Raw genomic sequence first — 113,060 nt, 5'->3', positions numbered from 1 at the left:
GACACGATCTTCGCCGAGGGCCAGCGCCGCTACGTCGAGTCGCTGTCCTCCTACGCCCGCCAGTTCCTCGGGCAGATGGACAAGCCCGATGTGGACTTCATCGAAGGCCTCTCCCCGGCCGTCTCGATCGATCAGAAGTCCACCAACCGCAACCCCCGTTCGACCGTCGGCACGATCACCGAGGTCTACGACTACCTGCGCCTGCTGTTCGCCCGGATCGGCAAGCCGCACTGCCCGCACTGCGGCCGCCCGATCGCCAAGCAGTCGCCGCAGGCGATCGTCGACAAGGTGCTGGAGCTCGCCGAGGGCACCCGGTTCCAGGTGCTCAGCCCGGTGGTGCGCGAGCGCAAGGGCGAGTTCGTCGACCTCTTCGCCGACCTCCAGTCCAAGGGCTACTCGCGCGCCCGGGTGGACGGCGAGACGATCCAGCTCGCCGAGCCGCCGAAGCTCAAGAAGCAGGAGAAGCACACCGTCGAGGTGGTCATCGACCGCCTGACCGTCAAGGAGAGCGCCAAGCGGCGGCTCACCGACTCGGTGGAGACGGCCCTGCGGCTGTCCGGCGGCATGGTCGTGCTCGACTTCGTCGACCTCGCGGAGGACGACCCGGAGCGCGAGCGGATGTACTCCGAGCACCTCTACTGCCCGTACGACGACGTGTCGTTCGAGGAGCTGGAGCCGCGCTCGTTCTCCTTCAACTCGCCGTTCGGCGCCTGCCCGGACTGCTCGGGCCTGGGCAACCGGATGGAGGTCGACCCGGAGCTGGTCGTCCCGGACCCCGAGCGCTCGCTGGAGGAGGGCGCGATCCACCCGTGGTCGGCGGGCCACGCCAAGGAGTACTTCCAGCGGCTGATCGACGCGCTCGCCGGGGAGCTCGGCTTCCGCACCGACATCCCGTGGGCCGGGCTGCCGGCCCGCGCCAAGAAGGCGCTGCTGTACGGGCACAAGCACCAGGTGCAGGTCAGCTACCGCAACCGCTTCGGGCGCGAGCGCTCGTACAGCACCGGCTTCGAGGGCGCCGTCCCGTTCATCCAGCGCCGGCACACCGAGGCGGAGAGCGACAGCAGCCGCGAGCGCTTCGAGGGCTACATGCGCGAGGTGCCCTGCCCGACGTGCGAGGGCACCCGGCTCAAGCCGGTGGTGCTCGCAGTCACCGTCGAGGAGAAGTCGATCGCCGACGTCTCGGCGATGTCGATCAGCGACTGCGCCGAGTTCCTGGGCGCGATGAAGCTGAACGACCGGGACAAGCAGATCGCCGAGCGCGTCCTGAAGGAGGTCAACGAGCGGCTGCGCTTCCTGGTCGACGTCGGCCTGGACTACCTCTCGCTGAACCGCGCGGCCGGCACCCTGTCCGGCGGCGAGGCCCAGCGCATCCGACTGGCCACCCAGATCGGCTCCGGCCTGGTCGGCGTGCTGTACGTGCTGGACGAGCCGTCCATCGGCCTGCACCAGCGGGACAACCACCGGCTGATCGAGACGCTGGTGCGGCTGCGCGACATCGGCAACACGCTGATCGTGGTCGAGCACGACGAGGACACCATCAAGACGGCGGACTGGGTGGTCGACATCGGCCCGGGCGCCGGCGAGCACGGCGGCAAGGTGGTGCACTCCGGCTCGTTGAAGGGGCTGCTGTCCAACAAGGAGTCGCTGACCGGCCAGTACCTCTCCGGCAAGCGGTCCATCCCGATCCCGGCGGGCCGCCGCGACCGGGACAAGAAGCGCCAGCTGACCGTCCACGGCGCCCGCGAGCACAACCTCAAGGACGTCACGGTCGGTTTCCCGCTCGGCACCTTCACCGCGATCACCGGCGTCTCCGGATCCGGCAAGTCGACGCTGGTCAACGACATCCTCTACACCCACCTCGCCCGGGAGCTGAACGGCGCCCGCAGCGTGCCCGGCCGGCACACCCGGATCACCGGCACCGACCTGGTGGACAAGGTGGTGCACGTCGACCAGTCGCCGATCGGGCGCACCCCGCGCTCCAACCCGGCCACCTACACCGGGGTGTTCGACCACGTGCGCCGGCTCTTCGCGGAGACGCAGGAGGCGAAGGTCCGCGGCTACCTGCCCGGCCGGTTCTCCTTCAACGTCAAGGGCGGCCGCTGCGAGAACTGCTCGGGCGACGGCACCATCAAGATCGAGATGAACTTCCTGCCGGACGTCTACGTGCCGTGCGAGGTCTGCCACGGCGCCCGGTACAACCGGGAGACGCTGGAGGTCCACTACAAGGGCAAGTCCATCTCCGAGGTGCTGGACATGCCGATCGAGGAGGCGCTGGCCTTCTTCGAGGCCGTCCCGGCGATCGCCCGGCACCTCAGGACGCTCAACGACGTCGGCCTCGGCTACGTCCGGCTCGGCCAGTCCGCGCCGACGCTCTCCGGCGGCGAGGCGCAGCGCGTCAAGCTCGCCTCCGAGCTGCAGAAGCGCTCCACCGGGCGGACGGTCTACGTGCTGGACGAGCCCACCACCGGCCTGCACTTCGAGGACATCAGCAAGCTGATCAAGGTGCTCAGCGGGCTGGTGGAGAAGGGCAACACGGTGATCGTCATCGAGCACAACCTCGATGTGATCAAGACCGCCGACTGGGTCGTCGACATGGGCCCCGAGGGCGGTTCCGGCGGCGGCATGGTGGTCGCCGAGGGCACCCCGGAGCAGATCGCCGCCGTCCCGGAGAGCCACACCGGCAAGTTCCTCCGGGACATCCTTCCGGGCGAGTTCGCGGACGCCCCGGTCGCCCCGGTGAAGAAGGCGCCGCGCAAGCGCGCCGCCGCGGCGAAGAAGTAGCGAAGAGGGAGAAGCGACCCGCTCCGCCGCCCCGCCCCCCGGGGCGGCGGAGCGGGTGCCGCATAGACTTCCGTGGTCCCTCGTAGGAAGCCGAACCGCAGGAGCGCACCGATGTCAGAGGCCCCCGAGACCAGCCCCGCCACCTCCCGCCGCACCGTGCTCTGCGGCGCCGCCGCCGTACTGGCGGCCGGCGGCACCGTGGCGGTCGCCGGCTGCGGTTCCTCCTCGGGCTCCTCCGGCGCCGGCAGCGCGGCCAAGAGCCCGGTGGACCTCGGCCCGGCCTCGGCGGTGCCGGAGGGCGGCGGCAAGGTCTTCCGCAACCAGAAGATCGTCGTGACCCAGCCGACCGCGGGGGAGTACAAGGCCTTCAGCGCCGTCTGCACCCACGCCGGCTGCGTCGTCGACCAGGTGAAGAGCCAGCAGATCCAGTGCCCCTGCCACGGCAGCCGGTTCGCCATCACCGACGGCGCCGTCCAGGACGGCCCGGCCCCCAGGCCGCTGCCCGCCTACGCCGTCACGGTCGACGGCGGGAACCTCAAGGTGACCCCGAGCTGAAGCAGTTGATCTCCGCCCAGTCGATCCCCGCCCCGTTGATCTCCGCCCCGTCGATCTCTCCTTCGCGGCCCCGGCCCCACTCGGTACGGTGGACCCATGGCTGACCCGAGCACCTACCGCCCGGCGCCGGGCGCGATCCCGACCTCACCGGGCGTCTACAAGTTCCGTGACGCCCACGGACGGGTCATCTACGTCGGCAAGGCCAAGAGCCTGAGGCCGCGCCTGTCGTCCTACTTCCAGGACCTGGCCGGCCTGCACCCGCGCACCGCGACCATGGTCACCACCGCCGCCTCGGTGGAGTGGACGGTGGTGGCCACCGAGGTCGAGGCGCTCCAGCTGGAGTACTCCTGGATCAAGGAGTTCGACCCGCGGTTCAACGTCAAGTACCGCGACGACAAGAGCTATCCGGAACTCGCCGTCACCCTCGACGAGGAGTACCCGCGGGTCCAGGTGATGCGCGGGGCGCACAAGAAGGGCGTGCGATACTTCGGCCCGTACGGGCACGCCTGGGCGATCCGCGAGACGGTCGACCTGCTGCTGCGCGTCTTCCCCGTCCGCACCTGCTCCAACGGCGTGTTCAAGCGCGCCCGGCAGGTCGGCCGGCCCTGCCTGCTCGGCTACATCGGCAAGTGCGCCGCGCCCTGCGTCGGCAAGGTCTCGCCGGACGAACACCGGGCGCTGGCCGAGGACTTCTGCGACTTCATGGCCGGGCGCACCGGCAACTACCTGCGCCGGCTGGAAGAGCAGATGCGGGAGGCCGCCGAGGAGATGGAGTACGAGAAGGCGGCCCGGCTGCGGGACGACATCGGCGCCCTCAAGCGCGCGATGGAGAAGAACGCCATCGTGCTCGCCGACGCCACCGACGCCGACCTGCTGGCCGTCGCCGAGGACGAACTGGAGGCCGCCGTCCAGATCTTCCACGTCCGCGGCGGCCGGGTGCGCGGCCAGCGCGGCTGGGTCACCGACAAGGTCGAGGACGTCGACACCGCCGGCCTGGTCGAGCACGCCCTCCAGCAGCTCTACGGTGGTGCCGGCGGCCCGGACGAGCGCAACGAGTCCGTCCCGCGCGAGGTGCTCGTCCCCGCGCTGCCCGAGCCGGCCGGTCCGGTCCGGGACTGGCTGAGCGGCCTGCGCGGCAGCCAGGTCGACCTGCGGATCCCGCAACGCGGCGACAAGAAGGACCTGATGGCCACCGTGCAGCGCAACGCCCAGCAGGCGCTGGCACTGCACAAGACCAAGCGCGCCTCCGACCTCACCACCCGCAGCCGCGCCCTGCAGGAGATCGCCGACGCGCTGGAGCTGGACTCGGTGCCGCTGCGCATCGAGTGCTTCGACATCTCCCACCTCCAGGGCGAGGACGTGGTCGCCTCGATGGTCGTCTTCGAGGACGGCCTGGCCCGCAAGAGCGAGTACCGGCGCTTCCAGATCAAGGGCTTCGAGGGCCAGGACGACGTCCGCTCGATGCACGAGGTGATCGGTCGGCGCTTCCGCCGCTACCTCCAGGAGCGCGAGCAGACCGGCGAGTGGGTCGTCCCCGAGGCCGACGACCCGGGCGCCGCCGCCGACGGCACCGGGGCCCCGGCCGGCCCGATCGACCCGGAGACGGGCCGTCCGCGCCGCTTCGCCTACCCGCCCCAACTGCTGGTCGTCGACGGCGGCCAGCCGCAGGTCGCCGCCGCCAAGCGCGCCCTGGACGAACTCGGCATCGACGACGTCGCGCTGTGCGGCCTGGCCAAGCGGCTGGAGGAGGTCTGGCTGCCCGGCGAGGACGACCCGGTCGTGCTGCCGCGCTCCAGCGAGGGCCTCTACCTGCTCCAGCGGGTCCGCGACGAGGCCCACCGCTTCGCGATCACCTACCAGCGCAGCAAGCGTTCCAAGCGACTCACCGCCGGGGAACTGGACTCCGTCCCGGGCCTCGGCGAGACTCGCCGCCAGGCGCTGCTCAAGCACTTCGGCTCGCTGAAGAGGCTCCGGGCCGCCACCGTCGACGAACTCTGCGCCGTACCCGGCATCGGACGCCGCACGGCGGAGACTGTTGCGGCGGCGTTGTCCTCCCGTACACCCGTCGCACCAGCGGTGAACACCGCTACCGGCGAGATCATCGAGGACGGGGCCGAACCGGCCGCCGAGCCGGTGGTCGCAGCATCCCAGACCGCACCATCCCAGGAGACGCCATGACGGTCGACGCCGACCGTCAGACGGCGCGCCCAGCCCCCGCCCGCCTGTCCGGGCAGGGGAAGGGCGGTCGCGCCGTGCGCGTTCTCCCCAGCAGAAAGACCGAGAGCGGGGAACCGAAGTGACCGTGTCAGACGTGGCCGAGAACGCGCCGGAGCTGGTGATCATCTCCGGCATGTCCGGAGCCGGCCGCTCCACCGCCGCGAAGTGCCTGGAGGACCTGGGCTGGTTCGTGGTGGACAACCTGCCACCGGCCCTGATCCCGACCATGGTCGACCTGGGCGCCCGCTCCCAGGGCAACGTCGCCCGGATCGGCGTGGTCGTGGACGTCCGGGGCCGCCAGTTCTTCGACGACCTGCTCACCTCGCTCGACGAGTTGGAGAAGCGCGGCGTCCGGCTCAGCGTGGTCTTCCTGGACTCCTCCGACGACGCGCTGGTCCGCCGCTTCGAGAGCGTGCGCCGCCCGCACCCGCTGCAGGCCGACGGCCGGATCGTAGACGGCATCGCCCAGGAGCGCGACCTGCTGCGCGACCTGCGCGGCGAGGCCGACCTGGTGATCGACACCTCCAACCTCAACGTGCACCAGCTGCGCGCCAAGCTGGACGCCCAGTTCGCCGACCACGACGAGCCCGAGCTGCGCGCCACCGTGATGTCCTTCGGCTTCAAGTACGGCCTGCCGGTCGACGCCGACCTGGTGGTGGACTGCCGCTTCCTGCCCAACCCGCACTGGGTGCCCGAGCTGCGCGCCCGCACCGGCACCGACGCGGACGTCGCCGACTACGTGTTCCAGCAGCCCGGCGCCAACGAGTTCCTGGACGGCTACGCCGAGCTCCTGCGCATCATCACCGAGGGGTACCGCCGCGAGGGGAAGCGCTACATGACGCTTGCCGTAGGCTGCACCGGTGGCAAGCACCGCAGCGTCGCGATGTCCGAGCGCCTGACCAAGCGTCTCATCGCCGACGGAGTGGAGACGGTGCTCGTCCACCGTGACATGGGACGGGAGTGACCGCCGCCTCCTAGCCGGGCCGCCGGCGGGGCCGGCGGCCGCGGCGAGGAACGCGAGGTGAGTGTGGCGGGATATGTGCCCGGGCGGCAGCCGCAGAACAGGAGTGCCGACCGGGCGGGTGGCCCGGCCCGGCCGCCGGTCCCGAGCCGGCCGCGCAGCAGCCCCGCCCGGGCCAACCCGGCCCCCCGGATCACCGCGCTCGGCGGCGGCCAGGGCCTGTCCGCCTCGCTCTCCGCGCTGCGCCGGCTCACCAGCGACCTGACCGCCGTGGTCACCGTCGCCGACGACGGCGGCTCCAGCGGCCGGCTCCGCACCGAGCTGGGCGTGCTGCCCCCCGGCGACCTGCGCAAGGCGCTGGCCGCGCTGTGCGGGGACGACGACTGGGGGCGCACCTGGTCCGAGGTGATCCAGCAGCGCTTCACCGGCACCGGCGAGCTCGGCGGCCACGCGGTCGGCAACCTGCTGATCGTCGCGCTCTGGGAGAAGCTCGGTGACCCGGTGGCCGCCCTGGACTGGGTCGGCCGGCTGCTGAACGTCCAGGGCCGGGTACTGCCGATGTCGGCGGTGCCGCTGGACATCGAGGCGACCGTGCGCGGCCACGACCCGGAGCGCCCCGGCGAGCTGTCGGCCGTCCGCGGCCAGGCCAGCGTCGCGGTCACGCCCGGCACCGTGCAGTCGATCCGGCTGCTGCCGGACGGGCCGCCGGCCGTCCCGGAGGCGGTCACCGCCGTCCGGGAGGCGGACTGGGTGGTGCTCGGTCCCGGCTCCTGGTTCACCAGCGTGCTGCCGCACCTGCTGGTCCCGGAGCTGGCCAAGGCGCTCACCGAGACCCGCGCCCGCCGCCTGCTCACCCTGAACCTGGCCCCCCAGCCCGGCGAGACCGAGGGCTTCACCCCGCAGCGCCACCTGGAGGTCATCGCCGACCACGCCCCGGGCCTCGCGGTGGATGCGATCCTGGTGGACGAGCGCGCCGTCACCGGCGGCGCCTTCGGCCAGGCGGATCTGGCCGGTCTGGAGAAGGCCGCCGAGCGGATGGGCGCCGCCCTGGTCCTGGGCCGGGTGGCCCGCACCGACGGCACCCCGCGACACGACCCGGAGCTGTTGGCGGCAGCGTACGACCGGATTTTCCGGACACATGGAAGGATCGGGCCATGGCGATGACTCCAGCGGTGAAGGACGAGATCAGCCGGCTCCCGGTCACCAGGGCCTGCTGCCGCAAGGCGGAGGTGTCGGCGATCCTGCGGTTCGCGGGCGGGCTGCACATCGTGAGCGGCCGGATCGTGATCGAGGCGGAGCTGGACACCGGCGCGGCGGCGCGGCGGCTGCGCAAGGACCTGCTGGAGATCTTCGGACACTCCTCCGACCTCGTGGTGATGGCCCCCGGCGGACTGCGGCGCGGCAGCCGCTTCGTCGTCCGGGTGGTCAAGGACGGCGAACTGCTCGCGCGCCAGACCGGCCTCGTGGACGGCCGGGGCCGGCCGATCCGGGGGCTGCCCCCGGCAGTCGTCTCCGGGGCCACCTGCGATGCCGAGGCGGCCTGGCGCGGGGCCTTCCTGGCGCACGGCTCGCTCACCGAGCCGGGCCGCTCCTCCTCGCTGGAGATCACCTGCCCCGGCTCCGAGGCCGCCCTCGCCCTGGTCGGCGCGGCCCGCCGGCTCGGCATCCCGGCCAAGGCCCGCGAGGTGCGCGGCGTGGACCGGGTGGTGATCCGCGACGGCGACGCTATCGGCGCGCTGCTGACCCGGCTCGGCGCGCACGAGTCGGTGCTCGCCTGGGAGGAGCGCCGGATGCGGCGCGAGGTCCGGGCCACCGCCAACCGCCTGGCCAACTTCGACGACGCCAACCTGCGCCGCTCGGCCCGCGCCGCGGTGGCGGCCGGCGCCCGGGTGGCGCGGGCGCTGGAGATCCTCGGCGAGGAGGTGCCCGAGCACCTGGCCGCGGCCGGTCAGCTGCGGATGCAGCACAAGCAGGCCTCGCTGGAGGAACTGGGCGCGCTCGCCGACCCGCCGCTGACCAAGGACGCGGTGGCCGGCCGGATCCGCCGCCTGCTGGCGATGGCGGACAAGCGCGCCTCCGAGCTCGGCCTGCCGAGCACCGAGGCCAACCTCACCGACGAGATGGCGATGAACTGACCGCCGCACCGAGTGGCTGTTCCGCGGCCGGTGTCCGGATTCCGGGCACCGGCCGCCGCCGTGTCCGGAGGGGATACCCGGACGCGCCCGGTGTGCGCAAATTGGTAGAGACCACTGACCGGGACCAACTGCCCTGACGGCCAAGGACGGTCGGCCTGATTTCGCGCCACGCCAGGTCGTCGCACGTGGCGCGATGTGCCCTCCCAGGCCTGGGAGGGGTAGGGTCATAGGCGGTCGGGGACTTCCCAAATCTCACCCCCGTCGGCTTAGCTCCGGCGTACCTAACGAGGAGATCGGTTCGTGACGATCCGGGTAGGCATCAACGGATTCGGCCGCATCGGCCGCAACTTCTTCCGCGCGGTCAAGGCGCAGGGCGCGGACATCGAGATCGTCGGTGTCAACGACCTCACTGACACGAAGACCCTGGCTCACCTGCTCAAGTACGACACCACCCTGGGCACCTTCCCGGGCGAGGTCTCGCACACCGAGGACAGCATCACCGTCGACGGCAAGACCTTCCAGGTCAGCGCCGAGCGTGACCCCGCCAACCTGCCGTGGGCCGCCCTGGGCGCCGACATCGTCGTCGAGTCCACCGGCATCTTCACCAAGGCCGAGGCCGCGAAGAAGCACCTCACCGCCGGCGCCAAGAAGGTCATCATCTCGGCGCCCGCGAGCGACGAGGACGTCACCATCGTCCTGGGCGTCAACGAGGACAAGTACGACGCCGCCAACCACTCGATCATCTCCAACGCCTCGTGCACCACCAACTGCGTGGCGCCGATGGCCAAGGTGCTGCACGAGAACTTCGGCATCGTCAAGGGCCTGATGACGACCGTCCACGCGTTCACCAACGACCAGGTGACCCTGGACTTCCCGCACAAGGACCTGCGTCGCGCCCGTGCCGCGTCGCAGAACATCATCCCGACCTCGACCGGTGCCGCCAAGGCGACCGCCCTGGTCCTGCCGGAGCTGAAGGGCAAGCTGGACGGCACCTCGCTGCGCGTCCCGGTCCCGACCGGCTCCATCACCGACCTGGTCGTCACCCTGGAGCGCGAGGTGACCAAGGACGAGGTCAACGCCGCCTTCCAGAAGGCCTCGCAGGAGGGCCCGCTCAAGGGCATCCTGACCTACACCGAGGACCCGATCGTCTCCTCGGACATCGTCAACGACCCGGCCTCCTGCATCTTCGACTCCCAGCTCACCATGGTCCAGGGCAACCAGGTCAAGGTGCTCGGCTGGTACGACAACGAGTGGGGCTACTCGAACCGCCTCGTCAACCTGACCTCCCTCGTCGGCGGCCAGCTCTGACGCAGCGGGAGCTGACGTGATGTAGGGGCGAGGGCCCGGCTGGCGCACTGTGCCGACCGGGCCCTCGCTCTGCGCACCAGGACTTCCCAGGCGGCCCCTGCGCCGTGCCGCCTCTGCGCATCAACCATCTCCCCAGGAGAGCCAATCCCCGTGAAGACCATCGAAGACCTCGACGTCGCCGGCAAGCGCGTGTTCGTCCGTGCCGACCTGAACGTCCCGCTGGACGGCACCACGATCACCGACGACGGCCGGATCCGCGCCGTCGCCCCGACCATCGCCAAGCTCGTCGAGCGCGGCGCCCGGGTCGTCGTCGCCTCCCACCTCGGCCGCCCCAAGGGCGCGCCGGACCCGCAGTTCTCCCTCGCGCCGGCGGCCGCGCGCCTCGGCGAGATCCTCGGCAAGAACGTCGCCTTCGCCACCGACACCGTGGGTGAGAGCGCCGAGTCCACCGTGGCCGCGCTGGGCGACGGCGAGGTCGCGCTGCTGGAGAACCTGCGCTTCAACGCCGGCGAGACCAGCAAGGACGACGCCGAGCGCAAGGCCTTCGCCGAGCAGCTGGCCGCCCTCGCGGACCTGTACGTCGGTGACGGCTTCGGCGCCGTGCACCGCAAGCACGCCTCGGTCTACGACCTGCCCGGCCTGCTGCCGCACGCGGCCGGCGACCTGATCGCCACCGAGGTCGGTGTGCTCAAGAAGCTCACCGAGGAGGTCGCGCGCCCGTACGTGGTCGTGCTCGGCGGCGCCAAGGTCTCCGACAAGCTCGGCGTGATCGACAACCTGCTGAAGAAGGCCGACCGGATCCTGATCGGCGGCGGCATGGCGTACACCTTCCTCAAGGCCAAGGGCCACGAGGTCGGCATCTCGCTGCTGCAGGAGGACCAGATCCCGGTCGTCCTGGACTACCTGAAGCGCGCCGAGGAGACGGGCGTCGAGTTCGTCCTGCCGGTGGACGTCCTGGTGTCGGTGGACTTCCCCGACCTCAAGACCAAGGCCCCGGCCAACCCCTCGCTCGTCGCCGCGGACGCGATCCCGGCCGACCAGGAGGGCCTGGACATCGGCCCGAAGACCCGCGAGCTGTACGCGGCGAAGCTGGCCGACGCGGGCACCGTGTTCTGGAACGGCCCGATGGGCGTCTTCGAGCACCCGGACTACGCGAACGGCACCAAGGCCGTGGCCCAGGCGCTGCTGGACAGCGACGCGTTCACCGTGGTCGGTGGCGGCGACTCCGCCGCGGCCGTCCGCATCCTGGGCTTCGACGAGAACGCATTCGGACACATCTCGACCGGCGGTGGCGCCAGCCTCGAGTACCTGGAGGGCAAGACCCTCCCCGGTCTCGCCGCCCTGGAAGGCTGAAAGCAATGACTGAGCGTCTCCCGCTGATGGCGGGCAACTGGAAGATGAACCTCAACCACCTTGAGGCCATCCAGCACACCCAGAAGCTGGCCTTCGCGCTGGCCGACAAGGACTACGAGGCCGTCGAGGTCGCCGTCCTGGTGCCGTTCACCGACCTGCGTTCGGTGCAGACCCTGGTCGACGGCGACAAGCTGAAGATCAAGTACGGCTCGCAGGACATCTCGCAGCACGACTCCGGTGCCTACACCGGCGAGGTCTCCGGCCCGATGCTGGCCAAGCTGAAGTGCACCTTCGCGGTGATCGGCCACTCGGAGCGCCGCCAGTACCACGGTGAGGACGAGGCGATCGTCAACGCCAAGGTCAAGGCCGCCTACCGGGCCGGGATCACCCCGATCCTGTGCATCGGCGAGCCGCTGGACGTCCGCAAGGCCGGCACCCACGTCGAGCACACCCTCGCCCAGCTGGACGGCGCCCTGGCGGACATCCCGGCCCACCAGGCCGAGTCCATCGTGGTCGCCTACGAGCCGGTCTGGGCGATCGGCACCGGCGAGGTGGCCACCCCGGAGGACGCGCAGGAGGTCTGCGCCGCCATCCGCAAGCGGATCGCCGAGCTGTACGACGCCGAGCTGGCCGACAAGGTCCGCGTGCTGTACGGCGGTTCGGTGAAGGCGTCGAGCGCGGCCGGTCTGATGGCCAAGCCCGACATCGACGGCGGCCTGATCGGCGGTGCCTCGCTGGACGCCGACGAGTTCGTCAAGATCGTGCGCTACCGTGAGCAGGCAGTAGGCTAACGCCGCTGCAGCAACGTAGGCTTTGGGGCCGGACCGCCGTCAGCGGTCCGGCCCCGTCGCCGAAGATACGAGAGAGTTGGTCCCGTCGTGGTTCTCGGGTTCTCGATTGCCCTGATCATCTTCAGTCTGCTGATGATCCTGCTGGTGCTGCTGCACAAGGGGAAGGGCGGCGGCCTGTCGGACATGTTCGGTGGCGGCGCGATGTCCACCGGCGGCGGCTCGGCGGTGGCCGAGCGCAACCTGGACCGCATCACGATCGTGGTCGGTCTCGCCTGGTTCGCCTGCATCATCGTGCTGGGCCTGGTGCTGAAGTACAAGAGCTGACGTAACCCTGACGCCCCGTCGCCCGAGCGCCTATCCTGGGACGGTCGGGGGCGGAGGCGATGGCGGTGGACGCTTAACTCCTGCTTACACTAGGACGACTTTCGCCACCGACGCGCACCGCGGAGGGTCGGCGCACCAGCACGCAGGGAGTCAGACCGTGGCAAGTGGCAACGCCATCCGTGGCAGCAGGGTCGGAGCGGGCCCGATGGGCGAGGCGGAGCGCGGCGAGTCCGCCCCGCGCAACCGGATCACCTTCTGGTGTGCCAACAAGCACGAGACCCGGCCGAGCTTCGCCGCCGAGGCCGTCATCCCGGACACCTGGGACTGCCCGCGGTGCGGTTTCCCGGCCGGACAGGACGAGCACAACCCGCCCGCGCCCTCGCGCAACGAGCCGTACAAGACCCACCTCGCCTACGTCCGCGAGCGGCGCACCGACGCCGACGGCGAGGCGATCCTCGCCGAGGCGCTGGCCAAGCTGCGCGGCGAGATCTGACCCGGACGACAGACAGCGAAGGGCGCCACCGTCGAGGACGGTGGCGCCCTTGTGCGTTGCCGGGCCCGTTACGCCGAGGCCGGCGGGTACAGCTGGGGCGGGATCTGCTCCGCCGCGGCCCGGTCCAGCAGCCACAGGGTGCGGCTGCGGCCGTACGCGCCGGAGGCGGGCGCCTGGAGCTCGCCCGGGCCGGACAGGGCCATCGCGACCGCGTCCGCCTTGTCCGCGCCGGCCGCCAGCAGCCAGACCTCGCGGGCCGCCCGGATCGCCGGGAGGGTGAGCGAGATCCGGGTCGGCGGGGGCTTGGGGGCCCCGCGCACGCCGACCACGGTCAGCTCGGTCTCCCGCACGCCCGGGTGCTCGGGGAAGAGCGAGGCGACGTGGGTGTCCGGGCCGACGCCGAGCAGCAGCACGTCGAAGGCCGGGACGCCGAGCCGGTCACCCGGGCCGGAGGCCTTCGCCAGCTCCTCCGCGTAGCGGGCGGCGGCGGCCTCCACGTCCGAGCCGTCCGCACCGTCCGAGGCGGGCATCTCGTGCACCCGCGCCGGGTCGAGCGGGACGGAGTCCAGCAGTTCGGCGCGGGCCTGGACGGCGTTGCGGTCCGGGTCCCCGGCGGGGACGAAGCGCTCGTCGCCCCACCAGAGGTCCAGCCGCGCCCAGTCGACCGCGTCGCGCGCCGGGGAGGCGGCGATCGCGGCCAGCAGGGCGTTGCCGTTGCGCCCGCCCGTGAGCACCACCGAGGCGGTGCCGCGGGCGGCCTGGGCGTCCACGATCCGGGTGATCAGCCGGGCCGCGGCCGCCTGTGCCATCAGCTCCTTGTCCCGGTGGACGACCAGCTGCGGGGTCGCGTTGGTCATGCGCTCCCCTTGGCGGCGCGCTTGGCGGGCTTCTTGGCGGGAGCCTTCTCGGCGGCCTCGGCCTCGGCCACGTCCTCGGACGCGACCTTGGCGGTCACCCGGGCGGGGTTGGCCACCGCGGCCTCGGTGACCGCCGCGCGGGCGACCCGCTCGGCCGCCGCCGTCTCGGCGGTGTCCGGCTCGCGCAGCCGGTCGACGGGCGTGCGCACGGCCGTCGCGTAGATGTCGTCCGGGTCGAGCCGGCGCAGTTCCTCGGCGATCAGCTCCGAGGTCTCGCGCCGCTTGAGCGCCACCTGGCGGTCCGGGGAACCGACCATGGAGAGCGTGCCCATCAGGCCGTCCGGGCGGTCCAGGGTGATGTCGCCGTCCTTGGTGCGCAGGTGCACCGCGGTGATGCCGGGGCCGCCGGTGACGATCCGCTCGACCGGCACGTGCAGCCGGTTGTGCAGCCAGAGGCCGAGCAGTTCGACGCTGGGGTTGTAGGACTCGCCCTCGACCACCGCGGAGGTGATCGTGACCGGCCGCTGGTCCAGCGCGGCGGCCAGCATCGAGCGCCAGCCGGTGATCCGGGTCCAGGCCAGGTCGGTGTCGCCCGGGGTGTAGCTCTGGGCCCGCTGGGCGAGCTGGCCGACCGGGGACTCGGCGGTGACGGCGTCGGTGATCCGGCGCTGGGCGAGCGCGCCCAGCGGGTCCTGCGCCGGGTGCAGCGGCGCGTTGTCGGGCCACCAGACGACGACCGGGGCGTCCGGGAGCAGCAGTGGCAGGACCACCGACTGCGCGTGCGCGGCGAGTTCGCCGTGCATGCGCAGGATGACCGTCTCTCCCGAGCCGGCGTCGGTGCCGACGAGGATCTCGGCGTCCAGCCGGGTCTCGGCGCGGGCCCGGGGCGAGCGCCCGGCGCGCTTGATCACCGCGAGGGTGCGCGAGGGGTGCTCGCGGGAGGCGTCGTTGGCGGCCTTGAGGGCGTCGTACGCGCTGCCCTCGTCGGTCACGATCACCAGGGTGAGCACCATGCCGGCGGCGGTGGAGCCACTGGCCCGGCGCGCCTCCATCAGCGCGGCGTTGATCTTGCTGGACGTCGTGTTGGTGAGGTCGATCTTCATGGCCGGCGCCAGCTCCTGCCGTCTCGTGCGAGCATCTCGTCCGCCTCGGCCGGGCCCCAGGTCCCCGCGGAGTACTGGGCGGGCTTGCCGTGGGTGTCCCAGTACTTCTCGATCGGGTCGAGGATCTGCCAGGAGAGCTCGACCTCCTGGTGACGCGGGAACAGGTTGGCGTCGCCGAGCAGCACATCGAGGATGAGCCGCTCGTACGCCTCCGGGCTGGACTCGGTGAAGGACTCGCCGTAGGCGAAGTCCATCGTGACGTCCCGGACCTCGAAGGAGGTGCCCGGCACCTTGGAGCCGAACCGCACCGTCACGCCCTCGTCCGGCTGGACCCGGATGACCAGGGCGTTCTGCCCCAGCTCCTCGGTCGCGTAGGAGTCGAACGGCAGGTACGGGGCGCGCTGGAAGACCACCGCGATCTCGGTGACCCGGCGGCCCAGCCGCTTGCCGGTGCGCAGGTAGAACGGGACGCCCGCCCAGCGGCGGTTGTTGATCTCCAGCTTGATCGCCGCGAAGGTGTCGGTCTTGGAGTCCGGGTCGATGCCGTCCTCGTCCAGGTAGCCGACCACCTCCTCGCCGCCCTGCCAGCCGGCCGCGTACTGGCCGCGCACGGTGTGCCGGCCGAGGTCGGCCGGGAGCTTGACGGCGCTGAGCACCTTGAGCTTCTCGGCCACCAGCGCCTTCGGGTGGAAGGACGCCGGCTCCTCGATGGCGGTGAGCGCCATCAGCTGGAGCAGGTGGTTCTGGATGACGTCGCGGGCGGAGCCGATGCCGTCGTAGTAGCCGGCCCGGCCGCCGATGCCGATGTCCTCGGCCATGGTGATCTGCACGTGGTCGACGTACGACCGGTTCCAGATCGGCTCGAACATCTGGTTGGCGAAGCGCAGCGCCAGGATGTTCTGGACCGTCTCCTTGCCCAGGTAGTGGTCGATCCGGAAGACCTCGTCCCGGGGGAAGACCTCGTGGACGATCCGGTTCAGCTCCTGGGCGCTCTCCAGGTCGTGGCCGAAGGGCTTCTCGATGACCGCGCGGCGCCACGAGCCCTGCGGGGGGTCGGCCAGGCCGTGCTTCTTGAGCTGCTGGACGACGGTCGGGAAGAACTTCGGCGGGACGGACAGGTAGAAGGCGAAGTTGCCGCCGGTGCCCTGCGCCTTGTCCAGCTCGTCGATGGTCTCGCGGAGCTTGTCGAAGGCGTCGTCGTCGTCGAAGGTGCCGTGGACGAAGCGCATGCCCTTGGCGAGCTGCTGCCAGACCTCCTCCCGGAACGGGGTGCGGGCGTGGTCCTTGACCGCGTCGTGGACCTCCTTGGCGAAGTCCTCGTCGTCCCACTCGCGCCGGGCGAAGCCGACGAGAGAGAAGCCCGGCGGCAGCAGACCGCGGTTGGCCAGGTCGTAGATGGCCGGCATGAGCTTCTTGCGGGACAGGTCGCCGGTGACTCCGAAGATGACCAGACCGGACGGCCCCGCGATGCGCGGGAGCCGTCGGTCGGCCGGGTCACGAAGCGGGTTGACGGGGGCCGGCGGGAGATCGTCCGCGTCCGACTCCGAGGTCAACTCGGGGAAATCAGTGCTCACTTGTTGGGCTCCGCTTTCGTGCGCTGGCTGTGTGAGCGAACGGTCACTTCTCGCCGGCGAAGGAGGCGAGCGAGGCGGTGACGGTGTCGAGCAGCTCGTTCCAGGACTGCTCGAACTTCTCCACGCCCTCGTCCTCCAGCACCTGGACCACGTCGTCGTAGTCCACGCCGGCGGCGGCGATGGCGTCCATCACGGCCTTGGCGTCGGCGTAGTTGGGGACGATGGTGCCGCCGGTGACCACGCCGTGGTCGGCGGTGGCCTCCAGGGTGGCCTCGGGCATGGTGTTGACCGTGCCGGGGGCGACCAGCTCGGTGACGTACAGGGTGTCCGGCAGAGCCGGGTCCTTGACACCGGTGGAGGCCCACAGCGGGCGCTGCGGCTTGGCGCCGGCGGCCTCCAGCGAGCGCCAGCGGGCGCTGCCGGCGGACTTGCCGTCGACCGAGCCGAAGACCTCCTCGTACGCCTGGTAGGCGAGGCGGGCGTTGGCCAGGGCGGCCTTGGAGCGAAGGTCCCGGGCGTCGCCGCCGATCTTCTCCAGGCGCTTGTCGATCTCGGTGTCCACGCGGGAGACGAAGAAGGAGGCGACCGACTCGATCTGGGAGAGGTCCAGGCCCTTGGCCTTGGCGGCCTCCAGGCCGGTCAGGTAGGCGTCGATGACGGCCTTGTAGCGCTCCAGCGAGAAGATCAGCGTGACGTTGACGCTGATGCCCCGGCCGATCACCTCGGCGATCGCGGGCAGGCCGGCCTTGGTGGCGGGGATCTTGATGAAGACGTTCGGGCGGTCGACCAGCCACCACAGCTGCTTGGCCTCGGCCACGGTGGCCGCGGTCTCGTGCGCCAGGCGCGGGTCGACCTCGATGGAGACCCGGCCGTCGCGGCCGTTGGAGGCGTCGTAGACCGGGCGCAGCACGTCGGCCGCGTCGCGCACGTCCGAGGTGGTGATCATGCGGACGGCCTCGTCGGTGGTGACCTTGCGGACGGCGAGGTCGCGCAGCTGGCCGTCGTAGGAGTCGTCGCCGCCGCCGATGGCCTTCTGGAAGATGGTCGGGTTGGTGGTAACGCCCACCACGTGCTTGTTCTGCACCAGCTCGGCGAGGTTGCCGGTGTTCAGCCGCTTGCGGCTGAGGTCGTCCAGCCAGATCGCCACGCCTTCGTCGCTGAGGCGCTTCAGTGCGTCAGTCATGGTGCTTCAGTCCTTTTTTGTTCTGCTTCGTGGGGTAGTCAGAGGGGGCCGTGCGCCCGCGTGCGGGCGGGCGCACGGCCCGGGGGGCGTCAGCGGTTGACGGCCTCAAGGGAACGGAGGGCGTTGTGGGCCTCGGCCACCACGCGCTCGGCGGTCAGGCCGAACTCCTCGAAGAGCACCTTGTAGTCGGCGGAGGCGCCGAAGTGCTCCAGCGAGACGATCCGGCCGTGGTCGCCGACCAGCTCGCGCCAGCCCTGGCCGATGCCGGCCTCGACCGACACCCGGGCCTTGACCGACGGCGGCAGCACGCTGTCACGGTAGGCCTGGTCCTGCTCCTGGAACCACTCGAAGGACGGCACCGAGACCACCCGGGTGGCGATGCCCTCGGCCTCCAGCACCTCGCGGGCCTTGACGGCCAGCTGGACCTCGGAGCCGGTGCCCAGCAGGATCACCTGCGGGTCGCCGCTGGAGGCCTCGGCCAGGATGTAGCCGCCCTTCGCGGTGCCCTCGGCGGAGCCGAAGACCTCGCGGTCGAAGGTCGGGACGTTCTGGCGGGTGAGCGCCAGGCCGACCGGGCCGGGGTGGGTGGTCTGGCGCTCGATGACGGTGCGCCAGGCGACGGCCGTCTCGTTGGCGTCGGCCGGGCGGACCATGGCCAGGCCCGGGATGGCGCGCAGCGAGGCCATGTGCTCGACCGGCTGGTGGGTCGGGCCGTCCTCGCCGAGGCCGATCGAGTCGTGCGTCCAGACGTAGGTGACCGGCAGCTTCATCAGCGCGGCCAGGCGAACGGCCGGGCGCATGTAGTCGGCGAAGACCAGGAAGGTGCCGCCGTACACGCGGGTCTTGCCGTGCAGGGCGATGCCGTTCATGGTCGAGCCCATGGCGTGCTCGCGGATGCCGAAGTGGATCGTCCGGCCGTACGGGCTGGCGCTCTTCAGCGGGTTGCCCTCGGGGAGGAACGAGCTGTCCTCGTCGATGGTGGTGAGGTTGGACTCGGCGAGGTCGGCCGAGCCGCCCCACAGCTCCGGGATGACCGCGCCGATCGCCTTGAGGGTCTCGCCGGAGGCCTTGCGGGTGGCGACGTCCTTGCCGGCGGGGAAGACCGGGACGGTCTTCTTCCAGCCCTCGGGAAGCTCGCCGGCCTGGATGCGGTCGAACTCGGCGGCGCGCTGCGGGTCGGCGGCGCGCCAGGCCTCCAGGGACTGCTCCCACTCGGCGTGGGCGGCCTTGCCGCGCTTGATGACCTCGCGGGCGTGCTCGATCACCTTGTCGGAGACCTCGAAGGTCTTCTCCGGGTCGAAGCCCAGGACCTTCTTGGTGGCGGCGATCTCGGCGGCGCCGAGCGCGGAGCCGTGCGCCTTGGCGGTGTTCTGGGCGTCCGGGGCCGGCCAGGCGATGATCGTGCGCATCGCGATGATCGACGGACGGGTGGTCTCGGCCTTGGCCGCGGCCAGCGCGTCGGCCAGGACGGCCACGTCGATGTCGCCGTTGGCCTTCGGGGCGACCCGCTGGACGTGCCAGCCGTACGCCTCGTAGCGCTTGAGGACGTCCTCGGAGAAGGCGGTCTCGGTGTCGCCCTCGATCGAGATGTGGTTGTCGTCGTACAGGGCGACCAGGTTGCCCAGCTTCTGGTGACCGGCCAGCGAGGAGGCCTCGGCGGAGATGCCCTCCTCCAGGTCGCCGTCGGAGACGATGGCCCAGATGGTGTGGTCGAAGGGGGACTCGCCGGCGGCGGCGTCCGGGTCGAACAGGCCGCGCTCGTAGCGGGCGGCCATCGCCATGCCCACCGCGTTGGCGATGCCCTGGCCGAGCGGGCCGGTGGTGGTCTCCACGCCCGCGGTGTGGCCGTGCTCCGGGTGGCCCGGGGTGCGGCTGCCCGCGACGCGGAAGGCCTTGAGGTCGTCCAGCTCCAGGCCGTAGCCCGACAGGTACAGCTGGGTGTAGAGGGTCAGGCTCGTGTGCCCGGGGGACAGCACGAACCGGTCGCGGCCTACCCACGACGGGTCGGTCGGGTCGTGGCGCAGGAAACGCTGGAAGATCAGGTACGCCGCGGGGGCCAGCGACATGGCCGTCCCGGGGTGTCCGTTGCCGACCTTCTGGACGGCGTCCATGGCCAGGACCCGCGCTGTGTCAACCGTGCGCTCGTCCAGTTCGGACCACTCGAATGCGTTCGTCGGCGTCGTGCTCACCCTGTCTCAGGGCTCCTTCCGTTGTGAAGAGTGACCCCGTGAAAGGGGACCGGGTCGGCCACGGCGCTGTGGTCTCGACGCTGGGTGGTGCCGGTCACGGAGGGTAGATCCCGCTTCTGCGTGCGAGCCTACCGTCCGGCCCGGGGCTCACCCTCCGTGCTGGGACAACCAGGAAATCCGGATGGTGATTCCCACCAGGGCGGTCTGCCTGATTTTGTCCCAGGCTCTCCTGTTTTACGGCACCCTGCCGCTCCGGTGGTCAGGACGGGTTGCGGCGGCGCGCCGGAACGGCTCCGTGGCTTCACCCGGTCGGTTCACCCGGGGGTGTGCCATCGGCCTCGCCGGGGGACCCCGGAGCCGGATGGGATATATGGAGCGTCTAAGGTGGCGTGGTACGCGCAGAGCGGACGATTTGGGACCCTTCGTTCCTGTGGACGCCTGCGAGGATTCATCTTCAGTTGGGGTGTTAGTGACCGCCGTCGAAACCCGTCCCGCCGGGGTCACCGGGGCGACTCCTGCGCACCGGCCCATCGGGGCCCGTGTCGGCGCCTTCGTCGCACTGACCAAGCCACGGATCATCGAACTGCTGCTGATGAGCACGGTGCCGGTGATGTTCCTCGCCCAGCAGGGCGTCCCGAACATGCTGCTGGTGCTGAAGGTCGTGGTCGGCGGCTACCTCTCGGCGGGCGGCGCCAACGCCCTCAACATGTACATCGACCGCGACATCGACGCGGTGATGTCCCGCACCGAGCGCCGGCCGATCGTCACCGGGATGGTGTCGCCGCGCGAGGCGCTGGTGTTCGGCATCGCCCTCGCGATCGTCTCGACCCTGCTGCTGGGCTTCGGCGTCAACTGGCTCTCCTCCGGACTGGCGCTCGGCGCGCTGCTGTTCTACGTGTTCGTCTACACGCTGGGGCTCAAGCGGCGCACCTCGCAGAACATCGTCTGGGGCGGCATCGCCGGCTGCATGCCGGTGCTGATCGGCTGGTCCTCCGTCACCAACTCGCTGTCCTGGGCGGCGGTCGCGCTGTTCCTGGTGGTGTTCTTCTGGACGCCGCCGCACACCTGGGTGCTCTCGATGAAGGTGCGCGAGGACTACGAGCGGGCCGGCGTGCCGATGCTGCCGGTGGTCAAGGGCAACGTCGCGGTCGGCAAGCAGGTCGTCGCCTACTCCTGGGTGATGGTGGCGACCTCGCTGGCGGTGTGGCCGCTGGGGCACATGAGCTGGCTGTACCCCGTCGCGGCGGTGCTGCTCGGCGGGTTCTGGCTGCGCGAGGCGCACGCGCTGTACGGCCGGGCCAAGGCCGGCGTGGTGGGCGCGAAGCTGAAGGAGATGCGGCTGTTCCACTGGTCGATCACCTACCTGTCGCTGCTGTTCGTGGTGTGCGCGATCGACCCGTTCGTGAAGTAGGGCCCGTCCGACGTCGAAGAGCCCCGGTCCGGTGGACCGGGGCTCTTCGCGTTCTCACCGGGCCGGCAGCTCGGACGGGCCGACGTGGTCGTCCAGCCAGTCCCGGAGCGGCTGGGAGGCGCGCAGGAAGGTGGTGATCCGGGTGTGGGCGCCACGGGTGCCGAGCCACTTCGCGGGCGCCCACTCCTGCCAGGCGACCAGGCCCTTGTGGCGCAGCAGCTCGATCCTCGGGTGGTCCTTGGGGAAACCGCGCGGAGCGGTCTTGAGGGAGTCCCGGCCGTGCACCTGGGGGCCGTCCTGCTCCACCGCGGCGATCACCCGCTCCAGTTCGGCGCCGCTGACGTCCTCGGCGACGGCGGCGCGGTAGCGGTCCAGTTGGTCGGGGGCGAGCTGGTACATCCCGTTGCCGCAGGCCAGGCCGTCGGCGGAGAGCTGGACGTAGCCGCCGGTCGCCAGGTGGGCGCCGATGTGCGTCTTGTACGGAGACTTGTCGGCGCTGAACCGGACGTCGCGGTTGGGACGGAAGATCTTCCCAAGCCCGAACTCCGGCTCCAGCTCGGCGAGCAGCAGCTCCATCGGGGTCCGTACGTCGTTGTCGTACTGCTCCTTGTGGGCCTGCCAGAAGGTCTTGGAATTGTCGGCTTCGAGGTGCTCGTAGAAGTCGAGCGCCGCGGCCGGCCAGCCGGAGAAGGTCACGCCTCCAGTATGTGGCCCGGTGCACAGGGCGCTCCCGTCGCCAGCTCGACTACCGGTGGGTAGCATGCGGGCATGAGCAGCGCAGAGACCGCCACCGCCACCGCGCCGGACGCCCGTACCGAGCGCCGCGCCAAGCGCATCGCCAAGCACCTCAGCAGCTTCGCCCGCCAGCACGGGGGCGGCGCCGACGCGGTCGTCGAGTACGTCGGCGCCGTGGCCACCCGGATCGTCGTGGTGGGCGCGGACGGCGCCTGGGGCGACCAGGTGGCCCCGGGCTACGCCGTCGGTCGCCGGGCCGCCGAACTGGCCGGGCTGACCCTGCACGACGACTTCGAGGGCGAGCTGGCCCTCAAGGTGAAGACCGGCCCGTACGAGTGGAAGCGCATGGCCGGCATCCAGCTCGGCGGCTGATCACTTCGGCGCCCACGGCGACGGCCCGGCTCCCTCAGGCGGGGGAGCCGGGCCGTTGCCGTGGGCTCAACGGGGCAGCTCCTCGCGGTCGAGCACCCGGACGAGTCGGGCCGGTTGGTCCAGCCAGCCGGTGCCGGTGCCGATCTCCAGGACGTTCATTCCGGGTCGGATGTCGAGGTCGCGGAGCATGCGGACGACGATCGAGGGGCGGAGGCGGAGGAGGAGCGCCAAACGTCGGCTGGGTCGGGCGGATCGGCCGATGCCTGGCCGTCATTGACCTGGGTGACGACGGGGGCGTCGGTGTAAGCCGCCTCGAACCAGCGCTGGTGGTCGGTCGAGAGGCCGCAGGGCTCGTAGCCGCCCTGGTCGTCCTGTTGATACGGCGATGGCGCGAGACTGCGTCGAGGAACTTCGATCGCTCGGGGTTTCGGCCCGGAAACAGAGGACGGTGTGACGGTGGTGGTTCGGCTGTTGGACGGCGAGCAGGCGGTCGAGCTGGAGGGCCAGTTGAAGGAGGTGTTCTCGGAGGCGTTCGCGGAAGCCCCCTACGGCGAGGGGCCGACCGACGTGGAGCGGGCGTTTCGCCGGTTCCGCTCGCAGGCGCGTCGGCGGGGGTTCCGGGCGGCCATCGCCTTCGACGGCGACACCGTTGTGGGCATGGCGTACGGCTACCCGCTGTCGGCGGACACCGGATGGTGGGACACCCTGATCGATCCCGTGCCCGAGAACCCCAGGCATGAGGACGGAAAGCGCACGTTCGGTCTCTTCGAGTTGGCGGTTCGGCCCCGGTGGCGGCGCCAGGGCGTCGCCACTCGCATGCATCGCGTCCTCATCGAGGGCATCGACAGCGCCCGGGTGATGCTGAACACCCGACCAGAGGCGGTTGCGGCCCGGGCGTCCTATCGAGCGTGGGGCTACCGGCGCGTCGGGTCGGCGATCCCGTGGGACGGCGCGGCTCGGCACGACGTGATGCTCCTCGATCTGATCCACCCGGTGGTGCGAGCGTGACGCCACTCCACTCGGTGTCCGTCGCGGGGGTGGTGGTGCGGGAGGACGGGCGGGTGCTGGCGATTCGGCGGGCTGACAACGGGGCTTGGGAGCCGCCGGGGGGCGTGCTGGAGCTGGGCGAGGGCATCGAAGACGGCGTGTGCCGGGAGGTCTACGAGGAGACCGGGATCCACGCCGGCGTGGAGCGGCTGACCGGTGTCTACAAGAACCTGCGTCGAGGGGTTGTCGCGCTGGTCTTCCGGTGTCGGCCTGAGGGCGGACAAGTACGGCTCTCGGATGAGTCGGTCGAGGTCGACTGGCTCACGGCGGACGAGGTCTCCGTGCGCATGGCGGAGGTCTATGCCGTGCGGGTGTTGGACGCGCTTCGGGGGGACACGTCGCCGAGTATCCGGAGCCACGACGGGCGGCGGCTGTTGTGACACGTCGAAGGCCCCCATCCGAGGATGGGGGCCTTCGACGAGGCTCAGACGGTGGCAGCCTGTGGGGTCTGGGTGGGCAGGGGCGCGGCGGGGGCCTCGACCTCGCGTACGCGCAGGGCGAGGGGGATGCGGAGGGCGGCGATCCAGGTGAGGGTGGCGCCGAGCATGTGGAGGCCGACCATCAGCTCGGGGGCGTCGGTGAAGTACTGGATGAAGCCCAGTACGCCCTGGAGGAGCAGGACCGCCAGCAGTTCCTTGGCGCGGGCCTTCGCCGCCGGCGGGGCCTTGACGGCGGCGAAGACGAAGAGCACCGCGATGGCCAGGCCGACCGACACGAACGCGAGGTCGGCGTGGAACTGGGCCAGCCTGTCGTAGTCGATCGGGATCCGGGGGACGATCTTGTTGTCCTTCGGCGTGCCCGGGTGGTGGCCGGCGCCGGTGACCAGGGTGCCGGCCGCGACCAGCAGGCCGACGACCAGGACCAGCACGTAGGAGAGCTGGTGGATCGGGCGGGCCACGGCGAGCTTGGGGACGCCGTCGCCCTCCTTCGACCGCTCCCACATCAGCAGCGCGACCCACACCAGCGCCATCGCGGCGATCATGTGCAGCGCGACGGTGTACGGGTTGAGGCCGGTCAGCACGGTGATGCCGCCGAGCACCGCGTTGCTCATCACCAGCCAGAACTGCGCCCAGCCGAGCCTGGTCATGCTGTGCCGCCAGGGGCGGTGGCAGCGGGCGGCCAGGATGGCCCAGCCGACGGCGGCGCTCAGCACGTAGGTGAGCATCCGGTTGGTGAACTCGACGACGCCGTGGAAGCCCATCTCGGCGGTCGGGGTCAGGCTGTCGGCGGTGCAGCGGGGCCACGTCGTACAGCCGAGGCCGGAGGCGGTGAGGCGGACGGCGCCGCCGGTGACGACGATCACCACGCTCATCACCAGCGCGGCGAACGCGGCGCGCCGGACCATCACGGCGGACGGCTGCCAGCGGTCGGCGAGCAGGGAGAAGGGATTAGGCACGGGGTCAATCGTAGGCGGCCTTACAGCCGATCTTGGGGCGGGGCGCGGGTGCCGCGCGGGCGCCGCCCGCACCGGGCCGGACGGGGCGCAAACCGGACTCTTCGGTCAAGGCGGTCATTGGTCTTGACCAATCACCTGCGAGGCCGAAAGAGTGCGGATTGGTCCATACCTTTTTCGGACCTCTCCCACTCCTCCCGCACAAGCGGAGACCTGCACATGCGCATACCCACGTCCGCCGCCGCGCTCGCAGTCGGCGGCTCGCTCGCACTGGCCGGCCTGATCGCCCCCGCCGCCGCCCACGCCGCCGACCCCGGCCAGGAGTGCCGCAGCCTCGGGGTCGCCAACCTCTACGGCGAGTTCATCGAGGGCGACGACACCCACACCCCCGACGCCGAGGGCGCCGTCGCGGTGGGCGGCAACGCCGACTTCACCGGCGGCTTCTCGGTCGGCCAGGAGCTGACCCCCGCCGAGGTCGACGCCCTGCCCGGCAAGAACGCGCTGGTGGTCGCCGGCCGCATCACCGGCCGCAACACCCAGGTGATGAAGGGCAGCGGCGTCTACGGTTCCAAGGCCGACGGCGCCGTCGTCCAGGCCCACCAGGGCGCCATCGCCCAGGGCGCCTCCCCGATCGACTTCAAGGCCGAGTTCGCCAAGCTGCGCGCCGCCTCCACCGCGCTGGCCGCCGCGCCGCAGACCGCCGGCGCCACCGTCCAGGCCGACGGGGCCAAGCTCACGTTCACCGGCGGCGACGCGAAGTACAACAGCTTCACCGTCGACGCCGCGAAGCTCCAGGGCGCCAAGGACGTCTTCCTCAAGGTGCCGGCCGGGTCCGTCACCGTGGTCACCGTGACCGGCGGCTCGTACGACATGGCGGCCGCCGGGACCACGGGCTTCCACCTGTGGGACGAGGCCAAGGCGTCCTTCGTCCTGGACGACAAGCTGCAGAGCGCGGCCGGCGGGGCGATCCGCGCCAAGCTGCTGTGGAACTTCCCCACCGCGACCAAGGTGGTCAAGAACAGCAAGGCCGCCTGGGCCGGCACCGTGCTGGCGCCGAACGCCGCCTTCGACCTCGGCAGCGGCGGCCCGGTCAACGGTTCGGTCATCGCGGCCTCGCTGACCGGCAAGGGCGGGGCGGAGACGCACCACTACCCGTTCGCCGGCTGCCTGCCCGGCGTCGTCGTCCCGACGCCGTCCACCACGCCCACCGTGCCGCCGGTGGTGCCGAGCGGGACGCCGTCGGCCTCCACCACGCCCGGGACTCCCGGCACCTCGGCCACGCCCGGGACCTCGGCGAGCCCCTCGGACACGCCCTCCGCCCCGGTGAGCGGCAAGCCGAGCGCGGGTGCCTCGGCCAGCCCGTCGGCCACCGCCTCGGCGGGTGTGCCGGCCGCCTCGGCCTCGGCCTCGGCGAGCCCGTCCGCCCAGGCGAACGCGGGCGGCAACCTCGCGCACACCGGCTCCGGGCCCGTCGTGCCGCTGGCGATCGGCGGCGCGGTGGTGCTCGCGGCCGGTGGCGCGATCGTGGTCGTCACCCGGCGTCGGGCGGCGAAGAAGGCCTGATCATTTCGCCGGTCGACCGGTGTTGCGCCCTTGGTGATTGAACCTGATCACCGAGGGCGCACGTATTTCAGTCAGGTGACGAAGTTCATTCAAGTTTGCCGAATCCGCGTTCCGCGAGGTGGCAGCTGTGATGGGCTGGTCATACACATCAGACGACGGACCAACAGACGAAATTCGGTCGTACGGCGGGGTGTGGAGAGGTGCGGGAGTGCCGGTAGAGTCCCCCGGACAGTCGTAGCGGGCCACCGCGAAACCTTCAACACGCCTGCTGCGCAAGACCGTTCTGAGGGGAACAGCGTAAATGGCGCGACAGCAGCGGCACATGCGGATCGGCGCGGCGGCACTCGCCGGGACGGCGGCGGCCGGAATTCTCCTGCCTCTGGCGCTGGCAACCAACGCCTCGGCGCACGTGCCGAGTTGGTCGGTGACCTGCGACAAGATCGTGATCGATCTGATCAACTACAGCCCGAAGCCCGACGTGAAGAACACCGTCAGCCTCACCATCGACGGCGAGAAGGTCCTGGACGCCAAGGCCTTCCCCGCGGAGTTCCACGGCACCTTCCCGGTGAAGGACCACACGGCCCCCGTCAAGGCGAACCTCGTGGTGAACACGACGGAGACGCCCAACGAAAAGGGCTGGAACATCAACGAGACCAAGACGATCGAGCCGTGCCACACGCCGACTCCGACGCCGACTCCCACCCCCACGCCCACCAAGACCTCGACCCCGACTCCCACCCCGACCCCGTCGCAGACCACGACTCCGACGCCGACTCCCACGCCCACCAAGACCCCGACCCCGTCGGCCTCGCCCACCGCGAGCAAGACCGCGACCGCGACGCCGACCCCGACCCCGGTCCCGACGCCCACCACCAGTGGCCCGGCGCTCGCCCAGACCGGTAGCAACGACGCCACCCCGATGATCGCGGCGGCCGGCGGCGGCGTGCTGCTGGTCGGTGGCGCGCTCGTCCTGCTGGCCCGCAAGCGTCGCGGCAGCCAGAGCTGACGTTCCGTCGGTGACGTGAGACCGCCCCCCGGCCGAAGCGGCCGGGGGGCGGTTCCCGTGCGGTGCGGCCTCACGTGCGGTGCGGCCTCGTGTACGTAGCGGTTCACGTGCGGGGCCGGGGGCTACTCCCAGCGGAAGAAGCGGGCCGCGGCGGCCAGGCCGAGGACGGCCCAGCCGGCCAGGATGCCGAGGTCGGACCAGGGCACCCCGGCGCCGTGCTGGAGGACCGACCGCAGGCCGTCCGAGAGCGCGGAGATCGGCAGCAGCTCCAGCACCGACTGCACGGCCGAGGGGAACCTGCTCAGCGGCACGATCACCCCGCCGGCCAGCAGCAGCAGGATGAACACCAGGTTGGCGGCGGCCAGCGTGGCCTCCGCCTTGAGCGTGCCGGCCATCAGCAGGCCCAGGCCGGAGAAGGCCGCGGTGCCGAGCACCAGCAGCGCGACGACCGACAGCGGGTTGCCGTGCGGGGACCAGCCGAGCGCCAGCGCGATCGCCGACAGCAGCGCGACCTGCAGCGCCTCGGTGACCAGGACGCAGCCGGTCTTGGCGGTCAGCAGTGCCCAGCGCGGGAGCGGGCTGGCGCCGAGCCGCTTCAGCACGCCGTAGCGGCGCTCGAAGCCGGTGGCGATGGCCTGCCCGGTGAAGGCGGTGGACATCACGGCCAGCGCGAGCAGGCCGGGGGCCAGGAAGTCGACCCGCTTGCCGGGCCCGTCCACCGCGACGATGTCCACGGCCGAGAACAGCACCAGCAGCACGGTCGGGATGACCACGGTGAGCAGCAGCTGTTCGCCGTTGCGCAGCAGCATCCTGGTCTCGAAGGCGGTCTGGGCGAGCAGCATCCGGCCGACCGGGGCCGCGCCGGGCTTGGGGGAGTAGTCGGTGGTCGTACTCACGAGCGCAGGTCCCGTCCGGTCAGGTCGAGGAAGACGTCTTCGAGGCTGCGGCGCTGGACGGACAGCCGTTCGGGCAGGACGCCGGAGGCCGCGCACCAGCCGGTGACGGTGGCCACCAGCTGCGGGTCGACGGGCGCCTCGACGCGGTAGCCGCCGGGGGTGGTCTCGGTGGCGGTGGCGCCCTCGGGCAGTTCCTTGAGCAGCGGGCCGAGGTCGAGCCCGGGCGGGCCGTCGAAGCGCAGGGCGTTCTCGGCGCCGCCGCGGCACAGCTCCTCGGGGCTTCCGGTGGCGATCACCCGGCCGCGGTCGATGACGGCGACCTGGTCGGCGAGCTGTTCGGCCTCGTCCATGTGGTGGGTGGTGACGACCACGGTGACGCCGTCCCGGCGCAGGTCGCGGACCAGTTCCCAGGTGGCGCGCCGGGCCTGCGGGTCGAGTCCGGCGGTGGGCTCGTCCAGGAAGACCAGCTCGGGGCGGCCGACGACGGCCATGGCCAGGGCGAGCCGCTGCTGCTGGCCGCCGGACAGGCGCCGGTAGGCGGTGCGGCCGCAGGAGCCGAGGCCGAGCCGTTCGACCAGCGCGTCGACGTCCAGCGGGTGGGCGTGCAGTGCGGCGGTGTGACGCAGCATCTCGACGGCGCGCGCGCCCGCGTACACGCCGCCCGACTGCAGCATGACGCCGATCCGGGGGCGCAGCGCGGCGTTCTGGGCGACCGGGTCGAGGCCGAGGACGCGGACGGTGCCGGCGTCGGGGCGGCGGTAGCCCTCGCAGGTCTCGATGGTGGTGGTCTTGCCGGCGCCGTTGGGGCCGAGGACGGCGGTGATCGCGCCGCGTGCGATGGTGAGGTCGAGGCCGTCCACCGCGGGCTTGTCGCCGTAGTGCTTGACCAGCCCGGCGATCTTCACCGCGGGTTCGGAGTGCATACCGGCGAGTGTAAGAGGCCCCGACGCCGGGCCCGGACGGCGCCCTCGATGATCGTTTTTGCAGGTCAGGTAAGGCTTACCTGCGTGACAGATGACACGAGTGAGGCCTGCATCACGGCTTGTCCTGTCGGAAGTAATTACGCAACACTGGTGTTGTGAAAAACATGCGCGAGCACGCCACGCCCCAGGAGGCCGAGTCGGCCCCCGGGTGCGACGTGCCCGTGACGGCGGCCGAGGTGCTGCTGGAGGGCCACCGGGCCACCCGGGACCGGGTCGCCCGGTCGATCCTCGACCACGGCCCCTCCTCCGCCGCCGACCTGGCGACCCGGCTCGGCCTCACCGCCGCCGCCGTCCGCCGCCACCTGGACGGACTAGCCGCCGCCGGCCTGGTCGAGTCCCGCGAGCAGCGGGTCTACGGCAGCCGTGGCCGGGGCCGCCCGGCCAAGGTCTTCGCCCTCACCGACGGCGGCCGGGACGCCTTCTACCAGGCGTACGACCAGCTCGCCGCCGACGCGCTGCGCTGGATCTCCGACTCGGTCGGCGGCGGGAAGGCGGGCGAGGAGGCGGTCGCCGCCTTCGCCCGGGCCCGGTTCGGCAAGCAGGGCGAGAGGTACCTGGAGCTCCTGCGGCTGGCCGAGGCGGGGGAGCGCACCGAGGCGCTCGCCCAGGCGCTGAGCGCGGACGGGTACGCTGCCACGGTGCGGCGGGTCCCGCCGGCCGTGGCGAAGGCCCCGGCAGGCGCCCAGCTCTGCCAGCACCACTGCCCGGTCGCGCACATCGCCGAGCAGTTCCCGCAGCTCTGCGAGGCGGAGACCGAGGTCTTCTCCCAGCTGCTGGGCACCCATGTGCAACGGCTGGCCACCATCGCCCACGGCGACGGGGTCTGCACCACCTATGTGCCGGCACCCGGTGCCGCATCGTCGCCTGCCCGGCGTTCCGCGGGCCGCGGCTCCGATGCAGTGCCGACTGCCGGTACGTCCACCGAAGATTCAGCGTCCGCGCGTTAGGAAGCTCGCATGACTGACACCGTTTCGCACCCCGAGCTCGAGGGCCTGGGCACCTACGAGTACGGCTGGGCCGACCCGGACACCGCCGGTGCCGCGGCCAAGCGCGGGCTCAGCGAGGAGGTCGTCCGCGACATCTCCGCGAAGAAGAACGAGTCCGAGTGGATGCTGAACCTGCGTCTCAAGGGCCTGAAGCTGTTCGGCAAGAAGCCCATGCCGACCTGGGGCTCCGACCTCTCCGGCATCGACTTCGACAACATCAAGTACTTCGTCCGCTCCACCGAGAAGCAGGCCGAGTCCTGGGAGGACCTGCCCGCGGACATCAAGGCCACCTACGACCGGCTGGGCATCCCGGAGGCCGAGAAGCAGCGCCTGGTCGCCGGTGTCGCCGCCCAGTACGAGTCCGAGGTCGTCTACCACCAGATCCGCGAGGACCTGGAGGAGCAGGGCGTCCTCTTCCTGGACACCGACACCGCGCTGCGCGAGCACCCGGAGATCTTCAAGGAGTACTTCGGCACCGTCATCCCGGCCGGCGACAACAAGTTCGCCGCGCTGAACACGGCGGTGTGGTCCGGCGGCTCGTTCATCTACGTGCCCAAGGGCGTCCACGTCGACATCCCGCTCCAGGCCTACTTCCGGATCAACACCGAGAACATGGGCCAGTTCGAGCGGACGCTGATCATCGTCGACGAGGACGCGTACGTCCACTACGTCGAGGGCTGCACCGCGCCGATCTACTCCTCCGACTCGCTGCACTCCGCGGTCGTGGAGATCATCGTCAAGAAGGGCGGCCGCTGCCGCTACACGACCATCCAGAACTGGTCGAACAACGTCTACAACCTGGTCACCAAGCGCGCCGTGGCGTACGAGGGCGCGACCATGGAGTGGGTCGACGGCAACATCGGCTCCAAGGTCACCATGAAGTACCCGGCCGTCTACCTGATGGGTGAGCACGCCAAGGGCGAGACCCTGTCGATCGCCTTCGCGGGCGAGGGCCAGCACCAGGACGCCGGCGCCAAGATGGTGCACATGGCGCCGAACACCTCCTCCAACATCGTCTCGAAGTCGGTGGCGCGCGGCGGCGGCCGGACCTCCTACCGCGGTCTGATCGAGATCGGCGAGGGCTCCAAGGGCGCCAAGTCCAACGTGCTGTGCGACGCGCTGCTGGTGGACACCATCTCCCGCTCGGACACCTACCCGTACGTGGACGTCCGCGAGGACGACGTGTCCATGGGCCACGAGGCGACGGTCTCCAAGGTCAGCGAGGACCAGCTGTTCTACCTGATGAGCCGGGGCATGACCGAGTTCGAGGCGATGGCGATGATCGTCCGCGGCTTCGTCGAGCCGATCGCGCGCGAGCTGCCGATGGAGTACGCGCTGGAGCTCAACCGGCTGATCGAGCTGCAGATGGAGGGTGCGGTCGGCTGACGTCCAGCCGCTGACCGCCCACCGACTTTTCGAGCTTTTCGAGGAAGAGAGCACTACGACAGCCATGGCTGACGTCAACACCACCACCGGCTCCACCACCGCCGGGTCGATCGAGGTCGGCACCGCCGGCGCCGGCGCCCAGCTCGCCGGCCCCGGCACCGGCCGCGCCACCGTCCAGCAGCCGATCGACGCCCGGGTCGCCGTCAAGCCCTCGTTCGAGGTCGGCGACTTCCCGGTGCCCACCGGCCGCGAGGAGGACTGGCGGTTCACCCCGATGCACCGCCTGGGCGGCCTGCACGACGGCACCGCCGCCGAGGCGGCCAAGGGCGAGGACAAGGTCGAGCTGAGCCTGCCGGACGGCGTCACCGCCGAGACCGTCGGCCGCGACGACGCCCGTCTGGGCAAGGCCGGCAAGCCCGTCGACCGGGTCGCCGCGCAGGCGTTCAGCGCCTTCGAGCAGGCGCTCGTGGTCACCGTCCCCCAGGACGCGGTGCTCACCGGGCCGGTCAAGATCGACGTGCACGGCGAGGGCGGCACCCGCTTCGCCCACGTGGTGGTCGACGTCAAGCCGTTCGCCGAGGCCGTCGTGGTGATCAACCACACCGGTACCGGCACCCGGGCCGCCAACGTCGAGCTGCTCGTCGGCGACGGTGCCAAGCTCACCTTCGTCTCCGTCCAGGACTGGGACCGCAACGCCGTCCACGTCGCCCAGCAGACCGCGCTGGTCGGCCGGGACGCCTCGCTGAAGTCCGTGGTCGTCACCTTCGGCGGCGACGTCGTCCGGATCCACCCGCGGGTCAACTACGCCGCGCCCGGCGGCGAGGCCGAGCTGTTCGGCCTCTACTTCGCCGACGCCGGCCAGCACCTGGAGCACCGTCTGGTCATCGACCACGACACCCCGCACTGCCGCTCCAACGTGGTCTACAAGGGCGCGCTGCAGGGCCAGGACGCCCACGTCGTCTGGGTCGGCGACGTGCTGATCCGCGCCGCCGCCGAGGGCACCGACACCTACGAGCTCAACCGCAACCTGGTGCTCACCGACGGCGCCCGGGTCGACTCGATCCCCAACCTGGAGATCGAGACCGGCGAGATCGTCGGCGCCGGCCACGCCTCCGCGACCGGCCGCTTCGACGACGAGCAGCTGTTCTACCTGCGGTCCCGCGGCATCCCGGCCGACGAGGCCCGCCGCCTGGTGGTCCGCGGCTTCTTCGCCGAACTCGTCCAGCAGATCGGCGTCGCCGAGATCCAGGACCAGCTGATGGAGAAGATCGAGGCCGAGCTGGAAGCGGCGGTCTGATCCAGATGACCTTCCTCCGTGCCTGCGCGCTGAGCGACCTCCAGGAGGACGTGCCCAAGCGCGTGGACCTCAACGGCGTGCCGGTCTCCGTCGTCCGCACCGACGAGGGGGTGTTCGCGATCAACGACACCTGCTCGCACGCGAACGTCTCGCTCTCCGAGGGCGAGGTCGAGGACTGCATGATCGAGTGCTGGCTGCACGGCTCCAGCTTCGACCTGCGCACCGGCAAGCCCTCCGGCCTGCCCGCCACCAAGCCGGTCGCTGTCTACCCCGTAAAGATCGAAGGGGACGATGTGCTCGTCTCCGTCAACCAGGAGTCCTGAGTACCCATGGCAACGCTTGAAATCCGCGACCTGCACGTCTCCGTCGAGGCCGAGAACGGCCCGCGCGAGATCCTCAAGGGCGTCGACCTGACCGTGAAGCAGGGCGAGACCCACGCGATCATGGGTCCGAACGGCTCCGGCAAGTCCACCCTGGCCTACTCGCTCGCCGGCCACCCCAAGTACACCGTCACCGGCGGCTCGGTGCTGCTGGACGGCGAGGACGTCCTGGAGATGTCCGTCGACGAGCGCGCCAAGGCCGGCGTCTTCCTGGCCATGCAGTACCCGGTCGAGGTCCCGGGCGTCTCGGTGAGCAACTTCCTGCGCACCGCCGCCACCGCCGTCCGCGGCGAGGCCCCCAAGCTGCGTCTGTGGGTGAAGGAGGTCAAGGAGGCGATGGCCGCCCTCCAGATGGACCCGGCCTTCGCCGAGCGCAACGTCAACGAGGGCTTCTCCGGCGGCGAGAAGAAGCGCCACGAGATCCTCCAGCTGGAGCTCCTCAAGCCGAAGATCGCGATCCTCGACGAGACCGACTCCGGCCTGGACGTCGACGCGCTGCGGATCGTCTCCGAGGGCATCAACCGGGTCCGCTCGACCGGCGAGGTCGGCACCCTGCTGGTGACCCACTACACCCGCATCCTGCGGTACATCAAGCCCGACTACGTCCACGTCTTCGCGGGCGGCCGCATCGTCGAGTCCGGCGGTGCCGAGCTGGCCGACAAGCTGGAGAACGAGGGCTACGAGGCGTATGTGAAGGGGGGCGCGTCCGAGTGACGCATCCGTTCACGGGTCTGCTCGACACCGACGCGATCCGCAAGGACTTTCCGATCCTGCAGCGTGTGCTGCACGAGGAGAAGCCGCTCGTCTACCTGGACAACGCGGCCACCTCGCAGAAGCCGCGCCAGGTGCTGGAAGCCCTGACCGCCTACTACGAGCGGCACAACGCCAACGTCCACCGCGGCGTGCACGTGCTCGCCGAAGAGGCCACGGCGCTCTATGAGGGCGCGCGGGACAAGGTCGCGGCCTTCGTCAACGCGCCCAGCCGCAACGAGGTGATCTTCACCAAGAACGCCTCCGAGTCGCTCAACCTCGTTGCCAACATGCTCGGTTGGGCCGACGAGCCGTACCGGGTGGACGCCGACTCCGAGATCGTCATCACGGAGATGGAGCACCACTCCAACATCGTTCCGTGGCAGCTGCTGTCGCAGCGCACCGGCGCGAAGCTGAAGTGGTTCGGGCTCACCGACGAGGGCCGGCTCGACCTGTCCGACATCGACGAGCTGATCACCGAGAAGACCAAGGTGGTCTCCTTCACCCTGGTCTCCAACCTGCTCGGCACCGTCAACCCGGTCGAGACGATCGTCCGCAAGGCCCAGTCGGTCGGCGCGCTGGTCGTCATCGACGCCTCGCAGGCCGCCCCGCACATGGTGCTGGACGTCCAGGCGCTGGAAGCCGACTTCGTCGCCTTCACCGGTCACAAGATGCTCGCCCCGACCGGCATCGGCGTGCTCTGGGGCCGCCAGGAGCTGCTGGAGGACCTCCCGCCGTTCCTCGGCGGCGGCGAGATGATCGAGACCGTCACCATGGGCTCGTCCACCTACGCCCCGGCGCCGCACAAGTTCGAGGCCGGCACCCCGCCGATCGCCCAGGCGGTCGGGCTCGGCGCGGCCATCGACTACCTGTCGGACATCGGCATGGAGAAGATCGCCGCGCACGAGCACGCGATCACCGCGTACGCGGTCGAGCGCCTGCTGGAGGTCCCGGATCTGCGGATCATCGGCCCGCGCACGGCCGTCGACCGCGGCGCCGCGATCTCCTTCACCCTCGGCGACATCCACCCGCACGACGTGGGCCAGGTGCTGGACGAGCAGGGCATCGCCGTGCGCGTCGGCCACCACTGCGCGCGGCCGGTCTGCCTGCGGTACGGAATTCCGGCGACCACGCGGGCGTCGTTCTACCTGTACTCGACGCCGGGCGAGGTCGACGCACTGATCGACGGCCTGCACCACGTCCGGAACTTCTTCGGCTGACGGGACAGGGCAGGACATGAAGCTCGACTCGATGTACCAGGACATCATCCTGGACCACTACCGCAACCCCCACGGCAAGGGGCTGCGGGACGGCGACGCCGAGGTGCACCACGTCAACCCGACCTGCGGTGACGAGATCACCCTGCGGGTGCGGCTCGACGGCTCGACGGTCGCCGACGTCTCGTACGAGTCCCAGGGCTGCTCGATCAGCCAGGCCAGCGCCTCGGTGCTGAACGACCTGGTCGTGGGCAAGACCGTCGGCGAGGCGCAGACCGTCCAGGAGGCCTTCCTGGAGCTGATGCAGAGCAAGGGCCAGGGCGAGGGCGACGAGGAGGTGCTGGAGGACGCGGTCGCGTTCGCCGGCGTCTCCAAGTACCCCGCCCGGGTCAAGTGCGCCCTGCTCAGCTGGATGGCCTGGAAGGACGCCACCGCCCAGGCGCTCGCCCAGCACCCCGCCGTGAACGACTGACCCGCAGAGGAGGACAGACCATGAGTGACGAAACCCCCTCCGCTGCGGAGGACCAGCCGAACGGCGTCGTCATCGTCGGCACCACCGCCGGCACCGTGTCCGTGGAGGACCTGACCGAGGCCCTGATGGACGTCGTCGACCCCGAACTGGGCATCGACGTCGTCAACCTGGGCCTGATCTACGGCATCCACATCGACGAGTCCGACGTGGCCACCATCGACATGACGCTCACCTCGGCGGCCTGCCCGCTGACCGACGTCATCGAGGACCAGGCCAAGACCGCCACCGATGGCCTGGTCCAGGACCTGCGCATCAACTGGGTCTGGATGCCGCCGTGGGGCCCCGACAAGATCACCGACGACGGCCGCGACCAGCTCCGCGCCCTCGGCTTCAACGTCTGACGGACGGCTTTTCCGTCAACCCGCTGCCGCGCAAACCTCTCCTTCGGGGGAAAGGTTTGTGCGGCAGTGGTGTGTCCGCGCCTCAGTGGGCGCTGGCCTCGCTGTGACGGGAGCCGGGGAAGGGTGTTCCGGTTGCGAGGAGTGCCCCGCGCTCGACGGCTCCGCGTAGGACGGTGGCGATCTCCTGGGGCAGGAGGCTGATCGCGTCGAGCGCCTCGGTGGTGAGGGGGAGCTCCTCCAGGAGGTACTCGCCTCGGCCTTCCTGGCTGAACTCGGGACCGCTGCGGTCCTCGAAGCTCCACTTGTCGATGGTGGCGAGGTAGAAGTCCTGGCGCTCGTCGTCCGTCTCGATGGTGTGGAGGAGGCTGACGATCTCGGCTTCGCCGGCGATCTCCTCGTGGACCTCACGTCGGAGGGCGTCCTCGGGGCCGGCGTCGGTCGGCTCGATCTTGCCGCCGACGATCACCCAGTACGGGTCGATGCCTGGGCGGATGCGCTTGATCAGCAGCATGGTGTCGTTCGGGGTGAGGAGGACGGCGCGGACGCGGTGCTGCATGGTGGCCTGCTTCCTGTTCGGTGGGACGGCGGGTCAGTGAAGGATCCAGCCGCCGTCGACGTGCAACGACTGGCCGGTGATGAAGGACGCGCTGGGTCCGGCGAGGAAGGCGACCGCGGCGGCGACGTCCTCGGGGCGGCCCCGGCGCTGGACGCACTGGCGGTGGATCTGGTCCTCGGGGCGGGCACGGTGGTGGGTGGGCAGGCCGTTCTCCGCCTCGACCTGGATGGCCCCGGGTAGGACAGTGTTCACGCAGATTCCGTCCGGTCCAAGCTCCCTGGCCAGTGACCTGGTGAGGCCGAGCAGCCCGGCCTTGGCGGTGCTGTAGGCGGTGAGCCCTGGGCGGCCGGTGCGGGCGTTGACACTGCCGATGTTGACGATGCGCCCCCATCGGCGCTCAGCCATGCCGGGGGTGATGGCCCGGCAGGTCCGGTAGTGGATGGTCAGGTTGGACTCGATGGCGCGGGCCCACTCGTCTTCGCCGAGCTGGTCCCATGGGATGCGGGGGTAGGCGCCGGCGTTGTTGACGAGGATGTCGATCGGGCCGAGTTCGGACTCGACCTGGCTGGCGAGCGCGGCGACGGCGTTGGGGTCGGTGAGGTCGGCGCTGACCTCGATGCCGGTGCGGCCCTCGCGTCGCACGTCGCCGAGGACGGTACGGGCCTGGCGGATCTGGGCGAGGTGGTTGACGGCGACGGTGGCTCCGGCGGCGGCCAGGGCCCGGCTGGTCATGGCGCCGATCCCGGTGGCCCCGCCGGTCACGAGGGCGACCCTGCCTTGGAGCGGGAGGACGGCGATGGGCAGTTCAAGCGGCGTGAGTGCGGTCATCGTCGGTCCAATCATCGGGGCCGGTGGCCGGTGAGGGCTGGGTGTGGGCGAAGGTCTCGCCGACGGTCTCGGGGTGCTGGGTCTCGGCGAGCTTGGCCAGCAGCAGGAGCAGGTCGTGGCCGGTGAGACGGGCGGGCGGGATCACGCCGAGGATCCGCAGGGCGAGGAAGTGGCGGATCTGGGCGAGGAACCGATCCGGATTGAGGTCGGCGGCCGGGGCGAGGTCGGCTCGTACACGCTCCAGCAGACGGGTGATCGCCGCGTGGCGCCCGGCGCCGACCGGCCAGGTGTAGCGGACTTCCAGACGGCGGTGGCGCTCGTCGTGGTCGATGTGTTCGAGGTGCGGGGTGGCGACCGGTGGCAGGTGCAGCGGCAGGGTGCGGGCGTACACGTCGGGCTGGTAGGTCGGCACCAGCCAACCGCCCATGCCGAGCAGGTACCAGAGGAGGGTCGCGATCTCACCGGCGAGCGTGTTCCGTCCGGCGTACTCGAAGTCGAGCCAGCACAGCGGGTCGGCGATGTTCGGTTCGGTCGGGTCGCCCTGGGTGAGGGCGGTGACCCAGGTACGGCCGGGATGGAGCGCTTCACGGATCTCCCAGACGATGGCGGGCAGATCGAGCCGCAGCGGGACGCCGTTGACGACGAAGATGTGGCCCGTGAGGGTGTGCACCGGCGGCGGCTGGTCGGTACGCGGGGCGGGGACGGCGAGGTGACCGGACAGGTACCAGGAGTCGATCCGACCTCCGGGGCGAATACGGTCCTGGTAGAGGCCGGGCACGCAGGCTGACAGCGGCTCGGTCCGGCCGCTGTCAACCACTGTTGCAAGCAGGTTGTCGCAGACGGCATCGATCAGCGCGGTGACCCGGGGCAGGGTGCTCGGGTGGCGGTCGGCGGTCGAGATGACGTCGCCGAGCAGCATGCTGCACCGGCCGGTGGCGAACACGTCCTCGTAGGCCACGACGTGCTTGCCGGCTGTTTGGCCGCGGCCCAGCAGCCGTGGCACTGGCAGTGCGTGGGCGATGGCCTGCCAGCCCTGGACCTCGGCGTCCGCAGCGGCCGGGGCGAGGAGCTTGCGGAAGGCCGGCGTTGAAGTGGCAGGGGCGTTCATGCGCGGCTCGTGGGCAGGGCGATGGTCGACAGCCAGTGGCCCAGGACGATGTTGGCCAAGTAGATCGCTTTGTCACGGTGTTCGCGTGCCTCGCGACGCAGGCCGGGGTCAGCGCCGGGCTCGCGGTCGAGGAAGACGCCCAGCGCGTCGTCGTCGGAGGCCCGCTCGGTGCCCTCGAAGCGGAGCATCACCTTGGCCAGCAGCGCGGTGATCTTGAACAGGGCGCGGAGGTCGGGGGCACCCTTGACGAGCTGGCGCCGGATCTCGATGGCCGCCTGAACGCCTGCCTCGACGCTGGCCGCCACGTCGCTGGCCGCGTCCGGGGCGGGCAGGGCCAAACCAGGGCGGCACCACAGCGGCACGAGGCCGCCTGAGCCGATCAGCGCGAGGACGTGCAGCAGTCGGGAGGTGACCGCCCCGGTGCGGCACTCGTCCTGGGTCAGGACGGTTAGGCCGAGCTTGACGCCGCCGAGTTCGGCTTCGAGTTCGGCAAGAGCCCGCCGGATCCCGGGGATGCTCTCCTGCCCGGCGACCACGAAGACGTCCAGATCGGACCAGCCGTGCTGGTACTTCCCGCGTGCTCCGCTGCCGGTGACCGCGAGGAGGTCGATGACGGGCGGCTGCTGAAAGGTTGTGCGGTCCAGCAGCGCGGACAGGTAGGACTCCAGATGGACGGGCAGGCCCAGCGTGTTGACCGGCGCGCTGGACGGCTGCCGCAGCGGCCAGCGGTGGGCCAGCGCGATGCCGTCGAGGCGGCGCTCCAAGTGCAGGCGGCCGCGGTTGTTGTCGACGACCTCGTGCGCGAGCGCGGCGATCCCGGCAGCCCCGCGACGGGCTTTGACGGCGTCGCGCTCGACCACGTCCTCGGGCCCGGCGGTGCCGCGTTCTGCACGGACCTCCGGCGTCGCGTCGACGTACACGACGGTCAGCTGCTCGCCGAGCATCTTTCGAAGTTCGGTGGTCGCATCCTGGTCGTGCAGCGACTCGATGGTGACGTGGCCGAGGAAGTGGTGGGCCGCGCAGTACCGGTCGAGACCGTCGATCAGCAGCTCAGCCCGCACCACGGCCGGGATCTCGTACGGGTAGGCGATACCGGCGGGCTGGGCGGTGGCTTCGATCAGGTAGCCGATCTTGAGGCGGGCGTATCCGTGCCTCACCCGCAGGTACTCGCCCGCCGTGCTCTTGCCGCTCTCCGACATGCCGCCGAGCGCGATCACCCGGACCCCTGGCAGGGCGCGAGCCGGCACGAGCGGGGTGATCGGGTGCAGAAGCCGACGAATCTCGTCTTGGACGGCCACGACCCGGCGCTCGCCGATCACGATGGCCTCGGCCCACCGCCCTTCGTCGGCCAGGCGGTGCACCTGCAGGTGGAGGTGCCGCTGGTAGTCCGCGTAGATCGGGGTGACGTGCCGCTCGTGGGAGAGGCTGCGGGAGGTGCCGATCACCGGGTCGTCGTCGTGGAGGAGCACGATGCCGTGTTCGGCGGCCTCAGCGGAGCGCAGGTCGGCGGTGTAGGGCTCCAGCAGCTTGCCGGCCCGTTCCGCAGCCTCGGCGGGGCTGAGCCGTTCACGCACTGCGACGGTCGCTGCCAGCGAGGCTTCCAGCATCGGGATGCCCCGGTCCATCAGGCGCACCGGTGCGGTGGTGGGCCTGCGGGAGCGCTCCAGGTAGGAGCTGGCGAGCACGTCGACCACCTCCTCCATCGGGCCGCGCTCGAACCACCAGGCCCCCATGCCCGTGGACTTGATGCGGTCCCAGCGCGGGTCGTGGTCGTCCAGCGGCCCGGTGGCGTGGCCGCCGGGGCCGAGGCGGCGGGCCAGGATGCCGATCTGCTTGGTCTTGCCGACGTTGTCGGGACCGCTGAACGCGATGGTGACGGGCCGGGAAGACGTGGGGTCGTGCTCAGGGGAGATGGACACGATTTCCTCCAGGGGCTGCACAACGACTGTGGGGCAGGGGGGCGGCCCTCGTCCGGGCGCCGCTAGGGCGTCCGGACGAGGGCCGGATCGGGCTACCGGCCCGGGTACGGCGGCTTCGGCGGACCTGGTGGTGCCGGGGGCGGAGGCGGTGGGGGCGGCGGAGGCTGAGGGGCCTCCAAGATCGGCACGGCCGTTTGCGGCACGGCGAATCTCCCTTCGGTGCGATGGGGTTCCCGGCCCGGCGGGTCGCCAAGGCCGGCGAAGAGGGGCGGCTCCGGCTGTCGGGGTTCACCCGGAGTCGCCTGGCCCCGCCCTGGGCCGGGGTGCCGTTGATGCCGGGGCAGGAGTAAAGGGATCAGGCAGGCGATGGCGTGTCGAGAATCGACTCCGAGGGTTCGGTCCGGTCCATGGGGCCCGCCTGGACGTGGTGCTGGATCAAGCCGACAAGAGAGCGAGAACGACGGCGTGGCCGAGTACCCACAGCCCGGTGAGCACGTCGCCCACAGGGTCGCGGTGCGCGCCCCGGTGCCGGGGGTTCATGCTCGGTCCGCGGCGATGTCGGCCCGCATCGTCTTGCCGAGCGAGTCCAAGTCGACGCCCCAGGCGACGGACAGGCGGTCGACCAGGGCCAGGCCGCGGCCGCACTCCGCGTCGTGGGCGGCGCCGATCAGGACTGGCAGGGCGCGGGAGCCGTCTCGGACGGAGATCCGTACGGCCTGGCCTGCCCGGTTGGTCACCCGCGTGATACTGACCCGCATGGCGGTCAGGCAACCGGTCTTGGCGGCGTTGGAGACCAGCTCCGTGACGATCAGCTCGGCGTCGTCGGCCAGGTGGGGCAGGTTCCACTCGGTGAGCTTGGCGCGGACCATGCGGCGGGCAGCGAGGGCCGATGCCGGGGTGTAGGGCAGCCGCAGGGTCGCCAGGCTCGACGGAACGTGGGCGAGCGCAAGGTGCTGGTGATGGAGCGTCAACATGTGCCCAATGTCGCGGAGTTCTCACCGTCCGTGAACGGACGGCGTGTATCACTTCCCGAAGTCGTACCGGCGCCGGGTGATACGCCGCGTATCACTCCTCAGTTGATGATCACGGATGTTCCGAGGATCGATGAGAGCTTGCGTAGCTTGGCCGTAGTTGCGCTGCCCGCGCTCGCCTTCTGCGCGATCACCCCGGGCAATCCCTGATGACGAGCCCAACCAGGGGCGGCCGAGCACACCTCAAGCAGGGTGTCCAGGGCGGTGTCGGACTGCCGGGTCTCGGCTTGTGCGAGCGCCACGTCCAGCATCATCCGGTTGCGCGCCGACGGGGTGAGCGAGCTCATGTCGGCGATCGAATCGAACAGGCCGAGTGCCCTCCCCGGCCGACTGGTCGAGACGGAGATGCCGATCGCCTGTGCGGTGACCGTCGCGGGCCCGAACGCCGTGCCGTTCACCATGACATCCCGGCCCATCCGAGCCGCGACCGCATGCCCCTGCGACAGCAGGTCGTCGGCGCCGTCCACGTCTCCTTGGCGGGCGGCGACGACGGCCGCGAAGGTCACGTGCCATCCGTAGGTGGCGAGCATTACGAGATCCCTGTCCCCGTACCTGGGCTCGATGGATTCGTACGACATGCGGGCGGTCTCCTCCGCCTGGTCGAGCCGGGCATCCCGCAGGTAGATCCACGACCGGCCGGATGCGACCATGGCCGAGCGGACGGTATCCCCGCCGCGGTCGGCCTGGTGCTGCGCATGCCCGATCCCGGCGTACGCGAGATCGCGGGCGCCGAACTGGTTCGCCACGTAGGCGGCGAGCCGGTAGGCGTCGGCGAGGATGCCCGCCGCCGCGCTCCCCTGGTCGACCGGAGCGGCTTTCAGCGAGGCGGCGGCTTCGCGTAGCGCCGGGGCGACGCGCACTCCGGCGCCCACGAAGTCGCCGGAGCGGTAGGTCTTCCATGCGGAGGCGAGCCCGGCCGCGAGTTCGGCCGGGGGCGGGGGTTGCACATCGACGCCGACCCCGGCGGCGGTGTCGTGAACGGCGCGGGACAGCTCACGCATCATCGCCCGGTCGGCACCGTGCATCGCGCGGCGGGGGGCCTGTTGGCCGAGGATCACCGAGATGTCGGCGTGCAGCGCGGTCGAGATCCGCAGTAGCGTCTGGAGGCTGCCGCCGAGGTTGCGTTCCGCCTTGCGGATCGTCGCCACCGACAGGCCAGATGCTTCGGCAAGCTGTTCCTGTGTCATGTCCGGCCCGCGTAGCAGCTTGATGCGCTCGCCCGTGGTGTAGTCGGTCCACTGCGTCATCCTGGTCCCCTTCCGGGTACACGGCCGTACTCGGAAGGTACCCGTTCCCAGGGGTGGGCGGACACGCTTCAACCCGTCTGATGGACGGGCCTTCGTCAACCTGGTGCCGCGCAAACCTCCCCTTCGAGGGAAAGGTTTGTGTGGCAGCGGTATGTGTGCCAGCGGGCAGCAAAGGTGGGGCTATGTCGCCTTTTGTTGCGTTCGGGCAGTGGACCTTGCCCGAATCGCCCTACGCGCTCTGGGTTCGGGGCGAGCTCGATGAACAGCTGGGGCTGCCCGAAGTGCTGCGGGTTGAGGTAATCGGTGGGGAGTTCGTTGTGACGCCATATCCGCCGGTGAACCACGCCCTGATGCTCAGGGACATTCATGAATGGCTGTTCCGCGCCGAACTCGGGGGTGAAGGTTTCCCGTGGCAGGTGGTGCAGCATGTCGGCGTCGATCTCGCGGAGATCGGAGATGGCTACTGCTCCGACCTCATTGTGGTAACCGCTGAGGTGGATCTGTTGGCAAGGGCAGAGGATCGATACCTCAGTCCAAGCGAGATCAGCTTGGTGGCTGAGGTCACCGCGCATCCCAGCGCACACAATGACCGGCGCCCGGTATTCGGTAAGCCCACCAAATGGAGCGGGTATGCGCGGACCGGGGTGCCGTACTACCTGCTGGTGGACCGGGATCCGCGGCAGCCCGGTGTCACGCTGTTCGGCGAGCCGGACCGGAGTGAGGGGGCGTACGAGGTGTTGGGGGAGTGGAAGTTCGGAGAAGCCGTCCGATTGCCGAAGCCCTTTGACATTGAGATCGGCACCGGCAAATGGAAGCCCTGGACGTAGGCCGGGGTGAATGCGCTGCCGCCCGGGACTTCGGTCCCGGGCGGCGGCGTTTTTGGCTGCGGTAGGTCAGGACTGCCTGGGTTTGCGGGCCACGGCGAGGGCCAGGGCCGCGCAGAGGAGGGCGGCGACGGCGGCGAAGCCGCTGACGGCGGGGAGGAGGCCGTAGTGCTGGACCAGGGCGCCGACGATCACGATGGGGAGGGAACTGCCGAGGTAGACGATGACCCAGAGGGCGGAGAGCTCGGAACCGCGGCGCTCCGGGTCCATCGCGGCGGCCGCGCTGGTGAACAGGGAGCGGAAGGCGATGCCCTGGCAGGCGCCGCCGAGGATGCTGCCGATGAAGAGCAGGGCGGGCGTGCCGGTGTACTGGGCGGCGACGACCAGGGCCAGGCCGGCGGCCAGGCCGGTCATGCCGAGGGCGATCACCAGACGGTCGGAGGTCGGCGGGACGACCAACTGGGCCAGCGCGGAGGAGCCGAGCAGCAGGGCGGCCACGATCGCGCCGGTCAGGTGCGAGGAGGTGTGCAGCAGCTTGGCGGAGAAGGCCGGGGCGAGCGCCAGGTAGACGCCGAACACCGCGTACGAGATGAAGCCGGCCGAGGCGGCGAGCAGGAACTCGCGGCGGCCGGCGACCGGCAGGGCGAGTCGGCGCGGGCGCAGGTGGGCCGGGGTGGTGATGCGGGGCGGGGTGGTCGGCGGGCGGTTGCGGCCGGGCATCCGCGGGTGGACGAGGGCCAGCGGCACGCAGAGTGCCAGCAGGGCGATGGCGTGCAGCAGGAAGGGCGTCAGCAGCGGGTCCGCGCCGTTGGCGAGCAGGGCGCCGACCACCGGGCCGAGCGCGACGCCGCCGGCGGAACAGGCCAGGGTGAGCTTGGCGGCGAGCGTCGGGTGGTCGGGCAGCAGGTCGCCGAGGGCGGCCCCGGCGGCGCCGGTGGAGAGGCCGACGGCGATGCCCTGGACGGCCCGGCCGGCGGCGAGCTGCCAGAAGCTGCCCGAGGTGGCGAACACGACGTCGCCGGCGGCGGCCAGGGCGACGGCGGGCAGGATCAGGGCGCGGCGGCCGAGGTGGTCGGACCAGTGGCCGACCACGGCGAGTACGGGGACCAGCGCGAACACGTAGATCGTGAAGAGGATCGTGGTGTCGAGCGGGCCGAGGCCGAGGCGCTGCTGGAGGAGCGGGTAGATCGGCGTCGCCAGGTTGGCACCGATCAGCATCAGCAGCAGGGCGGCGGCGACGAGGCCGACGCGGACACCGCGCAGCGCGTTCCAGCGGCTGACCGCGGCGAGCTGGAGCTGGGCGCGGGGCGCGAGCTCCAGGGGAAGCAGGGCCTCCGAGAGTCGGCGTCCGTCGAGCTGCGCGGTGCGCAGGCCGGAGCCGGCGGGGGAGAGGTCCGCCATGTAAGGGATCTCCTGTGGCAGGGCACCACCGGGTCGGCGGGGTGTGCCGGCGCGCCCGTCCTGAGGCGCTGTGGTGGTGGCCGCGGTGCGGGGCTCCCTGGTGGAGCGGGTGAGCTGAGTGGGCCCCTCCTGCCCGGTGTCGGGCGGGGAGGGCGAAGGGCTTCATTGCCCGGTGGCCCGCGCGGGGTGTGCACGGTGCCAATGCGAAGGATAAAGGGTGGGCGCACGGTTGCGGCGCGCGCCCCTTGAGGCCGGGCATCGGGGGTGCCCGGCCTATACGCTGAGGTGGTGGATCGGGACGCTGAGCTGATAGGCGGACCGCTGGCTGAGGGAGAACGCACAACGATGGCCGGACGACGTCGGAAGAACGCCGGGGCTTCGCCGGGGGAGAGTGCGGCCGAGCCGGTTCTGCCCGCCGACCTGGAGCTCCAGGACCTCTACGGGGCGTTCGCCGCGCACGGGCTGGACGACGAGGACCTGGACGACGCGGCGGTCCTGGTACCGCCGGTGAAGCTGCCCGCCGAGGAGGAGCTGGCCGCCCTGGCGAAGGCCGTGCCGATGTTCGGGTACGCGCTGGCGCTGGCCCGCTGGGCGGCCCCGCACCGGGTGGTGGACGAGTTCGGCGACCTGGTGGAGGAGGACCGGGCTCCCGCGGCGCAGCTGCTGGGCCTGGCCCCCGCCGAGGGGGAGGTGCCGGAGGAGGCGGAGGTCGAGGCGATGCGGGCCTGGTCGCTGGCCTGCGACCTGGACCTGGTGGAGATCGGGACGACGGCGGCCGGTGAGCACGTCGCCGTGCCGGGCCCGGATCTGGAGCCCGCCGAGGAGGGTGACCCGGAGACCGTCCTGGAGCTGTGGCTGACCGCCGCCGGGATCGTCCGGGAGCTGGCTGTGGAGGCCGACTCGCTGCCGGAGGAGGAGGCCGCGCGGGCCGCCGAGGGCGGGGAGGCCGGAGAGGCCGGGGAAGCCGGGGAGGAGGACGAGGACGCCCTGAGCGAGGTCGAGGAGGCCCGGGACGCCGCCGCCGAGCTGCTGGACGAGGCGTTGCAGGTGCTGTACGAGACCACCGCCTTCGCCGATCCGGGCAACGAGACCGTGCCGCTGGGCGTGCTGGCCGCGCTGCTGGTGGTGCCGGAGGGCGAGGAGCCGAGCGAGGAGCTGCTGGGCGACATCACCGATGTGATGGTCGCACTGGACCCGATGCTGGGTGACCTGGCCGAGCTGGGCCTGCTGGAGTACCGGCCGATCGACCCGGAGCTGTTCGACGAGGAGGAGGGCCCGGAGGGCGAGGAGCCCGCCCTCGTCGGCGAGGCGCCGCTGGACGAGGAGGAGTCGGCGCGCTTCGGGCTCGTCCGGCTCACCCCGCTCGGCCAGTACGGCATCCGGCAGTGGCTGCTGGAGGACGGCTACGACGCGCCGCTGGTCGGCGAGCTGGCCCAGGGCGACGCGGCCGAGCTGCTGCGCGCGGTGTGCGAGGCCGCCAACGTGCTGCCGGACGAGGAGCTGCGGGTCTGGATCACCGGCCGGGAGCCGGTGGCGGCGGCGCGCGAGCTGCTGGCGGCGGCGCGCGGCGACGACGCGTACGCCCCGATGCGGCGGATGCTCGGCGTCTCGGCGCTGAACATGCTGGGCACGGCCGCCGAGCCGGCCGTGCGCGACGTACTGGACGACCCCGAGCTGGGCGGCGCCGCCCGGGCCTGGCTGACCTCGAAGGGAGCGACGGACGTGCCGGTGCCGGAGCGGACGATGGCGCTGTGGACGGTGGTCGACACCTTCGCCGCCCAGCTGCTGGACAGCGGCGGCGACGCCGAGCTGCTGCGCGAGCTGATCGCGGACCTGCCGGTGACCGGCAACCCGGCGTCCTACTTCGGCGAGCTCTGGCGGGTCGACCACCCGTACACGGCGGACGTCCTGGAGGCCGTCGGGGAGCTGCACCTGGACCGGGCGGTGGCCAAGGAGGCGCGCAAGGCGGCCTTCAAGGCGCGGTCCAAGGGCTGACGGGCCGACGGGGGGGGCTTCGACGGGCTGATGGGCGGGCGGGTCAGGGGAGATCCAGGGAGCCGTCCTCGGCGAAGGGGAAGAACGGGTTGTGGGCCAGCTCCCAGAGGTGGCCGTCCGGGTCCTCGAAGTAGCCGGAGTAGCCGCCCCAGCTGGTCGGGACCGGCGGCTTGACCACCACGGCGCCGGCCTCGACCGCCGTCTTCAACGCGGCGTCCACCAGCGCGGGGGACTCCAGGTTCACCGCGAGGGTGACGCCGCGGAAGGCGGGCTCGCCGGTGGCGGGCACGCCCGCGTCGGCGGCCAGCTCCTCGGTGGGGAAGAGGCCGAGCGCCGAGTCGGCGGTGCGGAACCAGACGATCTCCGGGCTGGAGGCGGAGGACCGCCGCCAGCCCAGGCCTTCGTAGAAGCGGGCGCTGCGGTCGAGGTCGGCGACCCCGAGGGTGACGATGCTGATCCGGGCCGGGAAGCTGCTGTCTGCTGTCATGCCGCCAGGGTAGGGAGGGCGGCTGACAACCGCGCCTCCTGACACGGCCCGTGCCCGTTGGCGACCGGGCGTCCCGACGCGGCCTGCGCCGGTGCCCGGCACCCGAGCTGATGACCCGGCAGGTCCCGGGCACTAAGGTGGCGTCGGCGGTGCGGGCGCGAGGACTCGGGGGTGCGGCACAGGATGATGCGGGAGAGTGGCGGCAGGCCCCCGGAGTGGAACGTCGGGCGGACGGACCCTGCGCGCGTCCCGGACCCGAGGAGCAGGGAGGAGCGTCTCGCCGCGGTGGATGACTTCTCCCGCCGGACGGTGGCCGCGGCCGACTTCCCGGTGTACGGCGTCGTCGCGGGGCTGTCGCGCGGGGGCGGCGCGACGGGCGGCTGGGGCGAGGCGCTGGCCGCCTTCGAGACCTCCGGCGGCGAACTCGCCTGGGTCGAGGTGCAGTCCGGCGACTGGAGCTCGGTGGCCGGCCCGTACGTCAGCGTGCGCACCTACCGGCCGGGCGCGGAGCACGGCGAGGACCTGCCCGAGCTGGAGGACGTGGTCGAGGACGAACGGGACCGGGTCTACGACCACCTCGGGGTCGACGAGGGCGACGGGCCGGGCCGGGTGCGGGCGCTGCGCGAGTGGATCACGGTGGACGGCGAGCCGTACCCGGTGGAGGTGCACGAGGACCGGCCGGTGCTCTGGCCGGGCGCGTCGGCCGCCGACGGGGCAGCACCGGTCTGGGCCGGGCGGCTGCGGATCGGCGGCCTGACCGTGACGGTGTGCGGGCGCGGGGTGCCGCCCGGCGGCGTGGAGCTCGGCGGGATCGCGGACTTCGAGCCGTACCTGCGCGGCCGGGCCGAGCTGCTGGGCGAGCTGGCCGCCCGGCGGGCCCGGCAGGTCCCGGTGGAGGAGCGCGAACTGCCGCCCGCCGTCGGGCTGGAGGCGCACCGGGAGCTGATCGCGCAGAGCGTCGCCGAGTCCGCCGCCGTCGAGGCGCAGGTCCGGGCCGGGCGGACGCCGCGGCGCCCGCGCGGGGACGCCTACGAGGTGCGCTGGGAGGTGGCGGTGCGCCAGCAGATGCGGCTCGCCACCGAGACCCGGGAGGAGGCGGTGACGGCGCTGACCGCGATGGTCAACCACCTCAACCGGCTTGCCCGGCACACGCATTGGCTGATCGGCACGCCGGAGGGCGGGGCGGCCGTCGAGGAGGTCGTCCGGTACACGGTGTTCGCCAGCGAGGTGGCGAGCCTGCCGGCGCAGCGGGCCTGGGAGCAGCTCTGGCGGGAGCGGCGGGGCGGCGGGCCGGAGGTCTGGGAGGAGCACCGGCTCGCCGAGCAGCTGTGGTTGTCGGCCTGGGAGCAGTGGCGGACGACGCGGTCGGGGTGACCCTCGGCAGGTGCCGTAGGCAAAGCGGAGGTCATGTGTCGGTCATCGGTCGGCAAATGGCCGCCTGGGCGTGAGGTGGGCTTCATGCCGGGTTCATCCCCGCGGCGGAGTCTGCTGGTCGTCGACGCCCCGTCTCGACGCCCCGCCCGCCGGCCACCGGGCCCGCCCCCGGTCCGGCGGCCGATTCCTCAGGAGTTGCTGCCATGCCGCTGTCCCGCCGGGACTTCGTCAACCGTTCCACCCTCGTCGGGGCCGGCGTGCTGATCGCCGGCAGCGCGGAGGCGCTGGCCAGCGCTCCGGGCGCGATCGCCGCCCCGGCCGGCGGCGAGCTGCCGGCCGCGTCCGCGACGGGTGACACCGGTGCCGCGCGCGCCGCCGTCGGCTACGGCCCGCTGGTGCAGGACCCGGCCGGGCTGCTGTCGCTGCCCAAGGGCTTCGCGTACAAGGTCGTCAACCGCGCCGGCGTCACCCGGCTGCGCACCGGCGAGTTCACCCCGAGCAACCACGACGGCACCTCCGCCTTCGAGGACGAGCGCGGCGGCAACCTGCTGGTCGTCAACCACGAGCTGTCCGGTGCCCGCGCCAACTGGCCGTACCCGGTGCCGCTGACCGAGGGCCACGTCTACGACCCGGGCGCGGCCGGCGGCTGCACCATCGTGCACGCCAAGCGGAACGGCTCGGTCGAGCAGTGGGTCGGCATCGCCGGCACCTCCACCAACTGCGCGGGCGGCGTGACCCCGTGGGGCACCTGGCTGTCCGGCGAGGAGACCGAGGACAAGGCCGGCAAGAACGGCTTCACCAAGGACCACGGGTACATCTTCGAGGTCGACCCGTTCGACGACGACTACAACCGCGACCCGCAGCCGGTGAAGGCCTTCGGCCGGTACGCGCACGAGGCCGTCGTGGTGGACCCGAAGCGCGGCCACGTCTACCTGACCGAGGACGCCTCGAACCCCAACGGCCTGCTGTTCCGCTGGACCCCGCCGGCCGGCTTCAAGCACGGCCGCTACCAGCTGCGCAAGCTGGCCGCCGACGCGGGCGTGCTGGAGGCCTTCAAGGTCTTCGACTCCCAGGGCAAGTTCGTCGACGACCTCTCCCGCGCCACCAAGGTCGGCACCACCTACGGCGCGGACTGGGTCAAGGTTCAGGACCGCGACGCCAGGACCGTCTCGGTCCGCAAGCAGTTCAAGGACGGCGAGGTCACCCGTGCCCGCAAGCTGGAGGGCATGTGGTGGGGTGACGGCGGCTTCTACTTCGTCTCCAGCTTCGCCCGCTCGGAGAGCCCGGTGCAGCACGACGGCCAGGTCTGGTTCTACAACCCGACCCGCCGCACCATCACCCTGAAGGTGCTGCTCGGCGTCAACACCGACGTCTGGGGCGACCACGACAACTTCGACGGCCCGGACAACATCACCGTCTCGCCGTACGGCGGCATCGTGATCGCCGAGGACGGCGAGGGCGTGTCGCACCTGTTCGGCGCCACCGAGGACGGGCTGACCTACTCCGTCGCCCGCAACGAGCTGAACATCGGCACCGCCGAGAAGCCGGAGTTCAGCGAGTTCACCGGGGTGACCTTCTCGGACGACGGCAAGACCCTCTTCGCCAACATCCAGACCCCGGGCATCCAGCTGGCCATCACCGGCCCGTGGCACCGGCTGAACGAGCACAAGCGCGGCCAGGGCTACGGCGAGTGAGCCACTGAGAGTCGAGGCTGCCCGCGGTCATTCGTCCGCGGGCAGCCTCAGTTGCAGCATCGCCAGCAGGCGCTGCTGCGGCTGGGCGAGGTCGATGCCGGTCAACTGCTCGGCGCGGCGCACCCGGTAGCGCAGGGTGTTGGGGTGGATGTGCAGGGCGTCCGCGGCGACCCGGACCTCGCCGAGCGCGTCCAGCCAGGCCAGCACCGACTCGGCGAGCCGGGTGCCGTGCCGGCGGTCGTACGCGGCGAGCGCGGTGAGCCGGGGGTCGCGCAGGCCGGAGCGCTCCTGGAGCAGCGCGAGCATCTCACTGACCAGCACCTCGGCCTGGACGTCGATCAGCGCCGCCACGTCGAGGTCCACCCCGCCGCGGCCCATCGCGTCCAGGATGCGGTCCGCCTGCGCGCGGGAGTCCGGCACCTGGGCCAGGCCGTCCACGGTCGAGCCGATCGCGGCGCGCAGCGGGACGCCGAGGTGCTCCCGGGCGGCCGCCACCACCTCGTCCGCCCAGCCGCGCACGGTGGCCATCGGCAGGCCGGGCGGGAGTTCGGGCAGCAGCACGTACACCCGGGACTCGATCGGGGCGAGCAGTGCGGTGCGGTGTCGGGCGGCGGCGTGCACCGAGATCAGGCCGGTGACGTCGGAGCGGTGCAGCGCCTCGGTGGTGTGCGCGCTGTAGGCGAGCACGGTGGCCGGGCGCCGCAGGTCCAGCCCCAGGTGGGTGGCGAGCGACTGCGGGCCGGTGGAGCCCTCCAGCAGGCCGGTGAGCAGCGTCCGGGTGAGTCGCGTGTCGGCGGACAACTCGCGTCGGCGGCGCACCAGTTGGGCGGCGGCCACCCGGGCGGCGCCGACCAGGGCCTGATCGGCGAGCGGCGCCAGCGGCTGCGCCCCCTCCTGCACCCAGATGGTGCCGAGCGGCTGCGCCCCGGCCCGGATGCCGATCGCCAGGCGGCGGCGCAGGCCGAGTTCGGGGTGCGGTTCGACCGCGATCGGGGCGTCCGAGGTGCGCAGGTGCTGGAAGATGCCCCACTCGCGGAGCTTGGACAGGTACGGCTCGGGGCCCTGCCAGCCGAGGATGGAGAGCCGGCGCAGGTCGTCGACCTCGTCCGAGTCGGAGGAGCGGGAGTACGCCAGCACCCGGCTGGAGGTGTCCTCGATCGAGACGATGCCGTTGGTGAGCACGGCGACGGTCTGCGCGAGGGAGAAGAGGTCGCCCGCGTTGGGTTCGGGGGCGCCGGGGGTGTCCGGGGCGTCCGGGCCGGCGATGATCGCGCGGGCCAGCGAGTCGAGGTGCTCCCAGCGGGTCTCGCGGCGGACCGAGAGCAGGGCGACGCCCGCCTCGGTAGCGGCCTCGCGCAGTGCGTCCGCCTGGCCGGGGCCGTCCAGTTTGACCGCGACCGCCGCGGCGCCGGCCCGTCCGGCGGCACGCAGGGCGGGGAGGGCGGCGCGGCCGCGGGCGCCGATCGCGAGGACGAGTTCGCCGGGGGCGGCGGTCGGCGGGTCCTCCGGGTCGAGGATCGCGACGTCGCGGACCGGGACGTCCAGGCCCTGCGGGGCGGCCTGGAGTTCGACCAGGGGTTCGCCGAGGGACATCAGCAGCCGGCGGAGCGGGAGGCCGGAGGTGGGCGGGAGGCCGGGGACGGGCGGGAGTCCGGGGGTGGCGGGGAGGCCGGGGGTCGTCATCGGGCCTCCTTCATCCGCTCGGACAATGCCGTGTGGTTGATTTTAGCCGGGCGGACAGAGTCGTGGCCCGGCTTTCGTAAATAGTTGACTCTGACTATTCAGGATTGGATAGTCAGTACTGACCAAGAGATGAGGACGTCTCGTGGCGAAGCGACGCAAGGTGTCGAACCCGCTGGCCCTCGCGGTCCTGGCCGAACTCGTGGCCGGGCCGATGCACCCGTACGAGATGGGGCGCCGGCTCAAGGAGCACGGCAAGGACCGCAACATCAAGTACAACCGCAGCTCGCTGTACATGGTCGTGGAGCAACTGCGGAAGGCCGGGTTCGTCGCCGAACAGGAGACCGTCCGCGACACCCAGCGACCGGAGCGCACCGTCTACGCCGTCACCCCCGAGGGCCGGGCGGAGCTCACCGACTGGATGCGCGAACTCGTCGCCGAACCGCAGCACGAGTACCCCGCGTTCGGGGTCGCGCTGTCGCTGCTCATGGTGGTCCCGCCGGCCGAGGCCGTGGAACTGCTGGAACAGCGGCGGGCCGCGCTGGCCGCCGAGGTGACGGGCATCCGGGCGGCCCTGCGGAAGGCCTCGGACGACGGCGTGGCCTGGATCTTCCTGATCGAGGAGGAGCACCGGGTCGGCGCGCTGGAGGCCGAGGGCCGCTTCGTCGAGCACCTCGTCGGTCGACTCAAGGAGCCGGAGTTCATCCGGACCTGGCACGAGATCTTCGGGAGCCTGGAATGAGTACGAGCAACGGGGAGAAGAGGGCCCTCGTCATCGGCGGCGGGATCGCCGGGCCGGTGACGGCACTGGCCCTGCGCAAGGCCGGCGTCGAAGCCGTCGTCTTCGAGGCCTACGAGTCCTCCGCCGAGGGCATCGGCGGCACCTTCATGATCGCCCCCAACGGGCTCGACGCCCTGGCGACCGTCGGGCTCGGGGCGGAGGTCGGCGCGATCGGGCAGCCGATCGGCCCGATGCTGATCGAGGACGGCCGGGGCGGCGTGCTGGCCGAGTTCGCCGGCCTCCCCGACCTGCCGCCCGGCCGGGTCATGCGCCGCGCCGAACTGTACGAGGTGCTCCAGCGGCGGCTGCGCGAGAGCGGCATCGAAGTCCGGTACGGCAAACGGCTGGTCGGCGCCGAGGAGGGCGCCGACGGCATCACCGCCCGCTTCGCCGACGGCGACACCGCCACCGGCGACCTGCTGATCGGCACCGACGGCACCCGCTCCACCGTCCGCACCCTGATCGACCCGGCCGCACCCGGTGCGCGGTACACCAGCCTGCTCGGCGTCGGCGGCTACAGCCCGCACCGGCTGCCCGGCCGGGCCGGACACGGCGAGACCATGCACTTCGCCAACGGCGCCCGCGCCTTCTTCGGCTACTGGGGGCTGCCGGACGGCGCCGGGACGGCCTGGTTCAGCAACATCCCGCAGCCCGATCAGCTGACCGCCGAACAGGTCCGCGCCGTCAGCCCGGAGCAGTGGCTGCGCCGGGTCCGCGACCTGCACGCCGACGACCTGCCCGCCCGGGACGTGCTGCGCGAGGCCGCCGCCGACACCGTCGAGGTCTTCCCGCGGCTGGAGATCATGCCGTCCGTCCCGCACTGGTACCGCGGCCGGATGGTGCTGGTCGGCGACTGCGCGCACGCCCCCTCCAACAGCTCCGGCCAGGGCGTCTCGCTGGCCGTCGAGAGCGCCGTCGAACTCGCCCGCTGCCTGCGGGACCTGCCCGACCACACCGCCGCCTTCGCCGCCTACGAGGCGCTGCGCCGGCCCCGGGTCGAGAAGATCGCGGCCGACGCGGCGCGCACCAACAACCAGAAGTCCTCCGGGCCGGTCGGCCGGGCGCTGTTCCGGCTGCTCGCGCCGATCGCGATGCGGACCTTCCTGAGCCCGGAGAAGATGCTCCGCCCGGTGCACGGCCACCGGATCGACTGGGACCGGCCGGTGCTCCCGGTGGCCTCCGGCGCGACGGGCCGGCAACGGCGCGCCGTGATTGCGCCGTGACCCCTTCGTCGGGCCGGACAACGCCGTACGGGGGAATTTAGCCTTCCGGCCAATCAAGTGGCCCCAGGGGCAGGAATAGCGTTCGTGCTGTGGCCGACGTGCGACCCGCGCCGGCATCCCCCCGCATCAACGAAGGAGAGCGTGCGCTCTATGGACGCTGTGACCCAGGTCCCCGCGCCGGTGAACGAGCCGGTCCACAGCTACGCCCCGGGCAGCCCGGAACGGGCCCGTCTGGAGGCCAAGCTGAAGGAGCTGGGCGGCCAGGAGCCGGTCCAGCTGACCATGACGATCAACGGTGAGCGCCGCATGGGCGGCGGCGCCGAGATCCACGTCGTCCAGCCGCACAACCACGCGGCGAGGCTCGGCACCCTGCGCAACGCCACCCAGGCCGACGCGCAGGAGGCCATCGACACTGCCCTGGCCGCGGCCCCGGCCTGGCAGGCGCTCTCCTTCGACTCCCGCGCCGCGATCTTCCTCAAGGCCGCCGACCTGCTGGCCGGCCCCTGGCGCGAGACCCTGGCCGCCGCCACCATGCTCGGCCAGTCCAAGACCGCCCAGCAGGCCGAGATCGACACGCCCTGCGAGCTGGTCGACTTCCTGCGCTTCAACGTGCACTTCGCCCGCCAGATCATGGCCGAGCAGCCGATCTCCTCGGACGGCGTGTGGAACCGCAGCGACCACCGCCCGCTGGAGGGCTTCGTCTACGCGATCACCCCGTTCAACTTCACCGCGATCGCCGGCAACCTGCCGACCGCGCCCGCGCTGATGGGCAACGTGGTGCTCTGGAAGCCGTCCCCGACCCAGCAGTACTCCGCGCACCTGCTGATGCAGCTGCTGGAGGAGGCCGGCCTGCCCAAGGGCGTCATCAACATGGTGACCGGCGACGGCCTGGACGTCTCCGCCGTGGCGCTCAAGCACCCGGCGCTGGCCGGCATCCACTTCACCGGCTCCACCGCCACCTTCCAGCACCTGTGGCGCTCCGTCGGCGAGAACATCGCCGGCTACCGCACCTACCCGCGGATCGTCGGCGAGACCGGCGGCAAGGACTTCCTGGTCGCCCACCCGTCCGCCGACCCGGCCGTGCTGAAGACCGCGATGACCCGCGGCGCCTTCGAGTTCCAGGGCCAGAAGTGCTCGGCGCTCTCCCGCGCCTACGTCCCGGCTTCGATCTGGGCCGGTCTCAAGGACGAGTTCGCCGCCGAGGTCGAGGGCCTCACCATGGGCGACGTCACCGACCTGGCGAACTTCATGTCCGCCGTCATCGACGACCGTGCCTTCGCCAAGAACAAGGCCGCCATCGACCGCGCCCAGGCCGACCCCGCGGTCGAGGTCCTGGCCGGCGGCACCTACGACGACTCGGTCGGCTACTTCGTCCGCCCGACCGTCCTGGTCTGCGAGGACCCGGCGTCCGAGTACTTCCGCGAGGAGTACTTCGGCCCGATCCTCGCCGTGCACGTCTACCAGGACGACAAGTACGACGAGATGCTGGCCCAGATGGAGTCGGCCTCCGCCTACGGCCTGACCGGCGCGATCATCGCCCAGGACCGCGCGGCCGCCCAGGACGCCATGCACAAGCTGCGCTTCGCGGCCGGCAACTTCTACATCAACGACAAGCCGACCGGCGCCGTCGTCGGCCAGCAGCCCTTCGGCGGCGGCCGGGCCTCCGGCACCAACGACAAGGCCGGTGCCAAGCAGAACCTGGCGCGGTGGACCTCGACCCGCTCGGTCAAGGAGACCTTCGTCCCGCCGACGGACTACCGCTACCCGCACATGGGCTGAGTGCCCCTCCCGACCGTTCCGGTCGCCTGACCGTCCAGGTCACGTGGCCGCGCCGGTCACCTGACCACTCCGGTCGCCTGACCACTCGGTCACCCGCGACGCCCGGCCCCGCAGCCGGGCGCCGCCCGCCGGGGCGGCGGTGTCACATACCCGCCGCCCGCCGCCCCGGCCCCCCTTCTGCCACCCTTAGAAGCACCAGCTCCAGGAGTCACGATGCTCCGTTCCGCCCTTCTCGCGGCCTCCCGGTCGCCGCAGGTCCGCACCGTGGTCGAGAAGTTCCCGCCGACCCACGCGATAGTCGAGCGCTTCGTCGCCGGTGACGTCCTCGACGACGCCGTCACCGCGACCGACGACCTGATCGCCACCGGCCGCAAGGTCACCCTGGACCACCTCGGCGAGGACACCCAGGACGCCGCCCAGGCCGCCGGCACCGCCGAGGCCTACGAGCACCTGCTCAAGGCGCTCAAGGAGACCGGCCTCGCGGCCGGCGCCGAGGTGTCGGTCAAGCTGTCGGCCGTCGGCCAGTTCCTCCCGGTGGACGGCGAGAAGATCGCGCTGGAGAACGCCCGCCGCATCTGCGAGGCCGCCGCCGACGCCGGCACCACGGTGACCCTCGACATGGAGGATCACACCACCACCGACTCCACCCTCGGCATCGCGCGCGAGCTGCGGGCGGACTTCCCCTGGCTGGGCGTCGTGCTCCAGGCCTACCTGCGCCGCACCGAGGCCGACTGCCGCGAGTTCTCCGGCCCCGGCTCGCGCGTGCGCCTGTGCAAGGGCGCCTACAAGGAGCCCGAGTCGGTCGCCTTCCAGGGCAAGCACGAGGTCGACCTCGCGTACGTCCGCGCGCTCAAGGTCCTGATGGCCGGCGAGGGCTACCCGATGATCGCCTCGCACGACCCCAACATGATCAAGATCGCCGGCCAGCTCGCCCAGTGGAACGGCCGCAAGCGCGACTCCTTCGAGTACCAGATGCTGTTCGGCATCCGCCCCGAGGAGCAGCTGCGCCTCGCCGGCGAGGGCAACACCATGCGCGTGTACCTGCCCTACGGCCAGGAGTGGTACGGCTACTTCATGCGCCGCCTCGCCGAGCGCCCGGCCAACCTCACCTTCTTCCTGCGCGCCATGGCCACCCGCGGCTGACCCGCGCGCACCCGCACGACGACGGCCCGCACCCCCGGTGGAAGGGGGGTGCGGGCCGTTTGTCGCGTTCCCGGGACTTCTAGAGGAAGTCCTTGGTGTCCAACTCGAACTCGAACGGGGCGGGGAGGGCGAGCGGTTCGCCGAAGGCTGCCAGGTGCACCTCGGTGTACTCGTCGCGGTGGGGATTGCTGAAGAGGCTGACCTGGGCCCGCTCGCGGTCGATTGGTTGGACGCGCCAACAGAATAGGTGAGCTCGGAGTGGCACGTCGGGTGGATGGATGACGATCACTCAATGGGGTGAGGCGGAACCCCGGATTAGGATCGAGGCAGCGTGAACTGGGCTTTTGGTAAGAGGAGTTGGGGATGCTGAAGGAGTTCGCGGGGTTGTCGACGCCGTTGGTGGCGGATGCGTGTGTGCGGTTGGGGGTGGGGCTCAGGGCGGCGCCGGTGGGGGTGGCGGCGGTGGCGGCGCGGGTCGGGCCGCACCTGGTGAGCGCCGGGGACGTGGTGTTCGGCGACGCGGACGGGGTGCTGTTCGTCCCGGCCGACCGGGCCGGGGAGGTGCTGGATACGGCCGCCGGGATCGCCGGGACCGAGCGCGCGCAGGCCGGGCGGATCGCCTCCGGCGACACGCTGCGCCGGCAGACCGCCTTCGACGAGTACCTGGAGCGCCGCGCCGCCGACCCGTCGTACAGCTTCCGGCAGCACCTGCGGCGGGTCGGCGGGGCGATCGAGGAGTAGCGAACTCCCTTACAGTGCCCGGTGCATGACGTGCAGGCCGACGTATCCGTCGACGGGGTGGTGGAAGGCCTCGGGGACGGTGCCGACGATGTCGAAGCCGAGGGACCGGTAGAGCTTCACGGCGTGGTGGTTGTTGGCGACCACGGCATTGAACTGCATGGCGCGGTAGCCGTTGGCGCGAGCCCAGTCGAGGGTGTACTCGACCAGGGCCCGCCCGATGCCGCGGCCGTGGTGCGCCGGGTCGACCAGGTAGCTGGCGCTGGCCACGTGCGCGCCGTTGCCGGGGCGGTTACGGGTCATGTTGGCGGTGCCGACGACCGTGCCGGCCTCGTCCACCGCGACCACCGTGCGATGGGGTGCGGCGAGCATCCACCACTCCCGGCCGAGGTCGGAGGAGAGGTCGAGGGGGTAGGGGAACGTCTCACCGGCGGCGATGACGGTGTGGAAGAAGGGCCAGACGGCAGGCCAGTCCTCGGGGGTGGCTTCGCGGATGAGCATCCGCTCAGCATGATCCGCGACGGGAGGGCCTGCCACTGGTTTTCGATCGGTTCTCGATGCGCGGGCGTTTCCGGCGCGGCTGCTTCCGGTTCGGCCGCTTCCGGGTTCGGCCGCTTCCGGTGCGGCCGGTCAGTTCAGGACGGCGTCCTCGACCAGGGCGGCCGCGTGGGCCTGGCCCTTGGCGTTGGGGTGCACCAGGGCGTAACGCAGCGGGATGATGCTGGTCAGCACGCCGTCCAGCCAGTGGTCCTGGTCGCACACGCTGTGGCCGGTGGTGGAGGGGTAGAGGTCGACGAAGGTGTCGCCGCGGGCGGCGGTCCGCTGGGCGATGATCGCGTTGAGCGGCTCCAGGACGGCCGTCCGCGCCCAGGCGAGGTCGCCGGTGGTGAAGGTGGCGAACTGCTCCAGGTCGCCGTAGGTGCAGCGGGTGGCGTCCTCGGGGACGAGGTGGGGGTAGCCGACGGCCAGCAGTCGCGCGGACGGGGCCTTGGCGTGCAGGGCGCCGAGCATCTGGTCGAAGTCGCCGCGCAGTTGGTCGAAGCGGTCGGGCAGGCTCGCGTCGAACTTGTCCTTGCAGGGCGTGCCCTGGCCGAGGACCGCGGCGCCGAGTTCGATGCAGCCCTTGAGGATCTCGGCGAAGCCGAGGGTGTTGCCGCCGATCTCGACGGTGATCACGTCGGCGCTCGGGGAGACGGCGTCGATCTGCGACGGGACCGGTGGGAAGGGGGCGCCGGGGTTGGTCCCGAGCGGCGGGAGCGGGCGGCCGGGCGGGGCCTCCTTGGTCTGGTAGACGTCCTTGACGGTGGCGCCGGAACAGCTGACGTTGCGCAGTTCGACCAGGGGGCCGAGGCCGCGGCGGATCAGCTCGGGGTAGGAGCCGGTGGTGCGGGCGCAGCCGTCGCGGGGTTCGGTCTCGGCGCCGGCGGCCTCGACGAAGCCGGCCGTGTAGGAGTCGCCGAGCGCGGCCCAGGCGAGCGTCCGGACGCGGCCGGACGGCTCGGCGGCGGCCTGGGCGGCGGACGGGGTGATCAGGCCGGCGGTGAGCGCGACGGCGGTGCCGGCGACGGCGAGGCGGGACAGGAAGCGTGGCACGGTCTCTCCCTCAACGAGTGCGCGGGAGAGCGCGATTCACCCCCCTAGAGGTAAATCGAGTCGGCGGGTGGACGACTTGATCCCTCAGGAGGGTGAATTCGCGTGTGCGGCCATGACATTGGGCCGATCGGCCCTGGGCGTCAGGGTGGGGCGGTGAGGGGTGGGGCGGGGCGGGGGCGAGACGGTTCAGAGCAGGGCGGCGGACGGATCGACCATCGCCCGGGCGGTCTTGGCGTCGACGTACTCGCCGAGCGCGGTCATCACCCACTCGCCGGACGACTGCCGGACCAGCTTGCACATCACCACGCCCGTGTGCGGCTCGGAGTGGGTGAGGTCGAAGCGGACCAGCTCCTCCTCCGTCCGGGCGTCCAGCAGGCGGCAGTAGGCGTTCTTGACCTCGGTGAACCGCTGGCCGGAGAAGGAGTTGACGACGAAGACCAGGCCGGTGACCTCGGCCGGCAGGCCGTCCAGATGGACGGTGATCGACTCGTCGTCGCCGGCTCCGCCGCCGGTGAGGTTGTCGCCGGAGTGGGCGATCGCGCCCTTGAAGACGGTCAGCTTCATGAACCAGGCCGTCTCCAGCTTCTTGCGCCGGGCGTCGAAGGCGAGGCAGGAGGCGTCCAGGTCGACGCTGCGGCCGCGGCCGGCGGGCTCCCAGCCGAGCGCCATCCGGACCGAGGAGAGGAACGGGCGGCCGTTCTTCACCAGGGAGACCGAACTGCCCTTGACCAGGTTGACCCGGCCCTTGTCCAGGGTGACCTTGGCGGGGGCGGCCGGGGCCGGCGGGGCGACCGGGGGCACGGGGGGCGCGGGCGGGGTGGCGGCGAGGGCGATCCGCGGGTCGACGGGGGGAGCCGGGTGAGCCGGGGGAGCGGCCGGAGGGGTGGGCGGGGCCGCGGGGGGAGTGGCGGGGGCCGGGGCCTGGGCCTGGGCGGCCGGGGCCGCGGCCGGGGAGTCGTCGACGGAGACGCCGAAGTCGGTGGCGATGCCCGCCAGGCCGTTGGCGTAGCCCTGGCCGACCGCGCGCACCTTCCAGGCGCCGCCGCGCTGGTAGACCTCGACCACGATGAGCGCGGTCTCCTGGCCCAGCTGAGGCGGGGTGAAGGTCACCAGGGCCTGCCCGGTGTCGGCGTCGCGGACGGTGGCGGTCGGCTCCATCCCGGCGAAGGTGGAGGACTGGTCGGCGGGGCTGGCGGTCACCACGATCTTGGTGATGCCGGCCGGGACGGCCAGGGTGTCGACGGTGATCGCGTCCGGCGCTCCGGCGGCGGCCGGGCGGTGGCTGACGCCGGGGCCGTGCGGGGCGTTGAAGAAGACGAAGTCGTCGTCCGAGCGCACCTTTCCGGCGTCGGTCAGCAGCAGGCCGGAGACGTCCAGCGCCTTGGGCGCGGTGACCTCGACAGTCACCCGCGCGGCGGTCAGCGGGGCGTTGCCGCCTTGGGTCAGGACGGTGGACACGGACTCCTCCTCGGATGCGGAACGGCGGCCGGCCGGGGCCGCTGGGACCGCCGGGCCGGGTGCTGCCCACAGTAACGAACGGGCGCGTCGGGATGAGCCCGTCCGGGGCGGTGACCTGTCGGATCGTCGGACGGTACGGCCGGACGACGGGGGTGGGCGGCAGACCCCGGCGAGGTGGCGAGGCTGCGAGGTGGCAAGCCGGCGGGACGGCGCGGCCGGAGGTCAGCGGGGCGTGAAGGCCGTCGGCGTGCCGGGGCGCGGCGGGAGCCCGGGTGCCTCGGGCGCGGCGGGCCGCGGTGTGACCGGCTGCGGCGCGGCCGGCTGTGGTGCGACCGGGCCGAAGGCGCCGAGCGCGGCGACCGCCCGGGGCCGGTCGATGCCGAAGGCGGCGGCGCTCCAGCTCTCCGCCGCGGCGACCTTGCGGACCGGGCCGGACGAAGCGGGCCAACCGGACGGGAGCGAGGGGCCGGACGGGAGGGACGGGCCGGACGGGCCGGTGGGCCCCGGGGGTTCGGCGGCGGGGCGGGTGCCGCGCACGCCGAAGGCGTAGTGGCCGGGCGGGACGTCGATGCCGGCCGGGGTGGTGAAGCGGTAGACGAGGGTGCCGCGCTCCTGTTGGGCGGTGACGACCGCGCCGGGCAGGTCGGTCCAGGCGGCGCCGCTTCCGGGTGCCAACTCGCCCGGGGTGAGGCGGAATTCGGCCTGAAATGCGGTGAGCGGCTCGGTGGCGGTGAGGTCGAGCTGGTGCCGGAGGCCGTCCCGGCCGAGCGGTGTGACCGTGGCGACGCCGGTCAGGGCCTGGTCGGTGCCCGGGTCGGTGTCCGGGTCAGGGGTGCCGGCGGTCGGGCCGTCGGTGCCCGGGGCAACCGCGCCGGGCGGCGGCGGTGCGGGCTGCGCCGGGGCGGCCGGGCGGGGTCCGGGCGCGTGCGGCGTGGTCGGCGAGGGGGAGGGCGAAGAGGGGTCGGCCGGCTGCTCGGCGGCGGGCGCGACGGGCTGGGCCGACGGCGAGGGCGCGGCGGCGTCGGCCGGCGTGGCGGGCTCGCCGGTGCTGGCCGGCCGGGTGCCGGGGCCGTGGTCGGCCATGGGTTCGGCCGCGGCCTGTCCGCCGGCGGGTTCCGGGGGTGCCGACCGGGTGCCGGGCGCGCTGGGCGAGGCGCTGGGCGAGGCAGCTCCGGCGGCCGTGCCCTCCGCCGCCCCCGGGCGGTGCGCCGAGGGGCTCGGTGCGGGCGGTCGGCCGGTGGCCGGGAGGTCGGTGGGGTTCGGCGCGGTGGGGTTCGGCGCGGTCGGGGCCCGGTCGGCGGCGGCCTCGGCCTGGTCGCCCGCGGCGGGGGTGGGCGGCGGGGTGGTGCCGACGCGCGCGACCCCGGCCCGCCGGCCCACGCCCTGCTGCTCGTTGAGCAGGAGGGTGGTGGCGATGCTGATGCCGACGACGGTGGACATCGCCATCGCGGCACCGGAGAAGCGCAGGGTGGGCAGCCGGAACCGGCCGCCGAACGGGCGTGGCCGCCCGTGCCGGCCGTGCCGTTCGGGTTCGTGCCGAACGTCCCGCGCAGTGTCCTCGCGCGCAGCCACCGGACCCCTCCCTCCCCGAAGTCGCCGTCGCGGTCGCGGTATTCTCCCATGCGCTGCCACCGGGCCGGCATCGGCCGCCCGGGGTCGGTCGGCCGGGGTCCGGGTGGGGCCCGCGCCGGGAGGGGGAGAGCGTACCAGCGGCTCGTCGCGGCCTGGACGGTTTTGATCCGTTTCGTGGACACCCGTTCGACAGAAGGAAGTTGACGATCCATCTGATAAGTCGGTGAGGGCGGTCGGGCCCGCCCGGACGGGGATCGATGCAACCTCCTTGCAACCCTTGCCCGCCCGGCCGGAAGTGGCTCAGGCTGAGGTCATCCCACGCCGTCCCGGAGAGACCGTCATGCCGCCCGACCCGCTGTCCGCAGCCTCCAGTGCACCCCTCGCCGCCACCCCCACGGGCGGCGATGGGGACGGCTCCACCGCCGCTCCGGCGGCGGTGGAGGAGGTGCTGATGCTGCGGATCTCGCTGGGCGAGGAGGTGGTCGGCGAGGTGCGCACCCGGTTCCGGTTCGAGGCCGCGCGCCCGTACGAGGTGCTGCTGACCTTCCATCTGGGGCGGCCGGACGAGGCCGACTGGGTGTTCTCGCGCGAGCTGCTGCGCGACGGTCTCCAGACGCTGAGCGGCCAGGGCGACGTCAAGCTGTGGCCGGCGTACTGCCCGTGCCACGGCTCGACGCTGCACCTGGCGCTCGAATCACCGCACGGCAGCGCCCTGCTGGAGGCCTCCAAGCCCCGGGTGCGGGCGTGGCTGGACCGTACCTACGCGCTGGTCTCCGCCGATGCGGAGCGCGCCTGCGGCCCGACCGACGCCCAGCTGGCCGCGCTGCTCGCCGGCGGCTGAGGCCCGGTCGGGGCGCCGGCGGGCCCGCGCGGCGGCGGGACGGGCGCCGTGCCCGGCAGCCGGACCGTCCCCGTGGCCAGCCCGGCCCGCAGCCGCCGGACGGCCGGGGCCGAGGAGGCCGGCAGCAGGTCGTACGGGTCGTCCGGCCCGTCCACCGTGACCAGCACCGACTCGGCGATGCGGTACGGCCGGTGGGCCAGCAGGCCGCCCAGGTAGCGGCGCAGCCGGGACAACTCGGCGCGGACCGTCACCGTCCGGCCCGGGTCGCCGAACAGCGCCTCCGCGAGCTGCGCGGCCGTGCTGCCCTCGCGTCCGGTGGCGAGCAGGAGCAGCAGTTCGGCGTGGCGCGGGCTGAGCGGGTGCGACCAGCTGCCGGCCGCGCCCCGGACGGTCAGCTCCGGGCGGTCCTGGCGGCGCAGGTCGAGCCGGAGGCGGGCGCCCTCGGCCTGCTCGGCCTGTTCGGCCGTCACCGTGCCGGAGCCGTCCGCCTCGGGTGGCCGGACCGGTCGCACCAGCCAGCCGTCCGCGAGCGGTTCCAGGGCGCACTCGCCGAGGCCCGGCACCCAGTGCACGGCGGCGGTCCCCCAGCCGCCGACCGGCACCCGCAGCCGGCCGGGCGGCGGCAGCCCGGCCGCGGCGGCGGTCCACCCGGCGGAGTCCACCACCAGGGCCGGGCCGGCCACCCGGGCGAGCACCGGCGCGGCCAGGGTGCGCAGTTGGTGCAGCGCCTCCAGCCGGTGGGCGCGCAGCTCGGTCTCGGCGAGCCGGGCGGCGGTGGCGGTGAGCTGCAGCAGGTACGGGCGGACGTTGCGGGCCGGGCCGCTGAGGTTGATCGCGCCGACCAGCCGCCCGGTGCCCGGGTCGTGCACGGGGGCGGCCACGCAGGTCCAGGAGTGGTGGCTGCGCAGGTAGTGCTCGGCGGAGTGGACGTGCATCGGGCGCTGGGCGCGCAGTGCGACGGCGATGCCGTTGGTGCCGACGCTCTCCTCGATCCAGCGGGCGCCGGTGAGGAAGCCGATCCGGTCGGCGCTGCGGCGCAGGGCGCGCTCGCCCTCCTGCCAGAGCACGTGGCCGTCGGCGTCGGCGATGGCGAGGATCAGCGGGCTCTGGCCGACCGGCTGGAGCAGGGTGTCGCGCAGCACCGGCAGGACCGCGTCCAGGCCGCTGGTGCGGCGGCGCTGCTCGATCTCGGCGGGGCCGAGGTGGACGGCGGCGGCACCGGCGTCGGGGTCGAGCCCGAGGCGGCGCAGCCGGGCCCAGGAGTCGCCGATCTCGGGGCGGGGTTCGAGCAGGCCGGGGGAGCCGGGGTCGGGGTAGGGGGGCTGGGCGAGTTCGCGGGCGGCGGCTTCGGCGAGGGTGCGGTCGTGGACCCTGGCCAGCTCGGCCGTGCTCGGCGCGGTGCGGCGTTCTGGTCGTCGGGACTGCCGTCCGGTCTGCCGCACTCGCGTTGCTCCTCGCCGCCGTTCGAGGCCGCGCCGGGGTCGACGCGCTGACGAAAGCGTACGGGGGCGGTGAGTGTCTGGGGACGGGGTCTGCCAACTCGGCATACCGGACGGTATGACCGTGGACATGCCGGGGTGTGATGACTAGCGGGGGTCCTGGTGCGGGCCTGGTGTGAGCCCGGCGCGGGCCTGGTGCGAGGCCTGGCACGGGACCTGGTGAGGGCCTTGCGTAGGCCTGGTGCGGGCTCGGTGGATCGTGCCGCGGTCAGCGGTCAGCGGTCAGCGGTCAGCGGTCAGCGGTCAGCGGTCAGCGGTCAGCGGTCAGCGTTCCGCGCCGGTGCCGCGCTGGGCCGCCTCGACGGTGTGGTGCAGGTCGGCGGTGGCCTCCAGGGAGGCGGCGGTGCTCAGCGCCAGGCAGGCGGCCAGCGCGATCGCGACCGCGCGCAGGCGGGTGCCGGTGGCGGTGGTCGCCGGGCGGGGCTGGAGCAGGGCGGCGACCCGGCGCGGGACCGGCCCGGAGTGGGCGGCGGGGACGAGCCGGGGCCGGGCCGGCCAGGGGGAGCGGCTGGCGGCCAGGGCGGCCCGGCCGACCGCGCGGGCGGTCACGGCGCGGTCGCCGACCCGGGCGGCCGCCACCTCGTCGGCCCAGCGCTCCAGGTGGTACCCGAGGGGCGCGCGCAGCGGCCGCAGCGCCGGGTGGAGGTCGGCGGCGTGCTCGGCGAGGGCGAGGAAGACGTGGTGGCGGGCGGTCAGGTGGGCGCGCTCGTGGGCGAGCAGGGCGGCCCGCTCGGGCCCGGTGAGGATGCGCAGCATGCCGGAGGTGACCACGATCCGGCCGGGCTCGCCGGGCCGGCCGGGGAGGGGCAGGCGCCCCGGCAGGGCGAAGGCGTCGGCGCGCTCGTCGTCGAGGACGGCGAGCGGGTGCTCGCTCGGCTGGAGCAGGGCGCGGGCGCCGGCCAGGACGGCCTGCGGGGTGCGTGCCCGGCGCATGGTGACGTGCCCGGGGCGTGTGTCCGGATGCCGGCCCTCGGTCGGCGTGGGGCAGTCCGGCGCGGGGCAGGCCGGGAGGGCGGCCCGGGCCTCGCGCAGTTCCAGCCGGTGGCGGCGGGCGGTGCGGACGGCCCGGGCGGTCAGCGCGGCGAGCACCAGACCGGCCGCGGCGGCCGCCACCGGCGCGTCGGGTGCGGCGGCGGTGAGCCAGGGCAGCGACAGGTGGCCGATCGCGGCGACCGGCGGTAGCTGGAGCAGCCCGGCGGCGGCGAGCAGGCCGAGCGAGCAGAGGGTGCCGCCGGCCAGCACGGCGGACGTCCCGGCGAGCATCCAGGCGGCGGCCCGGGGCGGCAGCGCGTCGGCGAGGCGGCGGGCCAGCGGGGCGGCCAGGAACGGCAGCAGCAGCGGGGCCCAGACGGCGATCATCACGATCCGGCCGCCCCGGGGGTGCCGTGGCCGGAGGTGCGGTGGCCGGGGGCGGGGGCGATGCCCGGGGTGGAGTCGAGACCCGGGGCGCCGTCGCCGAGCAGGTCGCGCAGCAGCTGCTCGTCCTCGGCGGAGAGGTCGGAGACGAAGCGGGCGAGCACGGTGGAGCGGTCGGCCTCGCGGCCGAGCTCGGTGTGCATCCGGCGGGCGGCGAGGCCCGCGGTGTCCTGGACGGTCGGGGTGTACGCGTAGGCGCGGCCGGCCCGGGTGCGCTCCACGGTGCCCTTGTCGTGGAGGCGGGCGAGGATCGTGGCGATGGTGGTGCGGGCGAGGTCCCCGCCGAGTGCCGACTGGACGTCCTGCGGGGTCATCGGCTGCCGGGCCGACCAGAGCGCGGCCAGCACCTCGGCCTCCAGCTCCCCGGCGGGCCGGCGGGCGGACGGTACGTCGGACATGGCGGCGCTTCCTCCAGGTTTCGTCTACAGTCATGTAGACCGTCTACGTCACTGTAGACGGTCGGGGCGGGTTCCGCTGTGAACCGCCCCCCAACGTACGGGAGGTCCGCCAGCCTTGCTTCAGTTCCTCGCCGATCCGGCCGCTCACCTCGCGGTGAACCCGCTGGACGCGTCCTCGCTGCTCGCCGCCTTCGGCGCACTCGGCATCGCCGTCGTGCTCTTCGCCGAGACCGGCCTGCTGGTGGGCTTCTTCCTGCCCGGAGACTCGCTGCTGTTCACCGCGGGGCTGCTGTGCGTGCCCGGCGCCACCAGGGGCCCGCAGCTGGAGCTCTACCAGGTGCTGCCCGCCGCCCTGGTCGGCGCGCTGGCAGGCGCCCAGGTCGGCTACCTGATCGGCAAGCGCGGCGGCCGCGCGCTGCTGCGCCGCACCGAGCGCAAGAGCCTGCTGGAGGGCGTCGAGCGGGCCGAGGAACTGCTGGGCAAGTACGGCCACGGCAAGGCGATCGTGCTCGCCCGCTTCATCCCGGTGGTCCGAACGGTGCTGAACCCGCTCTGCGGCGTGCTCGAAGTGCCGGCCCGCTCGTTCACGTTCTGGCAGGTGACCGGCGGCGCCGTCTGGACCGTCGGCGTCGTGCTCGCCGGGTACGGGCTCGGATCGTCGATCCCCAGCATCGACAGATATCTGCTCCCGATCATCGGTCTGGTAGTAGTTGTCTCCGTGCTCCCCATTGTTCTCGAACTGTTCCGCGCCCGTAAGGCGCACCGTCACGGAGGTGACAAGTGACGTCCTCCCGGGCTCTCGCCGTCTACGACGGCAGCGGCATCGACGGCAGCCTCTACACCCGGGTGAACGGGTGGGCGCAAGCCGCCCCGCACTGGCTCGACGAGCTGATCAAGGTCTGGTCGGCGCTCGGCCTCGGCCTGTTCGCGGTCTTCATGCTCTACGCCTGGTGGCGGGCGCGCGGCGCCGACTCGGCCGTGATGGCCAAGGTGCTCGCCTCGCCGGTGATCGTCGTCGTCGCGTACGGCGTCAACTCGGTGCTCAAGGGCATGGTCGAAGAAGTCCGGCCGTGCGCCCAGATCCCCGGCAGCGTCTCGCTGGAGACCTGCCCCGGCGCCGGTGACTGGTCCTTCCCCAGCAACCACACCGTGATCGCCTTCGCCGCCGCCACCGCACTCTGGTTCGCCGACCGGCGGCTCGGCTGGATCGCCGGGATCTTCGCGGTGCTGATGGGCGCCTCCCGGGTCTGGGTCGGCGTGCACTACCCGCACGACGTGGCCGTCGGCGCGCTGGTCGGCCTCCTGGTCGCGGTGGTGCTGGCGCCGCTCGCCGGCCGCTGCGGGCCGCTGGTGGACCGGATGCGGACGGGTGCGCTGCGCCCGCTGCTCGGCCCGGGCGCGGTGCCGGTGACGGCCGGCCGCCACGCCACGTACGGGACGCGGCAGCACTGAACGGCGGGTGCCGACGGCACTGTTGGCGGGTGTCGGCGGCACTGGCGGCGAGACCCGACAGCGCTGATTCCGTAGCCTCCCCGTAGCCCGTCCGACCCTTGTCTGGCCGGGGTGGCGGGTAGAGCATGTGAGCCGGGCGTGGGGCCCCTTCGCGGGGAACCCGCCCGGCTCAGTCGTGCCGGGGCGCGGGAGCGCCGGGCGTGCCAGCGGAGGGAGTGCCAATGCCGTACCGACTCGACATCACGCAGGGGGACTGGCCGGGCGAGTCGCCGCACAAGGGCGTCGAGGGCCTGCTCGCCGAGGCCATGGTGCTCACCCTCGCCACCGCCGGCCACGAGCACGGCCCGCACGCCAACCTGGCCTTCTTCGCGTACGACGACGACCTCGTCCTGTACTTCGTCAGCGAGCGCTCCACCCGGCACAGCCGCCACCTCGCCGAGGAGGCCCGGGCCGCCGCCACCGTTTTCCTGCCGCCGCCGGTCTTCGGCGAGCAGCTGCGCGGCCTGCAACTGGCCGGCGGCGCGAGCGAGGCCTGGGGGCGGCAGGCCGAGGCGGCGCTGGCCGCCTACCAGGGGCGGTACCCGTCCTTCGCACAGGACGAGCAGGTGCGGCGGCAGTTCCTCACCGGGGGCGGGGCGGCGGCGCTGTACCGGTTCCAGGTGGAGGAGCTGACGGCGGTGGACGAGCCGAACTTCGGGCGGCGCAACTACCTGCGGGCGCGGGTGCTGCGGCCGTAGGCCCTGTCCGGTCCCCAGGGTTGTCTGTACAACTTTTCGGGTGATTCATCTGCGGGACGCTGCCGGGACGCCCCCAGGACACCTGGGCGCACCAGCCTGGCCGCATGAGAGTCATCGTCGTAGGAGCAGGCGTGCTCGGCACCATGCACGCCTGGCAGGCCGTCGAACGCGGCCACGAGGTCGTCCACCTGGAGCGCGAGACCGAGGCGCGCGGCGCCTCGGTGCGCAACTTCGGCCTGGTCTGGGTCAGCGGCCGCGCGCAGGGCGAGGAACTGGACACCGCGCTGCGCGCCCGCGAACTGTGGGAAGGCATCGGCGCCCGGGTCCCCGACCTCGGCTTCCGCGCCAACGGATCGCTCACCGCGATCCGCACCCAGGCCGAACTCGCCGTCGCCGAACAGGCACTCACCCTGCCCGACGCCGCCGCCCGCGGCTACCGGCTGCTCGACGCCGACCAGACCAGGGCCGCCAACCCCGCCCTGCGCGGCGAACTCCTCGGCGCCCTGTGGTGCGAGCGCGACGCCGCCGTCGAACCCCGCACCGCCCAGCCCGCGCTGCGCGCCGCCCTCCAGGCCACCGGCCGCTACACCTTCCTGCCCGGCCGCGAGGTCCGCGACGTGATCGGCGAGAACGCCGTCCGCGACGACCACGGCGACATCCACACCGGTGACCTCGTCATCCTCTGCACCGGCGCCTGGCTCGGCGGCCTCGTCCGCGAACTCGCCCCCTCGCTGCCCGTACGCAGGGTCCGGCTGCAGATGATGCAGACCGACCCGCTCGGCGAGACCCTCACCACCTCCGTCGCCGACGGCGACAGCTTCCGCTACTACCCGGCCTTCGCCGGCACCGCCCTGGACCGCCTCCGCGACACCCAGCCGCAGCCCGACGTCGCCGCCGAACACAAGATGCAGCTGCTCATGGTCCAGCGGCGCGACGGCGGCCTCACCATCGGCGACACCCACGAGTACGACCAGCCGTTCGGCTTCGACGTCGTCGAGGACCCGTACGACCACCTGGTCGCCGTGGCCGAGGACCTGCTCGGCCGCCCCCTGCCGCGCGTCCGCCGCCGCTGGGCCGGGGTGTACGCGCAGTGCGTCGACACCACCCGGGTCGTCCACCGCGAACGACTCCGCGACGGCGTCTGGCTCGTCACCGGCCCCGGCGGCCGCGGCATGACCTGCTCCCCGGCCATCGCCGAAACCACCGCCGAACTCGCAAACCTGTAAGGGTAGTTGACATGTCCTTTGATATCCGCCTGGTCGTCCTCGACATGGCCGGCACCACCGTGGCCGACGACGGCCTCGTCGAACAGGCCTTCACCGCCGCCGCCCGAACGCTCGGCGTCGAGGCCGGCAGCCCGGGCTTCGGCCCCATGCTGGAACACGTCCGCGCCACCATGGGCGAATCCAAGATCTCCGTCTTCCGGCACCTCTTCGGGGACGAGGACAAGGCCCAGCGGGCCAACACCGCCTTCGAGGCCGCCTACCACGACCTCGTCGACGCCGGGCACTGCGCCGCCCTGCCCGGCGCCGCCGAAGCCATCGCCGAACTGCGCGGTCAGGGCCGGAAGGTCGCCCTCACCACCGGCTTCTCCCGGGCCACCCAGGACCGCATCCTCACCGCCCTCGGCTGGCAGTCCGTCGCCGACCTCACCCTCAGCCCCGCCGAGGCCGGCCGCGGCCGCCCCTACCCGGACCTCGCGCTCACCGCGCTGCTGCGGACCGGAGTCGAGTCGGTGCGGCAGATCGCCGTCGCCGGCGACACCGGCTACGACATGCTGACCGGCGTACGGGCCGGAGCGTCCGTCGTCGCCGGCGTGCTCACCGGTGCCCACGACGAGGCCCGGCTGCGCGCCGACGGAGCGACGCACGTGCTGGGCTCGGTCGCGGAACTGCCCGCTCTGCTGGGCTGATCGATCCTTTTCCCGGAGCAGGAAGTCGGCCCGGCCGACTTCCTGCTCCCCGGGGTCGGATCAGGACACCGGCCCGGCCGCTCCGCCGCCTCGCCGCCGGGCCGACTCGCGGCACAGCCAGGTGACGGCGAGCATCAGGGCGGCCGTCAGCCCGACGGCGAGCCCGAGATCCCGGGGAAGGCTGATGTCCCCCGGGCGCTGCGGGTCGGCGCGGCCGGCCGGATCGAAACGGACCGTCACCCGGTCACCGACCGCGAGCGCGCGCAGCCCCGTCGACAACTCGCCGCCGGGCAACGCGGTGCCGTCCTCGGCCGCGAGGTCGTACATCGAGGACGGGTGCTTCCCGGCGAGGCGGTCCGTCTCCCCGGTGACCCGGGCCGTCACCGTCTCGCCGGACAGCCGCAGGATCACGTCGTCCCGCGCCATGGCCACGGCCCCCGTCGCCACGCCCGCGAGGACGACGGCGAACAGCGCCACCCAACAGCCCACCCACCGCCCCAGCAGCCGCACCAAACCCACCACCCAGGCCACCACCAGCACCAGCCCGAGCAGCGACGCGGCAGCCCCACCGAGGTAGGTGCCCGCGAGCACCAGCCCGAACGTCCCCACGGGGACGCCCAGGATCAGGACAGTGCTCAGCGCGGTGGCCCGGCTGCGGTCCCTGGTCGTACCCATGACTCTCCCCGCGTGCGTCCGATCGGGCTGGAAGAGTACGACGCGTCCCCTCGCCCCCGGACACGGGGGCTGGTCGGGCGGGAGGGGGAACTTCCTCGGCACCGAGGAGGAGGCGGCACGCGTGGGCCTTCGTCAGGCATGGCGCAGGGCCGCGAGCACGCGGAGCCGCTCGTAGTGCTCAGCTGTTGTCCACCGGGTGTCCGGTGCGGGCCGCCAGCGCTCGGAACTCGGCCCAGGACTGCGCATCCAGGTCGTCGAGGATGCCGTCGTCGAGTTCGACGACGGGCTCCGGCGACAGGTGGGCGCGCCAGTTGCCGCGCTTCACCATCAGCATGCCGAAGTCGAGGAAGCCGTTGGCGAACGAGAAACCGGCGCCGCCGCGCTCGTAGACCCGGATCAGTGGCTCGAAGGGATCGGGCAGCGGATGCAGCACCGGCCCGGGGGCGTCACCCAGGGCGGCCCACTGGACGGCGGCCGCCGAGCACTCGATCGCGTGCCACGAACCGGAGGCGTCCTCCACGAAATCCTCGATGTCGGAGACCACCGCCGGGTCGGCCCGCACGGACGGCGCCACAATCGCCGCGAGATCGAAGAAAGGCCATTCTTCGGTTTCCCCGTAGGCATCGAGCCAGAGCGCGGCCCGTCGGAAGTACTCCTTCATGAGCGCCGCGCGAGAAAAGGCCTTCCGTTCCCCCTCCCGATAGGCCGTCCACTGGATGGCTTTGAGGCGGTCGACCATCAACTGAACATTTTCCGTGCTCACTTGAGATCATAACCTTTCTCGCGGAGTTGGGATTTAATGGCATCGACTACGATATCAAGGTTCGAGAGGTCTTCGGCTACAGCCCCGGTGGGCGCCTTGAGCCCGTAGAGCTTCCAGTGGTCGAGTGATCCGTCCGCCGACACTTCTCCCTCGTGATAGCTCCGCGGTGCCAGATTGTGTGCGCCGAAATGCTCGGGGTGGACAATTGGCGCGCCCTCCGAGTTCCATGCGTCCGGATGGCTGGAAAGATAGGGGAGGCCGGCTTCGAGAAGCTTGGCCTCGACATACTCGTGGGCGAGCGTTCCACGCAGCGGTGGAATGCTGCCCGGTTTTATGAAACCGTTGACGGCGGCGTTCCAGGGTGTGGAGACCGCCGGGTCCGGTTCGAAATGGACGTTCTTCAGGACATTGTGTGCGCCCGGTCCCACCGGGACGTCATGCCGGTTGATCATGAGGTTGTCCTTGGCGACCTGGACGATCCGCGGATCGACACCGGTTTCCTTGGCGACCTCGATCACATCGTCCGTCCTGGTGCGGTAGTCCTCGTAGCGCTGCACGGCCCTCTTGTTCGGTGTACCGGTCGGGTCGATCGCGTACGGGGTTCCCGACTCGGAGAGCCAGGGTTCTGGGCGGGCGCCAAGTCCGCCCTCCCAGCCGTTCGCGTCGGCCCCGGTGAAACCGGGGCGGCGCTTCGGGGTGCTGCTCCCGGGAGCCGCCGCGCTGCCGATGGCGCCGAGGATGAGGTCGAGGGGCATGACCGGGCCGGTTTTGAAGGTGGCGTCGTAGCCGTAGGTGAGGCCGGCGCCGGTGAGCATGCGGCCGGGGAGGGTATCGGCGGCGCCCGCGGCCTTGGCGAGGCCGGCGAGGGCGACGGAGGCGTTCTCGGCGCCCTCGGCGGTGTTGGCGACGACGCGGCCGCCGGCGCCGAGGCCGCCTCCGGCGCCGCCCATCACGCCGCCGGTCTCGGCGGAGTCGACGGCCTCCTGGAGGCTGTAGCCGCCGTCGTCGAAGAACTCGACGCGGATCGGCTGGGCGACGGCGAGGTCGACGGTGATGGCCTCGACGGCGCCGAAGACGACGCCGGTGAGGATGGTGGCGGCGATGGTGGCGATGGCTTCGGAGACGGCGACGCCGAGGCTCGCGGCGGTGGCGATGATGCCCGCGGCGGCGGTGCCGGCGGCGGCTTCGGAGATGCCGGCGGTGAAGATGGCGAGGGCGGTGCCGGCGACCAGGGTCGCGCCGACGATCGCGGCCTCCTCCTTCAGCTTCTTGAGCGCCTTGTCGACCTCGTCGGCGAAGGCGCGCAGGGCCTTGGCGAGGTTGCGGCAGGCGGCGGCGACATCGGGGAGCCAGCCCTTGCCCTTGCCTCCGTAGTACTGGCCCCAGAACTTGCCGAAGGCGTCGATGGCGGGGCCGTGGTTGTTGGCGACGATGGCGGCGGCGGCCTGGTGGGTGGGCGCGGTGACGTTGTCGATGGCGGTGGCCATCGTGTCCCAGGCGGCGGCGACCGTGCGGAGCTGGTCCGGGTCGGCGTCGGGCCACCACAGGCCGGTGACCTTGCGGACGATCTTCTCGGCCGCGGACTCACCCACGCGCCGGCTCCCTCCGCGGTGGGCGGCCGATCACGGCGTCAGGTCCTTGCGGACGTGGTTGTCGGCGTCGGTGTGGTTGTCGGCGTGGGCGTTCAGCCCGTCGTGAATGCTGGTGAGGCCTTTGACCAGGGTGTCCAGCGCGGAGAGCACGTGGTCGTGCGGGCCGTTGTAGGCCTGGGCGAACTCCTTGCCCTGCTTGTCGTCGCCCCACGGGCTGCCGGCGTCGGCGAGGCTGTGCCTGAGCGTGTCGAGGGCGTCCTTGAGTGCCCTGCTCTGAGCCTGGAAGGTCGGCGCGGCCGCCTTCAGGTCCCCCGGCCGGATCTTGAACTCCGGGCCGCCGGCTTTCGGTCCATCATCCGCCATGGCGTCATCCCCCGTACTGTCCGTGTGTCATGAGCAGCGAGGAGTGAGATGCCCGTTCGGAGCGACAGGGTTGCCGATACTTCGTGTGACGGGCGTCACGCCGTGGCGGGCTGGTCGGCTCGGCCGCGCGTCACCGGACGGTGATCACGTCGCCGGGCTTGAGCCGGGCGGAACTCTGTTCCAGGCCCCCGCCGGGGACCTCGTCGGCCAACTCGGCCCTGTGTGCCCCGGCCGAACCGGGCGGTCATCGTCCGAATGCCTTCCGTGCCGTCCCGACTCCTTCCGCCGGCGCGTGCCGGGTCGTCGGTCAGAGGAACAGGGCGAGCGCGGTGAAGACGAGACCGACCGCGAGGAGGACCAGGCCCTGGGGTTGCTTCCGGTCCTCGTCGCGAACGAGCGAGCCGAAGGCCGCCAACCCGGCGAGGGGATAGGGGATCGCGACCATCAGGGCCAAGCCGAGACGGTTCTGGACGAGCAGGAAGCACAGGAGCCAGGGCACCGAGACCGCCGTCGCCGCCGCGGTGAGCGGCAGCCCGTCGAGTCGGCGCATGCGCTCGCGCCACGGTCCGGCCGGGCGTGGGTCCCGGGGCGGCTTGCTGCTGTCGTAGGCGAACCACAGCAGGAACAGGGCGATGACCGCGTTGATTCCGATCGCGCTCCACAGGGATGCCGGGGAATCGGCCTCCCCGGGCAGCTTGGGGGCGACCCGGCCGGCCGGGTCCATCCGGACGGTGACGTGGTCGCCGGGGTTGAAGCGCCGACTGTCCGGCTCCAGGGGTCCGCCGGGGACCTTCTCGCCCTGCGTGGAGAGGTCGTACGTCCGCTTCGTGCCGTGGATCGACTTGTCGACGTGCTCGGCGATGACCACCGCCTTGACGTCCCGCCCCGAACCCAGCAGCTGGTTGTGCCAGGCGTCGGCGCCCGCACCGGTGGCGATGAGGACGGCGAAGAAGACGAGGACCAGCCCGGCGCTGACGTCCTTGCCATCGGGGTCGTTCCCCGGTCCTCCGAGCTTCGCCAGTCCGACGCCCGTCGCGACCATGTAGAGCGCACCCAGGCCGAAAGCCAGGAGGGTGCCGACGTACACGAACGCGAGGACGGTGCCGACGGACAGGCAGGTCAGGACGGCGACCAGGACGGCGCCACGGCGGAGCCAGCGCGCCTTGCTTCCCGTCTCCGGGGCGGACTGGGCGAGTGTCACCCGAAGGCCTTTCGGATGGTGTCCCGCCGCTCCGGCGACAGGGCGTTCTGTGCTTCGTCGAGCGGAGGGTAGAAGGAGATCCCACTGATGGCGGCGCCCACCAGGACCGACCACCCGTCCCAGTAGTCCAGGTGCTGGGTGGTGAAGACGACGGCGAGCACGTGAGGGCTCCACGGATGAGGGAACAGGGCTTCCAGCTGGCGGACGGTGACGACGCCCGATCCCGGCAGGCCGTAGACCGCCCCGGACACGGGTACGGCCAGGTCGCGGACGGTCACGGTGGCACGGCCGAGCCGGAAGTCGAGGACGTCGACGTCGGCGTCCGGCCAGGCGGCCGCGAGCTCCTCGGCGACGCGCTGGGGGTAGGTGCCCGGGGCGCCTTGCTCCTGCTCGCGGAGGAACAGGCTGAACATGCCCTGGACGATCGTGCCTTCCTCGGTCTGTACCAGGCAGTTGGAGACGTGGACCGCACCCTCGCGCAGCTGCGCCTGGAGGGCGAGCTCGGCAGAGACAATGATACCGAGCTTCTGTTCCGGACCGGCATCGGTGAGCGCGTCGAGTCCGTCCACGATCCGACTCATGCGGTCGCCCGGATCCTCGGACAGGTCGATGCTCGTGAACCCTTCGGGCAGGGAGAGCCAGAACGACGGGGCGGTCGTGTCAGCCATGGCCGACTCCCCACACACCGGTGACGATCGCACTGCCGCCACCGAGCAGTCCGGCTACGATCCGGCTCTTGCCGCTGCCGCCGATGGCGGATCCGGCACCGTTGAGCGCCGTCCCGCCTCCGGTGGTGTAGTTCACCGCGGCGCTCAGCCCCGGGCTCGGGTTGTCCTGGGTGAGGCCCCAGGCGGTAGGGGCCGTCAGCGCGACGCCACTGGCTGCCTGCACGCCGTCGGAGACGTTCATCGCAGCGGCCTTGGATAGCCCGAGTTTGATGGCGGGCTTCTCGATCGCCGTCGTGAAGATCGGGCTGGCCGGGTCCATTGCCCTGGCGGCGGTGCGGATCTCGGTGGCGCCGGCGCTCACGGCCTTGACCCCGGTGCCGGCCGCGCGGGCACCCCTGAACGCGGTGATTCCGCCTTTGAGGAGGGCTCCTCCGGGGAGCGCCCCGAGGAGATCACCGGCCAGGGTGAGGTCGTTGCCGAGGTTCGCCATGCTGGTCGGCATCAGTCCCTTGATGCCGTACTGCTTCACGTGAGCGCCTGCCGCGGCGGCGCTCAGCAGGAGGGCCGGCAGCGCGAAGGCGGGGAAGAAGATCGCCGCGACGCCGCAGATGCCGGCGGCCACGGTGAGCATGTCGGCGCCGTGGTTCTTGAGCCAGTTGCCGACCTTGCTGAGCCAGCCGGGCTCCGGCGGCGCCTTGCTGTCGGCGGCCTTGCGGATGGCGGCCGCGGTCTTGTGGGCGTCGGACTTGTGGCCCCCGGCGAGTTCGTGGGCCTGCTTCTGGAGCTGGGTGAGGTCGTTGGCGGCGCTGCTGACGAGCGCGGCTGCCGCGTCCAGGTGGTCCTTCGCCTTGGTGTAGCGCTGTTCGGCGGCGGCGAGGCCGGCGTCGTCGGGGAAGGTCTGGCCGGCGAGCTTGAGGTCGGGGGCGGCGGCCGCGGCGGTGTGCGCCTGTTCGGCCTGCTCCTTCTGCTGCTTGGCGGCGACCGCGGAGCGGGCCAACTCGGCGGCCTTGGGCTGGTGTTCGGTCAGCGCCTGGTACCAGACGTCGAGGGCCTGGTAGGCGGCGGTGATCGAGTCGGCGGCGTCCTGGAGGTACGCGGGGAGCTTGCCGAACTGGCCGGCGAAGGCCTTGGCGGCCTCGCCGGTCCACTGGCCCTGGTTGGCGGAGAGCTGCGAGAGCGTGGTGTGGACGTCGGTCAGGTGCTGGCCCACCCGGCGCAGGCTTCCGCTGAGGCCGGTGACGGCGGTGGCGTCGCCGGGGGTCGGGTTGAAGCCGAGGCCGGACCAGTCGGGCGTGGGGTCGGTCATGAGCGCCCCTGGGGGGTGAGGGCCTTGGTGGTGTCCTGTTCGGTGCTGTCGTAGCCCTGCTGCACCTTCTCCAGGCCGTCGTCAAGGATCTTGACGCATTCCCGGACCTTCTTCAGCCCGTACTCCCACGTGCCCTGGAAGTGTCCGCAGGCCTCGTCGAGGAAGTCGTAGCCCAGTCCGCTGCGACTCGCTTCCTTGAGCGCCTTGAGTCCCTGGTCGAGTTCGTCGCCGCAGCCTTTGAGGTCCTTGGCCAGCTTGGCGAGGAACTCGGTGCTGACCGTGAAGTCGGCCACTGCTCCCCCGATGTGTCGATGGCGTGACCGGCCGAGCATAGCCGCAGTCGGTGCGCGGGCGATCTGTTGTGACGGGTGCTTCACGGTGCGATGACGGGACCTTGACGATGCGCCGGCGCGCGGCGGCGTCGGGGTCAGCGGCGCCAGAAGCCGCGCTTCTTCGGGGTGACGAGCTTCGCCACCGCGGCGACGAACAGTTCGGCGACGGGGGAGGGGCCCTCGCCGTGGTTGAGGTGGCCTTCGGACGACCACTCGCCGAGGACGGTGCCGGGGCTGCTGTCGAAGGGGTTGAGCGCGTGCTCCAGGGTCACGTAGCGGACGGTCTTGGTGCCCTGGGGGTGGACGGCGGCGACGAAGTGGGCCTCGGTGGCGCTGGTCGGGGTGGGGAGGGTGACGAGCAGCAGGGGGTGGCCGTCGGCCCGCAGGTGCTGGCAGTCCAGACCGTGGCTGGGCAGCCGGTCCTCGGGCGGGAGGGTCTGGCCGAGGTTGTCCCAGATGCCGGTGAGGACGGGCAGGAGGCTGCCGCCGGCGTCCGGGACGGTCAGCCGGGGGCCGAATTCGAGGACCTGGCGGGCGAGCTCGCGGTGGACGAAGCGGTAGTGGTGGGGTCGTGGGTCGCTCATGGGGCCCACGGTAGCGAACCACTCGGAGCGGGCGGTCGGCACATCCGACTTCCCGCTCCGAAAGGGTAGTTGACCAGCGCCGCGGGCGGGGGGCGGCCCGTCAGTGACTGTTCTTGAGGTTGAGCACGACCACTCCGACGATCACCAGGGCGATCCCCAGCCACTGGAGGCGTCCCAGCGATTCGCCGAAGGCGACCACGCCTATTCCGGCGACCGCCGCCGTCCCGGCCCCGGACCAGACGGCGTAGGCGACCGAGACCGGGATGTGCTTGAGCGCGCGCCCGAGCAGCACGAAGGACAGCACGTAGCCGACCGCCACCCCCATGCTCGGCCAGAGGCGGGTGAACCCCTCGGTGAGCTTGAGGCAGCTGGTCGCGCAGACCTCGCTCAGGATGGCGAGGGAGAGCAGGAGATAGGGCATGCCGGTCAAACGGCCCGGGCGGCGCCGAGCTTCCCCAGCAGGGCGAGGTCGGCCTGTTCCAGGCTGGCGAGCAGGGTGATCCGGCCGCCGTCGGGCATCGGCGTCGCGGTGGACGGCACGGCGAGCACGGCGCAGCCGGCCGCGGCGGCGGAGGCGACTCCGGTCGGGGTGTCCTCGACGGCGACGCAGGTGGCCGGGTCCAGGCCGAGCCGTTCGGCGGCGGCGAGGTACGGGTCCGGTGCGGGCTTGGTGCGCGGGGTGTCCTCGGCGGCCAGGGTGACGGCGAACCAGTCCCGGCCGATGGCGGCGAGGACCAGGTCGACGACCTGGCGCGGGGAGGCGGAGACCAGCGCGGTGGGCACCCGCGCGTCCCGCAGGGAGGCCAGCAGGGCGAGCGCGCCGGGGCGCGGGACGGTCTCGGCGGCGACCTTGGCGGCGAAGGACTCGCCGAGCCGGGCGGCGAGTTCGGCCTCGGTGAGGGTGGTGCCGCTGACCCTGTGCAGGTGGGCGGCGGTGTGCTCGACGGCCTGGCCGAGCACTTCGGGGGCGTCCTGGTCGGTGAGCGCGTGGTGGAGCTCGTCGGCGAGTTCGGCGGCGGCCTGCCACCAGAGCTGCTCGGTGTCGACCAGGGTGCCGTCCATGTCGAACAGGACGGCGGCGGGGCGGGGAGCTTCGGTCGTCGAGGGGCCGGGCGTCGGGGCGCCGGGCGTCGGGGAGGAGGGCGTCAGGGCTTCAGGCATGGCGGTACCTTCGGTGGTTCATCAGATGGTGCTACGCAGATGGGGTTCGAGGCTCTCAGACGGTGCGGCGGTCCACCAGCACCGGACGCTCCGGCAGCAGGAGCTCGGCGCGCGAGCCGGCCGGCAGCGCGGCGGCGGCCTCGGTCGGCAGGTCGGCCTTGACCTCGGTGCCGTCGTCGAGGCGGACGGTGAGCCGGGTGACGGCGCCCAGGAAGGACGCGGTGATCACCAGGGCCGGGCCGGCCTCGGACGGGGTCAGGGTGACGTTCTCCGGGCGGACCAGCACCTGGAGTTCGCCGTCGGCGGGCAGGTCGCCGTCCACCGCGTGCCGGCGGCCGAGCACCTCGACGCCGTCGGACGTGCGGGTGCACGGGATGCGGCTCATGGTGCCGACGAACTCGGCGACGAACGCGGTGGCCGGGCGGCCGTACAGCTCGGACGGGGTGGCGCACTGCTCCAGCCGGCCCGCGCGCAGCACCGCGACCCGGTCGGCCATCGACAGCGCCTCCTCCTGGTCGTGGGTGACGAACAGGGTGGTGATCCCCAGTTCCTGCTGGAGCCGGCGGATCTCCTCGCGCAGCTGGAGGCGGACCTTGGCGTCCAGCGCGGACAGCGGCTCGTCGAGCAGCAGCACGCGCGGCTGCAGGGCGAGCGCCCGGGCGAGCGCGATGCGCTGCTGCTGGCCGCCGGACATCTGGTGCGGGTAGTGCTCGGCGCGGTGCGGCAGCCCGACCAGCTCCAGCAGCTCCTGGGCGCGCTTGCGGCGCTCGGCCTTGCCGGCGCCGCGCATCCGCAGCCCGAAGGCGACGTTGTCCAGCGCGGTCAGGTGCGGGAAGAGGCTGTACGACTGGAACACCATGCCCGCGTCGCGCTTGTGGGCGGGGATCGCGGTGATGTCCTGCCCGTCGACCAGGACCTCGCCGGAGTCGTGCTGCTCGAAGCCGGCCAGGATGCGCAGCGCGGTGGTCTTGCCGCAGCCGGACGGGCCGAGCAGGGCGAGCAGTTCGCCCGGGTGGACGGTCAGGTCCAGGCCGTCGAGGGCGGTGGTGGCGCCGAACGAGCGGCGCAGCGAGCGGAACTCGACGGTGGCGCCGCCGGGGGCGAGCGCGACACCGGTGACGGGGGCGGAAACCGTGGTCATGGCTGGTAACTCCTGGAAAGCGTGGGGTGGTTCAGGACCGTGCGGCCGGAGCGCGGGATGGCCGTGCGGCGGGGCGCCTCAGGCCCGCGCGCCCTTGCGGCCGCGGCCGGCGGCGGACATCAGCAGCAGGACGAGCCAGACGATCAGCAGGCTGAGCATCGAGACGGCGACGGACATCTGGCCGTCGCTCTTGCCGTTGGAGTTGATCCACACCGAGAAGGGGGCGAAGCCGAGGATGGAGGCGGTGGTGAACTCGCCGAGCACCAGGGCGACGGTGAGGACGGCCGCGTTCAGCAGCGCGCTGCGCAGGTTCGGCAGGACGACGGTGAACACCGCGCGCAGCCAGCCGGCCCCGCAGTTGCGGGCGGCCTCGACCAGGGTGGCGACGTCCACGCCGCGCAGCCCGGCGTCCAGCGCCCGGTAGGCGAACGGCAGCGCCATCAGCACGTAGGCGATGACCAGGACGATCGGGAACTTCGGGTCCTGGATGGCCACGATGGTCTGGAACAGCGGGGTGTCCTGGAGGTAGTCCGGGCCCCAGCGCAGCACGCCGATGATGCCGGTGGTGAGCGCGACCACGGGGACGACCAGCGGCATCGAGCACATCACCTCGATCACCGGGCGCAGCTTCGGCGCACCGAGCCGGGCGGCGAGCATCGCCGGGACCAGCAGGAGCAGCAGCACCGCCACCGTGACGCCGGCCAGCTCCAGGCTCAGCACCAGGCTGTCCAGGAAGCCGGGCGCGTTCAGCAGTTCGGTGTAGGCCCGGAAGGTGGTGCCGCCCTTGTTGTCGTCGACGCTGAAGATCACCGAGGAGGCCAGCGGTACGGCGAAGTAGACGCCGCAGAGCAGCAGGACGAGGCCGCGGCCGAAACGGATGCGATTGATCAGGCGAGCCACTTGGCACTCCGGCGCTGAAGGGGCAGGTACACGGCCATCACCAGGCAGGCGACCACGATCATGTCGAGGCCGAGGGCGAGGGCGAGGTTGCCCTGGCCGACCAGGACGTTGCCGGACAGCGCGTCGCCGATCTGCATCGAGATGAGCGGCACCGAACTGCCCACCATGGCCTCGGCGGTGGCGTACGCGGCGAAGGAGGCGCCGAACAGCAGCACGAAGCCGCCGAGCAGCGAGGGCACCAGGACCGGCAGGGCCACGTGCCGCCAGTACTGCACGACGGTGGCGCCGTTGTTGTACGCGGCCTCGCGCCACTGGGTGCGCAGGCCCTCCAGGGCCGGGGTGATGGTGATGACCATCAGCGGCACCAGGAAGTACAGGTAGACCACGGAGAGGCCGGTGAAGGTGTAGAGGTTCCAGCCGTGGCTGGTGAGGCCGAACTTCTTGGTGACCTCGCCGGCGTTGCCGAGGGTGGCGACGAACATGAAGGCGAGCGGCACGCCGCCGAAGTTGGCGAGCACGCCGGAGGCGGAGAGCACCGCCTCGCGGAACACCCGGAACCGTGAGGTGGCCACGGCCTGGGCCAGCGGCAGGCCGACCACGGCGGCGATCAGCGCGGTCAGCAGGGAGAGCTTGACGCTGCCCCACAGGGCGGTCCAGTAGGCGCCCTGCAGCGAGCCGGTGAGGTTGTCGGTGGTGAAGGTGCCGCCGCCGTCGGGGGCGTCGGGCGAGGTGGTGAACGCGCCGATGGCGATCGCGACGGCGGGCAGGCCGAAGCCGACCAGGAAGAACAGGAGCAGGGGGAGGGCGGCCATCCAGGCGCGGCCGCGGCCGGCCCGGGGCTTGCCGGGGCGGGGGGCCCTGGCGGTCTCGGTGCTCTTGGCCGCGGCGGTCTCGGCCGCGGTGTCGGTGGCCTCGGCCGTGGTGGCGTCGGCGGTGGCGGGGGTGGTTGCTGCGGGGCCGGGGGCGCCCCCGCCGCTCTGGGCGGCGGAGGCGGGGGCCGGCACCGGGGTGGGAGCCGTGGTCATCGTCAGGTCAGCCCGCGATCGCCTTGGCCCAGTTCTCGGTCACGGTCTTCTTGGCCGTGTCCGTCTGCTCCTGGGTCGGGAAGGTGGTGAAGGGCTTCTCGACCGGCGGGAGCTTCGCGGCGCCCGCGGCGTCCAGGGTGCCGGCCGTCTTCATGGCGTCGAACAGGGCCGGGGTGGCGTAGCCGCCCAGGAAGCCGTTCTGGCCCTCGGCGCTGTACAGGTACTCCTCCCACAGGCGGGCGGCGGCCGGGTGCGGCGCGTCCTTGTTGATCGCCTGGTTGTAGTACTGCGCGTAGGAGCCGTCCGAGGGGATGGCCACCTGCCAGTCGATGCCCTTGCTCCTGAACTTGTCGGCGTAGCCGGCGTTCAGGTACGACCAGTCGATGCTGATCGGGGTCTCGCCCTTCTCGATGGTCGCCGGGGTGACCTCGACCGGGTTGAAGTTGCCGGCCTGCTTGACCTTGGCGAAGAAGTCGATGCCGGGCTGGATGTTGTCCAGCGAGCCGCCGTTGGCGAGCGCGGCCGCGTAGACGGCGCCGAACGCGGCACCGGCCTTGGTCGGGTTGCCGTTCAGGGCGACCATGCCCTTGTACTCGGGCTTCAGCAGGTCGGCGAAGGTCTTCGGGCAGGCGGACACCTTCTTGGCGTCGCACGCGATCGACATGTAGCCGCCGTAGTCGTTGTAGTGCAGGCCGTCGGCGTTCTTCATGGTGGCCGGGATCTTGTCGAAGTCGGTGACCTTGTACGGGGCCAGCAGGCCCTGCTTGGCGGCGCTGAGCGCGAAGGCCGAGCCGAGGTCGACGACGTCGGGGGCGCGGTCCTGGCCCTTGCGGGAGGTGATCGCGTTGATCTCGTCCTGGCTGGCGCCGTCGGGGTTCTCGTCCTCGATCTCGATGCCGTACTTCGCCTTGAAGTCGTCCATCAGCTTGCCGTAGTTCGCCCAGTCGCGAGGCAGCGTGATGACGTGCAGCTTCCCCTCCTTCTTGGCGGCGGCGATCAGGCCGTCCATCCCGCCGAAGTCGGCGACCGAGGTGGCGGTCTTGGCGCTCTTGCCGCCCGCGGCGTCGCCGGACTTCGCGGTGGAGGAGTCGGCGGAGCCGCAGGCGGTGAGGGACAGCGCGGCGGCGGTCAGGACCGCTGCGAAGGCGGCGGAACGGGCGCGGTGCACGGACACGGGTCAGTCTCCTGATCGGGTGTACTGCAAGGGGGTGAGCTGCGGTGGGGTTGTCTGATCGGGGGATCGTGCGAGTGGCCGTTCGGAGCCGTTCTGAGGTGTCCGGTGCCGTTCGGAGCCGCCCGGAGCCGTTCGAGGCCGTCCGAGTTGACTAGCCAACTTCGCTGACGGAGGTAAGTACGCCGGAGTCCGATGACGGGAAGGTGAACGGACGGCCCAGAACCGGGGTCGGCTGCGGGAACGGTCGAATCCGGCCATCTGAGCGTGATCCGTTCGGTGCGATGCTTCAAAGGCGCAGCGGGATAAGGTCGGGCTGTCCGTGCCGGTACGGCTGCGCAGGACACCGCCCCAGGAGGGACATTGACTGACGTGGCACTTGAGCCCGGGCGCCCCGCCGAGCGCGCTCCCGGCGCCCTGTACCGGAAGGTCGCCGCCGACCTGCGCGAGGCCATCACCACCGGCGCGTACGGCGAGGCCGGCCGGCTGCCCGCCGAGGGCGCGCTCGCCGAGCAGTACGGCGTCTCCCGGGGCACCGTCCGCCAGGCGCTCGCCGTCCTCCGCTCCGACGGGCTGGTCACCTCCCGCCGCGGCACCCGGCGCGTCGTGCTCGGGGGCGCCCGGGTGCAGAGCTTCTCCGAACTGCTCAGCTTCACGCACTGGGCGTACTCGATGGGCGAGGAGCCCGGCGGCATCCTGGACTCGCTGGTCCGCCGCCCCGCCGACACCGCCGAACGCGAGCAACTGCGCCTGGAGCCGGGCGCCGAGGTGTACGTGACCGTCCGGCTGCGCACCCTCTCCGGCGCGCCCGTGATGGTCGAGCGGACCGTCTACCCGCCGCGGGTCGGCGAGATCGTCGCCGAGCTGCCGGCGGACGTCGTCTCGCACACCGAAGTCCTGCGCGAGCACGGCATCCTGTTCACCGACGCCGACCACACCATTGACATCGTGGCCGCCAACGCCGAGGACGCCCGGCTCCTCGGCTGCCGCCGCGGCGGCCCGCTGCTGCGCGAACGGCGGCGCACGACGGACCCGACCGGCACTCCGGTGGAGTGGTCCCAGGACCGCTACCTGCCCGGGACGGTGGCCTTCAGCATCCACAACTCGCTGGCCGCGTCGGCGCTTTCGCGGCACGCCCGGGAGGGCGACTGAGTCCGGGGCCGAGCCCGGCCATCCTCCCGGGCGTGCCGGCCGGTGCCGTCAGTGCATGAGCGCGGCGAGCAGCGGGCGGTAGTGCTCGAAGCCGGGTGTCGGCGCCCCGGCCGTCTTCGCCTGCTCGTCCCAGCGGCGGACGGCCACCGCGTCGGCGGCGCCCGGGAGTTCGGCGAACGCGGCGGCCTGCCGCTCGTCCATCGGGCCGCCCTGGACGGTGAGGGTGTACTCCGAGGCCTCGGACAGCCGCTGCCGGTAGTCCGGCTCCACCGCGCACAGGTAGCGCTTGGCGGCCACGTGCAGCCGGACCGGCTCGGTCACCTCCGGGCCGAACCACCGTGCCAGCCAGTCGGCGCCGGTGTCGCTGTGCCGGTTGTCCTGACCCTCCATCAAGTCCCTTCCGTGCAGCGCTCCCTGGAAGTGGCCGACGTCGTGCAGCAGCGCGGCGGCGACGAGGTGGTCCGGCGCCCCGGCCGCCTCGGCGGCAGCGGCGGCCTGGAGCATGTGCTCGGCCATGGTGACCTCCTCGCCCAGGTACTCCCCGGCGCCCTCGCCCGCGAACAGCCCGGCGATCGCGTCCAGCGCGGCGGCGCGCCGGTGCAGCACGGCGAGGGTGCTGCCCAGCGTGTCCAGGTCGGCGTAGCAGCCCTGGAGGTGGCGGTGGCCGTCCTGCTGGAAGGCCGTACGGGCGTGCAGCAGCCGGGTGTTGTCGAAGATCAGGCAGTCGCCGCGGTCGAGGCGGAAGGTGAGCTGGAGCTCGGGGCGCAGGGTGATCGCGGCGAAGCGGCGGTACGCGGCGTAGAAGGCCGTCAGTTCGGCGGAACTCCCGCGCAGGGTGCCGATCGAGCGGTTGTTGAACCGCACCTCGCGGATCCGGCCCAGGGCGTCCACCTCGATCAGCGGGCGGTCGGCGCGCAGTTCGGTGCGGCGGTCGCGGAAGACGAACGGGACGGGCGTGCGGGTGAGCGTCTCGAAGTCCGCCGGCGCCTCCTCCCGGAGGACCGCCGCCGCCCGGAACCCGTCCACCAGGCCGGAGTCGCCGCCGGTCGCGGAGTTCTCCAGGCAGTGCAGGAGCTGGAGCGTCGGCACCGGGTCCCGGTACGGGTTGTCGGTGTGCGGCGCGATCGCGACGCTGGTGAACGCCAGGTTGTTCGGATCCGGCTCGACCCGGACGTCGAACAGCTCCCCGTAGTTGGTGACCCGGACGTAGCCGAAGCTCTCGGCCACCGCGAGGACCTGCCGCTCCACCGCCGGCACCCCGCGCAGCACCGCGAAGCCGCTGCTGCGCACGGCGGTGAGGACGGCGGCCTGCTCGGCGGGGTCGGACAGGTACGCCTCCCACCGCGCCTCGGGGATCCCGCGCGCGAAGTCCGCCGCCACCCAGAGCCGCTTGCCCTCCTCCGTCCGCCCGTCGCCGTCCCGCTCGGCGTCCAGCCACTCCAGCGGGTACCGCGAGCGGTGCCCGTCCGACCAGAGCACCTCCAGGCCCCCGTCGGTCTCGGTGCTCGCGGCGACCGCCAGGTCCTGCGGCAGGTCGTCGATCTGGAACAGTTTCTGCCCGTTCCGGGGGTCCCGGCACTCGGCGCACGGGCAGTTGTCGCGCAGCCAGTACGGCGGCAGCTCGGTCACGGTGGTCTCCTCCTCGGCGGCGTCTCGGGTGAAGTTGTATAGCCAACTTCACCCCTGGCCGGAGCCTGCCGGTCCCCGGTGAGATCGGCGTGCCGCGCAGATGAACGCTGCGGGAACTGTGCCGGGAGCCCGTGGCCGAAACCCGCCGTGCCGTGCGCGGCCAGGCCCTGTCCGGGGGAGGGACGGAGCGGCCCCCGGGACCGAGTGTCCCGGGGGCCGCTCCGCGTGCTCGGGCCTTGACGGCGCCGTGGTGTCAGCCCTGGACGGCTGCCGTCCAGGCCGCCTCCGCGGCGGCCAGGGCCGGGGCCGGGTCCGCGTCCGTCGCGGTGGCGAGGGCGGTGAGGCAGGCGTGGACGGTGGGCAGGGCGGCGGCGGGGCCGTAGTGGTTGACGCGGAGCATCGAGGCGGCGAGGGGGCCGCCGCCGGGCTGGACGGGGAGGGCGGGGTCGAGGCGGGCGGCGAGCTCGGCCGCGTGCACGCCGGCCGGGGTGCGCAGGGTGGTGGCGACGGGGGCCGCGTGGGCGTCCTCGGTGACGAACGGGGCGAGGGTGCCGAGCGCGCGGGCGCCCGCGCGGGTGGCGGCGGAGGCGGCGCGGTGGCGGGCGATGACGGCGGGCAGGCCGTCGGCGGCGATCCGGTCGAGGCAGGCGCCGAGGGCCAGCATCTCCAACTGGGCGGGGGCGTGCGGGAGCACGGTGCGCCCGGCGTCCGTCCAGCGCTCCTTCCAGTCGAGCAGGGACAGGTAGGAGCGGCGCGGGGCGGCCGGGTTGGCGGCGATCCGTTCCCAGGCGCGCTGGGAGACGGAGACGGCGGAGACCCCGGCAGGGCCGCCCATGGCCTTCTGGCCCCCGATGACGCACAGGTCGACGCCCCACTCGTCGGTGAGCAGCGGCTCGGCGGCGACGGAGGCGACCGCGTCGAGCATCAGCAGGGCGCCGTGCTCGCGGACGGCGGCGGCGATCCCGGCGACGGGGTTGGTGTTGCCGGTGGCGGCCTCGGCGTGGACGAGGGAGACGAAGTCGACGGCCGGACGGGCGGCGAGGGCGTCGGCGACCTGCTGCGCGCTGACCGCGCTGTCGAAGGGGACGGCCAGGTCCACGACCTCGACCCCGCAGGAGCGCAGCCAGTTGCCGAAGGTCTGCCCGTACGGGCCGGTGACGATGTTGAGCGCGGTGGAGCCGGGGTGCGCGGCGCCGCGGATCGCGGCCTCCAGCGGCAGCAGCGCCTCACCCTGGGTGACGATGACGTCCGCGGTGGTGTGCAGCAGTGCGGCCACCTGGTCCTCGATCGCCGCGAACTCGGCGGCGCTGAGCGGGGGGAGGTCGAGGAAGGGGCTCACGGTAGCGGCCTTTCGGGCGTGGGGTGGTGGGTGCCGGAACGAGTCTGCCGCATCTTTGCTGCTTACAGGGAACACCCCCGTCGGTAGAGTGCGGGCCATGAGCGATGGCGCGGTGCTGCACGTCCGGGGTCGGGTGCTGGTCGGTCCGGAGGACGTCCGGGACGAACTCTGGGTCGTGGACGGCCGGGTGAGCTTCACCTGCCCGCCCGGCGCCGAGGACGTCCGGACGGTGACCGGCTGGGTGCTGCCCGGCCTGGTGGACGCGCACTGCCACGTCGGCCTGGACGCGCACGGCGCCGTCGACGCGGAGACCAGCGAGAAGCAGGCGCTCACCGACCGTGACGCCGGCACCCTGCTGATCCGCGACGCCGGCTCGGCCGCCGACACCCGGTGGATCGACGAGCGCGAGGACCTGCCCCGGATCATCCGCGCCGGGCGGCACATCGCCCGCACCCGCCGCTACATCCGCAACTACGCGCACGAGATCGAGCCCGGCGACCTCGCCGCGTACGTCCGCGCGGAGGCCCGGCGCGGCGACGGCTGGGTGAAGCTGGTCGGCGACTGGATCGACCGCGAGCGCGGCGACCTCGCCGCCTGCTGGCCCGGCGACGCGCTGGCCGAGGCGATCGCGGCGGCGCACGAGGAAGGCGCGCGGGTCACCGCGCACTGCTTCGCCGCCGAGTCGCTGCCGGACCTGCTGGCGGCCGGCATCGACTGCATCGAGCACGCCACCGGACTGACCGAGGAGCTGATCCCGGCCTTCGCCGAGCGCGGCGTGGCGATCGTCCCGACGCTGGTCAACATCGCCACCTTCCCGGGCCTGGCGGCCGGCGGCGAGGGCAGGTTCCCGGCCTGGGCGGCCCACATGCGGCGGTTGCACGAGCGCCGCTACGCCACCGTCGGCGCCGCGCACGACGCCGGCATCCCGGTGTTCGTCGGCACGGACGCGGGCGGCTCGCTGGCGCACGGGCTGGTCGCGGAGGAGGTGGCGGAACTGGTGAAGGCGGGGCTGAGCCCGGCGCAGGCACTGTCGGCGGCCAGTTGGGGTGCGCGGGAGTGGCTGGGGCGGCCGGGGCTGGAGGAGGGGGAGTCGGCCGACTTCGTGGTGTACGGGGAGGACCCGCGGGCGGACGTCCGGGTGCTCGCCGACCCCCGGCTGGTGGTGCTGCGCGGCCGGCCGGTGGGGTGAGCGGGTGGCCCGTCATGGCCGGCCGCCGGGCCGGACGGCTCCGGGCTCGTGTGCATGATCATCCGCTGAACGCGCTGTCGGTGTAGGCCGATAGGGTGGCCACCATGGCACCGCGTCCACTGAACGAGATCGTCGAGCCCGGTTGGGCCACCGCCCTGGAGCCCGTCGGCGGGCGGGTCGCCGCCATGGGCGACTTCCTGCGCGCCGAACTGGCCGCCGGCCGTACCTACCTGCCGTCCGGGCCGAACGTGCTGCGGGCCTTCCAACAGCCCTTCGCCGACGTGCGGGTGCTGATCGTCGGACAGGACCCGTACCCGACCCCGGGCCACGCCGTCGGGCTCAGCTTCTCGGTGGCGCCGGAGACCCGGCCGATCCCGGCCAGCCTGATCAACATCTTCCAGGAGTACGGCAGCGACCTCGGCCTGCCCCAGCCGTCCAACGGCGACCTCACCCCGTGGACGCGGCAGGGCGTCCTGCTGCTCAACCGCGCGCTGACCACCGCGCCGCGCAAGCCCGCCGCGCACCGGGGCAAGGGCTGGGAGGAGGTCACCGAGCAGGCGATCCGGGCTCTTGTGGCGCGCGGCGGCCCGCTGGTGGCGATCCTGTGGGGGCGCGACGCCCGCAACCTGCGGCCGCTGCTCGGAGACGTCCCGGCGATCGAGTCGGCGCACCCGAGCCCGTACTCGGCGAGCGGCGGCTTCTTCGGCTCGCGGCCGTTCAGCCGGGCGAACGAGCTGCTGGCGCGGCAGGGGGCGCAGCCGGTGGACTGGCGACTGCCGTAGCAGACCGGAGTCAGTAGCAGACGTCAATCTCACTCCAACGAGTGAAATGACGTTCTGTGTGGCTCCTGTGACGGACTGTTCGAGAAGACTGGCGGCTCACCGTTCGGAACGCCGGCCCCTCCCCGCCTGTCGCGGGTGACGTCTGGGCGCGCTCCGGATCAACAGCACCTGTGGGGGTACCGCCATGTCTTCTCGTTCCACCAGCTCCGCCCGTTCCGTCCGCCGAACCGCTTCCGCCGCCGCCGTGGTCGCGGCCTGCACGCTGCTCACCGTCCCGCCTGCGTGCGCCGCCCCGGCGGCCACTGCGTCGTCCTCTCCGTCGTCCGCCGCCTCGCCCGGCAAGGCGCGCGCCGTCACCGCCGAACTCGCCCTGGACGTCAGCCTGTTGAACAAGACGGTCGACGTCCCGGTGGACCTCGCGCTCAACAAGGTGGAGACGCCGGCCCAGCGCGAGGGCTCGCTCCTCACCGCCAAGGTCGACGGCGTCGACCAGCAGGGCCCGGTCACCCTGGTCAAGGCCGACATCGGCACGGCCGTGACCCGCATCGACGCCAAGGGCGCCGCCGCCTCCGTCAAGCTGGTCAACGCCGACGTGCACGCCCCCGGCCTGCCCGCCACCACGCTGATCGGCCTGGAGGCGATGAGCGCCGAGGCGACCTGCCCCGTCGACGGGCAGCCGACCGCCGACGTCGTCGCGCCCGCCAAGCTGACGGTGCTCGGCAAGCCCGTCACCATCGGCCTGTACGGGCCGACCAAGGTGGACGTGCCGCTGATCGGCAGCGTGTCGGTGGAGCTCTCCAAGAAGAGCACCACCTCGGCCACCGCCGCCGCCTCCGCCCTGGAGGTCCAGGTGGAGGTGAACCCGCTGAACCTGAACGTCGCCAAGGTCACCGGCAGGATCACCGTGGCCTCGGTGAGCTGCGAGAAGCCCTCCGCGCCGGCTGTCGGCGCGACCCCGACCCAGGCCCCGACGTCGCCCGCGCCGACCGGCACCGCCGCCACCGCCCAGCCGGTCGCCGACACCACCACCCGCGCCGTCGTCCCGCAGGCCGCCACCGAGAAGCCCGGCCCGTCGGAGAAGCCGGCCGCCGGCCTCGCCGCGACCGGCGGCAGCAGCGCCACCGGCCCGCTGGCCGCCGGGGCCGCCGCCCTCGTCGCCGGCGGGGCCGGCGCCCTGTGGGCCACCCGGCGCCGCCGGGCCGCGCACGCCCGCCGGCACTGAGCCCCGGCCCCTCGCGGTGCGGGAGCGCCACCCGGGGTGCCACCTCGGCACCCCGGGTGCCACCCCGCCACTCCGGATGTCGCCCTGGCACTCCCGCACCGTGACCGTGCCATCACGGAGGGTTGGTTCACATCCGCGTTACACGAGAGGAACAACCGGGAAACGGCGGCTTGCGACGCTACGCGGGCACCCACCACCCAGCAATGCGAGGTACACCGCCGTGGCAATCAAGGCCGAGTACATCTGGATCGACGGCACCAAGCCGACCGCGAAGCTCCGTTCCAAGACTCGGGTCCTGCCCAACGCGGACAAGATCCCGACCTGGGGTTTCGACGGCTCCTCGACCAACCAGGCGGAGGGCCACGCCTCGGACCGCGTGCTGGACCCGGTGAAGGTCGTGCCGGACCCGATCCGCGGCGGTGACAACATCCTCGTCCTGTGCGAGGTGCTGGAGACCGACGGCACCCCGCACAAGTCCAACACCCGCGCCCTGCTGCGCGAGGTCGACGAGAAGTACGCGGCCCAGGAGTCGATCTTCGGCATCGAGCAGGAGTACACCTTCTTCAAGGGCTCCCGCCCGCTCGGCTTCCCGGAGGGCGGCTTCCCGGCCCCGCAGGGCGGCTACTACTGCGGCATCGGCGCCGAGGAGGTCTTCGGCCGCGAGATCGTCGAGCTGCACCTGGACCGCTGCATCGACGCCGGCCTGGCGATCTGCGGCATCAACGCCGAGGTCATGCCCGGCCAGTGGGAGTTCCAGATCGGCCCGGTCTCCTCGCTGACCGTCTCGGACGACCTGTGGATCGCCCGCTACCTGCTGTACCGCACCGCCGAGGAGTTCGGCATCGACGCCACCCTGGACGCCAAGCCGGTCAGGGGCGACTGGAACGGCGCGGGTGCGCACACCAACTTCTCCACCAGGGCGATGCGCGAGGGCTACGACGCCATCATCACCGCCTGCGAGTCCCTCGGCGCCTCCCAGGACAAGGTGTTGGAGCACGTCAGCCAGTACGGCGACGACATCCAGTCCCGCCTGACCGGCAAGCACGAGACCGCCCCGTGGAACGTCTACAGCTACGGCGTCTCCAACCGCGGCGCCTCGGTCCGCATCCCGTGGCAGGTCGAGGTGGAGCAGAAGGGCTACATCGAGGACCGTCGCCCGAACGCCAACATCGACCCGTACGTCGTCACCCGCCTCATGATCAACACCTGCTGCGAGGCCCTGGAGAAGGCCGGCCAGGTCTGATCCGCCCCCGCTCCGCACCGGCCGCCGGTCCTCCCGTACGAGGGAGGGCCGGCGGCCGTCGTCGTCGGGCATAATCGCTCGCATGACCGCTTCCGCCCGCCGTGTCCTCGTGCGACGTCTGCACGTGGACCTGGTGCGGGTGTGCGCGGCCGCGTGTTGCCGGTGAGTGTCTCCGTCCTCATCCCGCAGGCAACCCGGCGTAGGAGTGTGTCCGTTCATGTCGCTCGTGTTCCACTGGTTCCTTCCCACCAACGGTGACAGTCGGCAGATCGTCGGGGGTGGTCACGGGTCCACGCCGGGGGTGGCGGGGGCGGACCGGCCGCCGAGCCTGGGGTACCTGGGGCAGGTCGCCCGCAGCGCGGAGCAGTTGGGGTTCGAGGGGGTGCTGACGCCGACCGGGGCGTGGTGCGAGGACGCCTGGCTGACGACGGCGATGCTGACGCAGGTGACGGAGCGGCTGAAGTACCTGGTGGCGTTCCGGCCCGGGCAGATCAGCCCGACGCTGGCCGCGCAGATGGCCGCGACGTACCAACGGCAGTCCGGCGGACGGCTGTTGCTGAACGTGGTGACCGGCGGGGAGTCCGCCGAGCAGCGCGCCTACGGGGACTTCCTGGACAAGGACGCCCGGTACGCGCGGACCGGGGAGTTCCTGGACATCGTCCGGCGGCTGTGGGCGGGCGGGACGGTCGACCACCACGGGCCCCATCTGCGGGTCGAGCGGGCCCGGCTGAACCGGCTGCCGGAGCCGGTGCCGACGGTGTACTTCGGCGGCTCGTCCCCGGCGGCCGGCGAGGTCGCGGCGCAGTCCGCGGACGTCTACCTGACCTGGGGCGAACCGCCCGCCCAGGTGCGGGAGAAGATCCGCTGGATCCGCGAACTCGCCGCCGCCCGCGGGCGGGTGGTGCGGTTCGGGATCCGGCTGCACGTGATCACCCGGGACACCGCCGCGCAGGCCTGGGCGGAGACCGAGCGGCTGCTCGCCGGAATGGATCCGGGGCGCGTGCGCCGGACCCAGCGGGCGCTCGCCGAGAGCGAGTCGGAGGGCCAGCGGCGGATGCTCGCGCTGCACGGCGGATCGGCCGAGCGGCTGGAGGTGTACCCGGGGCTGTGGGCCGGGATCGGCCTGCTGCGCGGCGGCGCCGGGACGGCCCTGGTGGGCAGCCACCGGGAGGTCGCGGACCTGATCACCGAGTACCACGAGCTGGGGATCGACGAGTTCGTGCTGTCGGGCATGCCGCACCTGGAGGAGGCGTACTGGTTCGGCGAGGGCGTGCTGCCGCTGCTGGCCGCCCGCAACCTGTGGCACCGGCCGTGAACCCGCAAACCGCTGGTCAATCCGCCGGGGCGGCCGGAGAATTCACGGCATGACGCTGCCCCTGCTCCTCCTCGACGTGGACGGACCGCTCAACCCCTACGCCGCGCCGACGACCCGGCGGCCGGAGGGGTACGACACCCACCGCCTGCTCCCGACCTGGTGGGCGGACCGGCAGGCGCACTACTCCCACGCGCGGGCGAAGCCGCTGCGGGTGTGGCTGAACCCGGCGCACGGGCCGGAACTGCTCGGCCTGCCGTACGAACTGGTGTGGGCCACCGGCTGGATGGGCGAGGCGAACACCCACATCGGCCCGAACCTCGGACTGCCCGAACTCCCCTACATCCAGTGGACGGACCTGTTCGGGGAGGACCCGGACGGCCTGCACTGGAAGACCCGGGACGTGGTCGCCTGGGCGGACGGCCGCCCGTTCGCCTGGGTAGACGACGAACTGGGCCCGCAGGACACCGCCTGGATAGCCGCCCACCACCCCGCCCCGGCACTCACGTTCCATGTCAACCCCCGAATCGGCCTGCTGGCCGCCGACTTCACGGCCCTGCGTGAATGGGCGGTCGCGGCATGAGGATCGGGACGGTCGAACGGCTGCGGCGCTACCCGGTGAAGTCGCTGCTGGGGGAGGAACTGGCGGCGGTCGGGGTGGACGGGCGCGGCCTGGAGCGGGACCGCGGCCGCGCCCTGCTCGACCTCGACACCGGGAAGGTCGCCAGCGCCAAGAACCCGCGGCTGTGGGCGGGCCTGCTCGGTTACACGGCGGCGACCACGGCGGGCGGCGTGGTGATCACCGGCCCGGACGGGCGGTGCGTGGACGAGGAGGAGCTGTCGGCGGCGCTCGGCCGCAAGGTCGCCCTGATCGCCGAGTGCCCGCCCGGGGCGACGATCGAGCGGGCCGTGCCGGAGGAGGTGCTGGCGCACGGCATCGAGGCCGAAGTCGACGTCACCGTCAACGAGTTGGGCCGGGCCGCGCCGGACGGCGGCTTCTTCGACTTCGCCCCGCTGCATCTGGTCACCACCTCGACGCTGGCCGCGACCGGCGCCGAGGCGGAGCGCTACCGGCCGAACCTGGTGATCCGCACCGAGGGCGAGGGGTACGTCGAGAACGCCTGGGTGGGGCGGGAGTTGGCGATCGGGCCGGTGCTGCGGCTGCGCGTCGTGGTGCCCACGCCGCGCTGCGCCGTCCCGACCCTGCGGCACGGCCCGCTGCCCCGGAGCACGTCCGCCCTGCGCGTCCCGGCCGAGCGGAACCGCCTGGTCCCGTTGGAGGGCATGCCCGCGCTGCCCTGCGCGGGGGTGTACGCGCAGGTGCTGGTGCCCGGCCGGGTCGCGGTGGGGGATGCGATCAGGCTGGACTGAGGAGGGGTCGGGGCGGCGGTCAGGCGGGGTCGGGGCGGTGGCGGGGGTCAGGCTGGGCCGAGGACGGCGGCGAGGGCGTCCAGGAAGCGGTCGGTGGTGGCCTCGTCCCGGACGGCGATCCGCAGCCACTCCTCGCCCAGCCCCGGGAAGGTGTCCCCGCGCCGGACGGCGAAGCCGCGCCCGCGCAGCCGCTCCCGGACGGCCGCCGCCTCCGGCAGCCGTACCAGGGCGAAGGATGCGGCCGGCTCGCCGTACACCCGAAGAGTCGGGAAGGCGGCCAAGCCCTTCAGCAAGTACGTCCGCCACAAGGCCAGTTCGGCGGCGGCTGCCTCCGCCTCGGCCAGCGCGGCCGGGCCGCTGCACGCCTCGGCGGCGGCCAGCGCGGGGGTGGAGACCGGCCAGAGCGGCTGGGCGGCGCCGAGTGCGGCGATCAGTGGCGCGGGCCCGAGGACGTAACCGATCCGCAGTCCGGCCAGGCCCCAGGTCTTGGTGAGGCTGCGCAGGACGACAACCTGGCCGGGCAGGTCCCGGACCGGGGCGAGGGACTCGCGTTCGCCGGGCACGGTGTCCATGAACGCCTCGTCGACCACCAGGGTGCGTCCGGGGCGGGCGAGTGCGGCGACGGCGTCGGCGGGGTGCAGGACGGAGGTCGGGTTGGTGGGGTTGCCGAGGACGACCAGGTCGGCCTCCTCCGGGACGGCCCCCAGCCGGAACCCGTCCTCGGGGGACAGCAGCACCCGGTGCACCTGATGTCCGGCGTCCCGCAGAGCCGCCTCTGGTTCGGTGAACTGCGGGTGCACGACGACGATGTGACGTGCCGTCAGGACACGGGCCAGCAGGACGAAGGCCTCCGCCGCCCCCGAGGTGAGCAGCACCTCGTCGGCCGGCCGCCGGTGCCGGGCGGCCACCGCGGCGCGGGCGGCGCCCTGGTCGGGGTAGGCGGCGAGGTCGCCGAGGGTGGCCGCGAGCCGGTCGCGCAGCCAGGCCGGGGGTGTGCCGGTGCGGACGTTGACGGCGAGGTCGACCAGGCCGGACCCGTCGGCGCGCACCTCGGCGTCGCCGTGGTGGCGCAGGTCGGGTTCGGGGGCGGTCACGCGGGGTCTCCTTGCGGGTGGGCGGGCACATCGGGGGCGAGCGGATGAAGGGGCAGCCCCGGGACGCGGTGGACGTCGTACGGGCCCGGCGGCACGCTCAGTGCCGCGCCGTCGCCGAGGGCGACCAGTGCGACGGCGTGCCCGTGCGCGGCCAGGTCAACAGCCAGGTCAACGGCCGCGTCGGCGGCCAGGTCGACGGCCGCCCCGACGGCCGCCCCGGCGCCGTCGTCCGTCGCGATCCGCCTGGTCCCGGGCCGCAGCAGCTCGGCGACCGCCTCGACCGCGCCCGACGCGCCCACGACCGCCGACGCGCGCCGCAGTTCCGCCAGCGCGCGCGGCACCAGCAGGTCGTGCGCGCCGGGCCCGAGCCCGACGACGGCGAGGCGTCCGCGGACCGCCGCCCGGGCGATCGCGACCGTCGCCGCGGCGGACTTCCGTTTGGTGGCGACGAGTTCGCCGCCCGGGGCGCTCGCCAGGGCGGCCGCCTCGGCGACGCTCGCGGTGCCGACGGCGGCGCCGACCAGGTCCGACGGGTTCGGCACCGCCACCGCGGCCAGGGCCGCCGCCGGGTGCTCGTCCACCGGCACCCCGCCGAGGCAGAACGCGGCCCAGCGCACCTCCGGGTGGTCCGCCTTGCCGGCCACCGTCGCCAGCCGGGCGATCGAGGCGCGGGCCAGGCCGTGTTCGGCCAGGGTGTCCGTGATCAGTCGCATCAGCTCGGAGTCCGTGGCGCCGCCGCCCGCGCCGACCCCGACGACCAGGGTGCGCGGGTGCACGAGGAGCACGTCCTCCTCGGGGTGGGTGCGGTCGGTGACCCGCAGGACGGGGGCGTCGGCGGGCGCGTCGGGACGGGCGGAGGACGGCAGGGCGGGCAGCGGGTACGCCAGGTCGCTCTCCAGCCGGACCGGTCGGCCCTCGGCGAGCGCCTGCGCGGCCGCCGAGCCGCGCGGCCCGCGGGTGGACGTCGACGCGTGCCCGGCCAGATGCGCGAAGGGCGGGGCGGTGGCCGGGGGAGGGCCGCTGGCCAGGACGGCCCGGACACCGAGCAGGGCGGCGAGTTCCTCGGCCAGCTCGTCGGCGCCGCTGTCGCGCCCGGTCAGCGGGACGGCGTAGCGCAGGTTCAGGTCCAGGCTGACCAGGCCGGGCCCGCCGGGGCGCAGGTGCGAGCCGTCGATCAACAGCCGCACGGTGGCCGCGACCGGCGCGAGGCAGACCACCAGGTCGTCCCGGCCGAGGGCGTAGTCCAGGGCCTCGGTCGGACCGAAGCAGGCACTGACCACCGCGGTGTGGACGCGGGTGGTCTCGGGCCAGGCGGCGTGGATCTCGTCGGCCAGCAGGCGGCCCGTCCCGTTGAGGGCGACCAGTCCGATCACGTCCCGCTCCTTCACCCAAAGCCCCGCGATCCCCGCGCACGAGCATCCGCGATCCCGCCACAAGGGCCCCCGTGATCCCACCACGCCCGGTCGGAACGGGTCAATCGGGGCGGTTGTGACGTGGACCGCCGACGGGCGGCAGCTGTTCGTCTGTTCTTCACTTGTCTTGTGCGGTACACGACACGGCGCGATCCTACTGTTCTCGGCGCTCCAACCAGGCAGCCCCGACGCACGGAGGACCCGATGGCCTTCGCACGACTCCGCACCCCCGGAACCACGTCCCCCCGCCGCCCCTCCCGCCGCCCGCTCCGCCGGCCCCTCACCGCCCTCGCCGCCGGGCTCGGCCTCGTCGGCGGCTCGCTCGGCCTGTGGGCCGCCGGCGGCAGCGCGGCCGCCGACACCACGGGCGGGCTGCCCTCGCCCGACCACGTGATCGTCGTGATGATGGAGAACCACGCCTACTCGCAGGTCATCGGCAGCAGCTCCAGCGCGCCGTACATCAACAACACGCTGGTCGCCGGCGGTGCCGCGCTCACCCAGTCCTTCGCGCTCACCCACCCCAGCCAGCCCAACTACTACATGCTGTTCTCCGGCAGCGCGCAGGGCGTCACCGACGACAGCTGCGTCGACGTCGGCGCCCTCCAGCAGCCCAACCTGGGCTCCGAACTGCTCGCCGCCGGCCGGACCTGGGCCAGCTACAACGAGGGCCTGCCCGCCCAGGGCGCCACCGACTGCCGCGTCGACAACTACGCGCAGAAGCACAACCCGTGGTTCGGCTTCGGCAACGTGCCCGCCTCCAGCGCCTACGGCATGGACGCCTTCCCGACCGACTACACCACCCTGCCCAAGGTCTCCTTCGTCATCCCGGACCTGTGCAACGACATGCACGACTGTTCCGTCGGCACCGGTGACACCTGGCTGCAGACCAACCTCGCCGCCTACGCGGACTGGGCCAAGAGCCACAACAGCCTGCTCGTGGTCACCTTCGACGAGGACAACCGCCTCGCCGGCAACCGCATCCCGACCGTCGTCTACGGTGCCCACGTCACCCCCGGCAGCAGCACCGGCACCACCTACAACCACTACAACGTGCTGCGCACCCTGGAGGACCTCGCCGGGCTGACCACCCACGCGGGCAACGCCGCCAACGCCACCGACATCACCGGCATCTGGAACTGACGCCCGTGTACGTCGCGGACTCCCGCAGCTCCAAGGCCCCCGCCGCCCCGGCCTCCGCAACGGAGCCGCCGGGGCGGCGGGGCGCCGCCCTGCGCGCCGTACCCGGGACGGTGCTCGCCCTCGGCGCCGTCAGCCTGGTCACCGACATCTCCTCCGAGATGGTCACCGCCGTCCTGCCGCTCTACCTGCTCACCGGCCTCGGCCTCTCCCCGCTCGGGTTCGGGCTGCTGGACGGCATCCAGAACGGGTTCAGCGCGCTCGTGCGCCTCGCCGGGGGCCACCTCGCCGACCGCCGCGGCCGTGACGGCGCCGCCCGCCACAAGGCCGTCGCGGCCGTCGGCTACGGCCTGTCCGCGCTCTGCAAACCGCTGCTGCTGCTCGTCCACACCGTGCCGCTGATCGGCGCCGTGATCGCCGTCGACCGCACCGGCAAGGGTCTGCGCACCGCGCCCCGGGACGCGATGATCTCGCTCTCCACCGAACCCGCCCACCGCGGACGGGCGTTCGGCGTGCACCGGGCGATGGACACCGCCGGGGCCCTGCTCGGCCCGCTCACCGCCTTCCTCGTGCTGCGCCTGGCGGGCGGGCCGATGCTCGCCGACGGGGGAGAACGGCACGGCTACAACGCGGTGTTCACGGTCAGCGCGTGCGTCGCCGCCCTCGGTGTGCTGGTCCTGCTGCTGTTCGTGCCGAACCGGCCGTCGACTGGCGAGCCGTCAACTACTGCTCCCACGCTGCGCGACAGCCTCACCCTGCTGCGGCTGCCCGGGCTGCGACGGCTCACGCTCTGCGCCGTCCTGCTCGGACTCACCACCGTCAGCGACTCCTTCCTCTACCTCCTCGTCCAGCGCCGGCTCGGCCTCTCCGTCGACCTGTTCCCGCTGCTGCCGCTCGGCACCGCCGCCGCCTTCCTGCTGCTCGCCGTCCCGCTCGGCGCCCTCGCCGACCGGATCGGCCGCCGCCGGCTCTTCCTCGGCGGGCACGTGCTGCTGCTGCTCGCGTACGGGCTGCTGCTCTCGCCGGCCGGCGGCCCGGCGGTGGCCGTCTGCGTCCTCGTGCTGCACGGCGCCTTCTACGCGGCCACCGACGGCGTGCTCGCCGCCGCCGCGGCCGACGCCGTCCCGGCCGGGCAGCGCGGCGCCGGGCTGGCCCTGGTCGGCACCGGGCAGGCGCTCGCCCGGTTCGCCTGCTCGCTGCTGTTCGGCGCGCTGTGGAGCGCGGTCGGCGGCACCGGCGCGCTGGGCTGGTCGGCGGGGGCGCTCGCGCTCTGCGTGCTCGGCGCGGCCGCCGTCCTGCGTGAACCCGCCACCACCACCGTCGAGGAGAGCCCGTGAACCGACTCCAGAACCGGACCAGGGTGATCATCCTCCTGGTCGCCGTCCTGCTGCTCGGCGCCGTCGGCACCGGGGCCGTCCTCCACGCCGCCGACCGCACCGCCCGGCGCGACCAGGCCCAGCCCGGCGGCCCCGCCGTCACCGAGGGCGCCGTCACCCTGCAGAAGCCCTCCGAGGGGCGGAAGCTGGTCTTCCGCAACATGGCCTGGGGCCCGCACCGCGACGAACTCACCGCCGTCCCCGCCGACCGCCCGGACGGTCCGCGCACCGCCTCCGGCGTCCAGTGCCTGCGCTTCTACGCCGCCGCCGGCACCGGCATCTGCCTCCAGGCCCAGCACGGCGCCCTGGAGGACACCTACCGCGCCGTCGTCCTCGACGACCACCTGCGCGAACGGCGCTCCTACCCGGCGGCCGGCATCCCCACCCGCTCCCGAGTCTCCCCGTCCGGGCACCTCGCCGCCTGGACGGTCTTCGTCAGCGGCGACTCCTACGCGGGCACCGACTTCTCCACCCGCACCTCCATCGTCGACGTCCGCGACTGGAACCTCCGGGACAACCTGGAGACCTTCGACGTGATCAAGGACGGCCACCCCTACCAGGCCCACGACATCAACATCTGGGGCGTGACCTTCGCCGACGACAACACCTTCTACGCGACCCTCGCCACCGGCGGCCACACCCACCTCGTCCGCGGCGACCTCGCCGCCCACACCCTCACCACCCTGCACGAGAACGTCGAGTGCCCCTCGCTCTCCCCGGACGGCACCCGCATCGCGTACAAGAAGCGCGTCCCCGGCCTGTCCCCCGACGCCCCCTGGCGCCTGTACGTCCTCGACCTCGCCACCATGACCGAGACGGCCACCGCCGAACAGCGCAACATCGACGACCAGGCCGTCTGGTCGGACACCGGTACCCTCCTCTACGCTCTGCCCGGCGACTACGGCGCCGACCTGTGGACCGTCCCCGCCGACGGCGGCGGTGCCCCCCGGCGGGTCACCCAGGCCGCGGTCGCCCCCGCCTACCTGGGCTGAGGAACTCTCGGCTACGGTCCCTCGTCGAGCACAATGACGTCCTGATCGAACGGGGGAACGACAATCGTGGACGGCATCCCGCCCGAGCGCGCGGTCACCGACTCCTGGCCGGCCCTGCACGGCCGACCCGTCCTGCGGCGCACCGTCGCCGTCGGACTGGTCCTCTGCGTGTCCGTCGCGGCCGCCCTCGTGGTGCGCGGCGTCAACTCGCTCACCGCCGGCCGCGTCGGCCGCGAGACCGACCGCGACCGGGCCGAACTCCTCGCCGGCCTCCACCCCTCCCAGCACCCCGGTGTCGGCCGCTCCTACGTCCCCGTCGGCGCCGTCTACACCCACACCCCCGACGGCGCCCCCATCGCCTACCTGCACTACCGCGTCGCGGGCAAGGACGTCGGCCTCGGCGACTTCCTCCGCGCCTACGACCTCCCGGCCCCCGGCCCCACCGCACCCCTCCCGGCCGACCTCACCGCCGCCCTCGGCGGCGACGGCCCGGCCGAGGCCCCCGAACTCCTCCCGGACCCTGAGCCCACCCCCACCCCCGACGCCACCACCGCGGACCCGGCGCCCCCGGCGCCCGCGGCACCCCCTGGCCTCCAGGCCGCCGACCCCGACGCCGAACCGGACGCCGACGCCGACCCCACCCCGGACCTCGACGACGAAACCCCCGAGCCCACCCCCTCCGTCACCCTCCCCCTGACCCCGACCCCAACGCTCACCCCGACGCCCACCCCCTCCCTCACCCCCACCCCGCCCCCCAGCCACCCCCAGACCACCCGCCGCATCTACGTCGCCACCATCCCCGGCGCCGCCCCCGGCGCCGCCGACATCTACATCCGCGCCACCGGCTGAGCGCGCCCCCGGCGTCTGCGCCTGAACCGCCGCGCGGTCCGGCGCTTCGGCGTACGTTGGGGGGGCAGGGGCGGCCCCGCGGTGACGGTCGGTCCGGACGTGCGCGGGCGGTGTCAGCAGCGGCAGGCGGCCGTAGTGGTCGGGCAGTTCGCGTGTCCGTGGCCTCCCCGGTGGCGTTAACCCGGCGGGAACCGCACCGGAGGAGGAGCCCATGAAGGACAAGACCCCCAGGGACATCGCCGTCGACGACCAGCTGCGGGCGGCAGGGGCGGAGGGCGCCCAGTGGCTCAGTGCCGCCGGGTGGGGGTCGCCGGTGACGGTCCCGGTGCAGAAGGCCGCCAGGTGGCAGCAGGAGACCAGGGCCCGGATGCTGGCGGCGCAGGCGGACGAGTCCTGCACGTGGTGCGTCCACCTGCTCAACGGCGGCCCCCAGCCCGTGGTCGTCCACGCCGAGCACCCGACCCACCTGGTCTGCCGCGCCTGCTCCATCGCCGCCCGCCCCCGCCGCGCCTGCCTGGACTGCGGCGGGCCGGCCGCCTCCGCCTCCCCGGCGGACGGCCGCGAGGACGTCTTCATGGGCCCGGTGGCGATCTACACCCGCCTCCGCTGCGCCACCTGCCACCGCGCCGACCGCCCCGACCGCCCCGACCCCCTGACCGGCACCTTCGGCAACGGCCCGTCCTGAGACGGGCAGGGCCCGAGGGGGGGTCACGGTGACGCGGGGTTCCCGGGGGTCGCCTGGTAGGTGGCTGCGGCGGAGGTGAAGGAGGTGGCCAGGGACGGGGCTCCGGCCCAGTGCAGGTGCAGGTAGGAGGCGTGGACGTGGCTGCCCGCGAAGCCCTCGGTGCGGGGGCCGGTGGGCAGGCGCCAGCCCCAGGCGGGGTGCTCGCCCGCGCCCGGTTCGCAGACCGTCCGGTGGAACTCGTGGCCGCGCACCCGGGTGCCGGTCCGGGCGAGCGGGGAGTCGTGCAGGGCGACGGCCTCCCGGTAGCCGAGGGTGAGCCGTTCGGTCATCCGGGCGCCGGTGTCCAGCACGCCGCACATCGGCAGGCCGTCCAACTCGCGTCCCAGGTAGAGGAGTCCGGCGCATTCGGCGGCGATCGGGCCGCCGCCGGCGGCGAACTCCGCGATGGCCCCGCGCAGCGCCGTGTTGCCGCTCAGCTCCCGGACGTACAGTTCGGGGAAGCCGCCGCCGATCACCAGGCCGGCCGTGCCGTCGGGCAGCGCCGAGGCGTGCAGCGGGTCGAAGGGGACGACCTCGGCGCCTGCGGCGGTGAGGAGTTCGGCGTTCTCGGCGTACGAGAAGGAGAACGCGGCGCCGCCCGCCACCGCGATCCGCGGTGTGCCGGCCACCGGGTCGACCTCGGCCGACGGGTTCCACGGTTCGGCGGTCAACTCCGGGGCCGTCCGGGCGAGTTCGAGCAGGGCGTCCAAGTCGACCGAGGCGGCGACGAGTTCACCCATGTCGGCGACGGCGCGCAGGGCCTCCGCCGAGCGCTCCACGGCCGGGATCAGCCCGAGGTGGCGGGACGGCGTGGCGACCGCCGTGGAGCGGCGCAGCGCGCCCAGCACGGGCACGCCCGAGCCTTCCTCCAGGGCCTCGCGCAGGAGGTGCTCGTGCCGGTCGGAGGCGACCCGGTTGAGGATCACCCCGGCGAGGCGCACCTCCGGGTCCCAGGAGGCGAAGCCGTGCACCAGCGCGGCCACCGACCGGGACTGCGAGGAGCCGTCCACCACCAGGACCACGGGCGCCCGCAGCAGCTTGGCGACGTGCGCGGTGGAGGCCAGCTCCCCCCGCCCGGAGGCCCCGTCGAACAGGCCCATGACCCCCTCGACCACCGCGACGTCCGCCCCCGCCGCGCCGTGCAGGAAGAGCGGGGCGATCCGCTCCGGGCCGCACAGGAAGGCGTCCAGGTTGCGGCCCGGGCGCCCGGCGGCGAGCGCGTGGTAGCCCGGGTCGATGTAGTCGGGGCCGACCTTGTGCGGGGACACCGCCAGCCCGCGCGCGGTGAGCGCCGCGATCAGGCCGGTGGCGACGGTGGTCTTGCCGGCGCCCGAGGAGGGCGCGGCGATGACGAGGCGGGGGATGGCGGCCAACGGCCTGCCGGCAGTGCTCAACGGTCTACCACTCGATACCGCGCTGGCCCTTGCGGCCGGCGTCCATGGGGTGCTTGACCTTGGTCATCTCGGTGACCAGGTCGGCGAATTCGGTCAGCGGCTCGGGCGCGTACCGGCCGGTGACGACGACGTGCTGGCTGCCCGGGCGGTCCTTGAGCACCGACACGACCTCCTCCGGGTCGACCCAGCCCCAGTGCATCGGGTAGGTGAACTCGTCCAGCACGTAGAAGCGGTAGGTCTCGGCCGCCAGGTCGCGCTTGACCTGCTCCCAGCCCTCCTTGGCGGCCGCCTCGCTGTCCATCTCCATCTCGCTGGAGCGCTGGATCCACGACCAGCCGGAGCCCATCTTGTGCCAGTCGACCGTCCCGCCCTCGCCGGAGGCGCCGAGCACGCGCAGCGCGTTCTCCTCGCCGACCTTCCACTTGGCGGACTTCACGAACTGGAACACCCCGACGGGCCAGCCCTGGTTCCAGGCCCGCAGCGCCATGCCGAACGCGGCCGTGGACTTGCCCTTGCCGGGGCCGGTGTGCACGGCGGTGATCGGCTGCGTGCGGCGCTGACGAGTCGTCAGGCCATCGTCGGGGACGCTCTCGGGGACACCCTTGGGCATGTCGGCTCAGGCCGCCTTTCGCATGGTGGTGGCACGGTTCTCGCGACGGTTCTCGCGCCGGCTGTCCTGCCGGTTCTCGCGGACGAGCGAGGCGACGCCCTCGGGGCGCAGCTCGTCCAGGCTGACGGCGGTGCCGCCGAGCAGCCCGGCCAGGGTGCGGGCGAGGCCGAGTCGGACGGGGCCGGACTCGCAGTCCAGCACCACGCTGGCGGTGCCCTGCGCGGCGAACAGCCCGGCCGCGCGCTGCGACCGGGCGAGCGCGTCCCGCCCGCCGGTGGCCCGGCCGTCGGTCACCACGACCAGCAGCGGGCGGCGGCTCGGGTCGCGCAGCCGCTCCACCCGCAGCACCTCGTGCGCGCGCAGCAGGCCGGCGGCCAGCGGGGTGCGACCGCCGGTGGGCAGCGACTCCAGCCGGGCCGCGCCGACCTCCACGGACGACGTCGGCGGTAGCGCCAGTTCGGCGTCCGCGCCCCGGAAGGTGATCATGCCGATCTTGTCGCGCCGCTGGTAGGCGTCCATCAGCAGGGACAGCACGGCGCCCTTGACGGCGGTCATCCGCTGCCGGGCGGCCATCGAGCCGGAGGCGTCGACGACGAACAGCACCAGGTTGGACTCCCGTCCCTGGCGGACCTGTTCGCGGAAGTCGTCCTTGCGCAGCACCAGCGCCCGGCCGGCCCGCCCGCGTGCCGCCTGGTGCGGTGCGGCGGCCTGCAGGGTGGCGGTCAGGTGCAGCCGGCTGAGCGCACCCTGGGGGCGCCGGGCGCGCACGGTGTGCCCGCCGGTGGTCTCGGCGGGGGAGCGGCGGCCCTGGGCGCCGTGGCCGGTGCCCTGCACGGTGAACAGCTTGGTCCGGTACGGGTCGCCGGCCGCGACCGGTGCCGACTCCCGTGCAGGGGCGGGGTGTTGGGCCGGCACGGGCTGCTGGAGCGGCTCGTCCGGCTCGGCGGCCGATGCCTCCGGACCAGAGGCGGGCTCGGGGGCCCCGCCGCCGTCCGGGCCGCCGCCGGGGCCGCCGTCCGGGCCCGGACCGTCGTCCTCGGGGCCGTCGCCCTCGCCGTCGCCCTCAGCCTCTCCTGAGCCCCCGGGCTCCTCGGGCTCCGACGACTCCTCGGGCTCCGAGGGCTCCGACGACTCCGAGGGCTCCTGCGGCTGCGCGTGCTCCTCCAGCGTCCGGTCGAGCTGTTCCTCGTCCAGCCCCGGCGCGTCGAAGGGGTTGCGGCGGCGCCGGTGCGGCAGCGCCAGCTGGGCGGCCTTGCGGACGTCCTCCTCCAGCACCTCGGTCCGCCCGTCCCAGGCGGCGAGCGCGACGGCGGTGCGGGCCATCACGATGTCGGCGCGCAGCCCGTCCACCTCGAACGCGGCGCACACGGCGGTGATCTGGCGCAGTGCGACATCCGTCAGCTCCACCTCGGGCAGCAACTCCCGTGCGGCGGTGATGCGTTCGGCGAGCGCCTGCTCGTCCGCGGCGAACCGCGCGGCGAAGCCGGCCGGGTCGGCGTCGTAGCCGAGCCGGCGGCGGACCACCTCGGCGCGCTCGGCCGGGTCCCGGGTGGCGGCGATCTCGACGGTCAGGCCGAACCGGTCGAGCAGCTGCGGCCGGAGCTCGCCCTCCTCCGGGTTCATCGTGCCGACCAGCAGGAAGCGGGCGGCGTGCCGCACCGACACGCCCTCGCGCTCGACGTACGAGCGGCCCATCGCGGCGGCGTCCAGCAGCAGGTCCACGACGTGGTCCTGGAGCAGGTTCACCTCGTCGATGTAGAGCACGCCGCGGTGCGCCTTGGCGAGCAGCCCCGGCTCGTACGCCTTGACGCCCTCGGCGAGCGCCCGTTCCAGGTCGAGCGAGCCGACGATCCGGTCCTCGGCCACGCCGACCGGCAACTCGACCAGCTGGGCGGGGCGTTCGGACGCCGAAGGGCGGTCGTGCGGCCCGTCCGGGCACTGCGGGTCCGGAGCGGCCGGGTCGCAGGCGAACCGGCAGCCGTCGACGGCCGCGAGGGTCGGCAACAGGCCGGCCAGCGCGCGCACCATGGTCGACTTCGCGGTGCCCTTCTCGCCGCGCACCAGCACGCCGCCCACGGCCGGCGAGACCGCGTTGAGCAGCAGTCCGAGCCGCAGGTCGGGCATGCCGACGATCGCGGTGAACGGATAGCGGACGTCACTCATGCATACTCCCCAGGTGCCCCGGGCGCCAGGAACGGCAGCGATCCGGCCGCCGGCACCCCGCCCTCGATCAGCTTCCACAGCGCGTCGGTGTCCGCGTGTTCCTCGATCAGGTCGCCCAGCCGGTCCAGCCGGGCCTCGCGCGCCTCGGCGAACGAGGTGTCCGGCGCCGGCACGAACGCCCGGCCCGCCAACGCGGCGACCTCGCGCAGGAGTTCACGGCGGAAGCCGTCGTTCTCCAGCGCGCCGTGCCAGGTGGTGCCCCACACCGGGCCGACCCGGCAGCCGTCCAGGCCGTGCCCGTCGTCATCGGAGAAGAACGGCTCGCCCCCCTCCACGGCCACCACTCCGTGGTGGATCTCGTACCCCTCGACCCGCTGCCCGTACGCCGTGCCGGCCGGCCGCGCCAGCACCTTCTCGGCGCCGAACCGCACGTGCGTCGGCAGCAGGCCCAGGCCCTCGACCGAGCCGGCCCCGGACTCCACCTCGTCCTCGATCCCGCGCGCCAGCATCTGGTAGCCGCCGCACACCCCGAGGACCGGCAGCCCGGCCGCCGCCCGCGCCTTCAGCGCCGGCTCCAGGCCGCGTTCGCGCAGCCAGGCCAGGTCGGCCACGGTGGCCCGGGTGCCGGGCAGCACCACCAGGTCGGCGTCGGCCAGTTCCTCCGGCCGGGTCACCCAGCGCACCAGCACACCGGGCTCCTGCGCCAGCGCGTCCAGGTCGGTGAAGTTCGACAGCCGGGGGAAGCGCACCACGGCCACCCGCAGCACGTCCGCCCCGAGCGGGCCGCGGCCGTCCACCCGGTCCACCACCGTGGACAGGTCCAGCGAGTCCTCGGCGTCCAGCCACAGGCCCGGCAGCATCGGCAGGGTGCCCAGCACCGGACGGCCGGTCAGCCCGTGCAGCATGTCCAGGCCGGGCGCCAGCAGCCGCGCGTCGCCGCGGAACTTGTTGACGAACCAGCCCGCCACGTGCCGCTGGTCCTCCGCCGACAGCAGTGCCAGCGTCCCGTACATCGCCGCGAAGACGCCGCCGCGGTCGATGTCCCCGACCACCACCACCGGCAGCCCGGCGGCCGTCGCCAGGCCCATGTTGGCGATGTCCCGGTCCCGCAGGTTGATCTCGGCGGGCGAACCGGCGCCCTCGCAGACCACCACCTCGTAGCGGCGGCGCATATCCGCCAGGCACTCCAGCGACCGTTCCAGCAGGACGGGCTTGCGTTCGCGGTAGTCCAGCGCGCCCACCTCGGCGACCGGCCGGCCCAGCAGCACCACCTGGCTGCGGCCGTCCGCCCCCGGCTTCAGCAGCACCGGGTTCATCGCCGCCTCCGGCTCCACCCGGGCCGCCTGCGCCTGCATCGCCTGCGCCCGGCCGATCTCGGCGCCGTCGGCGGTGACGAAGGAGTTCAGCGACATGTTCTGCGCCTTGAACGGCGCGACCCGCACCCCCTGCCGGGCCAGCCAGCGGCAGATGCCCGCGGTCACCACACTCTTGCCCGCGTCCGAGGTCGTCCCCGCGACCAGCAGTGCGTTGCTCATGCCCTTCCCCTCCACCGTGTCGTCAGCAAGCGCAGCGCGACGTGCCCCGCGACCGTCGTACCCAGGGCCAGCGCGCCCACCCGCCGGGAGAGCACGCAGGCCCGCTCGATGTCGTCCGCCGTCACCGGCCGCAACTCCGCGCCCAGCACCGGCCGGTGTTCCACCCGCTCCCCGTACTGGAGGGTCCCGCCCAGCCGGACGCCCACCGCGCCCGCGAAGGCCGCCTCCGCCTGGCCCGCGTTCGGGCTCGGGTGCGCCGAACCGTCCCGCCGCCAGACCCGCCAGGCCGTTTTCGGCTGCGGCGCGGCGGCCACCGTGAGCAGAGCCGTCAGCCGGGCGCCCGGCCAGCCCGCCACGTCGTCCAGCCGGGCCGAGGCCCAGCCGAACCGGGCGTACCGCGGCGAGCGGTGGCCGACCATCGCGTCCAGCGTGTTCACCGCGCGGAACGCCAGCAGCCCCGGGGTGCCCGCCAGCGTGCCCCAGACCAGCGCGTTCACCACGGCGTCCGCCGTGTTCTCGGCCACCGACTCGACCACCGCGCGGGCGATCTGAGGCCCGTCCAGCGCGCTCGGGTCCCGCCCGCACAGGTGCGGCAGCCGCTCCCGCGCGGCCGCCAGGTCGCCCGTGGCCAGCGACCGGCCGATGGTGCGCGCCTCCCGGGTCAGCGAGGTGCCGCCCAGCACCGTCCAGGTCGCGGCGGCCGCCAGCGCGGCCCGGCCCAGCGGACGCCGGCCCACCGTACGGTCCAGGGCCACCGCGCCGGCCGCGACCGCGCCGACGCACAGCGCCGTGTACCCGGCGCCGGCCACCCGGTCGTCCTGCCACACCCGCCGCTCCAGCCGGGTCGCCGCACCGCCGAAGACGGCCACCGGGTGGCCGCGCCGGGGGTCGGCGAAGCGGGCGTCCGCGGCGAAGCCCGCGGCGGCGCCGAGCGCGAACGCGGCGGCGCGGGTCAGCGGGCGCACGGCGGGTTCGGCGGAAGGCCGCGTGGGGTCCGGCGGGGCGGGGCAGCCTGCATCGCGTGCGTGTCCTCACTCAGGGTCCGCGCCCTGGATCGACGTACCGGGGGCGAGAGTCTCCTGGCTTCCGGGTCGGACACACCCCCGGGCCTTCCAGCGGCTTCTGACGGTCCGCCGTGGCAATGTTCCGAGCGTGCTCCCCGGTGACAGTGGCGGGACCGCGCCGGACTCGCACCGGCTTCCTCTGCATGCCTCCGTTTGGCCCCAGGATCCCATCACGCGGCCGAACCGGGAGTCAACCGAGGTCACGGAGGGGTTGGTCACACCTCGGAGCCCCGTCGCCACCTCCGATCCGCCCGCCCCGCCCCGCCCTGCCTGACGCCCGCCCAGCCCGAGGCCCCGCCGTGCCCCGGACGGCCCAGCCCGGTGGCCGCCCGCGCGGCCCCCCGGTGAACTGGTGCCCGGACACCGCCCGGACACCGTCCGGTCCAAGACCAGCAGAGCGGGGAGCGATATGCGTTGGGGAACCGCGGCCGTCGTGGCGGCCGCCGTCGTCGGCGCCGGGGCCGCCGGGGCCGCCGTCCTGGTGATCGGCCGCCGGGCCTCCGAACGGCTGGTCCACCCGGCGAGCGCCGCCCGGGAGTCCGGCCCCGTCCTGGTGCGGAGCCTCGCCGCGGGCCGGATCACCTTCAACCGCCGCCCCGAGAGCCTTCGCCCCGGCCGCTGGGCCGTGGAATGGGACGACCACGGCCACGCCGTCGTCGAGGAGGTCCTGCACAGCGACGAGAACGGCGTCACCCGCCGCCTCGTCCGCGCGGACCGGGGCACCCTCACCCCCGGCACCGAGGTCCGCTTCACCCCCCGCGTCCACCTCGGCGACCCCACCGAGGCGCTCGGCCTCCCCTTCACCGACACCGCCGCCGACGGCGAACTCGGCGCCCTCCCCGCCTGGCGCCTCGCCGGCAAACGCGGCACCTGGGTGATCCTCGTCCACGGCCCCGGCGCCGACCGGCAGCAGACCCTCCCGGTCCTCCCCGTCCTCGACCGCCTCGCCCTGCCCGCCCTCGCCGTCACCTACCGCGGCGACCAGGGCGCCCCGGCCTCGCCGGACGGGCTCGGCCACTTCGGCGAGACCGAGTGGCGCGACGTCGAGTCGGCGGTACGGCTCGCCCTCGACAGCGGCGCCGGCCGGGTCATCCTGTACGGCTGGTCCCTCGGCGCCACCATGGCCCTCCAGACGGCCTCCCGCTCCGCCTGGGCCCATGCCATCAGCGGCCTCGTCCTGGACTCGCCGGTCCTCGACCTGCCCGCCACCGCCCGCCGCGGCGCCGCCCGGGCCGGCTACACCGGCGCCGCCGCCGAGCTCGGCGCCCTCGCCGCCGAGGGCCGCACCGGCGTCGACCTCGCCGACTTCGGCCGCATCGCCGAGGGCGCCGACCTGCGCGTCCCCACCCTCCTCCTGCACAGCCCCGACGACCAGGTCGCCCCCTTCCGCGCCGCCGAGCGCCTCGCCGCCGCCCGCCCCGGTGTGGTCAGCCTCCGCCCTTTCCCGGGCGCCGACCACGCCACCCTCTGGAACTCCGCCCCCACCCACTACACCGAACTCCTCCGCCGCTGGCTCACCCCCCTTCTCTGAACCCAGCCCCCCCGCGTGAGAAGTCACACCCGCGGGGCCTCCGTACGGAACCCGGACCTCACCTGTCGGCCACGGAGTGTGACCGGTCGGGCGGGTAGCGCGACCGTCGCCGCAAGGGTTGAGCCGTGATGGCATGACCCCGCCACCTGTTTCCGGCCAGGCGGTTTGCCTCTGTTGCCCGATTGTTGCCCGATCTTGGGGAGGTGCCGTCGACGGCCGCCCGTCCGTACAGCCAACCGGATGTGACAGAAGGCCGGTACAAGGGGAAGACTGCTCGACGTGACGTCTCGGAATCCGCGCGACCGTGATGCCCCGCTCCCTCCGACGATCGGTACTGGTGCGACGGTGACCCGTCTCCCCGGTACGGCCCACCGGCCCGCCGCTGGCAAGCCGGGCGGGGCCGGGGTACCCCGCCGACGAGGGCCCGCTGCGGCGCCCGGTCGGGGGAGGGTTCCCGTACCGGAGGGCTTCCCCGCGCCGGCCGAGCTGGCGCCGCTGGCCCGCCGGATGCTGGTGGACGCCGTCCGGATCGCCCGCTGGGCGGGGGACCTGGAAGAGGTCGACAAGCGGGGCGAGCTGCTGCCCGATGACGCCCGTGCGGCGGGTCGGGCGCTGGCCATGACGGTCGGCGCCGCCGCCAAGGCGTGGGGGCAGGCGCTGCTGGTCGGCCTGGTGGAGGCCAGGGACGGCGGTGCGGTCCCGGGTTGGCGCCTGCACGCCTGGGAGCACGACGACGAGGCGGTCGTCCGCGGCTGGTCGGCGCTGTTCGACGCCTGGACGCTGCTCGCCCCGGTGCCGCCCGCCGCCCTGCGGGGCGTGTTCGCGGTGCTGGCCGGCCAGGCGGTGGACCAGGCGCCGCAGCTGCTGTCGTTCCTGCACCTGGTGGCCGGTCCGGTGTCGGACGGCGAACTGCTGGAGCTGCTGCGCCGGGGGCTGGACGAGCGCCGGGTGGGTGGCACGGACGGTTCGGGCCTGTCGCCCGTGCCGCACGCCGCCTCGGCGGTCTCGGCGGTCCGCGGCACGTGCCGGGAGCCGCAGATCGACACCCCGCCGTCGCCGGCGGACGTGGCCGCGGTCCTGGACTGGATGCTGGACGGCCTGGCGGCCGTCGGGGCCGTGGTCCGCAGGGACGAGGCCGCCGAGCTGTCGCCGCTGGGCCACTGGGCGGTGCGGGCGAAGCTGGAGGAGATCTGCACGGTCGCGCAGACCGCGGCCGGGCACATCGAGCAGAGCGCCTTCGAGCTGCTGAACGCCTGCGCGGACTACTCGCCGGGCCCGGCGCGGGCCGAGTTCCGCGCCTGGGTGGCGGCCCGTCCGGCCGATCGGGCGGTGGCGGAGCTGCTGGACGCGGCGCAGGGGGACGACGCGCTGGTGCGCGGGCTGGCCTTCGAGGCGCTGCGGGTGGCCGGCGGCCCGGCCGAGCAGGCGGTGCGGGCATCGGTGGACGAGCCGGTGCTGCGCCCGTACGCGCTGTTGTGGCTGGCGGAACGCTCGGACGAGGGCGTTTCGCCCGCGGACGTGCTGGGGGCGGAGGACGCGGCCTGGCTGTGGGTGGACACGGCTGCGGCGGTGCTGGACCACGGCGAGACGGAGCTGCTGGTGGGCCACGTCGAGGGCGCCGCGGCGGGCGATCCGGTGCGGTTGTTCGCCCGGGCCCGGCAGTCGGGGCACCCGCGGGCGGCCTCGGTGCTGACGGCGGTCTCGGGCGTGCACCCGGATCCGGGCGTGGCGCGGGCGGCCCGCCGCTCGGCGTTCAGCGTGCACACCGGCGGCGCGTAGCAGCGCCCGTCGAAGAACGAGCGCGACGAGGAGAAGAGCGGGCACGACGAAGAGGGGCCCGGATCCGACTGGATCCGGGCCCCTCTCGCGTACGGGAACGACTCAGCCGAGGCGGGACTCCGCCCGCCTGGCGCGGACGTCGCCGACCTTCTGTCCGACCTTGCGCCGGATGACCAGCAGCGGGGCCATCGCGGCGAGCGTGATCTGGGCGAAGGCACCGACGTGCATCAGGGCGTCGCCGCCGGGCAGGCCGGTCGCCCAGGCCGCGAGGCAGCCGATCGAGACGACGATCCAGCACAGCGTGGCGGTGGCCAGCAGCCCCTGGGGCTTGGGGTACTCGATCCGGCTGACCATGAGGTACGCGGCGCCGAAGATGGCGAGCAGACCGGGCAGGAACGGCGGGTCGAGCAGCACGATGGCGATGACCGTCATCGCGCCCATCGGGCAGGGCATGCCCTGGAACACCCCGGGCCG

General features: G+C 72.9%; 106 protein-coding genes, 1 pseudogene and 1 riboswitch (2 of these 108 running past the window's edge). Of the genes and pseudogenes, 55 read left to right on the top strand and 52 right to left on the bottom strand.

Going from position 1 to position 113,060, the window contains the following annotated elements:
- The 11 genes from uvrA to AB0P03_RS06350 all read left to right on the top strand — a co-directional run.
- Positions 1-2,781, top strand: the 3' portion of a protein-coding gene (gene uvrA / locus AB0P03_RS06400) for an excinuclease ABC subunit UvrA (RefSeq protein ID WP_350885808.1). It extends 129 nt beyond the left edge of the window; 2,781 of the gene's 2,910 nt are visible here — the last part of the coding sequence; the start codon falls outside the window, past its left edge; the stop codon is at positions 2,779-2,781.
- Between the two features lie 111 nt (positions 2,782-2,892).
- Positions 2,893-3,336 carry a Rieske (2Fe-2S) protein gene (locus AB0P03_RS06395; protein WP_363580430.1) on the top strand — a complete coding sequence of 148 codons (444 nt, stop codon included), beginning with the start codon at positions 2,893-2,895 and terminating at the stop codon, positions 3,334-3,336.
- A 96-nt stretch (positions 3,337-3,432) separates the two neighbouring features.
- The gene (gene uvrC, locus AB0P03_RS06390; protein WP_363580432.1) at positions 3,433-5,514 is read left to right on the top strand and encodes an excinuclease ABC subunit UvrC; all 2,082 of its coding nucleotides are present in this window, start codon (positions 3,433-3,435) and stop codon (positions 5,512-5,514) included.
- 118 nt (positions 5,515-5,632) lie between these two features.
- The gene (gene rapZ / locus AB0P03_RS06385; RefSeq protein WP_350885802.1) at positions 5,633-6,517 is read left to right on the top strand and encodes an RNase adapter RapZ; all 885 of its coding nucleotides are present in this window, start codon (positions 5,633-5,635) and stop codon (positions 6,515-6,517) included.
- Positions 6,518-6,580: 63 nt separating this feature from the next.
- Positions 6,581-7,678, top strand: a complete 1,098-nt coding sequence (gene yvcK / locus AB0P03_RS06380) for a uridine diphosphate-N-acetylglucosamine-binding protein YvcK (RefSeq protein WP_350885867.1) — start codon at positions 6,581-6,583, stop codon at positions 7,676-7,678.
- The gene (gene whiA / locus AB0P03_RS06375) at positions 7,669-8,649 is read left to right on the top strand and encodes a DNA-binding protein WhiA (protein WP_063349505.1); all 981 of its coding nucleotides are present in this window, start codon (positions 7,669-7,671) and stop codon (positions 8,647-8,649) included. Before yvcK ends, whiA begins: the two co-directional genes overlap by 10 nt.
- Before the next feature lie 300 nt (positions 8,650-8,949).
- The gene (gene gap, locus AB0P03_RS06370) at positions 8,950-9,957 is read left to right on the top strand and encodes a type I glyceraldehyde-3-phosphate dehydrogenase (protein ID WP_363580434.1); all 1,008 of its coding nucleotides are present in this window, start codon (positions 8,950-8,952) and stop codon (positions 9,955-9,957) included.
- A 150-nt stretch (positions 9,958-10,107) separates the two neighbouring features.
- The gene (locus AB0P03_RS06365) at positions 10,108-11,310 is read left to right on the top strand and encodes a phosphoglycerate kinase (RefSeq protein ID WP_363580436.1); all 1,203 of its coding nucleotides are present in this window, start codon (positions 10,108-10,110) and stop codon (positions 11,308-11,310) included.
- A gap of 5 nt (positions 11,311-11,315) precedes the next feature.
- Positions 11,316-12,101, top strand: a complete 786-nt coding sequence (gene tpiA, locus AB0P03_RS06360; protein WP_363627956.1) for a triose-phosphate isomerase — start codon at positions 11,316-11,318, stop codon at positions 12,099-12,101.
- An 87-nt stretch (positions 12,102-12,188) separates the two neighbouring features.
- Positions 12,189-12,425, top strand: coding sequence for a preprotein translocase subunit SecG (gene secG / locus AB0P03_RS06355; RefSeq protein WP_063349509.1), 237 nt, complete (start codon positions 12,189-12,191; stop codon positions 12,423-12,425).
- A gap of 157 nt (positions 12,426-12,582) precedes the next feature.
- Entirely contained in the window at positions 12,583-12,918 is a 336-nt protein-coding gene (locus tag AB0P03_RS06350; RefSeq protein WP_079135914.1) for an RNA polymerase-binding protein RbpA, read from the top strand.
- Positions 12,919-12,986: 68 nt separating this feature from the next.
- Here the strand turns inward: AB0P03_RS06350 and pgl are convergent, their stop codons facing one another.
- From pgl to tkt, 5 genes are all read right to left on the bottom strand, one after another.
- A complete protein-coding gene (gene pgl / locus AB0P03_RS06345; protein ID WP_363627955.1) occupies positions 12,987-13,775 on the bottom strand; it encodes a 6-phosphogluconolactonase in 789 nt (262 codons plus the stop codon).
- Entirely contained in the window at positions 13,772-14,878 is a 1,107-nt protein-coding gene (gene opcA / locus AB0P03_RS06340) for a glucose-6-phosphate dehydrogenase assembly protein OpcA (RefSeq protein ID WP_363627954.1), read from the bottom strand. Before opcA ends, pgl begins: the two co-directional genes overlap by 4 nt.
- Entirely contained in the window at positions 14,875-16,431 is a 1,557-nt protein-coding gene (zwf, locus tag AB0P03_RS06335) for a glucose-6-phosphate dehydrogenase (RefSeq protein WP_363580670.1), read from the bottom strand. The genes opcA and zwf overlap by 4 nt, the downstream gene beginning before the upstream one ends.
- A 64-nt stretch (positions 16,432-16,495) precedes the next feature.
- A complete protein-coding gene (tal, locus tag AB0P03_RS06330; protein ID WP_063349514.1) occupies positions 16,496-17,635 on the bottom strand; it encodes a transaldolase in 1,140 nt (379 codons plus the stop codon).
- 89 nt (positions 17,636-17,724) lie between these two features.
- The gene (gene tkt / locus AB0P03_RS06325; RefSeq protein WP_363580443.1) at positions 17,725-19,824 is read right to left on the bottom strand and encodes a transketolase; all 2,100 of its coding nucleotides are present in this window, start codon (positions 19,822-19,824) and stop codon (positions 17,725-17,727) included.
- A gap of 463 nt (positions 19,825-20,287) precedes the next feature.
- Here tkt and AB0P03_RS06320 point away from each other — a divergent pair, with 463 nt between their 5' ends.
- A complete protein-coding gene (locus AB0P03_RS06320) occupies positions 20,288-21,235 on the top strand; it encodes a heme o synthase (RefSeq protein WP_363580445.1) in 948 nt (315 codons plus the stop codon).
- Positions 21,236-21,289: 54 nt separating this feature from the next.
- Here the strand turns inward: AB0P03_RS06320 and AB0P03_RS06315 are convergent, their stop codons facing one another.
- On the bottom strand, positions 21,290-21,931 hold the full coding sequence (locus AB0P03_RS06315; RefSeq protein WP_363627953.1) for a DUF2461 domain-containing protein: 642 nt from the start codon (positions 21,929-21,931) through the stop codon (positions 21,290-21,292).
- A 72-nt stretch (positions 21,932-22,003) separates the two neighbouring features.
- On the opposite strand from AB0P03_RS06315, the gene AB0P03_RS06310 reads away from it, so the two are divergent.
- On the top strand, positions 22,004-22,342 hold the full coding sequence (locus AB0P03_RS06310) for a hypothetical protein (RefSeq protein ID WP_363627952.1): 339 nt from the start codon (positions 22,004-22,006) through the stop codon (positions 22,340-22,342).
- A 123-nt stretch (positions 22,343-22,465) separates the two neighbouring features.
- Here AB0P03_RS06310 and AB0P03_RS06305 read toward each other — a convergent pair.
- Positions 22,466-22,758: pseudogene (locus tag AB0P03_RS06305) on the bottom strand (methyltransferase); the annotation flags it as partial.
- Positions 22,759-22,792: 34 nt separating this feature from the next.
- Here AB0P03_RS06305 and AB0P03_RS06300 point away from each other — a divergent pair.
- Positions 22,793-23,350, top strand: coding sequence for a GNAT family N-acetyltransferase (locus AB0P03_RS06300; protein ID WP_363627951.1), 558 nt, complete (start codon positions 22,793-22,795; stop codon positions 23,348-23,350).
- A gap of 14 nt (positions 23,351-23,364) precedes the next feature.
- Positions 23,365-23,769 (top strand): NUDIX domain-containing protein, encoded by a 405-nt coding sequence (locus tag AB0P03_RS06295; protein WP_363627998.1) that lies wholly within the window; start codon positions 23,365-23,367, stop codon positions 23,767-23,769.
- A gap of 44 nt (positions 23,770-23,813) precedes the next feature.
- On the opposite strand, the gene AB0P03_RS06290 is transcribed toward AB0P03_RS06295, so the two are convergent.
- A complete protein-coding gene (locus AB0P03_RS06290) occupies positions 23,814-24,734 on the bottom strand; it encodes a COX15/CtaA family protein (RefSeq protein ID WP_363580674.1) in 921 nt (306 codons plus the stop codon).
- Between the two features lie 267 nt (positions 24,735-25,001).
- Between AB0P03_RS06290 and AB0P03_RS06285 the strand changes: the two genes are divergently transcribed.
- Positions 25,002-26,345 (top strand): choice-of-anchor A family protein, encoded by a 1,344-nt coding sequence (locus AB0P03_RS06285; protein ID WP_363627950.1) that lies wholly within the window; start codon positions 25,002-25,004, stop codon positions 26,343-26,345.
- A gap of 301 nt (positions 26,346-26,646) precedes the next feature.
- A complete protein-coding gene (locus tag AB0P03_RS06280) occupies positions 26,647-27,351 on the top strand; it encodes an LAETG motif-containing sortase-dependent surface protein (RefSeq protein WP_363580455.1) in 705 nt (234 codons plus the stop codon).
- Between the two features lie 122 nt (positions 27,352-27,473).
- Here the strand turns inward: AB0P03_RS06280 and AB0P03_RS06275 are convergent, their stop codons facing one another.
- Positions 27,474-28,193, bottom strand: a complete 720-nt coding sequence (locus AB0P03_RS06275; protein ID WP_363580676.1) for an ABC transporter permease — start codon at positions 28,191-28,193, stop codon at positions 27,474-27,476.
- Positions 28,194-28,243: 50 nt separating this feature from the next.
- Positions 28,244-29,170 carry an ABC transporter ATP-binding protein gene (locus tag AB0P03_RS06270; RefSeq protein WP_363580457.1) on the bottom strand — a complete coding sequence of 309 codons (927 nt, stop codon included), beginning with the start codon at positions 29,168-29,170 and terminating at the stop codon, positions 28,244-28,246.
- 164 nt (positions 29,171-29,334) lie between these two features.
- Here AB0P03_RS06270 and AB0P03_RS06265 point away from each other — a divergent pair, with 164 nt between their 5' ends.
- The 8 genes from AB0P03_RS06265 (at position 29,335) to AB0P03_RS06230 (ending at position 36,119) form a co-directional block, all read left to right on the top strand.
- Positions 29,335-30,177, top strand: a complete 843-nt coding sequence (locus tag AB0P03_RS06265; RefSeq protein WP_350880459.1) for a helix-turn-helix domain-containing protein — start codon at positions 29,335-29,337, stop codon at positions 30,175-30,177.
- A 9-nt stretch (positions 30,178-30,186) separates the two neighbouring features.
- Entirely contained in the window at positions 30,187-31,602 is a 1,416-nt protein-coding gene (gene sufB / locus AB0P03_RS06260; protein ID WP_063349524.1) for a Fe-S cluster assembly protein SufB, read from the top strand.
- Between the two features lie 64 nt (positions 31,603-31,666).
- Complete coding sequence (gene sufD, locus AB0P03_RS06255) at positions 31,667-32,899, top strand: Fe-S cluster assembly protein SufD (protein ID WP_363627949.1); 1,233 nt, start codon at positions 31,667-31,669, stop codon at positions 32,897-32,899.
- A gap of 5 nt (positions 32,900-32,904) precedes the next feature.
- Entirely contained in the window at positions 32,905-33,222 is a 318-nt protein-coding gene (locus AB0P03_RS06250; protein ID WP_063349526.1) for a bifunctional 3-phenylpropionate/cinnamic acid dioxygenase ferredoxin subunit, read from the top strand.
- Between the two features lie 6 nt (positions 33,223-33,228).
- Positions 33,229-33,993 (top strand): Fe-S cluster assembly ATPase SufC, encoded by a 765-nt coding sequence (gene sufC, locus AB0P03_RS06245; protein ID WP_030290237.1) that lies wholly within the window; start codon positions 33,229-33,231, stop codon positions 33,991-33,993.
- Positions 33,990-35,249, top strand: coding sequence for a cysteine desulfurase (locus AB0P03_RS06240; protein WP_350880453.1), 1,260 nt, complete (start codon positions 33,990-33,992; stop codon positions 35,247-35,249). Before sufC ends, AB0P03_RS06240 begins: the two co-directional genes overlap by 4 nt.
- A 16-nt stretch (positions 35,250-35,265) precedes the next feature.
- Positions 35,266-35,718: a Fe-S cluster assembly sulfur transfer protein SufU gene (gene sufU / locus AB0P03_RS06235; protein WP_063349529.1), complete on the top strand. Its 453-nt coding sequence runs from the start codon at positions 35,266-35,268 to the stop codon at positions 35,716-35,718.
- A 20-nt stretch (positions 35,719-35,738) separates the two neighbouring features.
- A complete protein-coding gene (locus AB0P03_RS06230; RefSeq protein WP_350880450.1) occupies positions 35,739-36,119 on the top strand; it encodes a metal-sulfur cluster assembly factor in 381 nt (126 codons plus the stop codon).
- 82 nt (positions 36,120-36,201) lie between these two features.
- Here the strand turns inward: AB0P03_RS06230 and AB0P03_RS06225 are convergent, their stop codons facing one another.
- The 6 genes from AB0P03_RS06225 to AB0P03_RS06200 form a co-directional block, all read right to left on the bottom strand.
- Positions 36,202-36,675, bottom strand: a complete 474-nt coding sequence (locus AB0P03_RS06225; protein ID WP_363618696.1) for an NUDIX domain-containing protein — start codon at positions 36,673-36,675, stop codon at positions 36,202-36,204.
- Between the two features lie 33 nt (positions 36,676-36,708).
- Positions 36,709-37,503 carry a 3-oxoacyl-ACP reductase FabG gene (gene fabG / locus AB0P03_RS06220; protein ID WP_363627948.1) on the bottom strand — a complete coding sequence of 265 codons (795 nt, stop codon included), beginning with the start codon at positions 37,501-37,503 and terminating at the stop codon, positions 36,709-36,711.
- Positions 37,481-38,611 (bottom strand): hypothetical protein, encoded by a 1,131-nt coding sequence (locus AB0P03_RS06215; protein WP_363627947.1) that lies wholly within the window; start codon positions 38,609-38,611, stop codon positions 37,481-37,483. The genes fabG and AB0P03_RS06215 overlap by 23 nt, the downstream gene beginning before the upstream one ends.
- Positions 38,608-40,530: a nucleotidyltransferase domain-containing protein gene (locus tag AB0P03_RS06210; RefSeq protein ID WP_363627946.1), complete on the bottom strand. Its 1,923-nt coding sequence runs from the start codon at positions 40,528-40,530 to the stop codon at positions 38,608-38,610. The genes AB0P03_RS06215 and AB0P03_RS06210 overlap by 4 nt, the downstream gene beginning before the upstream one ends.
- Positions 40,531-41,066: 536 nt before the next feature.
- On the bottom strand, positions 41,067-41,504 hold the full coding sequence (locus AB0P03_RS06205; RefSeq protein ID WP_363627945.1) for an ATP-binding protein: 438 nt from the start codon (positions 41,502-41,504) through the stop codon (positions 41,067-41,069).
- 98 nt (positions 41,505-41,602) lie between these two features.
- On the bottom strand, positions 41,603-42,808 hold the full coding sequence (locus tag AB0P03_RS06200; RefSeq protein ID WP_363618686.1) for a helix-turn-helix transcriptional regulator: 1,206 nt from the start codon (positions 42,806-42,808) through the stop codon (positions 41,603-41,605).
- Positions 42,809-42,990: 182 nt separating this feature from the next.
- Here AB0P03_RS06200 and AB0P03_RS06195 point away from each other — a divergent pair, with 182 nt between their 5' ends.
- Positions 42,991-43,635, top strand: a complete 645-nt coding sequence (locus AB0P03_RS06195; RefSeq protein ID WP_363627944.1) for a Uma2 family endonuclease — start codon at positions 42,991-42,993, stop codon at positions 43,633-43,635.
- Positions 43,636-43,701: 66 nt separating this feature from the next.
- On the opposite strand, the gene AB0P03_RS06190 is transcribed toward AB0P03_RS06195, so the two are convergent.
- Positions 43,702-45,033 carry an MFS transporter gene (locus tag AB0P03_RS06190; protein WP_363618682.1) on the bottom strand — a complete coding sequence of 444 codons (1,332 nt, stop codon included), beginning with the start codon at positions 45,031-45,033 and terminating at the stop codon, positions 43,702-43,704.
- A 345-nt stretch (positions 45,034-45,378) separates the two neighbouring features.
- On the opposite strand from AB0P03_RS06190, the gene AB0P03_RS06185 reads away from it, so the two are divergent.
- Positions 45,379-47,028 (top strand): hypothetical protein, encoded by a 1,650-nt coding sequence (locus tag AB0P03_RS06185; protein ID WP_363580467.1) that lies wholly within the window; start codon positions 45,379-45,381, stop codon positions 47,026-47,028.
- A gap of 43 nt (positions 47,029-47,071) precedes the next feature.
- Here the strand turns inward: AB0P03_RS06185 and AB0P03_RS06180 are convergent, their stop codons facing one another.
- Positions 47,072-47,515, bottom strand: coding sequence for a VOC family protein (locus tag AB0P03_RS06180; protein WP_363580469.1), 444 nt, complete (start codon positions 47,513-47,515; stop codon positions 47,072-47,074).
- Positions 47,516-47,800: 285 nt separating this feature from the next.
- Between AB0P03_RS06180 and AB0P03_RS06175 the strand changes: the two genes are divergently transcribed.
- Positions 47,801-48,889, top strand: a complete 1,089-nt coding sequence (locus tag AB0P03_RS06175) for a hypothetical protein (RefSeq protein ID WP_363580471.1) — start codon at positions 47,801-47,803, stop codon at positions 48,887-48,889.
- A gap of 203 nt (positions 48,890-49,092) precedes the next feature.
- Positions 49,093-50,583, top strand: a complete 1,491-nt coding sequence (locus tag AB0P03_RS06170) for an alkaline phosphatase PhoX (RefSeq protein ID WP_363580473.1) — start codon at positions 49,093-49,095, stop codon at positions 50,581-50,583.
- A gap of 27 nt (positions 50,584-50,610) precedes the next feature.
- Here the strand turns inward: AB0P03_RS06170 and AB0P03_RS06165 are convergent, their stop codons facing one another.
- Complete coding sequence (locus tag AB0P03_RS06165; RefSeq protein ID WP_363580475.1) at positions 50,611-52,266, bottom strand: helix-turn-helix domain-containing protein; 1,656 nt, start codon at positions 52,264-52,266, stop codon at positions 50,611-50,613.
- A 142-nt stretch (positions 52,267-52,408) separates the two neighbouring features.
- On the opposite strand from AB0P03_RS06165, the gene AB0P03_RS06160 reads away from it, so the two are divergent.
- From AB0P03_RS06160 to AB0P03_RS06145, 4 genes are all read left to right on the top strand, one after another.
- The gene (locus tag AB0P03_RS06160) at positions 52,409-53,005 is read left to right on the top strand and encodes a PadR family transcriptional regulator (protein ID WP_363580477.1); all 597 of its coding nucleotides are present in this window, start codon (positions 52,409-52,411) and stop codon (positions 53,003-53,005) included.
- Positions 53,002-54,267, top strand: coding sequence for an NAD(P)/FAD-dependent oxidoreductase (locus AB0P03_RS06155; protein WP_363627943.1), 1,266 nt, complete (start codon positions 53,002-53,004; stop codon positions 54,265-54,267). The genes AB0P03_RS06160 and AB0P03_RS06155 overlap by 4 nt, the downstream gene beginning before the upstream one ends.
- Before the next feature lie 150 nt (positions 54,268-54,417).
- Positions 54,418-56,046, top strand: a complete 1,629-nt coding sequence (gene pruA, locus AB0P03_RS06150; protein ID WP_363580481.1) for an L-glutamate gamma-semialdehyde dehydrogenase — start codon at positions 54,418-54,420, stop codon at positions 56,044-56,046.
- Between the two features lie 213 nt (positions 56,047-56,259).
- The gene (locus AB0P03_RS06145; protein WP_363580483.1) at positions 56,260-57,189 is read left to right on the top strand and encodes a proline dehydrogenase family protein; all 930 of its coding nucleotides are present in this window, start codon (positions 56,260-56,262) and stop codon (positions 57,187-57,189) included.
- A 79-nt stretch (positions 57,190-57,268) separates the two neighbouring features.
- On the opposite strand, the gene AB0P03_RS06140 is transcribed toward AB0P03_RS06145, so the two are convergent.
- Entirely contained in the window at positions 57,269-57,454 is a 186-nt protein-coding gene (locus AB0P03_RS06140; protein WP_363580485.1) for a hypothetical protein, read from the bottom strand.
- A gap of 98 nt (positions 57,455-57,552) precedes the next feature.
- Here AB0P03_RS06140 and AB0P03_RS06135 point away from each other — a divergent pair, with 98 nt between their 5' ends.
- Positions 57,553-57,930: a hypothetical protein gene (locus tag AB0P03_RS06135; protein ID WP_363580487.1), complete on the top strand. Its 378-nt coding sequence runs from the start codon at positions 57,553-57,555 to the stop codon at positions 57,928-57,930.
- Positions 57,931-57,939: 9 nt separating this feature from the next.
- Here the strand turns inward: AB0P03_RS06135 and AB0P03_RS06130 are convergent, their stop codons facing one another.
- From AB0P03_RS06130 to AB0P03_RS06115, 4 genes are all read right to left on the bottom strand, one after another.
- Entirely contained in the window at positions 57,940-58,428 is a 489-nt protein-coding gene (locus tag AB0P03_RS06130) for a GNAT family N-acetyltransferase (RefSeq protein WP_363627942.1), read from the bottom strand.
- A 129-nt stretch (positions 58,429-58,557) separates the two neighbouring features.
- Positions 58,558-59,520, bottom strand: a complete 963-nt coding sequence (locus AB0P03_RS06125) for an SGNH/GDSL hydrolase family protein (RefSeq protein ID WP_363627941.1) — start codon at positions 59,518-59,520, stop codon at positions 58,558-58,560.
- A gap of 186 nt (positions 59,521-59,706) precedes the next feature.
- A complete protein-coding gene (locus tag AB0P03_RS06120) occupies positions 59,707-60,978 on the bottom strand; it encodes a TerD family protein (RefSeq protein ID WP_363627940.1) in 1,272 nt (423 codons plus the stop codon).
- Positions 60,979-61,200: 222 nt separating this feature from the next.
- Positions 61,201-62,550: a hypothetical protein gene (locus AB0P03_RS06115; protein ID WP_363627939.1), complete on the bottom strand. Its 1,350-nt coding sequence runs from the start codon at positions 62,548-62,550 to the stop codon at positions 61,201-61,203.
- A gap of 340 nt (positions 62,551-62,890) precedes the next feature.
- Between AB0P03_RS06115 and AB0P03_RS06110 the strand changes: the two genes are divergently transcribed.
- Positions 62,891-63,391, top strand: coding sequence for an SsgA family sporulation/cell division regulator (locus AB0P03_RS06110; protein WP_363627938.1), 501 nt, complete (start codon positions 62,891-62,893; stop codon positions 63,389-63,391).
- Here AB0P03_RS06110 and AB0P03_RS06105 read toward each other — a convergent pair.
- The 3 genes from AB0P03_RS06105 to AB0P03_RS06095 form a co-directional block, all read right to left on the bottom strand.
- On the bottom strand, positions 63,310-64,833 hold the full coding sequence (locus AB0P03_RS06105; RefSeq protein ID WP_363627937.1) for a GAF domain-containing protein: 1,524 nt from the start codon (positions 64,831-64,833) through the stop codon (positions 63,310-63,312). The two genes, AB0P03_RS06110 and AB0P03_RS06105, sit on opposite strands and share 82 nt — an antisense overlap.
- Positions 64,834-65,154: 321 nt before the next feature.
- The gene (locus tag AB0P03_RS06100; RefSeq protein ID WP_363627936.1) at positions 65,155-66,249 is read right to left on the bottom strand and encodes a M56 family metallopeptidase; all 1,095 of its coding nucleotides are present in this window, start codon (positions 66,247-66,249) and stop codon (positions 65,155-65,157) included.
- A complete protein-coding gene (locus AB0P03_RS06095) occupies positions 66,249-66,704 on the bottom strand; it encodes a BlaI/MecI/CopY family transcriptional regulator (protein WP_363580501.1) in 456 nt (151 codons plus the stop codon). The genes AB0P03_RS06100 and AB0P03_RS06095 overlap by 1 nt, the downstream gene beginning before the upstream one ends.
- Before the next feature lie 115 nt (positions 66,705-66,819).
- On the opposite strand from AB0P03_RS06095, the gene AB0P03_RS06090 reads away from it, so the two are divergent.
- The 5 genes from AB0P03_RS06090 to AB0P03_RS06070 all read left to right on the top strand — a co-directional run bounded on the left by AB0P03_RS06090 (position 66,820) and on the right by AB0P03_RS06070 (position 70,805).
- Positions 66,820-67,488, top strand: a complete 669-nt coding sequence (locus AB0P03_RS06090) for a DedA family protein (protein WP_363580503.1) — start codon at positions 66,820-66,822, stop codon at positions 67,486-67,488.
- The gene (locus AB0P03_RS06085) at positions 67,485-68,156 is read left to right on the top strand and encodes a phosphatase PAP2 family protein (RefSeq protein ID WP_363580505.1); all 672 of its coding nucleotides are present in this window, start codon (positions 67,485-67,487) and stop codon (positions 68,154-68,156) included. Before AB0P03_RS06090 ends, AB0P03_RS06085 begins: the two co-directional genes overlap by 4 nt.
- Positions 68,157-68,377: 221 nt before the next feature.
- Positions 68,378-68,893, top strand: coding sequence for a pyridoxamine 5'-phosphate oxidase family protein (locus AB0P03_RS06080; RefSeq protein WP_363580507.1), 516 nt, complete (start codon positions 68,378-68,380; stop codon positions 68,891-68,893).
- A gap of 104 nt (positions 68,894-68,997) precedes the next feature.
- On the top strand, positions 68,998-70,119 hold the full coding sequence (locus AB0P03_RS06075) for a TIGR03364 family FAD-dependent oxidoreductase (RefSeq protein WP_363580509.1): 1,122 nt from the start codon (positions 68,998-69,000) through the stop codon (positions 70,117-70,119).
- An 11-nt stretch (positions 70,120-70,130) separates the two neighbouring features.
- The gene (locus AB0P03_RS06070) at positions 70,131-70,805 is read left to right on the top strand and encodes a phosphonatase-like hydrolase (RefSeq protein WP_363627935.1); all 675 of its coding nucleotides are present in this window, start codon (positions 70,131-70,133) and stop codon (positions 70,803-70,805) included.
- A gap of 60 nt (positions 70,806-70,865) precedes the next feature.
- Here the strand turns inward: AB0P03_RS06070 and AB0P03_RS06065 are convergent, their stop codons facing one another.
- The 15 genes from AB0P03_RS06065 to AB0P03_RS05995 form a co-directional block, all read right to left on the bottom strand.
- On the bottom strand, positions 70,866-71,480 hold the full coding sequence (locus tag AB0P03_RS06065) for a hypothetical protein (RefSeq protein WP_363627934.1): 615 nt from the start codon (positions 71,478-71,480) through the stop codon (positions 70,866-70,868).
- A gap of 178 nt (positions 71,481-71,658) precedes the next feature.
- Positions 71,659-72,243, bottom strand: a complete 585-nt coding sequence (locus AB0P03_RS06060) for a hypothetical protein (protein ID WP_363627933.1) — start codon at positions 72,241-72,243, stop codon at positions 71,659-71,661.
- A complete protein-coding gene (locus tag AB0P03_RS06055; protein WP_363627932.1) occupies positions 72,240-73,730 on the bottom strand; it encodes a hypothetical protein in 1,491 nt (496 codons plus the stop codon). The genes AB0P03_RS06060 and AB0P03_RS06055 overlap by 4 nt, the downstream gene beginning before the upstream one ends.
- 135 nt (positions 73,731-73,865) lie before the next feature.
- Positions 73,866-74,198 (bottom strand): WXG100 family type VII secretion target, encoded by a 333-nt coding sequence (locus AB0P03_RS06050; RefSeq protein WP_363627931.1) that lies wholly within the window; start codon positions 74,196-74,198, stop codon positions 73,866-73,868.
- 307 nt (positions 74,199-74,505) lie between these two features.
- Positions 74,506-75,399, bottom strand: coding sequence for a hypothetical protein (locus AB0P03_RS06045; protein WP_363618636.1), 894 nt, complete (start codon positions 75,397-75,399; stop codon positions 74,506-74,508).
- Entirely contained in the window at positions 75,396-76,067 is a 672-nt protein-coding gene (locus AB0P03_RS06040) for a hypothetical protein (protein ID WP_363627930.1), read from the bottom strand. Before AB0P03_RS06040 ends, AB0P03_RS06045 begins: the two co-directional genes overlap by 4 nt.
- The gene (locus AB0P03_RS06035) at positions 76,060-77,373 is read right to left on the bottom strand and encodes a putative T7SS-secreted protein (RefSeq protein ID WP_363627929.1); all 1,314 of its coding nucleotides are present in this window, start codon (positions 77,371-77,373) and stop codon (positions 76,060-76,062) included. The genes AB0P03_RS06040 and AB0P03_RS06035 overlap by 8 nt, the downstream gene beginning before the upstream one ends.
- On the bottom strand, positions 77,370-77,666 hold the full coding sequence (locus tag AB0P03_RS06030) for a hypothetical protein (protein ID WP_363580523.1): 297 nt from the start codon (positions 77,664-77,666) through the stop codon (positions 77,370-77,372). The genes AB0P03_RS06035 and AB0P03_RS06030 overlap by 4 nt, the downstream gene beginning before the upstream one ends.
- A gap of 134 nt (positions 77,667-77,800) precedes the next feature.
- The gene (locus AB0P03_RS06025; protein ID WP_363580525.1) at positions 77,801-78,289 is read right to left on the bottom strand and encodes a hypothetical protein; all 489 of its coding nucleotides are present in this window, start codon (positions 78,287-78,289) and stop codon (positions 77,801-77,803) included.
- Between the two features lie 100 nt (positions 78,290-78,389).
- Positions 78,390-78,710, bottom strand: a complete 321-nt coding sequence (locus tag AB0P03_RS06020) for a multidrug efflux SMR transporter (RefSeq protein WP_363627928.1) — start codon at positions 78,708-78,710, stop codon at positions 78,390-78,392.
- Positions 78,711-78,715: 5 nt separating this feature from the next.
- Positions 78,716-79,450 (bottom strand): HAD family phosphatase, encoded by a 735-nt coding sequence (locus AB0P03_RS06015; RefSeq protein WP_363627927.1) that lies wholly within the window; start codon positions 79,448-79,450, stop codon positions 78,716-78,718.
- Positions 79,451-79,505: 55 nt separating this feature from the next.
- Positions 79,506-80,591 carry an ABC transporter ATP-binding protein gene (locus tag AB0P03_RS06010; protein ID WP_363580531.1) on the bottom strand — a complete coding sequence of 362 codons (1,086 nt, stop codon included), beginning with the start codon at positions 80,589-80,591 and terminating at the stop codon, positions 79,506-79,508.
- 78 nt (positions 80,592-80,669) lie between these two features.
- Positions 80,670-81,491 carry an ABC transporter permease subunit gene (locus AB0P03_RS06005; protein WP_363580533.1) on the bottom strand — a complete coding sequence of 274 codons (822 nt, stop codon included), beginning with the start codon at positions 81,489-81,491 and terminating at the stop codon, positions 80,670-80,672.
- The gene (locus AB0P03_RS06000) at positions 81,479-82,303 is read right to left on the bottom strand and encodes an ABC transporter permease subunit (RefSeq protein ID WP_350880479.1); all 825 of its coding nucleotides are present in this window, start codon (positions 82,301-82,303) and stop codon (positions 81,479-81,481) included. The genes AB0P03_RS06005 and AB0P03_RS06000 overlap by 13 nt, the downstream gene beginning before the upstream one ends.
- 220 nt (positions 82,304-82,523) lie before the next feature.
- Complete coding sequence (locus tag AB0P03_RS05995) at positions 82,524-83,690, bottom strand: ABC transporter substrate-binding protein (protein ID WP_363580535.1); 1,167 nt, start codon at positions 83,688-83,690, stop codon at positions 82,524-82,526.
- A 369-nt stretch (positions 83,691-84,059) separates the two neighbouring features.
- Between AB0P03_RS05995 and AB0P03_RS05990 the strand changes: the two genes are divergently transcribed.
- Entirely contained in the window at positions 84,060-84,839 is a 780-nt protein-coding gene (locus tag AB0P03_RS05990) for a GntR family transcriptional regulator (RefSeq protein WP_363580537.1), read from the top strand.
- A 48-nt stretch (positions 84,840-84,887) separates the two neighbouring features.
- Here AB0P03_RS05990 and AB0P03_RS05985 read toward each other — a convergent pair whose 3' ends face one another.
- Complete coding sequence (locus tag AB0P03_RS05985; protein ID WP_363580539.1) at positions 84,888-86,468, bottom strand: phosphonate degradation HD-domain oxygenase; 1,581 nt, start codon at positions 86,466-86,468, stop codon at positions 84,888-84,890.
- 253 nt (positions 86,469-86,721) lie between these two features.
- The gene (locus tag AB0P03_RS05980; RefSeq protein WP_363580541.1) at positions 86,722-87,807 is read right to left on the bottom strand and encodes an aminotransferase class V-fold PLP-dependent enzyme; all 1,086 of its coding nucleotides are present in this window, start codon (positions 87,805-87,807) and stop codon (positions 86,722-86,724) included.
- A gap of 97 nt (positions 87,808-87,904) precedes the next feature.
- On the opposite strand from AB0P03_RS05980, the gene AB0P03_RS05975 reads away from it, so the two are divergent.
- The 7 genes from AB0P03_RS05975 to AB0P03_RS05945 all read left to right on the top strand — a co-directional run bounded on the left by AB0P03_RS05975 (position 87,905) and on the right by AB0P03_RS05945 (position 94,926).
- Complete coding sequence (locus tag AB0P03_RS05975) at positions 87,905-88,996, top strand: amidohydrolase family protein (RefSeq protein WP_363580543.1); 1,092 nt, start codon at positions 87,905-87,907, stop codon at positions 88,994-88,996.
- 104 nt (positions 88,997-89,100) lie between these two features.
- On the top strand, positions 89,101-89,778 hold the full coding sequence (locus tag AB0P03_RS05970; protein ID WP_363580545.1) for a uracil-DNA glycosylase: 678 nt from the start codon (positions 89,101-89,103) through the stop codon (positions 89,776-89,778).
- A gap of 184 nt (positions 89,779-89,962) precedes the next feature.
- Positions 89,963-91,000: an SCO1860 family LAETG-anchored protein gene (locus tag AB0P03_RS05965; RefSeq protein ID WP_363580547.1), complete on the top strand. Its 1,038-nt coding sequence runs from the start codon at positions 89,963-89,965 to the stop codon at positions 90,998-91,000.
- Positions 91,001-91,220: 220 nt separating this feature from the next.
- On the top strand, positions 91,221-92,243 hold the full coding sequence (gene glnII / locus AB0P03_RS05960) for a glutamine synthetase (RefSeq protein ID WP_363580549.1): 1,023 nt from the start codon (positions 91,221-91,223) through the stop codon (positions 92,241-92,243).
- A 217-nt stretch (positions 92,244-92,460) separates the two neighbouring features.
- Positions 92,461-93,558: an LLM class flavin-dependent oxidoreductase gene (locus AB0P03_RS05955; RefSeq protein WP_363580551.1), complete on the top strand. Its 1,098-nt coding sequence runs from the start codon at positions 92,461-92,463 to the stop codon at positions 93,556-93,558.
- A gap of 49 nt (positions 93,559-93,607) precedes the next feature.
- Entirely contained in the window at positions 93,608-94,138 is a 531-nt protein-coding gene (locus tag AB0P03_RS05950) for a hypothetical protein (RefSeq protein WP_363580553.1), read from the top strand.
- Positions 94,135-94,926 (top strand): MOSC N-terminal beta barrel domain-containing protein, encoded by a 792-nt coding sequence (locus tag AB0P03_RS05945; RefSeq protein ID WP_363580555.1) that lies wholly within the window; start codon positions 94,135-94,137, stop codon positions 94,924-94,926. Before AB0P03_RS05950 ends, AB0P03_RS05945 begins: the two co-directional genes overlap by 4 nt.
- 47 nt (positions 94,927-94,973) lie before the next feature.
- Here the strand turns inward: AB0P03_RS05945 and cobC are convergent, their stop codons facing one another.
- A complete protein-coding gene (gene cobC / locus AB0P03_RS05940) occupies positions 94,974-96,020 on the bottom strand; it encodes an Rv2231c family pyridoxal phosphate-dependent protein CobC (protein WP_363580557.1) in 1,047 nt (348 codons plus the stop codon).
- A complete protein-coding gene (locus AB0P03_RS05935; RefSeq protein WP_363627926.1) occupies positions 96,017-97,393 on the bottom strand; it encodes a cobalamin biosynthesis protein in 1,377 nt (458 codons plus the stop codon). Before AB0P03_RS05935 ends, cobC begins: the two co-directional genes overlap by 4 nt.
- A 243-nt stretch (positions 97,394-97,636) precedes the next feature.
- On the opposite strand from AB0P03_RS05935, the gene AB0P03_RS05930 reads away from it, so the two are divergent.
- The 5 genes from AB0P03_RS05930 to AB0P03_RS05910 all read left to right on the top strand — a co-directional run bounded on the left by AB0P03_RS05930 (position 97,637) and on the right by AB0P03_RS05910 (position 102,471).
- A complete protein-coding gene (locus tag AB0P03_RS05930) occupies positions 97,637-98,572 on the top strand; it encodes an alkaline phosphatase family protein (RefSeq protein ID WP_363627925.1) in 936 nt (311 codons plus the stop codon).
- Between the two features lie 5 nt (positions 98,573-98,577).
- Positions 98,578-99,906, top strand: coding sequence for an MFS transporter (locus AB0P03_RS05925; protein ID WP_363627924.1), 1,329 nt, complete (start codon positions 98,578-98,580; stop codon positions 99,904-99,906).
- The gene (locus AB0P03_RS05920; RefSeq protein WP_063349576.1) at positions 99,903-100,937 is read left to right on the top strand and encodes a hypothetical protein; all 1,035 of its coding nucleotides are present in this window, start codon (positions 99,903-99,905) and stop codon (positions 100,935-100,937) included. Before AB0P03_RS05925 ends, AB0P03_RS05920 begins: the two co-directional genes overlap by 4 nt.
- Positions 100,938-101,003: 66 nt before the next feature.
- Positions 101,004-101,786: a hypothetical protein gene (locus AB0P03_RS05915; protein ID WP_363627923.1), complete on the top strand. Its 783-nt coding sequence runs from the start codon at positions 101,004-101,006 to the stop codon at positions 101,784-101,786.
- Positions 101,787-101,997: 211 nt separating this feature from the next.
- Positions 101,998-102,471, top strand: a complete 474-nt coding sequence (locus AB0P03_RS05910) for a hypothetical protein (RefSeq protein ID WP_363627922.1) — start codon at positions 101,998-102,000, stop codon at positions 102,469-102,471.
- Positions 102,472-102,494: 23 nt separating this feature from the next.
- Here AB0P03_RS05910 and AB0P03_RS05905 read toward each other — a convergent pair whose 3' ends face one another.
- Genes AB0P03_RS05905 through AB0P03_RS05885 form a run of 5 tightly spaced genes read right to left on the bottom strand, consistent with a single transcriptional unit; the run spans position 102,495 to position 109,177 of the window.
- On the bottom strand, positions 102,495-103,883 hold the full coding sequence (locus AB0P03_RS05905) for a cobyrinate a,c-diamide synthase (RefSeq protein WP_363580681.1): 1,389 nt from the start codon (positions 103,881-103,883) through the stop codon (positions 102,495-102,497).
- 25 nt (positions 103,884-103,908) lie between these two features.
- A complete protein-coding gene (cobO, locus tag AB0P03_RS05900; protein ID WP_363580571.1) occupies positions 103,909-104,514 on the bottom strand; it encodes a cob(I)yrinic acid a,c-diamide adenosyltransferase in 606 nt (201 codons plus the stop codon).
- Between the two features lie 6 nt (positions 104,515-104,520).
- Complete coding sequence (locus AB0P03_RS05895; protein WP_363627921.1) at positions 104,521-106,677, bottom strand: putative cobaltochelatase; 2,157 nt, start codon at positions 106,675-106,677, stop codon at positions 104,521-104,523.
- Positions 106,674-108,212: a cobyric acid synthase gene (locus tag AB0P03_RS05890; protein WP_363627920.1), complete on the bottom strand. Its 1,539-nt coding sequence runs from the start codon at positions 108,210-108,212 to the stop codon at positions 106,674-106,676. Before AB0P03_RS05890 ends, AB0P03_RS05895 begins: the two co-directional genes overlap by 4 nt.
- A complete protein-coding gene (locus tag AB0P03_RS05885; RefSeq protein WP_363580577.1) occupies positions 108,209-109,177 on the bottom strand; it encodes a cobalamin biosynthesis protein in 969 nt (322 codons plus the stop codon). The genes AB0P03_RS05890 and AB0P03_RS05885 overlap by 4 nt, the downstream gene beginning before the upstream one ends.
- Before the next feature lie 107 nt (positions 109,178-109,284).
- A riboswitch (cobalamin riboswitch) is annotated at positions 109,285-109,417 on the bottom strand.
- Between the two features lie 268 nt (positions 109,418-109,685).
- On the opposite strand from AB0P03_RS05885, the gene AB0P03_RS05880 reads away from it, so the two are divergent.
- Positions 109,686-110,807, top strand: coding sequence for an alpha/beta hydrolase (locus AB0P03_RS05880; protein ID WP_363627919.1), 1,122 nt, complete (start codon positions 109,686-109,688; stop codon positions 110,805-110,807).
- A gap of 345 nt (positions 110,808-111,152) precedes the next feature.
- Positions 111,153-112,586 carry a hypothetical protein gene (locus tag AB0P03_RS05875; RefSeq protein ID WP_363580581.1) on the top strand — a complete coding sequence of 478 codons (1,434 nt, stop codon included), beginning with the start codon at positions 111,153-111,155 and terminating at the stop codon, positions 112,584-112,586.
- Between the two features lie 102 nt (positions 112,587-112,688).
- Here AB0P03_RS05875 and AB0P03_RS05870 read toward each other — a convergent pair whose 3' ends face one another.
- Positions 112,689-113,060, bottom strand: partial view of a CDP-alcohol phosphatidyltransferase family protein gene (locus AB0P03_RS05870; protein WP_051710986.1) — the 3' portion only. Its footprint extends 453 nt past the window's final position; 372 of the gene's 825 nt are visible here — the last part of the coding sequence; the start codon falls outside the window, past its right edge; its stop codon occupies positions 112,689-112,691.

The organism is Kitasatospora sp. NPDC088779 (genome assembly GCF_040685395.1).
In the GTDB taxonomy this organism is placed as follows: domain Bacteria; phylum Actinomycetota; class Actinomycetes; order Streptomycetales; family Streptomycetaceae; genus Kitasatospora.
The sequence above is the reverse complement of the archived record's forward strand: the minus strand, read 5'-3'. Positions and strand labels throughout refer to the sequence as shown.

Excerpts from the sequence above, each read along its gene's own strand:
- AB0P03_RS06395 (WP_363580430.1), top strand. The coding sequence starts at position 2,893 with ATGTCAGAGGCCCCCGAGACCAGCCCCGCCACCTCCCGCCGCACCGTG.
- uvrC (WP_363580432.1), top strand. The coding sequence starts at position 3,433 with ATGGCTGACCCGAGCACCTACCGCCCGGCGCCGGGCGCGATCCCGACC.
- whiA (WP_063349505.1), top strand. The coding sequence starts at position 7,669 with ATGGCGATGACTCCAGCGGTGAAGGACGAGATCAGCCGGCTCCCGGTC.
- tpiA (WP_363627956.1), top strand. The coding sequence starts at position 11,316 with ATGACTGAGCGTCTCCCGCTGATGGCGGGCAACTGGAAGATGAACCTC.
- pgl (WP_363627955.1), bottom strand. The coding sequence starts at position 13,775 with ATGACCAACGCGACCCCGCAGCTGGTCGTCCACCGGGACAAGGAGCTG.
- opcA (WP_363627954.1), bottom strand. The coding sequence starts at position 14,878 with ATGAAGATCGACCTCACCAACACGACGTCCAGCAAGATCAACGCCGCG.
- tal (WP_063349514.1), bottom strand. The coding sequence starts at position 17,635 with ATGACTGACGCACTGAAGCGCCTCAGCGACGAAGGCGTGGCGATCTGG.
- AB0P03_RS06310 (WP_363627952.1), top strand. The coding sequence starts at position 22,004 with ATGAGCAGCGCAGAGACCGCCACCGCCACCGCGCCGGACGCCCGTACC.
- AB0P03_RS06290 (WP_363580674.1), bottom strand. The coding sequence starts at position 24,734 with ATGGTCCGGCGCGCCGCGTTCGCCGCGCTGGTGATGAGCGTGGTGATC.
- AB0P03_RS06285 (WP_363627950.1), top strand. The coding sequence starts at position 25,002 with ATGCGCATACCCACGTCCGCCGCCGCGCTCGCAGTCGGCGGCTCGCTC.
- AB0P03_RS06280 (WP_363580455.1), top strand. The coding sequence starts at position 26,647 with ATGGCGCGACAGCAGCGGCACATGCGGATCGGCGCGGCGGCACTCGCC.
- AB0P03_RS06275 (WP_363580676.1), bottom strand. The coding sequence starts at position 28,193 with ATGCTGCTCGCCCAGACCGCCTTCGAGACCAGGATGCTGCTGCGCAAC.
- AB0P03_RS06270 (WP_363580457.1), bottom strand. The coding sequence starts at position 29,170 with ATGCACTCCGAACCCGCGGTGAAGATCGCCGGGCTGGTCAAGCACTAC.
- AB0P03_RS06265 (WP_350880459.1), top strand. The coding sequence starts at position 29,335 with ATGCGCGAGCACGCCACGCCCCAGGAGGCCGAGTCGGCCCCCGGGTGC.
- sufB (WP_063349524.1), top strand. The coding sequence starts at position 30,187 with ATGACTGACACCGTTTCGCACCCCGAGCTCGAGGGCCTGGGCACCTAC.
- sufD (WP_363627949.1), top strand. The coding sequence starts at position 31,667 with ATGGCTGACGTCAACACCACCACCGGCTCCACCACCGCCGGGTCGATC.
- AB0P03_RS06250 (WP_063349526.1), top strand. The coding sequence starts at position 32,905 with ATGACCTTCCTCCGTGCCTGCGCGCTGAGCGACCTCCAGGAGGACGTG.
- sufC (WP_030290237.1), top strand. The coding sequence starts at position 33,229 with ATGGCAACGCTTGAAATCCGCGACCTGCACGTCTCCGTCGAGGCCGAG.
- sufU (WP_063349529.1), top strand. The coding sequence starts at position 35,266 with ATGAAGCTCGACTCGATGTACCAGGACATCATCCTGGACCACTACCGC.
- AB0P03_RS06230 (WP_350880450.1), top strand. The coding sequence starts at position 35,739 with ATGAGTGACGAAACCCCCTCCGCTGCGGAGGACCAGCCGAACGGCGTC.
- AB0P03_RS06225 (WP_363618696.1), bottom strand. The coding sequence starts at position 36,675 with ATGCAGCACCGCGTCCGCGCCGTCCTCCTCACCCCGAACGACACCATG.
- fabG (WP_363627948.1), bottom strand. The coding sequence starts at position 37,503 with ATGACCGCACTCACGCCGCTTGAACTGCCCATCGCCGTCCTCCCGCTC.
- AB0P03_RS06215 (WP_363627947.1), bottom strand. The coding sequence starts at position 38,611 with ATGAACGCCCCTGCCACTTCAACGCCGGCCTTCCGCAAGCTCCTCGCC.
- AB0P03_RS06205 (WP_363627945.1), bottom strand. The coding sequence starts at position 41,504 with ATGTTGACGCTCCATCACCAGCACCTTGCGCTCGCCCACGTTCCGTCG.
- AB0P03_RS06200 (WP_363618686.1), bottom strand. The coding sequence starts at position 42,808 with ATGACGCAGTGGACCGACTACACCACGGGCGAGCGCATCAAGCTGCTA.
- AB0P03_RS06195 (WP_363627944.1), top strand. The coding sequence starts at position 42,991 with ATGTCGCCTTTTGTTGCGTTCGGGCAGTGGACCTTGCCCGAATCGCCC.
- AB0P03_RS06190 (WP_363618682.1), bottom strand. The coding sequence starts at position 45,033 with ATGGCGGACCTCTCCCCCGCCGGCTCCGGCCTGCGCACCGCGCAGCTC.
- AB0P03_RS06185 (WP_363580467.1), top strand. The coding sequence starts at position 45,379 with ATGGCCGGACGACGTCGGAAGAACGCCGGGGCTTCGCCGGGGGAGAGT.
- AB0P03_RS06180 (WP_363580469.1), bottom strand. The coding sequence starts at position 47,515 with ATGACAGCAGACAGCAGCTTCCCGGCCCGGATCAGCATCGTCACCCTC.
- AB0P03_RS06170 (WP_363580473.1), top strand. The coding sequence starts at position 49,093 with ATGCCGCTGTCCCGCCGGGACTTCGTCAACCGTTCCACCCTCGTCGGG.
- AB0P03_RS06165 (WP_363580475.1), bottom strand. The coding sequence starts at position 52,266 with ATGACGACCCCCGGCCTCCCCGCCACCCCCGGACTCCCGCCCGTCCCC.
- AB0P03_RS06155 (WP_363627943.1), top strand. The coding sequence starts at position 53,002 with ATGAGTACGAGCAACGGGGAGAAGAGGGCCCTCGTCATCGGCGGCGGG.
- pruA (WP_363580481.1), top strand. The coding sequence starts at position 54,418 with ATGGACGCTGTGACCCAGGTCCCCGCGCCGGTGAACGAGCCGGTCCAC.
- AB0P03_RS06145 (WP_363580483.1), top strand. The coding sequence starts at position 56,260 with ATGCTCCGTTCCGCCCTTCTCGCGGCCTCCCGGTCGCCGCAGGTCCGC.
- AB0P03_RS06135 (WP_363580487.1), top strand. The coding sequence starts at position 57,553 with ATGCTGAAGGAGTTCGCGGGGTTGTCGACGCCGTTGGTGGCGGATGCG.
- AB0P03_RS06130 (WP_363627942.1), bottom strand. The coding sequence starts at position 58,428 with ATGCTCATCCGCGAAGCCACCCCCGAGGACTGGCCTGCCGTCTGGCCC.
- AB0P03_RS06110 (WP_363627938.1), top strand. The coding sequence starts at position 62,891 with ATGCCGCCCGACCCGCTGTCCGCAGCCTCCAGTGCACCCCTCGCCGCC.
- AB0P03_RS06100 (WP_363627936.1), bottom strand. The coding sequence starts at position 66,249 with ATGATCGCCGTCTGGGCCCCGCTGCTGCTGCCGTTCCTGGCCGCCCCG.
- AB0P03_RS06095 (WP_363580501.1), bottom strand. The coding sequence starts at position 66,704 with ATGTCCGACGTACCGTCCGCCCGCCGGCCCGCCGGGGAGCTGGAGGCC.
- AB0P03_RS06080 (WP_363580507.1), top strand. The coding sequence starts at position 68,378 with ATGCCGTACCGACTCGACATCACGCAGGGGGACTGGCCGGGCGAGTCG.
- AB0P03_RS06075 (WP_363580509.1), top strand. The coding sequence starts at position 68,998 with ATGAGAGTCATCGTCGTAGGAGCAGGCGTGCTCGGCACCATGCACGCC.
- AB0P03_RS06070 (WP_363627935.1), top strand. The coding sequence starts at position 70,131 with ATGTCCTTTGATATCCGCCTGGTCGTCCTCGACATGGCCGGCACCACC.
- AB0P03_RS06065 (WP_363627934.1), bottom strand. The coding sequence starts at position 71,480 with ATGGGTACGACCAGGGACCGCAGCCGGGCCACCGCGCTGAGCACTGTC.
- AB0P03_RS06055 (WP_363627932.1), bottom strand. The coding sequence starts at position 73,730 with ATGGCCACCGCCATCGACAACGTCACCGCGCCCACCCACCAGGCCGCC.
- AB0P03_RS06050 (WP_363627931.1), bottom strand. The coding sequence starts at position 74,198 with ATGGCGGATGATGGACCGAAAGCCGGCGGCCCGGAGTTCAAGATCCGG.
- AB0P03_RS06040 (WP_363627930.1), bottom strand. The coding sequence starts at position 76,067 with ATGGCTGACACGACCGCCCCGTCGTTCTGGCTCTCCCTGCCCGAAGGG.
- AB0P03_RS06035 (WP_363627929.1), bottom strand. The coding sequence starts at position 77,373 with ATGACCGACCCCACGCCCGACTGGTCCGGCCTCGGCTTCAACCCGACC.
- AB0P03_RS06025 (WP_363580525.1), bottom strand. The coding sequence starts at position 78,289 with ATGAGCGACCCACGACCCCACCACTACCGCTTCGTCCACCGCGAGCTC.
- AB0P03_RS06020 (WP_363627928.1), bottom strand. The coding sequence starts at position 78,710 with ATGCCCTATCTCCTGCTCTCCCTCGCCATCCTGAGCGAGGTCTGCGCG.
- AB0P03_RS06015 (WP_363627927.1), bottom strand. The coding sequence starts at position 79,450 with ATGCCTGAAGCCCTGACGCCCTCCTCCCCGACGCCCGGCGCCCCGACG.
- AB0P03_RS06010 (WP_363580531.1), bottom strand. The coding sequence starts at position 80,591 with ATGACCACGGTTTCCGCCCCCGTCACCGGTGTCGCGCTCGCCCCCGGC.
- AB0P03_RS06000 (WP_350880479.1), bottom strand. The coding sequence starts at position 82,303 with ATGGCCGCCCTCCCCCTGCTCCTGTTCTTCCTGGTCGGCTTCGGCCTG.
- AB0P03_RS05975 (WP_363580543.1), top strand. The coding sequence starts at position 87,905 with ATGAGCGATGGCGCGGTGCTGCACGTCCGGGGTCGGGTGCTGGTCGGT.
- AB0P03_RS05970 (WP_363580545.1), top strand. The coding sequence starts at position 89,101 with ATGGCACCGCGTCCACTGAACGAGATCGTCGAGCCCGGTTGGGCCACC.
- AB0P03_RS05965 (WP_363580547.1), top strand. The coding sequence starts at position 89,963 with ATGTCTTCTCGTTCCACCAGCTCCGCCCGTTCCGTCCGCCGAACCGCT.
- AB0P03_RS05955 (WP_363580551.1), top strand. The coding sequence starts at position 92,461 with ATGTCGCTCGTGTTCCACTGGTTCCTTCCCACCAACGGTGACAGTCGG.
- AB0P03_RS05950 (WP_363580553.1), top strand. The coding sequence starts at position 93,608 with ATGACGCTGCCCCTGCTCCTCCTCGACGTGGACGGACCGCTCAACCCC.
- AB0P03_RS05945 (WP_363580555.1), top strand. The coding sequence starts at position 94,135 with ATGAGGATCGGGACGGTCGAACGGCTGCGGCGCTACCCGGTGAAGTCG.
- AB0P03_RS05930 (WP_363627925.1), top strand. The coding sequence starts at position 97,637 with ATGGCCTTCGCACGACTCCGCACCCCCGGAACCACGTCCCCCCGCCGC.
- AB0P03_RS05910 (WP_363627922.1), top strand. The coding sequence starts at position 101,998 with ATGAAGGACAAGACCCCCAGGGACATCGCCGTCGACGACCAGCTGCGG.
- cobO (WP_363580571.1), bottom strand. The coding sequence starts at position 104,514 with ATGCCCAAGGGTGTCCCCGAGAGCGTCCCCGACGATGGCCTGACGACT.
- AB0P03_RS05895 (WP_363627921.1), bottom strand. The coding sequence starts at position 106,677 with ATGAGTGACGTCCGCTATCCGTTCACCGCGATCGTCGGCATGCCCGAC.
- AB0P03_RS05890 (WP_363627920.1), bottom strand. The coding sequence starts at position 108,212 with ATGAGCAACGCACTGCTGGTCGCGGGGACGACCTCGGACGCGGGCAAG.
- AB0P03_RS05880 (WP_363627919.1), top strand. The coding sequence starts at position 109,686 with ATGCGTTGGGGAACCGCGGCCGTCGTGGCGGCCGCCGTCGTCGGCGCC.